Raw genomic sequence first — 113,548 nt, 5'->3', positions numbered from 1 at the left:
ACGGCCGCCATTGAAGATCGGCAGGCTGACGGCCGGCCCCACGCTAGCGATGCCGGAGCCGCTGCGGCTCAGCATGTCCAGGCCCAGCGACTGCACGCCGACAAAGGCGCTGAGATTCGCATCGGGATAGAACTCGGCCTGCTGCGATGCCACGCGCGACTCCAGCGCCTGTGCCTGCAGGCGGGCCGCCACCACATCGGGGCGACGGCCCAGCAGATGCGCCGGCAAATGCTGCGGCAAGGCCCATTGCTGCTGCCACGGTGATTGCAGGCGCCCGGCATCGAGCACGATGGCCGCACCACGATCGGGAGCGGCGCCAATCAGCGCAGCAATGCTGTTGCGCTGCAAGCCGACCTGTTCCTGCATCTGTGCCAGCTCGGCCTGTGCAGCCGCCAGACGCGCCCTGGCGCTGTGCACGCTGCCCTGGTTTTCGAGCCCGTTGGCATAGCGCTGCTCAAACAACCCGGCCGTGGTCCGGCGCACCTGCACCGATTGCTCCAGCGTCTGCGCATTGGCGGCCAGGCGCAGCAGCTGTGCATAGGCCAGGGCCACATTGCTGGACAGCACAAGACGCGCCTGGGCTGCATCGGCCTCGCGCGCTGCCAGTTCGCCGGCAGCGGCGGCCACGGCGGCGCGCTGCTTACCCCACAGGTCCAGCGACCAGCTCAGGTCCAGCGTGGCGCGGCCGTAGTCATTCATGCCGCGCGGCGCGAAGGCCTCTGGCGTCAGATGGTTGTAGCTGAGCTTGTCCTCGCTGACCGAGGCGCGGGCGGAAAGCTGCGGCGCAGAGGCCGCCTCGCTCACGCCCAGCATGGCCCTGGCCTGCTGCACGCGGGCGGCGGCGGCCGCCATATCGGGAGCGCCCTCCATAGCCTCGGCGATCAGCTGATCGAGCTGTGCGTCGCCATAGCGCTGCCACCATTGCTGGGTGGGCCAGTCCATGGGCGGAGCATGGCTTGCAGCCTGCAGAGTCTCGGGCACGGGCTGCGCCAGCATGGCCTTGCCCTCCCATTCGGGAATCTGGGCACAGGCTGCCAGAACCGCCGGCAAGCCCAGAACCCACCAGCCATGGCGCCCGCGCCGAATCCTCTGCGGCGCGGCGGCTATGCATTGAGTCATGAAATACTTTAATAATGAACTGTACGGTACAGTATATGTTTCCAGCGTTTGATATCGCAAGCGCTACACTGAAAGACATCACAACCGCCACAGGACATTTCGCCCCATGCGCACCAAAACGGAAGAAAAGCGACAAGCCATCATTGACGTTGCAGCGGCCACCTTTGGCGAACTGGGCTTCGAGCGCACTTCCATGTCCGAGATCTGCACGCGGCTGGGCGGCTCCAAGGCCACGCTCTACAACTACTTCCCGTCCAAGGAAGCGCTGTTTCTGGAGGTGATGTTCCAGGCCTCCGAGGCCGACTTCCAGAACACCATGCTGGCGCTGCAGACCGGCAATGACGATGCGGCGCAGACGCTGCGCAACTTTGGCCAGCGTTTCCTGGGTCTGCTGTATTCGCCGGAGGTGATGTCCGTGCGCCGCCTGCTGGTCTCCGAAGGCGGTCGCGCCAATATCGGCCAACGCTGCTGGGACATGGGGCCGGCGCGCGGCAACGCTGCCATCAACGCCTTTTTGCAGCAGGGCATCGAGCGCCGGCTGCTGCGCAATGCCGATACAGAAGTCATGCGCCATCATCTGCTGGCGCTGCTGGAAGCCGAGCTGCTGCCGCGCTTCATGTTCCAGCACCTGCCCGCCCCTACCGCGCAGGAGATTGCCCTGTGCACCGAGCGCGCCGTGGATGCCTTCATGCGGGTCTATGGCACACCGGGTGACACACAGGGCAAAAGTGACGCTATAAGAAAATCCTTATAACCCTCATAACGATGCCGGAACATACGATTTGCGCCAGCGCCGTATAGAATCAATCACCGGGCCCAAGTTTTTTGAGGCCCGGTTTTTTTTGCCTGCTGCATGCCGGCACTGCCAAAAACCGGGCTCCAAGCCAAGCGCCTATCCTTGAAAATTGAGGTGGGTGAGATTCCCGCCGTGACCTTTTCCGGAGCTTGGAACCATGGAAATCTTCGACTACGACAACATTCTTTTGCTGCCCCGCATGTGTCGCGTGGAAAGCCGTTCGGAATGTGACACCAGCGTGGTGCTGGGCAACCTCAGCTTCAAGCTGCCTGTGGTGCCCGCCAACATGAAGACGGTGGTGGACGAGAAGATCTGCACTTATCTGGCACAAAACGGTTTCTTCTATGTGATGCACCGTTTTGACATCGACAACGTGGCCTTCACCAAGGACATGCAGTCCAAGGGACTGTTTGCCTCCATCTCTCTGGGCGTCAAGCAGCCGGACTACGAGACGGTGGACCGCTTCGTGGCCGACGGCATCTGCCCCGAATACATCACCATCGACATTGCCCACGGCCATGCCGAGAGCGTGAAGAACATGATTGCCTACATCAAGGCCAAGATCCCTGCGGCCTTTGTGATTGCCGGCAACGTCGCCACGCCCGAGGCCGTGATCGACCTCGAAAACTGGGGTGCGGACGCCACCAAGGTCGGCGTGGGTCCCGGCAAGGTTTGCATCACCAAGCTCAAGACCGGCTTCGGCACGGGCGGCTGGCAGCTGTCGGCGCTCAAGTGGTGCGCCCGCGTGGCGACCAAGCCCATCATTGCCGACGGCGGCATCCGCAGCCACGGCGACATCGCCAAGAGCATCCGTTTCGGTGCCACCATGGTGATGATAGGCTCCCTGTTTGCGGGCCATGAAGAGTCGCCCGGCAAGACCGTGGAAGTGGACGGCCAGCTGTTCAAGGAATACTACGGCTCGGCCTCCGACTTCAACAAGGGCGAGTACAAGCATGTGGAAGGCAAGCGCATTCTGGAGCCCGTCAAGGGCCCGCTGATGAACACGCTGGTCGAGATGCAGCAGGACGTGCAGTCCTCCATCAGCTACTCCGGCGGCACCAAGCTCATGGACATCCGCAAGGTCAACTACGTCATCCTCGGCGGCGACAACGCCGGCGAGCATCTGCTGATGTAGGCCGTAAAGCGCGACTCACCAGCGCGAAGGTGAACCTCCAAAAAAAGCATCAAGGGCAGCTCAGGCTGCCCTTGTTGTTTTCGGCTGTCCCTTTTTCTGCATCCTGCGCGCACAACTGATCTGTGATCATGGCCGCGATTGCGGCCTTCACCAGGGCTTAGCATGTCGTCATTCATAAAAGCTCCAGGGAAACAACGCCATGAACACATTGAAGATCGCCGTTCTGGGCACGGGCATGATGGGCCTGCCCATGGCCCGCCGCCTGGCCCAGGCCGGCCATGAGGTCCACGTCTGGAATCGCACCCGCGCCAAGGCCGAGCCGCTGGCTGCCGATGGCGTGAGCATCCACGACAGCGCGGCAGATGCCGTACGCGGCGTGGACTTCGCCGTGAGCCTGCTGGAGAGCGGCGCCATCGTGGGCGAAGTGCTGTTCACGCTGGGGGTTGCCGATGCCATGCCCAAGGGCTCGCTGCTCATCGACATGGCTTCCATCCAGCCACGCGAGGCGCGTGAACATGCGGGCAAGCTTGCCGCGCTGGGCGTGCGGCATCTGGATGCGCCCGTCTCGGGCGGCACGCTGGGTGCGCAAGCCGGCACGCTGGCCATCATGGCCGGTGGCGAGGCTGCGGATTTCGAACATGCCCTGCCCGTCTTTGCAGCGCTTGGCCGTGCCACCCATGTGGGCCCGCACGGCGCAGGCCAGCTCGCGAAACTGGCCAACCAGATGATCGTGGGCATCACCATCGGTGCCGTGGCCGAAGCGCTGCTGCTGGCCGAACGTGGCGGCGCCGACCCTGCCAAGGTTCGTGAAGCCATCTCCGGCGGCTTTGCCGACAGCCGCATCCTGCAAGTGCATGGCGAACGCATGGTCAAGCACGACTTTGCGCCACGCGGGCGCATGACGGTGCAGCTCAAGGACATGCGCAACGCCATCGCCACGGCCGAGGAAGTCGGCTTTGACGCGCCCATCACCGGCCTGCTGGAGCAGCTCTATGCCGAGGGAGTGAAAAACGGCCTGGGCGACCTGGACCAGGCGGGTCTGTTCGTGGAATTGCAACGCCGCAACGCACTGGATTAAAAAAACCCGCGGGTTTTCCTGCAAGCCCTCCAGAATTAGCGCATAATTGCAGTCTCGCTTGCAGCGCAGGCGTTGTGTGGGGCTCTTAGCTCAGCTGGTAGAGCAGCGGACTCTTAATCCGTTGGTCGAGTGTTCGAATCACTCAGGGCCCACCAAATTTCTTCAGTCTGATTCTTCAGATTGATCCTCCGGATTTACTCCGGCGGGCTCTTAGCTCAGTTGGTAGAGCAGCGGACTCTTAATCCGTTGGTCGAGTGTTCGAATCACTCAGGGCCCACCAAAAATTTCTTCAGTCTGATTCTTCAGGTTGATCCTCCGGTTTATCCGGCGGGCTCTTAGCTCAGTTGGTAGAGCAGCGGACTCTTAATCCGTTGGTCGAGTGTTCGAATCACTCAGGGCCCACCAAAATTTTCTTCGGTCTGATTCTTCAGATTGATCCTCCGGTTTATCCGGCGGGCTCTTAGCTCAGTTGGTAGAGCAGCGGACTCTTAATCCGTTGGTCGAGTGTTCGAATCACTCAGGGCCCACCATAATTCAAAAGCCAAAGTTCTCAGGAACTTTGGCTTTTTTCTTGGCCGCGCCCAAGCGCCGCCGAATCTGCAAAAGCATGGGCGCCGACACCGGAGCCGCGCCATATCAGGCATCATGCAGGCATCCCCGGGCAGTATTTGCCCACCCAAGACTCACTATGCAAAACGACCTCTCCACGTTCTGGCGCGGACCGCGTTGGACTCTGGCCATGCTGCTTGCCATTCTCGGCATGCTGGGCCCGTTCTCGGTTGACACCTATATTCCCGCCTTCTCGGGCATTGCCAAGGCCTTGGGCGCAACCCCCGTAGAAATGCAGCAGACCCTGTCCGCCTACCTGCTGGGCTTTGCCTTCATGAACCTGTTTCATGGCGCCCTGGCCGACAGCTTCGGACGCCGCCCCGTCATCCTCTGGGGACTGGTGATGTTCACCATCGCCTCGGCCGGCTGCGCGCTGTCGCAGAACATCACCCAGCTGGTGATATTCCGTACGCTGCAGGGCCTGTCCACGGGCGCCGGCATCGTGGTCTCGCGCGCCATCGTGCGCGACATCTTTCCGCCGACCCAGGCCCAGGGCGTGATGGCGCAGATCACCATCTTCTTCGGCGTTGCACCGGCTCTAGCTCCCGTGATCGGCGGCTGGCTGTTCGTGCACCTGAGCTGGCAGGCCGTTTTCTGGTTCCTGAGCATCGTGGGCGTGCTGCTCTGGCTCATCAACGTCAAGTTTCTGCCCGAATCGCTGCCGCCGCAAAAACGCCAGCCCTTCCAGTTCAGACCGCTGATGCAGGGCTATGGCATCTTGCTCACCGATCCGCGCTTTCTGCTGCTGGCCCTGGCCAGCGGCATTCCGTTCAACGGCATGTTTCTCTATCTGCTGTCGGCACCGGCTTTTCTGGGCGATATCCTGCAGCTCGAGCCCACGCAGTTCTTCTGGTTCTTCATCGCCACCATCGGCGGCATCATGGCCGGCAGCTGGACCAGCGGTCGCCTGGCCGGACGCATCCCGCCCAAGCGCCAGATCCGCCACGGCTTTCTGGTGATGTGCGTGACCTCCATCATCAATCTGGTGGCCAATCTGATCTGGCCCGCCCATGTGAGCTGGGCCTTGATTCCCATCAGCCTGTTCGCCTATGGCTGGGCGCTGATGGTGCCCGTGGTGACGCTGCTGGTGCTGGACATCCATCCTGCGCGGCGCGGCCTGGCCTCTTCGCTGCAGGCCGTGGTGGGCTCGGTGGCCAACGGCTTTGTGGCCGGCGTGATCGCGCCGCTGGTCATGCATTCGGCCGCACTGCTGGCCACGGGCTCGATTCTGATGATGCTGATCGGCCTGGTCGCCTGGATCTATCTGCACCACCACTGGCCGGACATCGGCCGCCATGCCTCCGAACATTAAATAATGGAGCAGCTACCGCACGTCATTCATAGACTTCAGATTAGAAAACATCTGAAATCATTGAATGACATGCGCTAGCAGCTCACTTTTCAAGAGCTATCTCAGCCCTGTATGGGCAACAAAAAGCCGGCTTCAAGAGCCGGCTTTTTTCATGCTTCGGGCCGCAGCCCGAATCAGCGATCAACGCTCGTCGCGACGCGGTGCGCGGGGCTTGCGCTCGAAGCTGCGCTCGCCACCACGTTCGCCATGGGGCTGATAAGGCTTGCCGGCACCCTGACCAAAGGCAGGACGGCGATCGCCGCCGCCGAAGCCGCGCGATTCACCACCACGGAAGCCGCCTTCGCGGGGAGCGCCGGCATGAGCGCCTTCACGGCCACCGCCAAAGCTCTTGCGACCGAAATCGCCGCCTTCACGGCGCTGGGCACCACCACCGAAGCCGCCACGCGATTCGCCACCGCCGAAGCTGCGCTCTTGACGCTCGCCACCACGGAAACCGCCGCGATCGCCACCAAAGCTGCCGCGATCATCACGACGCTCGAAGCTGCGCTCTTGACGCTCGCCACCGAAGCTGGGACGGCCACCGCCGAAGCCGCGATCACCACCACGGTCGCCGCCGCGATCGGCAAAGCGATCACCACGAGGTGCACCAAAACCGGCGCGATCGCCACCGAAACGGTCACCGCCACGGTCGCCACCGAAACCACCGCGATCATTGCCACGGCCACCGCCGAAGCTGCCGAAGCCGGACTTGCGACCGTAGCCTTCGCCATCGCGACGACCACCGAAGCCACCGCGACCACCGGCGCCGCCGCCACGGCGACCGTCACGCTCGCCAGAGGCGGGGAAACGCTGCTGGGGTTCCATGCCGGGAATGGTCTCGGCCTTGAACTGCTGGCGGGTATAGCCTTCGATGTCGAACACGCGGCGACGGTCGCGGAATTCCGCAAACGTCACGGCCACGCCTTCGCGGCCCGCACGACCGGTACGACCGATACGGTGGGTATAGTCCTCGGCCTTCATCGGCAGGCCGTAGTTGAAGACGTGGGTGATGGTGGGCACGTCGATACCGCGAGCAGCCACATCGGTGGCCACCAGGATCTGCACCTGGCCGTTGCGCAGCGCCATCAGGCGGCGGTTGCGCAGGCCCTGGCTCAGAGCACCGTGCAGGGCCACGGCAGAGAAACCGTCCTGCTGCAGATCGTTGGCCAGACCGTCACATTCCACCTGGGTGGACGCAAACACGATGGCCTGGTTGATGCTGCTGTCACGCAGCCAGTGGTCGAGCAGCTTGCGCTTGTGCTGCATGTTGTCGGCCCAGAACAGCGCCTGCTTGATGTTGGCGTGCTTCTCCTGGGGCGTGGCAATCGTGATCTTCTTCACGTTGGCGCCGCCGTCATGCATCACTCGCATGGCCAGCTGCTGAATGCGGGGAGCAAACGTGGCGCTGAACATCATGGTCTGCTTGCGCTCGGCCGTCAGCTGGTTGACTTCGGCCAGATCGTCGGAGAAGCCCAGGTCCAGCATGCGGTCGGCTTCGTCGACCACCAGGAACTGCACCTTGTCCAGCTTGATCTGCATGGAGCGCTGCAGGTCCAGCAGACGGCCGGGAGTGGCCACCACCAGATCGGCGTTCTGCAGCTTGGCGATTTGCAGCTGGTAAGGAATGCCGCCCACCACGTTAGCGATGCGGATGCCGCGGCAGTGCTTGACCAGCTCGATGGCGTCATGCGCCACCTGCTGGGCCAGCTCACGCGTGGGGCACAGCACCAGGGCGCCGGGCACGGCGGCCTTGAAGTTGCGGGCGTTGGTGGGGTCCTTGCGCTTGTTGCGCTTGGGAGCGGGCTCGCCCTTGGCCGCAGCTTCGGCGCACAGGCGCTCGAATTCAGCCTTGGCGGCCGCATCGGCCACGGCACGCTGCTTGATCAGGGTGTGCAGCACGGGCAGCAGGAAGGCAGCGGTCTTGCCCGAGCCAGTCTGGCTGGAGACCATCAGGTCGATGAAGCCGTCGGCATCGGCACCTTCGCCCATGGCCAGGGGAATCGCTTGCAGCTGCACAGCGGTAGGCTGGGTATAGCCCAGGTCGGTCACGGCCTGGATCAGTTCGGGGGCCAGACCCAGTTCTACGAAGCCATTGGGTTCGTCGGCGGCTTGGGTTTCTTCGACAGCGGCATCTTCCGCGTCCATGTCGGCCAGCATGGCGTCCAGACGGGAATCGAGTTCGGGAGAAGACAAAGCAATATCAGCAGCGGCCACTTGGCCCTGCTCCAGGGAGTTTTCTGTCATGAATAGCTCACGCAAAAAGCGACGCAGTCAGCGTGCTGCTCGCTTCTTTGACGGTTGGTTATCAACATCCACCGTCAGACTTTGACTGGCCCGTTCGCAAAACGGGGCAGATGGGTGTTATGGCTTGTCGTGTCGGCGCTGGGCAGGCCGTTGCACGCAAGTAAGAACCCGGTGTGTGATGGAGATGCGCAAAAATTACCCATTGATCGGGTAAGCAGTGCATTGTCGCATGTACCGGGTTTTCCCGCAAGTGGCAGGGCTATACCGACCCGCCACCGCACCATCAGACGCTGAGCAGTTGCTGGCGGTAATGCTGCAGCTCGTCGATGGACTCGTGCACATCGGCCAGAGCCGTGTGACGCTGCGCCTTCTTGAAGGAGGTATAGGCCTCGGGCTTCCAGCGCTTGGCCAGCTCCTTGAGCGTGCTCACGTCGATATTGCGATAGTGAAAGAAATTGTTGAGCTTGGGCATGTAGCGCTCCATGAAGCGCCTGTCCTGACCAATGCTGTTGCCGCACAGCGGCGTCTTGCCCTTGGGCACGTATTTGCCCAGAAAGGCAATCAGCGCGGCTTCCGCCTCTGCTTCGCTGATGGTCGAAGCCTTGACCTTGTCGATCAGGCCGCTTTTGCCATGTGTGCCCTTGTTCCAGGCATCCATGCCGCCCAGCAGCTCGTCGGACTGATGAATGGCGAATACCGGGCCTTCGACGCGAATCTGCAGATCGGAGCTGCTGACCACCACGGCAATCTCGATGATGCGGTCGCGGTCGGGGTTCAACCCCGTCATTTCGCAGTCCAGCCACACCATATTGAGATCGGACTTGGGCAGAACCGGTGGGGTAGCGGCCACGGGGGCGGCGCTGACGGAATTCGTACAGGAAGCTTCAGACATGGCGCAAATTGTCGCCTACACTGCCAATACATGGCTTCCAGACTAGATTTCACATTGGCACTTTCGCTGCTGTTTGCGACGGCCGTGGCCCTGCAATGGCTGCTGCGCGTGTGGCTTGTTTCGCGCCAGGTGCGCCATGTGGCCACCCACCGCGACGCCGTGCCACCGGCATTTGCCCATCGCATCAGCCTGTCCGCCCATCAGAAGGCGGCCGACTACACGCTGGCCAAGGCCAGGGTGTCGCTGATCGACATCACGCTGTCGGCCACCGTGCTGCTGTGCTGGACGCTGCTGGGCGGGCTGGACTGGCTCAACCGCTGGCTGCTGGAATTCATCAGCCCCGGCCTGTGGCAGCAGCTGGCGCTGCTTGCCAGCTTTGCCGTGATCTCGGCGCTGATCGAGCTTCCCCTGTCGCTCTATCAGACCTTCAGGCTGGAGCAGCGCTTCGGCTTCAACCAGATGACGCCAGGCCTGTGGCTGGCCGATCTGCTCAAGTCGACGCTGGTGGGCGCCATCATCGGCCTGCCGCTGGCGGCCTTGATTCTCTGGCTCATGGGCTCGACCGGCCCGCTGTGGTGGCTCTGGGCCTGGGGCGCCTGGACGGCTTTCAATCTGCTGCTGATGTGGATTTTCCCCAGCTTTATTGCACCGCTGTTCAACAAGTTCGAACCGCTGGCCGATGAAAGCCTCAAGAGCCGCGTGACCCGGCTGATGGAGCGCTGCGGCTTTGCGGCCAAGGGACTGTTCGTGATGGACGGAAGCCGCCGCTCGGCGCATGCCAACGCCTATTTCACGGGTTTCGGCAATTCCAAGCGCGTGGTGTTCTTTGACACCTTGCTCAGGCAGCTCAGCCCCGGCGAAGTCGAAGCCGTGCTTGCTCACGAGCTGGGCCACTTCAAGCACAAGCACATCAGCAAGCGCATGGTCCTGATGTTCGGCGTCTCGCTGCTGGGCTTTGCGCTGCTGGGCTGGCTCAGCCAGCAACTCTGGTTCTACACGGGACTCGGAGTCTCTGTGCTGCTGGGCCCGAACATCGACGTGGCTGCCGAAAACAATGCGCTGGCCCTGCTGCTGTTCATGCTGGCCGTGCCGGTGTTCAGCTTCTTCGTCACGCCGCTGATGTCCGCCATGTCGCGCCGCGACGAGTTCGAGGCCGATGCCTATGCCATGCAGCAGGCCGATGGTGCACAACTGGCTTCAGCACTGCTCAAGCTTTACGAGGACAATGCCTCCACACTCACGCCAGACCCATGGTATGTGAGCTTTTACTATTCACACCCTCCTGCCGTGGATCGCCTGGCGCGCATGCCGGCTCCTGCAGGCAGCTTGTAACACCACAACGAATTCAGACATGAGCACACCCACACTGCAACAGAAAGACTGGTCCCAGCTCAAGCGCAGCGCCCTGAGCACAGAGCAAGTGCAAGAGCAGCTGGCAACCCTCGAGGGCTGGGAGCTGCTGGCCGGCAACGCGGCCATCAGCAAGACCTTCCGTTTCGTGAATTTCTACGAAACCATGGCCTTTGTGAACGCGCTGGCCCTGATTGCCCATCAGCAGGACCACCACCCCGATCTGGAGGTGGGCTACAACCGCTGCAAGGTCAGCCTCAACACCCATGATGTGGGCGGCATCTCCGAGACCGACATCGACTGCGCACGCCGCATCGAAGCACTGCTGAATCCGGCCTGATCCTTATGGCAAAACAAGGACGGCGCCCAGGCGCCCAAGCAACAGGCGACACCCAGACAGGCCTGGTGGTCGCCAGCTATGGCCGTCATTGCGTGGTCGAGACCCCGGACGGCGAACGCCGCATCTGCCACCCGCGCGGCAAGAAAAGCCAGGCCGTGGTGGGCGACCATGTGCAATGGCTGGCTCCCCCACCCGGCCAGGGCGATGAGGGCACGATCGAAAAAATTGTGGAGCGCCGCAACGTCTTCTACCGCCAGGATGACATCCGCACCAAGACCTTTGCTGCCAACCTGGACCAGCTCCTGATTCTGATAGCTGCCGAGCCGGTATTCAGCGAAGTGCAGCTCGCCCGCGCGCTGATCGCCGCCGAGGCCGCACACATCAAGCCCATCATTGCGCTCAACAAGATGGACCTGGAAGAGCCCTTCCTGCGCGCCTGGCAGCGGCTGGAGCCTTACCGGACCATGCGTGATGCCGCGAACGCTGCACCGCATTACATGGTGCTGCCGCTGTCGCTGGAAGATGCGGACGACGAGGATCGCGACGCCATCATCGGTCTGCTGCAAGGCAAGACAACCCTGGTTCTCGGTCCTTCGGGCGTAGGCAAGAGCACCTTGATCAACTTGCTGCTGCCCGATGCCAAGGTGGCGACCAACGAAATTTCGCAGGCGCTGAACACCGGCAAGCACACCACCACCAGCACCACCTTGTACTGGGTGGACGAGGCACGCACCACCGCCATCATCGACTCGCCAGGATTTCAGGAGTTCGGCCTCTATCACATTGCCGCCACGCAACTGGCAGCCTGCATGCCCGACATCGGCGCACTGGCGGACCAGTGCAAGTTCTACAACTGCACCCATCTGCATGAGCCTGGCTGCGCCGTCATGGCCCAGGTCGAAGCGCAGGACAGCCCCCACTCCATCAGTGCCAACCGCTACCGGATCTATGGCGAGCTGTTCGATGAACTGAGTCAGGAACCCCGCTACTGAGCGCGAGGCCAGCCAAGCCGCAGGGCCGCGCCATATGAGAGCAATTTCAGCGTTTGCCACGCAGCCATTCCAAGCCCGATGAGCGCCGGCACGAGTGCTCGGCCTCCGGGCTTGGCTGCCGGCCACAACCCGGTGTTCACGTCATGAAGCCCAGAGTTTTCCAGCCCTGTTTGCAAGCCGCCCTCGCCGTCGCGCTATATGCAGGCATGAGCCTGGCCTGGGCCCAGGGCACGGACTCCGCCCCCAGCTGGGAGGACGAGCCACCCACGCTGTCTCGCTGGATCGAAGAAGGCTACAAGGCCGAGCTGAGCCGGCAGCCATGGCGCGCAGCGCAGCGCTATTGCGCGGCAGCACGCTATGGCAGCCTCGAAGCCCAATACCGGCTGGGCCGGCTGCTGTTGCTGGGGCGAGGCTTGACTCCCGACCCTGCCACGGGCACGACGCTGCTGGCCCTGGCCGCCCAGCGCGGCCATGAGAAAGCCCGCTTGCTGCTGGCCGGCAAGCTCCCTGGCGACCGGCTGCCCGACTGCCTGACCCAGGGCGATGCGCCCGCACAGGAGTTTCTGGAGGCCAGCCAGGAGGCCGTCCCCCACGAGGTGGTGGCCAGCTATGTGAGCAGCCTGCCCAGGGAGAAGCGGCGCATGGCCGAGCTGGTGCAGCGCCTCGCACCGCGTTTCTCTATTGATCCGCGGCTGGCACTGGCCATCGTACGCTCGGAGTCGAATTTCGAGGCGCAGGCGCTGTCGCCGCGCAATGCTCAGGGCCTCATGCAGCTCATTCCCGAGACGGCCGAGCGTTTTGGCGTGCGCGATGCCTGGAATCCCGAGCAGAACGTGCGTGGCGGCCTGGCCTACCTGCGCTGGCTGCTGGAGCGCTTCGAGGGCGATGTGGCACTGGTATCGGCAGCCTACAACGCGGGCGAGAGAACCGTGCAACAGTATGGCGGTGTGCCTCCTTATGCGGAGACGCGTGAATATGTGCGACGCATACTCAGCTTCTATCGCGCCAAGCACCACGAGCGCCCTGCTCGCTGATGGCACCTTGAACAGTGCCCGGCATGCCCGTCGCACCTGAGCCACCTTGGTATATGGCAATGCGCAACATAGGACTTCGATGACCCGCTGCGGCTTGAGCGCTCATGCACCAAGCTGCTGCCACGCAGAAGGCGATGTCCGGGTGCTCAACCGAGCAGACGGGCAAAGGTCAGCAAGGCCAGCAGCAGCAGCCAGACCACGACCGAACGCCAGACCAGCCCCACCACACTGCGCAAATGAGCCATTTCCGGCTCCCGCCCCGGAGTGACATCGCTGCCCGTCCACTGTGCATCGTCGCCCTCTTCGCCGTCAGCCGCATCGCGGCGGCGCAAGGCCTCGCCCCCCAGGCGGACATTGATGGCACCCGCAGTGGCAGCCAGAATCACGCCATCGTTGTCATTGGGAAAGCGCTGGGCATAGACGCGCCAGTTGTCTATGGCCTCCTCAAAGCTGCCCACCATGGCAAAGGACAGCGCCGTCAGCCGCGCCGGCAGCCAATCGATCACATACCAGGCCTTGGCTGCGGCGGACTGCAAACGCTCGCTGGTCGGTGCCCGAAGACCTTCCGCACCCTTGCGCGACCAGGCACGCGACAGATATTCAGCCATGCGGTAGAGAATGGCACCCAGCGGTCCCAGCCCCAGAGCCGAGAGAATCGAAAACCAGAACAGCACGCCAAACACATGACGGTGCGCTGCCAGCACCGAGTACTCGATGACATGGCGCACTACTTCGCTGCGTGGTACCTCGCTGGCATCGACCTGCTGCCAATCGGCCAGGGCCTGACGGGCGGCAAATTCATCACCGGCATCGAGCGCATCGCGAATCCGCGTGAAGTGGTGGCTGAACTGGCGAAAACCCAGCGTGACATAGAGCACCGCGACATTCCACAGCATGGCTGCAGGCCAGCCTATGAACTCCATCAGCGCCCAGAATATGCCCAGCACGATAACGCTGGGCAGCAGCACGGCCATCGCCCAGGCAAGCCAGCCATGGTGGGGCTTGCCCGCATCAAAGTTGCTCCGCACGGTCACGGTCCAGGCGCGATAACCGGCCTGTACCAGATTGGATCGGGCCAGCGGGCGCGCCTGTTCCAGCAGCAGTGCGATCAGGATGGCAAAAAAGCTCATTGCTTCATCATAGCTGCGCTGTTTACCGGCTTGTTACAACTGCTGTCTCAAGCCGCCAAAAAACGGTAAAGATTGCGCAACATGCCCGCTGTCGCGCCCCAGATATAGCGTTGCTGCTCACCATCCTGATAAGGCATGGCAAACCATTCGCGATCAACCCCCTGCCACAGCATGGCATGACGTTCATGATGCGCGGGATTGAGCAGATAGGACAGGGGAACCTCAAACAGATCGGCCACCTCTCCCGGATTGGGGAAGTAACTGGCCTGCGGGTGAACCAGCGCCACCACAGGGGTGATGTGAAACGCCGTACCTGTCACGTAAATGGGCAAACGACCCAGCACCTCGACATTCTTGGGAGCCAGTCCCACTTCCTCATGCGCCTCGCGCAATGCCGTGGCCTCGGCCGAAACATCCTGCGGGTCACGTTTACCGCCCGGAAAAGCTACCTGACCCGAGTGCGTGGACAGTCTGGCCGAACGCACGGTCAGCAACACGGTGGGCTGCTCGCGCATGACGATGGGCACGAGCACGGCCGCATCGGAAGGCTGCTTGGCCGTGATGCGCTTTTCCTGCATGGCCTCGGGCAGCCACTGCGGTGGCTGGGCAAAGCGCGTGCGCAAGGCCTGAGGCGTCTGAGCAGCCAGCGGCACAGCCGGCAACTGGCTATCAATGCCCAGAAGGCGAGCCTTGCGCGGATCAACAATGCCCACCACGGGGAGCGAAGAATTATCAGATGCAGGCATGTATGTGTTCGGCCAAACCCCAAAGCAAGAATCACGAACCAAGGCAGACATAAAAAAAGCCGCCACAGCGAACTGTAGCGGCTTTTACGGAATCACTTCCGATGCGTGTATTACTCGGCTGCAGCAGCAGTCTTGTTAACACGCTGGGGCAGCTTTTCCTTGATACGAGCAGACTTGCCGCTACGCTCACGCAGGTAGTACAGCTTGGCACGGCGCACATCACCGCGACGCTTGACTTCGATCTTGGCGATCAGAGGAGAGTAGGTCTGGAACGTACGTTCCACGCCTTCACCGCTGGAGATCTTGCGCACTGTGAAGCCGCTGTTCAGGCCGCGATTACGCTTGGCAATCACCACGCCTTCGTAAGCCTGCACGCGCTTACGGTTACCTTCCACCACGTTCACGCTCACGATGACGGTGTCACCGGGGGCGAATTCGGGGATGGTCTTGTTCAGGCGAGCGATTTCTTCTTGCTCGAGGGTCTGGATCAGATTCATGATTTAGTCCACCTTGATCTTGTCCGCGCCAGAATTGGCAAGCGCCGGGATTGGTGCTATTGCTGCATTACAAGAACAGCCCGAAAGCTGTCCCGCTATTTCCTTGCAGCGGCCGGATAGAGGATCAAAGAACCTGCAATTATAGCTTGGACGCTGTTTTTGCCAAAAAACCCTCATCTTTGGCATTGAGCAGCCCCTGTTCGCGGGCCTGCTCTATCAACTCGGGCCTGTGCTCGGCCGTGATGCTCAAGCGCTGATCGCGACGCCAGCGCTCGATATTGGAGTGATGGCCGGAGAGCAGCGCGGCTGGCACCTCCTGGTCATTCCAGACTTCTGGGCGAGTGTAGTGGGGGCAGTCCAGCAAACCGTCAAGCGCAGGATTGAAGCTGTCCTGCTGAAAGCTGCCTTCATCATTAAGCACACCGGGCTGCAGACGCGCCAAAGAGTCCAGCAACACCATGGCTGCCAGCTCACCACCCGAAAGTACAAAGTCACCCAGACTCAGTTGATGAGTGACATTTCTATCAATGAAACGCTGGTCAATGCCCTCATAGCGGCCACAGAGCAGCACCGCACCCCGGCTTTCGGCCCAATCGGCCACCACGGCATGCTTGAGGGTCGTACCTATGGGTGAGAACAACACCACAGGAGCAGGCTCTGCCTGTTCCTGTGCATCGACTTCGGCGCGTGCCGAGCGAATCGCTTCGAGGCAGCGCTGCAGCGGCTCGGCCATCATCACCATGCCGGGGCCTCCGCCAAATGGACGATCATCCACACGGCGGTAATTGCCTTCGGCCCAGTCACGCGGATTCCACAGATGCACTGCCACCTGGCCCGAGCTGTAGGCACGGCGCGTCACCCCGCTCTCAAGAAATGGAGCGAACAGCTCAGGAAACAGCGTAATAATGTCGAAACGCATTGATATAAAAGCGATTTCAGCTACAAACTAAATAGCAAAAAAAGCATTCCAGTTCAATAATCGGGCTGCCAGTCGGCCACGATCTTCTTGCCGGCCAGATCCACCGAATCCACATAGGCATCGACAAAGGGTATCAGACGCTCCTGCTCCTTGCCGTCCTGTTCATAGCCCAGCACCAGAACAGTCTGCGGGCCGGTGGCCATCAAGTCCTTGACCACCCCCAGGGTCACACCTTCGCGGTTGACCACGTTCAGCCCCATCAGATCCACCCAGTAGAACTCACCATCCTCGGTCTTGGGGAAATGCTCGCGCGCCACAAAGACGCGGGCACCGCGCAGAGCCTCGGCGGCGTTGCGGTCGGCGACTTCAAGCGAGGTTGCCACGATGGTGTCGGCATGGAAGCGGGCCTGCTTGACGGGCAGCACCACGGTACCCGTGAAATGCTTGGCACCTTTCTCGGCAGGCTGCAAAAACCAGTCCTTGGCGGCAAACAGGGCCTCTGGGGCGCTGCTGAAGGCATGCACCTTGAACCAGCCCTTGATTCCCCAGGCATCGGCAATGCGACCGACTTCAATGGCATCAGCAGGCAAGCTCGTGGCTTGAAGAACAGGCATGTGGCTCATGGGATCAGCAGAAAATGCAGAATTTCAATAAAAAACGGGTCCCGTCAGGCAAGCCAACGGAACCCGCTTTGGTAAAGGTGCCTAGAGAGCGACCGCCTAAATTAGGCAGCAACCTTCTTTGCAGCTTCCTTGATCAGGCGTTCAGCCGTATCGGAAGTTTGAGCACCAACGCTCTTCCAGTAGTTCACGCGGTCCAGAGCCAGACGCAGGCCTTCTTCGGCGCCACGAGCGCTAGGGTTGTAGAAACCCAGACGTTCGATGAAAGCACCGTCGCGACGCACGCGCTTGTCAGCTGCAACGATGTTGTAGAAAGGACGAGCCTTAGAGCCGCCGCGGGAGAGACGAATAACAACCATGATGTTTCCTTCGGGTGGTTACAGCCAGTGCCATCAAAAATTTGACCAGCTGCGCAGGTTTTCTTACAGCGTTTGAGACACGCGACATGACCACCCGGCCAGCGACACGCCGTAAAACCGGAAATTATATCGAGTTCTGCCGAAGCTGCCTATAGCAGTGGCAAATGGGCATAGTTGGCACAGAGGACTTCCTGAAAATGAAGCGCAATTGCCCTGAGCCCCGTAATTGATGCGAAGGGAATAATGGACGGGTTCTTTCGTTTTCTGCCCGCGCACCAGACCATGAACCAACTTGTTCCCGCCTCGACCCCTACCCCTCGCCCCAAAAACAAGACGATTGCCTCCTGGCTGGCCTTGCTCGGCGGGCCTCTGGGACTGCATCGCTTCTACCTGCACGGCCTTGGGGACTGGCTGGGCTGGCTGCTGCCCATTCCCACTGCACTTGGCATCTACGGCATCGAGCGCGTGCAGCAGTTGGGGCAGGACGATAGGCTGAGCTGGCTGCTGATCCCTTTGCTCGGCTTCACGATAGCAGGCTGCGCCCTGCGCGCCATCCTTTACGGTCTGATGGAGCAAGGAAACTGGAACCGGCTCTTCAACCCATGGATGAATGCCGACGCGCCTGCAGGGCGCACCCAATGGACCACGATTTTTGCCGTAAGCCTGTCCCTGATGCTGGGGGCCACCGTGCTGATGGCCAGCATCGCCTACAGCTTCCAGCACTACTTTGAATATCAGGTCGAAGAGGCACGCAAGATTTCACAGTAGCTGCAGCGCTCTGAACCAGGGGCTCTCACCCACTCCAAAGCGGCTTCGGCTTCGCCGCTTTTGTAAGCAAAAGTCTAATTTTTCACTTACTGGGCGCAAAGCGCCGCCTGCCGATTCCATAGAACTCACAATGCCCAACTGACGAACATCTTGCAAAGACTGCATCCAAGCAGTTTTCGCACTACGACGGCTTTGCTGCACCAGTCCGAAGAGGTCTTATGTCTGCAACCAACGAAAAGTCTGCCAGATCCGAAGTGCACGGGCAAAACGCCTTTCCAGCTGCCACCAGCCTGGTGGGCGTGTACGGAGAACAGCTTTTCCGCATTCTTGAACAAACCAGCAGCGGCTATGTGTTGCTGGATGCTCAGAACCGGGCGCAACGCTGGAATGATGGTTATCTGCAGATATTCCCCTGGCTGGCTTCCGCCCTCAAAGTAGGCATGCCTCTGCAAGCCGCTCTGCAAGCCGCCGCAACAGCAGCCCCGGCCAACGCTGCACCGGCCCTGAACCATATCGCCGAAAGTCATCAAGCCCTGATTGCGCGCCAGCAAGCCAATGCCCAGTTTCAGCTGCCCAATGGACGCAAGCTCAATCTGTCGGCTCACGCCCTATCGGCCAATTACACCGTGCTCGCCTGCAAGGAGCTGCTGCCTCATGGCAACGAGGCAGAAAGCCTTTCCTTCTTTGATGTACTGACCAATCTGCCCAACCGGCGCCTGCTGCTGGACAGGCTGTCCCAGGCCACGATCCAGTCCGAGCGCACGGGCTGGCGCGGCGCCTTGCTGACCATAGACATGGAGCCGGTGGCGGGCCCGACCGCCAGCACGGGAGACAGCCAGTCCTGCCTGGCTCCGCACATCGCACAGCGCCTGCTCGGCTGCGTACGCTCCTGCGATACCGTAGCCAGACTGGATGCCGCGCACTTTGTCATCATGGTCTCGGATCTGTCCCCGGATATCGAAATGACCACGGTGCTGGTGGAACGTCTTGGAGAGCGTCTGCAGGAAAGCCTGAACGGCAGCTACCAGCTCGGCCACAAAAGCGTGATGCTGGAGGCCAATATCGGCGCCACCCTGTTCGGCCCGCACTCCCGCTCCGCCACCGAGTTGCTGCAGCAGGCAGAGGTCGCCATGTACCGTCTGCGCGATGAAGAGGCTCGCGGCCTGCACTTCTTCAGCCCCGAGCAGCAGGTTCCGGCCAACGACCGCAGCCGCCTGGAGCAGGATCTGCGGGAAGCCCTGCGCCTCGGCCAGTTCGAGCTGCATTACCAGGCCCAGTATTCCGCCAGCGGCGAAGTCAACGGCTTGGAGGCCCTGCTGCGCTGGCGTCATCCCAGGCGAGGTCTGGTACCCCCGAGCATCTTCCTGTCCGTGGCAGAGGAGACCGACATCATCGTTGCGCTTGGCCGCTGGAGCATTCAGGCCGCCTGTGAACAATTGGCCAGATGGAAAGCCGAGCTGCAACTGGACAGGCTGCCCATCTGCGTCAACATCAGCGCCAAGCAGCTTCGGCAAGCGGACCTGGCCGAGCAAGTGCAGAGCATTCTCAGCCAGACAGGGGCCGATCCTGCATTGCTGCTGCTGGAGCTTTCCGCGCAGACCCTGAGTCCTCTGGATGCGGATAGCGCGAGCAGCCTCAAGCGCATCGGCGCCATGGGTGTGCGGCTGTCACTCGACGATTTTGGTGGCAGCTCCAATATGCAAGAAGCGCTGCATCAGCTCCCCCTGAACCAGCTCAAGCTCTCGCATTCCCTGGTGCAGCGCCTGGGCCCCAACAATGCCGCCGAGGCCGCCGTACAGGCGGCCATCGCGCTGGCTGCCCGCCATCAGATGACGATCGTCGGCGCAGGGGTGGAAACCCTGGAGCAGCGTGCCCTGCTGGCGCAGCATGGCTGCGAGCATTTCATGGGCTATCTGCTCAGCCCCCCTGCACCGGTCAGCCAACTCAAATCCCTGATGCAGCGGCAGGCAATGCCCGGTCTGCAGGAAACGGCTGCTTGACCTCCATGTTTCAGCCATGAAAAAAGGCTTCGCAACGCGAAGCCTTTTTTCCATTCAGCCCTTGATCGACAAGCAGTTACAGCTATCAATCAAGGAGTTCACAAACTCAATACAGTTGCAGGCTGACCCAGTAGGCAATGGATGCCACAAAGGCGCTGGCCGGAATCGTCAGAATCCATGCCCAGACGATATTGCCTGCCACGCCCCAGCGCACGGCACTCGCGCGCTGCGTAGAACCCACGCCCACGATGGCACCGGTAATGGTGTGTGTGGTCGAGACCGGAACGCCCAGGAAGGTGGCAAAGAACAAAGTCAGAGCACCACCGGATTCGGCGCAGAAGCCACCGACGGGTTTGAGCTTGGTGATCTTCTGGCCCATGGTCTTGACGATGCGCCAGCCGCCAAACATGGTGCCCAGGCCGATGGCCAGGTAGCAGCTGACGATGGTCCACATGGGAGGCTCGGCATCACCGGCATTGGCATAGCCCGTGGCAATCAGCAGCAACCAGATGATACCGATGGTCTTTTGCGCATCGTTGCCGCCGTGACCCAGGCTGTAGGCACCGGCAGAAACCAATTGCAGACGGCGGAACCACTTGTCCACGCGATTGGGGCTGGCACGGCGGAAAATCCAGGCCACCAGAACCATCATCAGCGAGCCCAGCAGAAAGCCCAGCACGGGAGAGACGAAGATGAAGGCCACAGTCTTCCAGATGCCGCTGGCGATCAGCGCACCTGCACCGGCCTTGGCAATCACCGCACCCACGATACCGCCAATCAGGGCATGCGAGGAGCTGCTGGGAATGCCGTAGATCCAGGTGATGACGTTCCAGGTGATGGCACCCACCAGAGCGCCGAACACGACATGGGTGTCAACAATGCCCGGCTGAACAATACCCTTGCCCACGGTTGCCGCCACACTGAGGTGGAAGACGAAAACCGCGACAACGTTGAAGAACGCGGCAAATGCCACGGCCTGAGTAGGCTTGAGAACCCCCGTGGAAACCACGGTGGCAATCGAATTGGCAGCGTCGTGAAAGCCGTTCATGAAATCGAACAGCAAGGCGAGCACCACCAGCAAAATCACAACCCAGAGGGCTGCCTGTACCGGCTCCATGATCGGGCTCCAGCGAGAATCAGGAATTCTCGAGGACGATGCCCTCGATCAGGTTCGCCACGTCTTCGCAGCGGTCCGTGATGGTTTCCAGCAGCTCATAGATGGCCTTGAGCTTGATCACCTCACGCACATCGGGCTCTTCACGGAACAGCTTGCTCATGGCCGCGCGCATCACGCGGTCGGCATCGCCTTCCAGGCGGTCGATCTCGTCGCAGGTCTTGCTCGCGGCGTCCACAATCGTGGGATCCGAGAGACGATCCAGCAGCTTGACAGCATCACGCAGACGCTCGCAGCAACGCACGCACAGATCGGTCAGACGTGTGATTTCGTCTGTCATGTGACGCACGTCATACAGGGCCATGGTCTCGGCCGAGTCCTGAATCAGGTCGGCCACGTCGTCCATGGTGTTGATCAGCGAGTGGATATGCTCGCGATCCAGGGGCGTGATGAAGGTCTTGTGCAGCAGCTTGGTGACATCATGGGTCACACGGTCGGCTGCGCGCTCGGCGTTGTCCACATCAGCGTTGTATTTTTCGCGCAGATGGGGATCGTTGTAATTTGCAACGAGTTGCGAGAAAGCATGAGCTGCTTCAACGATGCGGTCCGCATGTTGATTGAACATCTCGAAAAAATTGCCTTCGCGCGGCAATAGCTTGCCAAACAGCATGAATGCTCCTTACCGGGGAAAAGAAACCAGGCGACTCACTGCAAAAAAAGTGCATGGTTCCCGGCTTAAACGGGGCGGAGTTTACTCTTGAGTCATTGTGCGTTTCAGCGCGTCTTCAAGACACCCCTTCGGGCACCACGAAAAATAAAATACAAGCTCTTCGCCATGCTAGGCGCTGTCATAAAGCCTGTGATTCCTCCAGACAACACCGGAGAGCAGCAATCCGCCCACCCAACGCGCCGACTCCTTGAGCATTTCACTGAGCCACGCGAAAACGTTCCAAATACTTCTTTTTGTAATAAGCAAATTCTATTCAATGACAAAAAAGAATTAAAAGGAACTAAAAAGAAATGAATAAAACAATCAAAGAACCATAAAAAACGTCATTTTTTTGTCATTTTCTTGAATTTAAGGGGAATTAGGGTTCACCCTTGGCTGCAGCAGAGCATCACGGCGAGATAGCGCACTGCGATCGAAAGCGCCAGCAGTCTCGTCGAGGCTTACTCTCCCAGGTAAGCCGCACGCACGCGCGGATCGCTCAGCAAGGTCTGGCCCGGCCCCGTCATGGTGATGATGCCGGACTCCATGACATAGCCTCGATCGGCCAGCGCCAGCGCGCGGCTGGCGTTCTGCTCCACCAGCACCATGGTCACGCCCAGCGCATAGACATCGCTGACCACCTCGAAGATCTTGTCTACCATGATGGGCGACAAACCCATGGAGGGCTCGTCCAGCAGCAGCACCTTGGGCTGACTCATGAGTGCGCGGGCCATGGCCAGCATCTGCTGCTCGCCCCCGGACATGGTGCCTGCCAGCTGATCCTTGCGCTCCTTCAGGCGCGGAAAGATGCCGAACATGCGCTCGATATCCGCCTGTATGCCAGCCTTGTCCTTGCGCGTGTAGGCCCCCATGAGCAGGTTTTCGGTAATCGTCATGCGTGCGAACACGCCGCGCCCCTCGGGCACCATGACCAGGCCTTCGGCCACCAGATCCCAGGCACCCTTGCCCTTGATGCTTTGGCCCAGATAGAGAATTTCGCCATCGGCAATCGGCAGACCCCGCGTGACAGCCTTCATGGTCGTGGTTTTGCCTGCACCGTTGGAGCCGATCAGCGACACCAGTTCACCCTGATGCACCTGAAAGTCCACGCCCTTGACAGCCTGAATACCGCCATAGCCCACCTTCAGGCCCTTCACCTGCAGCAATACCGGGGCCGTGGATTTGGAGGCCTGCGCCTGTTCCAGCACTTGATCCTGCATCTTCAATGGCCTCCCGTGCCCAGATAGGCTTCAATCACTTTTTCATTCTTCTGCACTTCGGCAGGCGTGCCTTCGGCAATCGGCTTGCCATAGTCCAGCACCGTCACGCGATCGCACAGGCCCATGACCAGCTTCACATCATGCTCGATGAGCAGGATGGTGCGGTGGTCGTTGCGAATGCGGTCGATCAACTCACGCAACTGCAGCTTCTCAGTCGCGTTCATGCCGGCGGCCGGCTCATCCAGCGCAATCAGCTGCGGGTCCGTCGCCAGTGCACGGGCAATCTCCAGCCGGCGCTGGTCGCCATAGGACAAGGTGCGCGCCTTGAAGTCCGCATATTTGCCGATGCCGACATAGTCGAGCAGCTCGCGCGAGCGGGCGCGAATCGCGGCCTCCTCGGCCTTGAAGCCCTTGGTGCGAAACACCGCCCCGAGCAGACCGGAATGCGTGCGCACATGGCGCCCGACCATGACGTTCTCCAGTGCCGTCATCTCGGCAAACAACCGGATGTTCTGGAAGGTCCGTGCAATGCCGGCCCTGGCCACCTTATGCACCGCCGTCGGCTCATAGGGCTTTCCGGCCAGCTCGAATTTGCCGGTGTCGGGCGTATAGAGGCCGGTGATCACGTTGAAAAACGTGGTCTTGCCTGCGCCATTGGGGCCGATCAGGCCATAGACCTGGCCTCTATCAATCTTCATGCTCACACCGGACAGTGCCTGCAAACCGCCAAAGCGCTTGGAGATGTCCGAGACATGAAGGACCGCTGAAGTCGTGCTCTCTGCCATATCAGTTCACATTCCTTGTCTGTGCAGTCATCAGGACTGACGGTCCAGGCTTTTGGCATGCTCGGGCGTGGGCCAGAGGCCGCGCGGACGCATCAGCATGATGACGATCATGGCCAGGGCAATCAGCAACTGGCGCAGGATGGACGCGTCGAGGCGTCCATCGGTCATCTGCTGCAGCGGCCCGGCCACATAGCGCAGCACCTCGGGCAGGGCCGAGAGCAGCACGGCCCCCAGAATCACGCCGGGAATATGGCCCAGGCCGCCGAGCACGACCATGGCCACAATCATCACGGACTCCATGAGGCTGAAGGACTCGGGCGATACAAAGCCCTGGAAAGCACCGAACATGGAACCTGCCACACCGCCGAACGAAGCGCCCATGCCGAAGGCCAGCAGCTTCATATTGCGCACATTGATGCCCATGGCCTTGGCGGCGATTTCATCCTCGCGAATCGCCATCCAGGCGCGGCCTATGCGCGAATCCTGCAAGCGGTAGCAGATCACGATGGTGGCCAGCACCAGCACCAGAAACAGGTAGTAGTACAGCGTGACGGAAGCGATGTCGTAGCCGAAGATCTCATGACGCTTGGCCAGGTCGAAGCCGAAGATCTTGACCGAGTCGATCTGGCCAATGCCCTTGGGGCCGTTGGTGATGTTGACGGGCTGGTCCAGGTTGTTCAGGAAGATGCGGATGATCTCGCCGAAGCCCAGTGTCACGATGGCCAGGTAATCACCGCGCAGCCGCAGCACCGGCAGGCCCAGCAGCACACCCGTACAGGCGGCCAGCAGCATTCCAAGCGGAATCACCAACCAGATCGAGGTGTGCAGCCCGTTGGGAAACATGGCCACAAAACCTTCGAAGGTCTCGGCCAGATGCGGCGATGCCATGAGCGCAAACATATAGGCGCCCACGGCATAGAAAGCCACGTAGCCCAGATCCAGCAGGCCTGCGTAGCCGACCACGATATTCAGGCCCAGCGCCAGCATCACGTAGAGCAGAGCCAGATCGGCGATGCGCACCCAGGCGTTGCCGAAATACTGCAGGATCAGCGGCAGCACCAGCAGGCCTATGCCGCCCAGAATCCAGTGGAGTGTCTTGTTGTTCTTCATGGGCACTCCTCAGGCACGGTCCGCCACACGCTCACCCAGCAGGCCCGAAGGGCGCAGCGTCAGGATGATGATGAGCACGATGAAGGCAAAGATGTCGGTGTACTGGCTGCCCAGCACGCCCCCCGTCAGGTCACCGATATAGCCGGACCCGATGGACTCGATCAGCCCCAGCAACAGGCCTCCCACCACGGCGCCGGCCAGATTGCCGATGCCGCCGAAAACGGCGGCCGTGAAGGCCTTGAGGCCCGGCAGAAAGCCCATGGTGTGATGGGCCGTGCCATAGTTGGAGGCGTACATGATGCCGGCAATCGCCGCCAGCACGGCACCGATGATGAAGGTGGCGGAAATCACCATGTCGGGCTTGACGCCCATCAGCGCCGCCACACGCGGATTCTCGGCCGTGGCCCGCATGGCGCGCCCCAGCCTGGTGTAGTTGACTAGATACATCAGCGTGGCAAGTGCAATCGCCGTGACCACCAGCACCAGAATCTGCGTGGGCGTGATCACCGCCGTGCCGATTTCATAGGGGGTGGACGACAGCAGCGTGGGATAAGCCTTGTAATTGGGCTTCCAGATGATCATGGCCAGGGTCTGCAGCAGGATGGAGACACCGATGGCCGTGATCAGCGGCGCCAGACGCGGACTGTTGCGCAGCGGCCGGTAGGCCACCTTCTCGATCACGAAGTTCAGCGATGCAGCCACCACGCAGGCGATGATGGCGGCTATCAAAAGCATGAGCCAGCCCGGCAGATAGGGCATGGCCTCCTGCATCAGGCCGATGCAGCTCCAACTGGTCAAAGCCCCCACCATCAGCACCTCGCCATGCGCGAAGTTGATCAGCTGAATGATGCCGTACACCATGGTGTAGCCCAGGGCTATCAAGGCGTACATGCTGCCTAACACCAGACCATTGATGATCTGCTGCAGCAAGATATCCATAAGCGCGCTCCCCTTCCCTCGATCCAAGACGGAGACACTGCGAGCCTCTCATCCCGAACGACGGAGCCAGCGATGCCATGGTTCCCCTTCTGCAGTCCGCCGCTTTGTGGGCCGCTTGTCGCAAAAGAGTGAATCGATTCTAGGGAGCTGTTTTCAGGACTCAGGGCCGGGGTTTCCCGTGCGCAACCCCAAAATGCTGCAGCGCAACAATTTCATCGGCAATGCAAGTCCAATAAATACAGGCACTTAGTCATGTGCTGCTACTCAATCTAGCGAAAAACCCTGAAAACACCGCAAAAAATGCAGCATTCAACTAGTGCCAGTCTTGCAACACCTGGGCAACTCGCTCTTTACAAGCCTGCCGGCTCGTCATCTGCCGCACGAGCGGCGTTGTTGAGCGCCTTGAGCTCCGCCAGCTTCTGGCCGATCTTGATTTCCAGCCCCCGCGCCACGGGCTGGTAGAAGCCGGGGTCTTCTATTCCTTCAGGCAGATAGCGCTCGCCCGCCGCAAAGCCGCCCTCCTCGCTGTGGGCATAGCGGTAATCCCGGCCGTAGTCCAGCTGCTTCATCAGCTTGGTGGGAGCATTGCGCAGATGCAGCGGCACAGGCCTGGTGGTGTCGCCCTTCACAAAGGCCTTGGCCTTGTTGTAGGCCATGTAGCCGGCATTGCTCTTGGGCGCCACAGCCAGGTAGATCACGGCCTGGGCCAGGGCCAGTTCGCCCTCGGGGCTACCCAGGCGTTCATAGGTCGCAGCGGCATCGTTGCACATCTGCATGGCACGCGGGTCGGCAAGTCCTATGTCTTCCCATGCCATGCGCACGATGCGGCGCGCCAGATAGCGCGGGTCGGCACCGCCATCCAGCATGCGGCAAAACCAGTAAAGTGCCGCATCGGGGTCCGAGCCGCGCACGGATTTGTGCAGGGCGCTGATGGTGTCGTAGAACTGCTCGCCGCCCTTGTCATAGCGGCGCATGCGCTCGCCCAGCACCTTGAGCAGCCAGGCATCGGTGATGCTCTGCACCCCGGCCTGCTCGGCCGTGATGGACAAGGTCTCCAGCGTGTTCAGCAAGCGCCGTGCATCGCCGTCGGCATAGGCAATCAGGCGCTCCAGTGCTTCGTCCTCGATCGCCGGAATCGCCTGGATGGCCTGGGCCTTGGCCACAATCTGCTTCAAGTCGTCCGGAGTCAGGCTTTGCAGCACATAGACCGCCGCCCGCGAAAGCAGGGCCGAGTTGACCTCGAACGAGGGGTTTTCCGTGGTCGCTCCGATGAAGGTGAACAGCCCGCTTTCCACATGGGGCAAGAAAGCGTCCTGCTGGCTTTTGTTGAAGCGGTGCACCTCATCCACAAACACGATGGTGCGCTGCTGCAGCAGTCCGCTCTGGGCGGCCTGCGCCTGCTCCACGGCCTCGCGGATGTCCTTGACGCCGCCCAGCACGGCGCTGATGGAGATGAACTGCGCATCAAAGGCATCGGCCATCAGGCGCGCAATCGTGGTCTTGCCCACCCCCGGCGGGCCCCAGAGTATGCAGCTGTGCGGGCGACCCGACTCGAAGGCCAGGCGCAACGGCATGCCCTCTCCCAACACATGTTGCTGGCCGATGACTTCTGCCAGAGTGTGCGGCCGCAGGCGCTCGGCCAGGGGCTGATGAGGAATGGCTGAAGATGAGGAGTTGTTGTGCGTAACCATGACCCCTCAAGTATCCGACTCTCCGGCCAGTTGTGCATCCAAATGGGTTGGGGCTGCTTGCACACCGAAGGCAGTCAATGCTTATCCACCTTAACCCCTGCATCCTTATCAGAATTTTTCATAAGAGAAAATAGCGTTTCAACGGATTCAATCTCTCCATTAACGAGGCCACCCCTCGCCCCATGGAGGCACTGCCCCCATCCGGCCTGCCAAAAACCAGGCCAGCCAGGCCTGGCAGCGCGCTTAGATTCATTGCGGGCCGCCTCATCTGCGCCGCGCAATGCCTGTGCCTGATAGGGCTACCGCCATCAGCCAGAAATCAATCGAAAGCATCCGCAACTTTCCTTGGCTCCACACTGCTACAGGGCGTGCCAGCGCTGCACGTCTGAGTCTACGCGTATGAAAAAACTCAAGACCTGGGACATTTTTGCCCTCGGTTTCATGACCTTTGCCCTGTTCCTCGGGGCCGGCAACATCATCTTTCCACCCATGGTGGGCCTGGCAGCCGGTGAAAACCTGCTCGGCGCCTCGACAGGCTTTCTGCTGACGGGTGTCGGTCTGCCCCTTCTCGGCGTAGTCGCTCTCGCACGTGTGGGTGGCGGCCTGGACACCTTGACCAGCCCCATAGGCCGCATTGCCGGCCTGGTGCTGGCCGTGGCCATCTATCTGACCATCGGCCCTCTGTTTGCGACGCCGCGCACGGCCACCGTATCCTTCGAGATGGGTCTGGCTCCCTTTGTCGGCAACACACCCGCCATGCTGCTGGCCTTCACCATCGCTTACTTTGTGGCGGTGGCGCTGCTGTCGCTGTTCCCCGGCAAGCTCATGGACAACGTGGGCAAGATCATCACCCCCGTGCTGATTCTGGCGCTGACCGTTCTCGGCGGCTCCGCCGTGCTGGCCCCTGTGGATGGCTACAGTCTCAGCACCGAGGCCTATGCCACGCAGGCAGCCGCCTTTTCCGAAGGTTTTCTGCAGGGCTATCAGACCATGGACGCCCTGGCCTCGCTGATCTTCGGCATCGTCATCGTCAACGCGATCAAGGCTGCCGGCGTGAGCGACAGCAAGCTGCACACGCGCTACTGCATCTACGCCGGCATCATTGCCGCGACCTGCCTGGGCCTGGTCTATGTCTCGTTGATGTATCTGGGCGCCACCAACAGCCAACTGGCCGCCAACGCCACCACCGGTGTGCAGATTCTCACAGCCTTTGTACAGCAGACCTTCGGCCCCGCAGGCCTGTGGCTGCTCGCCATCGTCATCATGCTGGCCTGCCTGACCACCGGCGTGGGCCTGATCACGGCCTGCAGCAGCTTCTTCAGTGAGCTGACCGGCATCTCCTACCGCACCATGGTCATCGGCCTATCGGTGTTCAGTGCAGCCGTAGCCAACCAGGGCCTGGCCCAGCTGATCGCCGTGGCCGTGCCCGTGCTTGTGGGGCTGTATCCCGTGGCCATCGCCCTGATCGCCCTGAGCCTGCTGCATCGCTGGAATCAGCCACCGCGCGTCTACATCCCCGTGATGGGCACCGCCCTGGTCTTCGGCCTGTTTGACGCCGCCAAGGCTGCCAATCTTGATGCACTGGTGCCCGCCTGGCTGGACAAGCTGCCCGGCGCCGCCCTGGGCATGGGCTGGGTCGCCCCTGTGCTAGGTGTGCTGGTGATTGCAGGCCTACTGGACTTCGCCATCGGCAACAAGCAAAGTGCCGCAAACGCCACGCGCGCCTGATCACAACAGCCCCCACCAAAGCGCAGCTGGCTGCGTTCCACTCACAAGGGCTCAAACCCGATTCCTGCATATAAAAGGCCTGCGGACACAATCCGCAGGCCTTTTTGCTGATGCGCGCCGCGATCTTTACTGCTTGAGCACATCGGCCCCCTTGGGCACCGTGAAGTGGAAGGTCGATGCCGGCAGCGAAGCCTGGGTTTGCAGGCCCTTGAACTGCATCAGCGAGCGCTGGCCAAAGCTGTCCTCGATATCCAGCGCAGCCAGCTTGCCTTCGGGTGTGAAGCCTATGCGCACGCTCTTGAGCTGACCGCCTTTCTGCCTGGGGCTGGCCAGCACCCATTCCAGGCCATCGGCGTCAGGCTGGTTGCCCAGCTCGAAATCGGCCTTCAAGGCCTTGAGGTCGGTGGCCGATGTCAGGATGGCCGCTGGCGTGCTGCCCAGCACCTGGGCCTGGGCACGCTCCGTCACCTGATTCAGGTCGGCGTCGTACAGCCACAGCGTCTTGCCGTCGGCTACTATGAGCTGCTCAAAAGGCTTGGTGTAGTTGAAACGGAACTTGCCGGGGCGCTGGAATTCGAAGCTGCCGCTGGACACCTTGGTACGCGCCTCCTGCCCGGACTTGGGTGGCGAGGTCACGGACTGGGTGAAGTCGGCCTTGCCCGCCTGGGCATTCTTCATGAAGGACTCAAGGCTTTTCAGACCATCAGCCATTGCTGCACTTGCACTGCCAGCTATCAAAATTGCAGTCAAAAGACGTTTCATGACTCTCTCTCTTGTGCGTGGCTCACTCGCTGCGGGCCGGAACTAGAACATCGCGCTGCCCACTGGATGTGAGCGAGCTGACCAGGCCGGCCTTTTCCATCTGCTCGAGCAGATTGGCCGATCGGTTGTAGCCGATACGCAGTTTGCGCTGAACGTAGGAAATGCTGGCCTTGCGGTCTTTCAGCACGATTTCTACTGCCTGATCGTAGAGCTCGTCCTTTTCGCCGCCGCCTTCGCCATCGTCATCACCCCCCTCACCATCGACAGAGCCACCTTCCAGAATGCCTTCGATGTAGTCGGGTTCGCCCTGCTCCTTGAGATAGCTGACCACGCGGTGCACCTCGTCGTCGGAGACAAAAGCGCCATGTACGCGAATAGGCAGACCTGTACCGCTGGCCATGTACAGCATGTCGCCCATGCCCAGCAGGGTCTCGGCCCCCATCTGATCCAGCACGGTGCGGCTGTCGATCTTGCTGGAGACCTGGAAGGCAATACGCGTCGGAATATTGGCCTTGATCAGGCCGGTGATCACGTCCACGCTGGGGCGCTGGGTCGCGAGGATCAGATGAATGCCGGCCGCACGCGCCTTTTGCGCAAGGCGGGCGATGAGCTCTTCGATCTTCTTGCCCACCACCATCATCAGATCGGCCAGCTCGTCGATCACGATGACGATGTGCGGCAGGCGCTGCAGCGGCTCGGGTTCCTCGGGCGTCAGGCTGAAGGGGTTGGGAATCGACTCCTCGCGCGCCTTGGCCTCGTCGATCTTGCTGTTGTAGCCGGCCAGATTGCGCACACCGAGCTTGCTCATGAGCTTGTAGCGGCGCTCCATCTCGGCCACGCACCAGTTCAGTCCGTTGGCCGCCTGCTTCATGTCGGTGACCACGGGGCACAGCAGATGGGGAATGCCTTCATAGACCGACATTTCCAGCATCTTGGGATCGATCATGAGCAGACGCACATCGCGCGCCTCTGCCTTGTAGAGCAGAGACAGAATCATGGCGTTGATACCCACGGACTTGCCCGAGCCGGTCGTGCCGGCCACCAGAACGTGGGGCATCTTGGCCAGGTCGGCGACCACGGGGTTGCCCACGATGTCCTTGCCCAGACCCATGGTCAGCAGGCTCTTGGCGTCGTGGTAGACCTGCGAGCCCAGCACTTCGGACAAACGGATCGACTGGCGCTTGGCATTGGGCAGCTCCAGCGCCATATAGTTCTTGCCGGGAATGGTCTCGATCACGCGAATCGACACCAGGGACAGCGAACGCGCCAGATCCTTGGCCAGATTGACGATCTGCGAGCCCTTGACGCCCGTGGCAGGCTCGATCTCGTAGCGTGTGATCACAGGGCCGGGCATGGCCGCAACCACGCGCACTTCCACGCCAAAGTCCTTGAGGCGCTTTTCAATCAGCCGGCTGGTCATCTCCAGCGTCTCGGCAGACACCAGCTCCTGGCGCTGCTGGGCCTGGTCGAGAAGGTCCACCTGAGGCAGCTTGCTGTCCGGATGATCGGTGAACAGCGGCTTCTGGCGCTCCTTCACCACCCGGGCGCTGGGCTGACTGGTCTCCTGCAGCACGGGCTCGATGATCTGCACAGGCTGATGCACCGGTGCAGTGATCGCACCTTCGCTGCGGTCAAACACCACTTCCTCGCGTTCGCGGGCCGCTCTCTTGCCGACAGAGACATCCTTGGCAATTTCGCGACGCTCGCGGCCAAACTGCACCATGCCGTCCAGGCGCGCGCCCAGGCCTTCGGCCAGCTTGCCCCAGGAAAAGCCGAACACCATGGCAGCGCCCAGCACGAACAGGCAGATGCCGATCAGGCCCGAACCCGCAAAACCCAGCCATTTGAGGGCATTGAAGCCCATCATGTAGCCAAACACGCCACCGGCAGGGCCGGGCAGCAAGTTTTCGAAACGGTACAGACGCGTCCATTCCAGCGCGCAGCTGGCAATCATCAGAATGGCCAGACCGCCCCAGAACAGAAAGCGACGGCGCCACAGCGGCATCAGCGCCAGAGGGCTGCCGTCCTTGTTCACCCCGCCACGCATCCAGCGCACCAGCGATGTCACCCAGGTCTGCACGGCGGCCAGTACCAGCCACCAGATGGACATGCCGAAGCCGAAGTAGCAGGCATCGGCCAGCCAGGCGCCCACACGGCCCATCCAGTTATGCACAAACGGCCTTTGCCCGGCGCCTGAGGTGGACCAGGCTGCGTCTTGCGGCGAGTAGGTGAACATGGCCATGAGCCAGAACACCAGTGCCAGCAGGCCGATCAACAGCAAAACCTCCTGGCTGAAGCGAATCACTCCATAGCGCGGAGTCGCAGCGCGGGATTTTGATTTGCTGGAAGAAGACGCGTTCGAAGCGTTCAATGTATATGTCATACGCAGGCGCAAGCTTACCTTAGGCCCTTATCCAAGCGGTGCATTCGGCCAAGACGATCGCTCAGCGTAATGCAAGCACATGCAACAAAACTGCCATACGGTAGCCGGATTCGCTTCGTCACTATCATTTTTAACAATTCCGGTGATTAAAAACAGCTGCACGCGCAGACCTTGATCCGGAGCGATACTCCCACATCTTCCCAATGTTTTCATGACCGCGCGCCGGCTGTCGGCCTGCTTTTTTCAGAGTTCCGCTCCATGTCCTCTACCAAACACGCACAAGTTCTCATCCTCGGCTCCGGCCCTGCCGGCTATACCGCTGCCGTATACGCGGCCCGTGCCAACCTCAAGCCCCTGCTGATTACCGGCATGGCCCAGGGTGGCCAGTTGATGACCACCACCGAAGTGGACAACTGGCCGGCCGACGTCATGGGCGTGCAGGGCCCCGAGCTGATGCAGCGTTTTCAGGAGCATGCCGAGCGCTTCAAGACCGAAATCGTTTTCGACCACATCAACCAGGTTGACCTCTCCAAGCGCCCCTTCACCCTGACCGGCGACAGCGGCGTCTATACCTGCGACTCGCTGATCATCGCCACCGGCGCATCGGCCAAGTACCTGGGCCTGCCCTCCGAGGAAGCCTTCATGGGTCGCGGCGTGTCCGCTTGCGCCACCTGCGACGGCTTTTTCTATCGCGAGCAGCCCGTTTGCGTGATCGGCGGCGGCAACACGGCCGTAGAAGAAGCCCTCTACCTTTCCAACATCGCCAGCAAGGTCACCCTCGTGCACCGCCGCGACAAGTTCAAGGCCGAGCCCATCCTCGTGGACAAGCTGATGGAAAAGGTCGAGGAAGGCAAGATCGAGCTCAAGACCCATTTCACACTGGATGAAGTGCTGGGTGACCAGAGTGGCGTGACCGGCATCCGCATCAAGAGCACGCAGGACGGCCACACCGAAGAGGTCAAGCTGCAAGGCGCTTTCATCGCCATCGGCCACCACCCCAACACCGACATCTTCCAGGGTCAGCTGGAGCTGGAAAACGGCTACATCATCACCCAGGGAGGTCTCAAGGGCTTTGCCACCCAGACCAGCGTACCCGGCGTATTCGCCGCCGGCGACTGCCAGGATCATGTCTACCGCCAGGCCATCACCAGCGCCGGCACCGGCTGCATGGCGGCCCTGGACGCCCAGCGCTTCCTGGAACAGGAATCCTGATGACGCCAAGGCGCTTCGGCGTTTGAGCGGTTGTTAGCGCATATTCGGCGCAAAAGCCCTTGGGTTTGGCCAGTTTTGGCCGGCACCAGGGGCTTTTTTGCGAAAACGCTATAATCGCAGACTTTGCTGAATTCCAGGTTCGCGCTTTACCGTGCTTCGGGACTTCCGCAATCGGGCTACCGCCACCCATTACAAACTGGCGAGGTGAGGTTGTCGGCACCTCCTGCTCCTGCAGGATTCCAGAGCCGGCGGCCGATTCAACTATCGGAGTGTCCCAATGGCACGCGTATGTGAAGTTACGGGCAAGAAGCCCATGGTGGGCAACAATGTTTCCCACGCCAACAACAAGACCAAGCGTCGTTTCCTCCCCAACCTGCAATACCGCCGCTTCTGGGTGGAGAGCGAAAACCGTTGGGTGCGCCTGCGCGTTTCCAGCGCTGCTCTGCGCCTGATCGACAAGAACGGTATCGACTCCGTGCTCGCAGACATGCGCGCTCGTGGCCAAGCTTAATTTCCTGAAGGAGAAACACCATGGCTGCTAAAGGCGGACGCGAAAAGATCAAGCTGGCTTCCACTGCTGGTACCGGTCACTTCTACACAACGACCAAGAACAAGAAGACGATGCCTGAAAAGATGTCGATCATCAAGTTCGACCCCAAGGCTCGCAAGCACGTCGAGTACAAGGAAACCAAGCTGAAGTAATTCGGCCTGTTTCTTGAAAAACCGCCTCACGCAAGTGCAGGCGGTTTTTTCATGCCTTCGCGACGCGACAGCTGACGCAGCGACCTTCCCTATACTTGGCACTTTGCAACGAACAGGGATGGATTGCATGAATCACCGGACGCTGAGCACATTGCTTTTTTCGCTTGCCGTGTCGCCAGCCGTCTTCGGCCAGACATTCATCTGCCCCACGGGACCCGGCCCCGGCCAGCGCCAGGTCGGCATGACAGGCGGCTCACCGGGTCTGGCCTCGGTGCCCGTCTGCGAGCAGTTCAGCTCCGCGCCAGCCGCCGCCCAGCGCCCCGAACCGTCGCCTGCCGATGCCCTGGGCGGTCTGGCGCGCAGCCAGCTGGAGCTGCTGCGCGAGGGGCAGGAGCTGATCAAGGAAGGACAGAGAATTGCACAAGACCCGCAGTATCAGAAGCTGCGCAAGGGCTACTGGATGTTTTCGCATGACGAGAAAAACCCGCGCTCCGGTCTTGAATGTGCGGCGATCTTTGGCAGCATGTCCGGTGCCGTTCAGCTTTCCGGCCCCACGGCCAAGCACAACGGTGCCCTGCTGACCTTTCTGGGCATGGACATTCCCCAGCCCGCCAGTCCGCGCAAGATCAGAACCACTCTGACCCAGAACCAGGACCGGCCCCAGGAGGTCGGCGCCATCAACTACACCATGTCCAATGGCAAATGGGGAGCCATCGTCTACGCGCTGGGCGGCCCCGAAGCACTGGTCAAGGAGCTTGGGGAAGAGGAAGAAGCCCGCTTCAAGGTCTCTGTGGAAGGCAAGGAGGTCATCAGCACCTTCTACAAGGAAGGCGGCAAGGCCCGTGAATTCCTGAGCAAGTGCATGGCCGGTCAGCCGACGAAGTAAAGGACCCCGGCCAGCGCTAGCTGCGCGGACTCTGCCCCAGTTGCCGGCAGGCCATCGCGCCCAGATCCTGCATCGCCCTCTCCATGAGTTCGTCGACCGGATGGGTGCAGGCCAGGCGCATGCAGTACTCATACCTGCCGGAGTTGGAAAACATGCTGCCCGGCGCAATACGTATGCCGCGCGCCAGGGCTGCCGTGAACAGGTCCGAGGTTGACATCTGCGCGGGGAACTCCAGCCACAGGCACAGGCCACCGCCTGGCAGGCTCATGCGCGTGCCCAGCGGGAAATGACGTGCCACCAGTCTGGCCATTGCCTCGCGCTGCCGCTTGAGCTGCTGCCTGAGCTTTTCCAGGCTGCGCTGATGGGTGGGTGAGCCCAGCACCTCGGCCACGACCAGCTGCCCCAGCGTCTGGGTATTGCGGCTTTGCGCAAATTTCAGCATCTGGATGCGGCCATGCCATTGGCCGCCATTCATCCAGCCCTGGCGCAGGCCCGGCGCCAGACTTTTGTTGAAGGCCTGGCAATAGATCACATGCCCGGAGACACTGTCCCAGGCCTTGAGCGGCTTCACCGCCAGCCCTTCGACAAACAGACCGTAGGAGTCGTCCTCGATCAGCGCCGCCCCATGGGCTGCGCACAGGGCCACGAGTCTGGCCTTATTCTCATCCGGCATGCGCGCGCCCAGCGGCATCTGCAGATCCGGCACCACCACCACGGCCTTCAGGCGCGGCTGGGTCTGAAAAGCCAGCTCCAGCGCCTCGATGGACATGCCGGTGCGCGGGCTGCAGGGAATCTCCAGCGTTTTCAGCTGCAAGGACTCCACCACCTGCAGCAGGCCGTAATAGGTTGGCGATTCGACGGCCACCATGTCCCCGGGTGATGCCACGGCAGCCAGCGCCAGACTCACCGCTTCGGAATTGCCGGTGGTTGCCAGCACATCGGCAGGCGCCACACGGATACCGGAGGCCAGCGCCCGTCTGGCCATGGCCTGCTGAAACAGCGGATGATTGCCCTGATTGGCCAGCAGAGAGCGCCCCTGCGAGAGCAGGGTCGGATGCTCGCGCAGCAGCCGGGTGACGGTCTTGTTCAGATAGTGATGATCGAACAAGGAGGCAGGCGGCGTGCAGCCACCGATGTCCATATAGACTTCGGCCTGACGGCCGCGCTCGAGCAGCAGAGAAATATGCTCGTTGATGCCCACGAAATGCGCATGCGCGCCGGGAGACAGCGGCTGGCTCAGGTCCGGTTCGCTGGTCAGAGGAATATCGCCCGTCCTCGTCGCGCACACAAAGTAGCCCACGCGGGGCCTGGCCTCCAGACAGCCCTGCGCTTCCAGAAAACGCAGCACCTGCAAGGCCGTCGAGAGGCTGATGTCATGCCGCGCCATCAACTCGCGCACCGACGGCATGCGCTCCCCGGGTTTCAGGCTCCCCAGCTCCATGGCCTTGCTGTAGTGCGCGGCCAGCCGTTGATACAGCGGCAGCAGCACATCGCTTGCCGCATGATCGACAGGCTGTGATTCGGAGAGGGAGGAAGTCAGCATGATGACAAAACGCAGGACCGGGCAGGCATCATGCCAGCAAGCCCTGTTCTGCAACAGATACAGATTGTCAGCAAACATACCGGAACAGATGCACAGCAATCCACGCTGCTACGCCTGCACGGAACGCTTGCTGTGCCTGTTCTGCCAAGCCGTGCTTCCTTACGCTTGAGGCCTGAATCACAGACCCCTAGCCACCATGTCACAGCCGGACCCCACCCCGAAAACACATAGTCTCAACAACGGCCAAGCCGCGTCGCTGCTGTTTGAACCAGGCAGCGAACTGTTCTGCCAGCAAGGGCCGCTGCGTCTGGCCATTGGGCCGCTGAGCTTTACCGACAATCACTTCGGTCAGGTCATGGTGCTGCAAACCGGGCAAAGCTGGCGTTGCCCCAGTCGCACCTGGGTGCAACTGAGCACGCCGGCAGGTGCGGCCTGGATTCAATATCCGGCGGCACGGATACAGCAAAGCCGCCCCCACCCGAACAGGGCAGCGCAGCGGCTTGAAGAGGGAAAAGGCCTGAGCTTCGCGCTTGCCAGAATCTGGCTGCAGCTTGGCAAGCTCGGCCTCAGACGTGGGCAGCGCGCAGCTTGACGGAGAAATCCTTGAGTGCCGCAATGCCGCTGGCCTCGGCGCGCTGGCACCAGGCCTGCAGCTGACCGGTCAGTTGCTCGCGACTCAGGCTGGTGTTGAGCCACAGCTGACGCAGCTCTTCGCGCATGACCAGCATCTGGTCAATCACCGGGTGCGCAGCGCGCGCCTGCGCCAGTTGGCTCTGGGCACGCTCGGGCACCTTGTCGGCATCGCGGTGCAGCCAGCGCTGCACGCCCTTGAGCAGGGAAACATCCGACTTCTGCGCCTGCTTCTGCTTGAGCAGATCCAGCTCATGCTGAACCGCCGTGCGAACGCCGCGCGCATAACGGGCCATGACCTCGTAGCGATTGGCAATGATGGCTTCCAGCGTCAGTGCATCGGCCACGGGCTTGACGGCACCCATGCGCAGGCGCGGCGGGGTCTTCTTGACCTTGGCCCAGCCCAGCTTCTGCATAAGGCTGATATAGACCCAGCCGATATCGAACTCGTAGGGCTTGACGGAGAACTTGGCCGAAGTGGGAAAGGTATGGTGGTTGTTGTGCAGCTCTTCGCCGCCGATGATGAGGCCCCAGGGCACCAGATTGGTGGAGGCATCCGTCGCCTCGTAGTTGCGATAGCCCCAGAAATGCCCCACGCCGTTGACCACGCCCGCAGCCCAGAATGGAATCCAGATCATCTGCACGGCCCAGATCGACAGGCCGATCACGCCGAACAGCGCCACATTCAGGATGAGCATCAGCGAGGGGCCCATCACCGAATGGCGGTAGATGTTGCGCTCCATCCAGTCGTCGGGCGTGCCGTGACCGTATTTTCTGAGCGTTTCCTCGTTCTTGGCCTCGGCGCGGTACAGCTCGGCACCTTCGCGCATCACCTTGCCCAGGCCGCGCGTCTGCGGGCTGTGCGGGTCATCTGCGGTCTCGCACTTGGCATGGTGCTTGCGGTGGATGGCCACCCATTCCTTGGTCACCATGCCCGTGCCCAGCCAGAGCCAGAAGCGGAAGAAATGCGAGGGAATAGGCCCCAGATCCAGCGCCCTATGCGCCTGGCTGCGGTGCAGATAGATGGTGACACCCGCAATCGTGAAGTGGGTGGTGATCAGGGTGTAGAGCAGCAACTGCCACCACGACAGATCCCACAGGCCATTGGCCATCCAATCCACGACGGCATTCCAGATCGAGGCTATATCCAGCGACATAAATAACAAAGCCTTTGGCAAAAAACCGCGCTCACCCGATAAGCACGGTCGTGCCATTTTAGGTGAGCCGCCGACCGGACTGCTGCCGATTCCCCGACAGCAGATACCAGATTTGCACCGAAGTTACGCCTTTTTCACCCAAACAGCGGCGAAAAACCCGTCTGTCTCGTGCTGGTGTGGCCACAGACGCAGATAACGTCGGCCCTCGTCACCGCCGCTGCAAAGCTTGTCGCCGTCGGCAATCTTGAGCTGCTCGAGCACCTCGCCCGCGTCCAGCGGAACGAACTCGGGGTGAGCGGCGCTGAAGGCTTCCGCAATGGCCTCGTTTTCCTCTGGCAGGATGGAGCAGGTGGCATAGATCAGACGGCCACCGGCCTTGACCAGGCGCGCGCTGCTTTCCAGGATGGCGGCCTGTTTCTGCGTCAGCTCCTGCACGGCCTTGACGCTCTGGCGCCACTTGAGGTCGGGATTGCGACGCAGCGTACCCAGGCCCGAGCAGGGAGCATCGACCAGCACACGGTCGATCTTGCCGGCCAGGCGCTTGACGCGCTCATCGCGCTCGTGGGCAATTGCGGCTGGGTGGACATTGGAAAGACCCGAACGCGCCAGACGGGGCTTGAGCGCATCGAGGCGATGACCCGAGACGTCGAAGGCATACAGGCGGCCGGTGTTGCGCATGGCCGCGCCAATGGCCAGGGTCTTGCCGCCGGCGCCAGCGCAAAAGTCCACCACCATTTCGCCACGCTTGGCATCCAGCATCAGTGCCAGCAGCTGCGAGCCTTCGTCCTGCACTTCGATGGCGCCGCGGTTGAAAGCATCGACCTTGGCCAGCGCGGGCTTGCCGTCCACACGCAGACCGATGGGCGAGAACGGCGTGGGCTCGGCCTTGATGCCGGCTTTTTCCAGCTCCTTGCGCAGATCGGAGCGCTTGTCGTTGAGCGTGTTGACACGCAGATCCAGAGGAGCGGCCTGCTCCATGCTGGCGGCCAGTGCCCAGAATCCATCGCCCAGCTGGGCCTTGAGCGGCTCGACCAGCCATTCGGGCAGATTGTGGCGGTGCGCCTCCATCAGCTCTTCGGGCTTGACGCCGTCGCAGGCAGCCAGCCACTTGAGTTCCTGGGGCGTCAGCGCGGCCTTGATAAAGGTCTCGCTGTCCTGGCCGTCCTTGTTCTTGACCTTGCCTTCCTTCTTGGCCTGCTCGCGCAGCACGGCGGCAAAGCCCAGGATGGCCAGCCGGCGCTCGCGTGCGCCGCTGCCCGAATGCGCCAGCGCTTCGAACAGCAGCTTCTTGCGCAGCACGGTGTAGACGGTTTCGGCCAGGGTGGCGCGCTCGCGCGGGCCCAGATAGCGGTTTTCGCGGAAAAAGCGGGACACCACGGCATCGGCCGGGTGTTCAAATGTCAGGGCGCGCTTGACGAGTTCAGAGCAAGCGTCGAGAAGGGCTTTGGGATGCATGGGCGCAATTGTCCCACTCTCGCCCTGGCCCTGGCTGGCACCAGAAATCTATGACGCCGGCCTGCTCCAAACGATTCGTAGTAAAAACAGGCTTCAGCCCTTTTCCTTCAAGCGTTGACAGCTCATCTTTTTAAAGCATCATGTCCGACCACGATCTGCCTGCACTCATCACCACCGAGCCCGGTCTCTACGAACACTACAAAGGCATGCGCTACGAAGTCATAGGCACGGTGCGCCACAGCGAAACGCTGGAGCCCATGACGCTTTACCGCGCGCTCTATGGCGAGCATGGCCTGTGGGTGCGCCCGGCTGCCATGTTCAACGAGATGGTGGTAATCGACGGCGTGGAACGGCCACGCTTTCGCCGCTTGCCCGCAAAGGAGCAGAAATCAGCATAAAGATAGGCTCTATCGCTTACCTATAAAGAAATAGAAGCTATCAAATCTGATCAAGCCTTGATCAGATTGAGCACGGCTTGCGGATAGATGATGTGCTCCTGCACCAGCACGCGTGCAGCCAGCAGCTCGGCCGTGTCACCCTCCAGCACGGGCACCACGGCCTGCTCCAGGATGGGGCCCACGTCGAGCTCGGCCGTCACGCGATGCACGGTGCAGCCCGCAAACTTGCAGCCCGCATCGATCGCTCGCTGATGGGTGTGCAGACCGGTGAAGGCCGGCAGCAGCGAAGGATGGATGTTGATCAGCCGGCCCTCATAGTGCGCAACAAAGCCTGGCGTGAGAATGCGCATGAAACCGGCCAGCACCACCAGATCGGGCGCATGGCGATCGATGACCTGCGTCAGCTCGGCATCAAAGGCCTCGCGGCTGTCGAACTGCTTGTGATCCAGAACCTCGGTGGCGATGCCGTTGTCCCGCGCGAACACCAGGCCCTTGGCCTCGGCCTTGTTGCTCACCACGGCGCTCACGCGGGCGTTGTACTGCTTTGCCCAGTTCTGCTGCTGGGATGCACGCACAATGGCAGCCATGTTCGAGCCGCCGCCCGAGATGAGGATCACGATGTTTTTCATGGGCGGCGATTGTCGCATTGACGGACAAACCCTATCGGGTTTGCACCAGTTCCTGTGCGCAGCCCTAAGACTTTCGAGGAGATCCCATGCCGTTTGACCCACGCAACACCCCTTTGAGCGCCATCGAAGCCCGCGTTCTGGCCACGCTGATGGAAAAGGCCCGCACCGTGCCCGACAGCTATCCGCTCACGCTCAACAGCCTGGTCACGGGCTGCAACCAGAAGTCCAGCCGAGATCCGGTGATGGAGGTCAGCGAGGGCGAAGCCCAGGAGGCACTGGACAGCCTGCGCCTCAAGACCCTGTCGGTGCAGATCAGCAGCGTGCGCTCCACGCGCTGGGAGCACAACTTCCCGCGCGGCATTGGCGTGCCCGACCAGTCGGCCGTGCTGCTGGCCCTGCTGATGCTGCGCGGCCCCCAGACCGCTGGCGAGCTGCGCATCAACTCCGAGCGCTGGCACCGCTTTGCCGACATCTCCTCGGTCGAAGCCTTTCTCGACGAACTGCGCGAACGCAGCGAGGAAAAAGGCGGCCCGCTGGTCGTACAGCTGCCGCGCGCCCCCGGCGCCCGCGAACAGCGCTGGGCCCACCTGCTTTGCGGCCCGGTGGATGTCAACGCCCTGGCAGCAAGTACCGGCAGCGCCAGCACAGGCGGCAATGCATCGGCCCTGCAGCAGCGTGTGGATGCGCTCGAAACCGAAGTCGCCCAACTGCGCGCCACCGTGCAGATGCTGTGCGAATCGCTGGGCGTGGAACCGCCTGCTGCCTCGGCTGAATAAATCCAGACAGAAACTGATAGCTGCCGGCCTTTATCCAGTAAGCGCTGGCAGCATGTTTCATTACAAACGACAGGCCGGCGCCAAAAACTGGCTCACGCCACGCAAAGACAGGCAGGCGCAGCCGCTCAGAGGGATGCTCATCCCTGGGGTTTCCCGCCATTTGTCGCAACCCGGACAGCCAGAAAAAGAACGTGCGTGCTACAAATCTCCAGCATTTGCAGGAGACAACGCATGGACTTGGCATTCACCCCTGAAGAACAGGCTTTTCGCGAAGAGATCCGCAGCTGGGTGCGGGCAAATCTGCCCGAGGATATTGCGCACAAGGTGCGCAACGATCTGCACCTGACGCGCGAGGACATGCAGCGCTGGGCCAAGATTCTGGGCAAAAAAGGCTGGCTCGGCTACGGCTGGCCCAAGGAATTCGGCGGCCCCGGCTGGAGCGCCGTACAAAAGCATTTGTTCGAGGAAGAATGCGCACTCGCCGGCACGCCGCGCATCGTGCCCTTCGGCCCCGTGATGGTGGCGCCGGTCATCATGGCCTATGGCACACCGGAGCAGCATCGGCGCTTTCTGCCCGGCATCGCCAGCGGCGAAGTCTGGTGGAGCCAGGGCTATTCCGAACCGGGTTCGGGCTCGGACCTGGCCAGCGTCAAGACCCGCGCCGAACGCGTGGGCGACAAATACATCGTCAACGGCCAGAAGACCTGGACCACGCTGGGCCAATACGGCGAGTGGATCTTCTGCCTGGTGCGCACCAGCAACGAGGGCAAGCCCCAGACCGGCATCAGCTTCCTGCTGGTCGACATGAAGTCGCCGGGCGTGACCGTGCGCCCCATTAAGCTGCTGGACGGCTCTCACGAGGTCAACGAGGTCTTTTTCGACAATGTGGAAGTGCCTGCCGACCAGCTGATCGGCGAGGAAAACAAGGGCTGGACCTATGCCAAGCACCTGCTCAGCCACGAGCGCACGAATATCGCCGATGTGAACCGTGCCAAGCGCGAGCTGGAGCGCCTCAAGCGCATCGCCAAGACCGAAGGCGTCTGGGAAGACCAGCGCTTTCGTGATCAGATCGCCCTGCTGGAGATCGATGTGATCGCGCTGGAAATGCTGGTGCTGCGCGTGCTCTCGGCCATGAAGTCGGGCAAGAACCCGCTGGACATTGCCGGCCTGCTCAAGATCAAGGGCAGCGAGATTCAGCAGCGCTACTCCGAGCTGATGATGCTGGCCGCAGGCCCCTACTCCCTGCCCTATATCCAGGAAGCCATGGAAGCCGGCTACCAGGGCGACTTTCCCGGCAACGTGCTGGGCAATGCGCCGCTGGCCGCGACCTACTTCAATATGCGCAAGACCACCATCTATGGCGGCTCCAACGAGGTGCAGCGAAACATCGTTGCTCAGACGGTTCTTGGCTAGCCAAGAACCGTCTTCGCTTTGCGAAACAGGACTACTCCCCCGTGCCCCCTCCGGGAGGGGGTTCTAGATTGAGCTTCGCTGGGCTGGTTTGGCGCTTCGCGCCAATTGCGGCCTGGTGGCAGGAGACAAATATGGATTTCGATTTTTCCGACGACCAGCAGCAACTGCGCGATGCCGTGGCCCGCTGGGTGGACAAGGGCTATACCTTCGAGCGACGCCAGGGCATTGCCAAACAAGGCGGCTTCTCGCGCGAGGTCTGGAACGAGCTGGCCGAGCTGGGCCTGACGGCCCTCACCGTGCCCGAGCAATATGGCGGCCTGGGCCAGGGCGCGGTCGATGTGATGGTGGTCATGGAGGAACTGGGCCGCGGTCTGGTGATGGAGCCTCTGACCCAGGCTTTCGTGGCCTCCGCCTTGCTCGGTCAGTTCGGCGACGAAGCCGTCAAACAAGCCTGGCTGCCCCGTATCGCCAGCGGTGAAAAGCTGGTTGTGCTCGCATCGCAGGAGCGCAAGGCGCGCTACCAGATTGATGTTTGCGCCGCAAAAGCCTCTAAATCCGGCGATGGCTATACGGTAGATGCTACGAAAAACATTGTTCCTGCGGGCGACCAGGCCGACGCCTTCATCGTGCCGGCACAGCTCGACGGCAAGATCGCGCTCTTCCTCGTCGAGAACGGCAGCGAAGGCGTCGCCACCAAGCCCTATGCCACGCAGGATGAGGGTCGCGCGGCCGATCTGGTCTGCCGGTCAGCAGCGGCCACCCTGATCACCACCAATGGCGTGGCTGCCCTCACCCTGGCACAGGATGTGGCCAATGCCGCTCTTTGCGCCGAAGGCGTGGGCGTGATGGAGCAGACGCTCAAGCTCACCACCGAGTACATGAACCAGCGCAAGCAGTTCGGCGTGGTGATCTCCAGCTTCCAGGCCCTGCGCCACCGCGTGGCCGATATGAAGATGCAGCTGGAGCTGGCTCGCTCCATGAGCTACTACGGCACGCTCAAGCTGGTGGCGCCTGCCGAGGAGCGCCATGTCGCCATCGCGCGCGCCAAGGTGCAGCTGGGCCAGTCCATGCGTTATGTGGGCCAGCAGGCCGTGCAGCTGCATGGCGGCATCGGCGTGACGGACGAATATGTGGGCAGCCACTATTTCAAGCGACTGACCCAGATGGAGATGACGGGTGGCGACACCCTGCACCACCTGGGCACGGTATCGGCCCATATGCAGGACAGCGCCGGCGTCTTTGCCTGAAAGCCTGCATCAATATTCATCAAAATCACGGCAACTGCATTCAACCCAAAACTAAAAGTCAACAGCACGTTTCGGCGTGCTGTTTTGCTTCCTGCATGCACTATGGGCCCTATCGCTCTTCCTATGATTCTTGCGCCATTCACAAGAATCAAAGGAGACATGCATGAGCAAGCAAGACAGCGAAAAGTATCTGCTGGAGTCCATCCGCCTGGCCATGGGCAATGTCAAGGGCCGCGAATCCGCGACCTGGCCTTTCGGTGCCGTGCTGGTGCGTGACGGCAAGGTCCTGGCGCGCGCCGTCAACCAGGTCGATGAGCTCTGCGACCCCACGGCCCACGCCGAGATGCAGGCGCTGCGCATTGCCGCCAAGGCCCTGGGCAGCACGGATCTGTCCGGCTCGGTCATGTATGCCAGCGGCTATCCCTGCTCCATGTGCCACACCGCCATGCTGCTGGCCGGCGTGAAGCAGGTGTACTTCGCCTACTCCAACGAAGACGGCGAGCCCTACGATCTGTCGGCTGCGCGCGGCTATGAGGAACTGGCTCGCCCCGAAGGCCGGCGCGAACTGCCCGTCATCAGCCACCGAGTGCGCGATGCCGGCGAGGACCTGTACCAGGCCTGGCAAAAGGCCGTGGACGAAGATCGCGCCACGGTCTAGCCAACACTGGCTCCAGCCGCTATCAAGAACAAAGCCCTGAATGACGAGTTCAGGGCTTTTGCATTCTGGAGAACCTCAGGTCAGCAGATAGTCCACCGGTTTGAGCGGCGCCGGAACCTGGGGGTCACCCAGCGACTGGCTGAGGCTGATCTCGATGCTGCGACAGATGCTGTCCAGTGCCAGGTCGTTGCTTTCCATGCCGAATGGCTCTTCCAGCTCGTCACCCAGCACATCGAGACCGTAGAAGGTATAGGCCACGATGGCTACGACAAACGGCGTCATGAAGCCCGTGATGTCCACCAGACCGAAAGGCAGCAAAAAGCAGTACAGATGGGCCGTGCGGTGCAGCAGCAAGGTGTAGGAAAACGGAATCGGCGTATTGCGGATGCGCTCGCAGGAGGCTGCAGCCGTCGTGAAGCCGTTGAGGGTGCGGTCCAGCTCCACGGCCAGGCAGGGGTCTATGCGCTGCTCGCGCACGCACTGGCCCAGATCCTTGCCCATGGCCAGCATCAGCGCATCGGTGCGCTGATTCAGCGGCAGCAGCTGCAGGCGCTGCCACTCGGCATGGGTCAGCCATTGCTGGGCCGCCACATCGTCCTTGAGGCCGCGCAGCTGGGCCCGCAGCACATGAGAAAAAGCCACGGCCCGATGCACCATGCGCACCCGCACATCGTTGGCCCGCTGGCGCGGGTCTACGGGGTGATCGAGCTCGATCAGGCTCAGGCACTGGCGCGCCAGCGTGCGTGCATAGATCACGATCTCGCCCCAAAGCTTGCGACCCTCCCAGTAGCGCGCATACGCGGTGTTGTTGCGAAAGCCCAGAAAAATCGCCAGCGGCAGGCCGATCAGGGTGAACGGGATCGGCGTGATGGGAATCTTGGTGTGGAACAGCGTGCCATGCGCCACGGTGACGATGATGGCCAGCACGATGTTGACGGCAAGCACACCTTTGATGCGTTGCAGCACCGAGCCCCGGACAATCCACAGCAGCTTGAAGCCCGACGGGCGATCTCTGACGATCATGAAAACGAGAAATGAGGTCTAAACCCGAATTCAATCACAAGCATGCGGGGATTTCAGCCAGTGCCGAGAACTCCCACTGCGTCAGTAGGCAGCCTGGGCCGCGCCAGCACGCTCCAGGCGGCATCTGCTGCACATGGGCAGCAAACTCCGACATAGGGTGCCAACCCGCCAGCCAGCATAAGAAAAGCCCCGCATTGCGGGGCTTGGGCGGCGATAGGGGCTCAGGCTGCCTGCAGGCTGCTGGCACTACTCACGCGTTGCGACAGGCGCAGGCGACTGATGAAGCCGATCTGGCGCAGGGCTTCGGCAAACTCCTGCTCGGTGCCGCACTCGGTACGCGAGGCCAGCTCGGCAAACAGGCCGGCGCGCGTGTAGTGGCGCACGCAGGCGATGAAGGGAAAGCCATGGCGCGTGCGATAGGCCTGGTTCAGCTCGGCCAGGCGCTCGCCCTGCTCCTGCGCCAAATCTCCCAGCCCCGCGCTTTGCTGCTCCTGCTGGGAGTCAACGGTCAGCGTGCCGGAGCGCACGGCGCTGGCCGACAGCTCGGGGTGGCCACAGAGAAAGCGCAGGGTCTGCTCACGCGGGCTGCCATGCACGGCGGCCAGCATGGCCTGGTGCAGTGCGTCCAGGCTGGCAAAGGGGCGCTGCTGCGCTGCAGCCTCGGCCACCCAGGGGGCGTATTCAAAAACCTCGCCGAGCGCGGCCGCAAAGTCTGCGTGCGTCATGACGTTGAGCTCGTCGAGCGTGGGGATGGAGGAGGTAGTGGTGCTAGTCATGAGGCCAGTGTAGGAAGCGCGTTTCCCGCCTCACAGTGCTGGCTTGTTATAGCCCGTATAGCAGCCGGCTACGTCGATGCCGTCAGCACCTGCGAGGCCTGATTGAGCAGAGCGCGCAGCCAGATATGGGAGGCATCCCGGTGCCGGGACGAATGCCAGAGCTGGTAGAAGCGCATGACGCGGTTGCCCATGGGCAGAGGCACCATGGCCAGCGGCAACCGTTTGGCGTGATAGGCCGCGAAATGACGGCTGGTGGTCAGCAGCAGGTCGGTGCCCACCAGCAGATCCGGCGCCATCGAGAAATGCGAGCATTGCACTCGGCCGTCACGGCTCACGCGCATGGTGCCCAGACTGCTCTCCACCACGCCGCGCTGATCGGGCGAATAAGGCGTGAACACCACATGCGCGGCCTGCAGATAGTGCTCGGCCGTGAGCCGGCCCGGCCCGGCCAGAGGATGCTTTTCATCGAGCAGGCAGACCACCTCGTCCTCGAGCAGCGTGGACATGTGCAAATGCTCGGGCGGGCTCGGCCAGTTGCCGATGACGATATCCACCTCGCCGCTTTGCAGGGCCTGCTCGTAGTCGAAGTTCTGGCCCAGCGGCAGCAGGACCAGCCTCGCGCCCGGTGCCTGCGCTCGCATGAGCTGGACCACACGCGCCATGAAGGGCGGTGCCAGATAGTCGGGCATGGCGATGGTGAAGCGCAGTTGCGTGGTCTCGGCCACAAATTCCTTGCCGACGCTCAGCAGCCCGTCGATCAGGCCCAGCGCCGCACGTGCCTGCTCCACGGCCTGAAGCGCGCGCGCCGTCGGCACCATGCGGTTCTTGTCCCGCACCAGCAAAGGGTCGTTGAAGATGGCCCGCAATCGCCGCAGCGCCGCGCTGATGGCCGGTTGTGACTGATTGAGGCGTATTGCCGCGCGCGACACGCTTTTTTCGCTGATCAGGGTGCACAGCACGCGCAGCAAATAGGTATCGAACGGTTCTTCGCTGCGAGACACGTGTTTTCCCTAGAGATATGCATTTTGCTATGCGGCTCATAGCAGGCGCTTAGTTTCGCATATCGCCACAAGTCGCGACCATGCAAGTGTCCGCAAACCCAACAACAAATTTCCGAGACAAGGACTTGCCATGAGTGCTCATCATGTGCCGATCAGCGGCACCGCTGCTTCCGTCGATCAGGTCGACGCCACCTACTCCAAGATTTCCTGGCGCCTGCTGCCCTTTCTGGGCGTGCTGTGGGTGCTGGCCTGGCTGGACCGCGTCAACATCGGCTTCGCCAAGCTGCAGATGCTCGACGACCTGAAATTCAGCGAAGCCGTCTACGGCCTGGGCGCCGGCATCTTCTTCATCGGCTACTTCCTGTTCGAAGTGCCGTCCAACATGTTGCTGCAGAAGATAGGCGCCAAGAAGACGGTGATGCGCATCACCATAGGCTGGGGCCTGATCTGCATCTTGCAGGCCTGGGTGACGACACCGACCCAGTTCTACATCCTGCGCTTTCTGATGGGCGTGTTCGAGGCCGGCTTCTACCCCGGCATCATCCTCTACCTGACCTACTGGTATCCGTCCAAGCGCCGCGCCAAGGCCTTCGGCACCTTCATGTCGGCCTCGGCCATCGCCGGCGTCATCGGCGGCCCGCTGGCTGGCGGCATCATGACCTGGGCTGCAGGCGCGCACGGCATGCACGGCTGGCAGTGGCTGTTCATCATCGAAGGCATCCCCTCGGTGCTGGCCGGCATCTTTGCCTACTTCTACATGACCGACCGCCCCGAGGAAGCCAAATGGCTCACCGACACGGACCGCGCCGTCGTGCGCCAGCAACTCGAAATCGACCAGAAGGCCCAGGGCGAGCGCCACAGCGACTGGCGCACCCTGTTCGGCAACCCCATGGTGTGGCTGCTGATCGCCGTGTTCTTCTGCCTGCTCTGCGCCAACTCCACGCTGACCTTCTGGATTCCCACCGTGATTCGCGAAGCGGGCTTCACCTCGCCCATGCAGGTGGGCTGGATCGCCGGTGCCGCCTACCTGCTCGGCGCGGCCGGCATGATCATCAACGGTCGCCATTCCGACCACCGTGGCGAGGTACGCTGGCACTTCGCGGGCTCGGCCCTGCTGGGCGCCGTGGGCATGCTGGCCCTGGCCTTCACCATGGGCATGGACAGCATCCCCGTGATCGTGGCGCTGACGGCCATGGTCCTGGCACTGGTGGGCACCATGAGCGCGATCCCCGTCTTCTGGCAGATGCCCAATATGCTGCTCAGCGGCGGCGCTGCTGCAGTGGGCGTGGCGCTGATCAACTCGGTGGCCAATCTGGCCGGCTTCGGTGCCCCTTATCTGATGGGCGTGATCAAGGCCTCCACCGGCAAGGTCGCTCCGGGCCTGTACCTGGTGGCCATCGTGGAAGCGCTGGCAGCCGTTCTCGCCATCGCCTTCGTCGCCCGCGTCCAGCGCCGCAAGAACGTCTGAAGGAGTCATCCCGCATGCATCCCACACCCACACCGACCCCGTCGCGCCGACGGTTCGCACTCTCGGGCCTCGTGCTCGGCGCCTCGGCCCTGACAGGCACACACGGCGCGCTGGCCGCCGACACCCCCCCGGCAGTGCCGGCCCAGGCCACCGGCCCCATCGTGCTGCATGGTGTCAGCCCGCGCCTGACCATGCATGCCGTGGACACCTTCCATGGCTCTGCAGCCACGGGCTTGCGCATCGACTTTTCGCGCTTCGACGGCGAAACCTATGTGCCGATACGCAGCTTTGTCGTGAACGCCAACGGCCGGGCCGACGAACCGCTGCTGATCGACGACAGCTACCGCAGCGGCCGCTACGAAATGCTGCTGCACGTGGACGAGTACTTTGCTGCCAAGGGCGCCAAGCTGCCGCGCCCGGCCTTTCTGTCCAAGGTGCCGGTGCGCTTCCAGATCGTGAACACGGCAGAGCGCATCCATCTGCCCATCCAGTTCGGCCCCTGGAGCTATACCTATTCGCGCGGCAGCTGAGCCGGCATATCCGCGCTCTATCGCAACCCATCGAAAGACCACTATGGCAGGCATCAGCACCCATGTACTCAACCTCACCACCGGTCGCCCCATAGACGGCATGCGGGTGGAACTCTACGACGTGGCGCAGACCCCGGCGCAGCGCCTGAACAGCACCCGTACCAATGCCGACGGTCGCACCGACGCCCCCATGCTGCCCGCCGCCGCGGCCCGCACCGGGGACTTCGAGCTGCGCTTTTACACAGGCGAGCATTTCAAGGAGCCCACGGCGCTGTCGGAAGAAGTGCTGGTGCGCTTTTCCATCTTCGACGCGGCCCAGCACTACCACGTGCCCATGCTGTGCTCGCCGTGGTTCTTCAACACCTACCGCGGCAGCTGATTTTTTACCAAGGAGAACGACTCGATGAACAACGAAAACGACAGCGGCAAATACCTGCTTGAATCCATACGCTTGGCCATGGGCAATGTCAAAGGCCGCCAGCAGCCCACCTGGCCCTTCGGCGCCGTGCTGGTCAGGGACGGCCAGGTACTTGCCCGCGCCGTCAACCAGGTCGATGAGCTCTGCGACCCCTCGGCCCACGCCGAGATGCAGGCCCTGCGCATAGGAGCCAAGGCCCAGGGCAGCACCGATCTGTCGGGGGCCGTCATGTATGCCAGCGGCTACCCTTGCTCCATGTGCTACACGGCCATGTTGCTGGCCGGCGTGAAGCAGGTGTATTTCGCCTACTCCAACGAAGACGGCGAGCCCTACGATCTGTCGGCCGCGCGCGGCTATGTGGAACTGGCCAAGCCCGAGGAGCAGCGCGAGATGGCCCTGATCGGCCAGCGCGTGCGCGACGAGGGCGAAGACCTCTACGAAGCCTGGCAAAAAGCCGTCTCCACCACAGTCTGAACGCGTTTCTGTCCTCTTGCTCCTGCCCCGCGGCGCCAGCCCGGGGCTTTTTTTACGCCCTAGCTGCGCCAGCGTGATCCACGCGGCACATGGGCCACGAGAAACTCCATCTGGTCGGCCAGAATGCGGCGGTTTCTCAGGATGAAGTCCTCCCACAGCGTGGGCGTGTAGGGGGTGTAGAGCAAGGGCATGCGGGCCTGCTCCGGTGTTCTGGCCCCCTTGCGGTGGTTGCAGGCGCGGCAGGCCGTGACCAGATTCATCCAGCTGTGCTGCCCGCCGGTGCTCACGGGGACAATGTGCTCGCGCGTGAGATCGCTCTCATGGAAGCGCCGCCCGCAATAGGCGCAGACGCAGCGGTCACGAGCAAAGAGCTTGCCATTGGTCAGACCCGGCAGCAGCTCATGCGGGTTGATGTTCGGCATGCCCTTGGTGCCGATGATGGAGTTGATGTGAATGACTGACTGCTTGCCGGTCACCGCATTGTGGCCACCGCGAAAGCAGGCGATTTCGACACCGGCTTCCCAGCGCACATCTTCTGCTGCGTAATGCAGCGCCGCCTGCTCCAGCGTTACCCAGGACTGCGGCAGCCCCTGGGCTGTCAGCTTCAAGACTTTCACAACCAGCCTCCATACAGTCAAACTTGGACCACGGAAAACGGACAAGCGTCTTGGCGCTTTTGAGCACAATCGTGCAGCCTCCACAGCTGCCTGATTTGAAGCAATATACTCTGAAACTATGTCAAATTGACGGCTTGTGTCGCATGCATCGGCGCCAGTTGCTATAAATAACAAAGCAGTCCATGAAGATTTTCCGCGGCATCAATCATCCCGGCGTGGCCCCGGCCTGCGCTGTGACCATTGGCAATTTTGATGGTGTACACCGGGGACATCAAGCCATGCTCGGCCTGCTCAAGGCCGAGGCCGCCCAGCGCGGCATCCCCAGCTGCGCCATGACCTTCGAGCCGCACCCGCGCGACTACTTTGCCAAGAAGCTGGGCAAGCCCGAGATGGCCCCGGCCCGCGTGGGCACGCTGCGCGACAAGCTCAGCCAGCTCGAGGTCTGCGGCGTCGATCAGGTCGTGATCCTGCCCTTCAACCAGGCCCTGGCCGGCCAGAGTCCCGAGGACTTCATTCAAGACGTGCTGATCTCGGGCCTGGGCGCCAAGTACGTGCTGGTGGGCGACGACTTCCGCTTTGGCTCCAAGCGCGCCGGCGATTACGCCATGCTGGACAACGCCGGCCAGGCCCTGGGCTTTGATGTGGCCCGCATGAACAGCTATGAAGTCCATGGGCTGCGCGTCTCCAGCACGGCCGTGCGCGAGGCCCTGGCCGCCGGCGACATGCACCAGGCCGCCAAGCTGCTGGGCCACCCCTACCGCATCTCGGGCCATGTGGTGCATGGCCGCAAGCTGGGCCGCAAACTGGCCGAATCAATGAGCGGAGCCGAGGACGGCTTTCGCACGCTGAATCTGCGTTTCGACCACTGGAAACCTGCCGCCAGCGGCATTTTTGCCGTGCTGGTGCATGGTCTGACGGACAAGCCGCTGCAGGGCGTGGCCAACCTGGGCGTGCGCCCTTCGCTGGACCCCAACGACATCAACGGCGGCCGGGTGCTGCTGGAGACCCACTGTTTCGATTGGCCCGCCCAACTGGGTGGAGAAGGTGCCTACGGTAAAATCATCCGCGTGGAACTTCTGCACAAACTGCACGACGAGCTGAAGTATGACAGTCTCGATGCCCTGACGGTCGGCATCGCCAAGGACTGCGATGACGCGCGCGCGTTTTTCGCCTCGGCCCACATACCGTCTCACACCTCGTCGCACACAGAGACCCGTCGCCAGACCACGCGCGACCGAATTTGAAGCTCGCTGCTCGCACGTCCCAGGCGCAGCAGCGCACTGGCGCTCACCTCACCATTCACGCCCAGGCAGAACTGCCCGGGCACCGCATTGCTTTCAAGGTTTCCCATGTCTGATTCGAAGTCCAACAAGCCCGAAGCGTCCGCTTACCGCGCCACGCTGAACATGCCCGACACCCCTTTCCCCATGCGCGGCGACCTGCCCAAGCGCGAACCCGCCTGGGCCAAGGAATGGGATGACCAAGGCATCTACAAGAAGCTGCGTGACGCCCGCAGCGGCGCGCCCAAGTTCATCCTGCACGACGGCCCTCCATACGCCAACGGCAAGCTGCACATTGGCCATGCGGTGAACAAGATCCTCAAGGACATGATCGTCAAGAGCCGCCAGCTCGAAGGCTTCGACGCGCTCTACGCACCGGGCTGGGACTGCCACGGCCTGCCCATCGAGAACGCCATCGAGAAACTGCATGGCCGCAACCTGCCACGCGACGAGATGCAGGCCAAGAGCCGCGCCTTTGCCGCCGAACAGATTGAGCAGCAGATGGTGGACTTCAAGCGCCTGGGCGTGCTCGGCGACTGGGATCACCCCTACAAGACCATGAACTACGCCAACGAGGCCGCCGAGCTGCGCGCCTTGAAGAAGGTGATGGAGCGTGGTTTTGTCTACCGCGGCCTCAAGCCCGTTTACTGGTGCTTTGACTGCGCCTCCTCGCTGGCCGAGTTCGAGATCGAATACGCCGACAAGCAAAGCCAGACCCTGGACGTGATGTTCCCCGCTGCCGAGCCAGCCAAACTGGCCGCAGCATTCGGCCTGGACAAGCTCGATAAGGAAGCCTTCATCGTCATCTGGACGACGACGGCCTGGACCATCCCCGCCAACCAGGCGCTCAACGTCAACCCCGATCTGGAATACAGCCTGGTGGAGACCGAGCGCGGTCTGCTGATCGTGGCCTCCGCCCTGGTCGAGAAATGCCTGGCCCGCTGGAAGCTGGAGGGCCGCGTGCTCGCCACCGCCAAGGGCGAAAAGCTCGACCACATGCCCTTCAAGCACCCGCTGGCCCATGTGGACAAGGGCTTTGACCGCATCTCGCCCGTGTACCTGGCCGAATACGCCACCGCCGACGACGGTACCGGTATCGTGCACTCGGCCCCTGCCTATGGCGTGGACGACTTCAACAGCTGCATGTCCAACGGCATGGACTACAAGCAGATCCTGAACCCCGTGCAGGGCAACGGCGTGTACGCGGCCGATCTGCCCATGTTCGGCGGCCAGCATATCTGGAAGGCCGTGCCCGTCATCCTCGACGCCCTGAAGGTCGCGGGCCGCCTGATGGACACCACCACCATCAGCCACAGCTATCCGCACTGCTGGCGCCACAAGACGCCCGTCATCTACCGCGCTGCCGCCCAGTGGTTCATCCGCATGGACGAAGGCGAAGGCGTGTTCACCGATCCCGCGCAAAAGCCCGAGAAGACCCTGCGCCAGATCGCGCTGGACGCCATCGAGCAAACCAACTTCTACCCGCAAAACGGCCAGGATCGCCTGCGCGCCATGATCGCCGGCCGTCCCGACTGGTGCATCTCGCGCCAGCGCTCGTGGGGCGTGCCCATCCCCTTCTTCCTGCATGTGGACACGGGCGCTCTGCACCCCCGCACCATGGAGATCATCGACCAGGCTGCCACCATGATCGAGCAAGGCGGCATCGAGGCCTGGAGCCGCGTCAGCACCGAAGATATCCTGGGTGCCGAAGAGGCCAAGAGCTATACCAAGAGCACCGATATTCTGGAGGTGTGGTTCGACTCGGGCTCCACCTTCTGGCATGTGCTGCGCGGCACCCATCCCGAGCACCACCACGACCACGGCCCCGAGGCCGATCTGTACCTGGAAGGCCACGACCAGCACCGCGGCTGGTTCCACAGCTCGCTGCTGCTGGCGTCGGCCATCTTCGGCCGCGCGCCCTATCGCGGCCTGCTGACCCATGGCTTCACCGTGGACGGCCAGGGCAAGAAGATGTCCAAGTCGCTGGGCAACACCGTGGCGCCGCAGGACGTGTCAAGCAAGATGGGCGCGGAAATCATCCGCCTGTGGGTGGCCTCGACCGACTACTCGGGCGACCTGGGCATCGACGACAAGATCCTGGCCCGCGTGGTGGACGCCTATCGCCGCATCCGCAACACGCTGCGCTTCCTGCTGGCCAACACCAGCGACTTCGACGCGAGCAAGGACGCCGTGGCCTACGGCGAGATGCTGGAGATCGACCAGTTCGCGCTGGCCCGCTCGGCCCAGCTGCAGCAGGAAATCCTGGCCCACTACAAGGTCTACGAATTCCACCCCGTCGTCGCCAAGCTGCAGCTGTTCTGCTCCGAAGACCTGGGCGGCTTCTACCTGGACGTGCTCAAGGATCGCCTCTACACCAGCGCCCCCAAGAGCCTGGCACGCCGCTCGGCCCAGACCGCGCTCTACCAGATCACCCAGGCGCTGCTGCGCTGGATGTCGCCCTTCCTGTCCTTCACGGCCGAGGAAGCCTGGAAGATCGTGGGCCACAGCGAATCCATCTTCCTGGAGAAGTTCACCGAGCTGCCCGCCGGCGACGAAGGCCTGCTGGCCAAGTGGACGCGCCTGTGCGAGATCCGCAACCAGGTCAACAAGGACATCGAAGTGGTGCGCACCACCGGCGCCGTGGGCTCCTCCCTGCAGGCCGAAGTCACGCTCACGGCCGAGCCCGAGGACCTGGCCCTGCTGCAAAGCCTCAAGGACGATCTGAAGTTCGTCTTCATCACCTCGGCAGCGACTGCCGTGGCCGGCGATGCCCTGGCCACCACCGTGAAGGCCAGCGAGCACGCCAAGTGCGAGCGCTGCTGGCACTACCGTGAAGACGTGGGCGTGAACCCCGAGCACCCCTCGATCTGCGGCCGCTGCGACAGCAATCTGCACGGCACGGGCGAAGTCCGCACCAAGGCTTGAGTCTTCAAAAAGTGAGCTGCCAGCGTATGCTGGCAGCCATTTTCAGCATTTATTCTTGCTGAAATCCTTTTGAGTCAAGCGCTAACCGCTATCAAAAAACCTTAGCAAAGAGCTGCCATGAGCAACACCCAGACCTCCTCCGCAGGCCTTGGCCGTATCTGGCCCTGGCTGCTGTGGGCGCTTGTCATCATCGGCGTGGATCAGGTCACCAAGCAGATGATTCTGAGCCACTACCAGTATGGGGACTGGACTCCCATCACCGGCTTCTTCAACATCGTGCGCGCGCACAACACGGGCGCAGCCTTCTCCTTCCTTGCGGGCGGCAGCGGCTGGCAGCGCTGGCTGTTCGTGGCCATAGGCGTGATTGCCACCGTGCTCATCGTCTGGCAGCTGCGCAAGCACCCCGGCGAGAAGATGTTCTGCCTGTCGCTGTCCAGCATCCTGGGCGGGGCTATCGGCAATGTGGTGGACCGCCTGCAACACGGCTATGTGGTGGACTTTCTGGACTTCTACTGGGGCAGCAGCCACTTTCCGGCATTCAACGTGGCCGACATGGGCATCACGCTGGGCGCCATACTGCTGATCCTGGATGAGGTTTTGCGCGCAAAACGCGCCAAGAACCAGAGCGTGTAAGCGCCAGTCGCTTTCCATCGGCAAGGCCCGCTGCCTCTCTAGCAGACAGCGGGCCTTGCTTATTCCGCCCCGCTCCGGCAGGATTCGGCCGACTCGTAGACGGGCTCGGCAGCACCTTCAGGCATATCGCGCTGAATATGACTGCCCGCAGACAAGATGATGCCGCCCCGGACCGCGGACTGAACCAGCGTGATGTGCGTCAGCTGTTCTTGCTCGGCCATCTGCTGTACCTGCCGCTGATTGATCCATGCAATCTGCGCCGGCCCGAGCAGCGTGGAGATGGACAGCAATACCGCCACCACCCATTGCCAGATGCGCAGCGGCCGCCTGGGCTTGCCGCGCCGCAAATGCCATAGCTGCCATGGCTGCCAGCAACATCAAAAGAAAGCTCACCGCAGCAGCACCGGGCATGGCAGGAATCATGAACCCGCCTTTTTAATAGCATCGAACGCAATACCGATATACGGAAAACTCGGTCGCCTCTGAAATCTCATCCGTAGAAACGATGTTTCGAATAATTCGTTTTTGTTCTATTGTGTTCCTTATTCCGCACTTATTTGTGCGTGAAGAGTGAGCCATCGGGGCAGACCGGCCTCACTCAGGGGTATATTAGGTCGCTCCTTCGCGGGCAGAACATGAAGCATTTATTGAATCTTTTAGCAGCCATTGCCCTCTTGATCTGGGGCTCTCAGATGGTTCGCACCGGCGTTCTGCAGGTCTTCGGCGCAAACCTGCGCAACATTCTCGCCCGCAGCATGAGCAACCGTTTCTCGGCAGCACTATCTGGCATGGGCGTCACGGCCCTGGTGCAATCAAGTACGGCCACCTCGCTGATGACCTCGTCCTTTGTAGGCCAGGGTCTGATCACCCTGCCCTCGGCCCTGGCCGTGATGCGCGGTGCCGATGTCGGCACGGCTCTGATGGCCGTGCTGTTCTCCACCGATCTTTCCTGGCTGTCGCCGCTGTTCATCTTTGTCGGCGTGGTGCTCTATATCTCGCGCAAGGACTCCAAGCCCGGTCGTATCGGCCGCGTGCTCATCGGCCTGGGCCTGATGCTGCTGGCCCTGCGCCTGGTGGTGGAAGCCACCGAGCCCCTGCTGCAGGCCCCTGCCGTGCGCACCCTGCTGGCCTCGGTCAGCAGCGATCTGTTCATGGAATTGCTGCTGGGCGCGGTACTGGCCGTGCTGGCCTACTCCAGCCTGGCCGTGGTGCTGCTGATTGCGGCCATGGCCAGCTCCGGCGCCATTCCGCTGGATGTGGCTCTGGGCCTGACCCTGGGCGCCAATCTGGGCAGCGGCCTGGTCGCGGCGCTCACCACCGCCAAATCGGCGGTGGAGGAGCGCCAGGTCACCATAGGCAATCTGCTGTTCAAGATCATGGGCGTGGCCATCGTCGCGCCCTTTATCGGGCTGTGGTCGCAGTACGCCCAGCCCTATCTGGCCAACGCCGGCCAGAACGTGGTGATGTTCCATCTGGCGTTCAATATCTTCAACAGCCTGTGCTTCATCGGCCTGACCCAGCTCGTGGCCCGCTGGGTGACTGCCATGCTGCCCAAGCCCGAGGAAGAAAGTGCAGCCAAGCTGCTGCGCCCACGCCACCTGGACCCCTCGGCCCTGTCCACCCCTTCGCTGGCCATAACCTGTGCCGTGCGCGAGTCACTGCATCAGGCCGACGTGGTGGAGTCCATGCTGATCGGCCTGCAAAAAGTGGCTGAAACCGACGATGCCAAGCTCTCCGAGGAAGTGCGTCACCTGGAAGGCACGGTGGACGATCTGTACTCGGCCATCAAGTACTACATGACCAAGATCTCGCGCGCCGAACTCGACGAGCGCGAAGGTCAGCGCTGGACGGAAATCATCAGCTTCACCATCAATATGGAGCAGATCGGCGATATCATCGAGCGCGTGCTGCTGGATCTGGAAGACAAGAAGATCAAGAAGGGCCGCCAGTTCTCGGCCGCCGGAAAACAGGAAATTCACGAGCTGACCCAGCATCTGCTGGACAATCTGCGCCTGGCCATGAGCGTCTTCCTCAACGGCAATGTGCGCGAGGCGCAAAAGCTGCTCGAGGAAAAAGCGCGCTTTCGCGATCTGGAACTGGCCTACTCGGCCACCCATCTGGAGCGCCTGTCGCAGCACACGGTTTCGAGCATAGAGACCAGCTCCCTGCATATCGACATGATCAGCGACCTCAAGCGCATCAACTCGCTGCTGTGCTCGGTGGCCTACCCGATTCTCGAGCAGGCCGGAGCCCTGGCGCCCAGCCGGCTCAAGTCCACCGCACTGGAGAACCAACGCTAGCTGCTCTGCCGCCCTACCATCCCATGTAGGCGGCAAGCACCAGGGAGGCCTCGGGGGTGAAACGCCCCTGCAGCATCCAGCCCTGGACCTCGGTCAGCTCCAGCCGCTCGAAACGCTGTACCTCGCCATCCTGATTCACAGGCTGCAGCGCATCGGGTACCAGGGCCGAGAACCAGTCTATGCGCTCGACCATATAGCCCTGTCCCTCTGCTTCGTCGCTGGGTCTTGCGAACATCACATTTCCGCCGTGCCGAAGCTCGCCGAGTTCTGCCACATGCAGACCGGCCTCCTCCCAGGTTTCACGCGCCAGCGCCTCGGCCAGACCATCTGCCGCCGAGACCATGCCGCCCATCAAGGTATCCCACATGCCGGGGTTGTTGGCCTTGTCCTCCGAGCGCTGCTGCACCCAGATCGAGCCATCCGCGCAGGCACCCACCAGATGCACGGCTCTGGTGGCGATGCCCAGTGGCCGCACGGCACCACGCTCGACGGTTGCCAGTTGCCGGCCCTCGGCATTGCAGACCGCCAGTTGTTCGTTGCGCCAGGCACCGGCAAGACCGGCGCTGCGCATGGCCTGTGCCAGCCGGTTCAGATTGTCCGTCGCCCCGCCCTGGCCTTCCAGCCGCCATTGCCCGGCCAGCAGCCTCAGCGCTATTCCGTGGGCCACCAGCAGATCAGACCCCAGCTTGCGCGCAAAGTCTTCCTCGATACTGCCGATCTGCTGATCATCAATGCACAGCGGCTGGCGCGGGCGCAGAGGCTGCCTGCTGGCCATGGCCTGCTGTGCCTGCAGCCATTGCTGCTGGAGCGACGTGGTTTGCTGCTTCATGAAAAATCTCCCAAGCCTGCATTGTGCTCAGCTTCGCAAAACGGGAAGGCTTGCATCACTATTGAGGGCTACCGGTTTGCCGCCAACTGCCGCCGCCACACGGTGTGACAGGCCCAAAGACCAACGGTCGCACGTTACAGTGGCAACCCATGAATTCCCCCCTGAAACCCGCCACGGTCGCCATGCTCAGCCTGGCTCCGGCACTGTGGGCCGGCAATGCCATCGTGGGCCGACTTGCTCACGACCTGATCTCGCCCTTTGCACTCAACTTCCTACGCTGGTGCATCGCCTTTGTGCTGCTATTGCCGCTGGCATGGCGGGTGCTGCGCAAGGACAGTCCGATCTGGCCGTTGTGGCGGCAGTACATGCTGCTGGGACTGCTGGGCATAGGCTGCTACAACGCCTTGCTGTACTTGGCGCTCAAGACCTCGACTCCGCTGAACGTGACGCTGGTGAGCTCGAGCATGCCGGTCTGGATGCTGGCCATAGGCCGGCTGTGCTGGGGCATTCGCATCAGCCGCCGGCAGATGGGCGGGGCTTTGCTGTCAGTGCTGGGCGTGGCGGTGGTGATGTCGCGCGGCGACTGGCAGACGCTGCTTGCTCTGCGCTTTGTGCCCGGCGACCTGTTCATGGTGCTGGCGACGATTGCCTGGGCTTTCTACACCTGGCTGCTGTCGCGCAGCACCGGCCCCCAGGAAGTGAAATCGCACTGGGCCAGCTTTCTGCTCGCACAGATCGTTTTCGGCCTGCTCTGGTCCGGCCTTTTCACGGGCGGCGAAGCCTTGCTGGGCGAGTTCCGCCTGGTGCCGGGCTGGCCGCTGCTGGGCAGCCTGCTGTTCATCGCCGTGGGCCCGGCCATCCTGGCCTACCGCTTCTGGGGCATGGGCGTGCAGCGCTCCACGCCCGCCATTGCGGGCTTCTTCGGCAATCTGATTCCGCTGTTCACGGCCCTGCTGTCGATTCCCGTGCTCGGCGAAACCCCGCACCTCTACCACGCGCTTGCGTTTGCGCTGATCGTGACCGGCATCGTCGTGTCATCCCGCAAATAAGCGGCTTCCCACCCAGACAAAAGCCCCGCATTGCGGGGCTTTGTCGTTTCAGTACTCGATCACGGATCAGTAAGTGCCGGGATACAGACCGCCGTCGGGCAGGATGTTCTGGCCCGTCATATAGCCGGCCTGGCGGCTGCACAGGAAGGCACAGATGGCGCCGAACTCTTCGGCCGTGCCAAAGCGCTTGGCAGGGATCTGGGCAGCCTGGGCCTGGCGCACGGCATCCAGGTCCTGGCCGCTCTTGTTGGCCGCGGCTTGATGGGTTGCCACCAGACGGTCGGTGTCGAACTTGCCGGGCAGTATGCTGTTGATGGTCACGCCCTTGGCGGCGATGCCCGAACGCGCCAGGCCGGCCACAAAGCCCGTCAGACCGCTGCGTGCACCGTTGGACAGGCCCAGGATGTCGATGGGCGCCTTGACCGCGCTCGAGGTGATGTTGACGATGCGACCGAAGCCACGCGCAGCCATGCCATCCACCGTAGCCTTGATCAGCTCGATGGGGGTCAGCATATTGGCGTCCACCGCCTTGATCCAGGCCTCACGATCCCAGGTGCGGAAGTCGCCAGGAGGCGGGCCACCGGCGTTGGTCACGACGATGTCGTAGTCCTTGCCCGGGCCGCCGGCGGCTTCGAACACTGCGGTGCGGCCTTCTGGCGTGGTGATGTCTGCGGCGACACCGATGACCTTGATCTGAGGAGCAATGGCTTGCAGCTTCTGCACGGCCAGCTGCAATGCCTGGTCGTTTCTGGCGTTGATGACCAGATTCACTCCCTCTTCGGCCAGAGCCTTGGCACAGCCAAAACCCAAACCCTTGCTGGCGCCGCAGACCAGAGCCCAGCGCCCGGCGATACCAAAGTCCATGTCAGTGTCCTTTCACACAGTTTCCAAGCCGGACAAACTGCCCGACGCTATCAAAATCAATAACCGCTAGAGCTTTATCAGAAAGCGCTGGCATCCAATTTCATGCTCAATGACTGCGACCATGAAACAGCTTGTGGTGCAGCCTGCGCAGCGACCACCAGACGCCCAGTGCCACAACCGGAATGGCCACGGCCGCCGTCGACTCGGGCGACCAGGGCCAGCCCAGCTTCTGCCCGCCCTTGGCCAGATAGCTGATCAGGCCGGTGATGTAGTAGGTGATGGCCGCGACCGACAGGCCTTCCACCGTGGACTGCAGCTTGAGCTGGGTGCCCTGGCGGTCGTTCATCGTGCCCAGCAGCTGCTGGCTGCTTTGCTGCTGCTCGATCTCGACGCGCGTGCGCAACAGACTGCTGACACGGGAGACTCGCTCGGACAGCGCATTCTGACGGCGTGTCGCCCATTCGCAGGTGGCGCGCGCAGGTGTAAGTCGCCGGTCCATGAATTCACGGATGGTCTGGATGCCATCCACCCGCGTCTCCTGAATTTCCTGAATACGCCTGTCTACCAGCTCGAAATAGGCGGAACTGGCCGAGAAGCGCGAATGCGTGGCCGCATATTCGCTCTCCACCTGGCCCGCCAGCCGCGTCAGGCGGTCCAGCAGCGCCGGTTCGGTGTCGCGGTCGGCAGCGCGGATGGCATTGGCCAGTTCGGCCAGTTCACGCTCGGCCGTGGCCAGCACGGCTGCAGCCTTGCGTGCGGCGGGCAGGCCCAGCAGCGCCGCCATGCGATAGGTCTCGATCTCCAGCACGCGCTGCACCAGACGGCCCAGGCGGCGCGGGGACAGATCGGCACCGGCGAGCAGCAGCATGCGCGAGAAGCCGTCAGGGTGAATCGCAAAGTCGGTAAAGATGGCCCCCGCACCGCCGGAGACGCGCGAGCCGACCAGGGTATCGGCCTGCAACATATGACGCATCAGATATTGCGGGTCCACATCCTGCTCGTTCAGCGCCCACAGATGCAGACTGCTCAGGCACTGCCCTGGCAGGGTTGCCAGCCAGTCGCGCGGAACGGCGTCAATGGCTGTCTCGGGCTCGCGCACATCGGCCACGCCGGCTTGGGCCATGGGCGTCGTGAAGGTCCAGGCCACAAACTCGGTGTGCTGCTCCCAACGCAGGCGAAACGCACCCAGGTCGATCAGCACATGGGTGGTTGCCGCATCGGGCAGAGGGCGATGGTGGTTGCGCAACAGGGCCGCCACATGCTCGCGGCTGGCTTCACGCTGTGCCGCATCGGTGAGCATCACGATATGCGTGATGGCCAGAGGGGCCTGCATGATTTCCGCAGGACGGGCATGAATTTCGTTGTGCAGCAAGACCCGCTGAGGGTGCTGCGCGGGCAATAAAGACAAGGCCATGCAATCTTTCGAATAACTGCAGCTATTTTGCCGCCCTAATCCATAGTCCCAGAAACAAAGGTCCTCATATAAAAAAAGCGGCCCCGGAAGGGCCGCTTTAACGATGATCAGCGATCAGGTTGACGATCAGTCTTCCACGAAAGCTTCTTCACGCTTGTTCTTCACTGCGGGCATCAGCACGATCACCAGCAGCACCACGGCAGCAGCCAGCAGGCAGGCGGAGATGGGGCGGGTCACGAACACGGACCAGTCACCACGCGACAGCAGCAGGGCACGGCGCAGGTTTTCTTCCATCATCGGGCCCAGGATGAAGCCCAGCAGCAGAGGAGCAGGTTCGGTACCCAGCTTGTGGAACACATAGCCGATGAAGCCGAAGATACCGACCATCCACACGTCCCAGACGTTGTTGTTGGTACCGTACACGCCGATCGCGCAGAACAGCACGATGGACGGGAACAGCCAGCGATAAGGCACGGTCAGCAGCTTGATCCAGACGCCGATCAGCGGCAGGTTCAAGATGATCAGCATCAGGTTGCCAATCCACATGGAGGCGATCAGACCCCAGAACAGTTCGGGGTTGCTGGTCATCACCTGAGGACCGGGCTGGATGTTGTGGATAGTCATGGCACCCACCATCAGCGCCATCACGGCGTTGGGAGGAATACCCAGGGTCAGCAGAGGAATGAACGATGTCTGAGAGCCGGCGTTGTTGGCGGATTCAGGAGCGCACACACCACGGATATTGCCTTGACCGAAAGGAACTTCGCCGGGCTTCAGCTTGGTCTTCTTTTCGATGGTGTAGGCAGCGAAGGCCGACAGCATGGCACCGCCACCGGGCAAGATACCCAGGGCCGAACCCAGAGCCGTACCGCGCAGCATGGCTGGCAGCATGCGCTTGAAGTCTTCGCTTGTGGGCAGCAGACCCGTCACCTTGGCAGCGAACACTTCGCGCTCGTCGTCGGGCTTGGACAGGTTGGCAATGATTTCGCCGTAGCCGAACACACCCATGGCGATCACGACGAAGTCGATGCCGTCGGTCAGTTCAGGAATGTCGAAGCTGTAACGAGCCACACCGGAGTTCACGTCGGTTCCGACCATGCCCAGCAGCAGACCCAGCACGATCATGGCGATCGCCTTGAGCAGCGAACCGGAAGCCAGCACCACGGCACCGATCAGACCCAGGGTCATCAGCGAGAAGTATTCAGCGGGGCCGAACTTGAAAGCCACTTCGGTCAGGGGTGGAGCGAAGGCAGCCAGGATGACGGTGCCCACGCAGCCGGCGAAGAAGGAGCCGATACCAGCCGCTGCTAGCGCAGGGCCTGCTCGACCTTTTCGCGCCATCTGGTAGCCGTCGATCACGGTCACCACCGACGAGGATTCACCTGGCAGGTTCACCAAAATGGCAGTGGTGGAGCCACCGTACTGGGCGCCGTAGTAGATACCGGCCAGCATGATCAGCGCCGCCACGGGGGGCAGAGCGTAAGTGGCGGGCAGCAGCATGGCGATGGTCGCCACGGGGCCAATGCCGGGCAGCACGCCGATCAGCGTACCGAGCAAACAGCCCACAAAGCAGTAGATCAGGTTCTGGAACGTGAAAGCCACGCCAAAACCCGTCGACAAGTTCTGAATCAGATCCATGGACGATGCTCCTGATTAGCCTGCAATGAAGCTAGGCCACACTGGGAACTGCAGATTCAGCGCCCACACGAAAGCGAAATAGCTACCCACTGCCAGCACGGTGGCCAGGATTGCTGTTTCCTTGAAGTTGAAACTATGACCGCCCAGGCTGGCGATGAAGACCAGCGCATAGATAGCGATGATCAGACCGAACTGAGGGATACCCACAGCAGGCACGCCCACCAACAAGATGCCGAAGGCAAAGTTGGCTGCCAGGATGAAGAACACCTGCCTCCAGGCCCACTTACCGATCTTGTCACCACCTTCGGGGCCCTTGGTCAGGCCGCCGACGCAGATGGCTGCACCCAGGATGGCCATGAGCACACCCAGGATCAGAGGGAAGTAACCTGGACCCATACGGGCGCCGGTGCCAATGGTGTAGTTGGAAGCGCCGATCGCAAATGCGAGACCGACGGCCAAGAACATCAGACCGGAGAAAAAGTCTTTTTGGCTCTTGATTTTCACAAAACGTCTCCTTACGGAAATCACGACTTGGCGATTCTCGTTTCATAGAAATGCCAAATTGATGTGGATTCCACCTACAGAGGGCATACCCTAATGCCGACGCTTTGTACACATTTACCGCATTCAACCCAGGCCAATGCCGGCCTGCACTTGCTACACCAGCCAAGAAGCAAGCACTAGCACCCGGACTTTCAGATTTCGCTCATCAGCGGCGTGCAAGCCAGCACCTCGGGCAAGGTGGTCACGCCCTCGGCAACGCGCAAAGCCCCGGCCAGGCGCAGAGGGCGCATGCCGTCCTGCACGGCCTGACGGCGCAGAACGTCCATGGACGGGGCATCGTGAATCTGCTTCTTGAGGGCCTCGGTCACCATCAGCAGCTCGTACAGGCCCATGCGGCCTCGGTAGCCTGTCATGCGGCAATCCTCACAACCCACGGGCTTGTAGGGCTGGTAACTGCCGGTCAGCTTCCAGGGCCTGACCGATTCGGCCAGATCCTCGGGCTTTGCGTCTTCATCGCGCACCTTGCAGCTGAAACACAGCGTGCGCACCAGACGCTGGGCCAGCACGCCCAGCAAGGTGGCGTTGATCAGATAGGAAGGTACGCCCAGCTCCATCAGGCGGCTGACGGCGCTGGGCGCATCATTGGTATGCAGCGTGGAGAAGACCAGGTGGCCGGTCAGTGCAGCCTGCACCGCCATCTCGGCAGTGGCCAGATCGCGAATCTCGCCCACCATGATGATGTCCGGGTCCTGACGCATCAGCGCACGCAGGCCCTCGGTGAAACCGAAGTCGAGCTGGGGCTGAACCTGGGTCTGATTGAAGCTGGGCTCGATCATTTCGATGGGGTCTTCCACCGTGCTGACATTGACCTCCTCGGTCGCCACACGCTTGAGCGTGGAGTACAGCGTGGTGGTCTTGCCCGATCCCGTGGGGCCGGTGACCAGGATGATGCCGTGCGGACGCTTGACCAGATCTTCCCAGCGCTGCGCGTCATGGACACTGAAGCCCAGCGCATCCAGATTCTTGACCGTGTTCTCCGGGTCGAAGATGCGCATCACCATCTTCTCCCCAAAAGCCGTGGGCAAGGTGGACAAGCGCATTTCCACCTCCTCGCCGCGCGGGTTGCGCGTCTTGATGCGGCCATCCAGTGGGCGGCGCTTTTCGACCACGTCCATGCGCCCCAGCAACTTGACGCGCGCCACCATGGCATTCAGCACGCCCATGGGCATCTGGTAGACCGGATGCAGCACGCCATCGATGCGAAAGCGGATCACGCCCTGCTCGCGCCTGGGCTCCAGATGAATGTCGCTGGCCCGCTGGTCGAAGGCATACTGCCACAGCCAGTCCACCACGCGCACCACGCCCTGGTCGTTGGCATCGAGCTGCTTGTTGCTTTTGCCCAGCTCCACCAGCTGTTCAAAACTGGCGCCACCGGTCGCTCCACCGGCTTTCTCTGCCGCACGCACGGACTGGGCCAGGGCGAAGAACTCTGCCGTATAGCGCTTGATATCCTGCGGATTGGCCACCACGCAGCGCACGCTGCGGCGTGCCTGCCGCTCCACCTCGCTCACCCAGTCGCTGATGAAGGGCTCGGCCGTGGCAATCACCACCTCCTTGGCCGTCACCTGCACGGGCAGTACCTTGTGACGCTCGGCATAGCTGGCGCTCATGACCTCACCCACGCGGCCCACATCCACGCGCAGCGGATCGATGCGCAGATAGGCCAGACCGCTGCGCTGTGCCAGATACTGGGTCAGGGTCTCCAGGTCCAGCGGCTGACGCGTCTGGGCGCTGACAACACCGACATTGGCGAGCCGCACCAGCGGCAGCTGCGCGCTCTCCGCGGCCGAGCAGCGCGCAACCGTGCGCTCGGCCTCCTGCGCCGTGATCACAGCGTCTTCCTGCAACCATTGCACCAGCTTGCGCCAGTCCAGCGGTCCCTGGTATTGAGCAGGCTTGATGGACTGTGGCAGAAGGGATTCAGTCAATGACATGGGCGGCAGTGGCAACAAAACTGCCTTGACTGTACCGCCATCGGCCCACGCTCCTGACTAGGACGATACAAAGCAGGCGGACGATGGCATTCATCTCTGATGCAGCTCAGGCGTATTCGTCCAGCAGCCCGCCCAAGCTGCCCTGGCCCGGATTGCCGCGACTTCTGCTCTGCGCCTGCTCATCCCGCTTTTGCTGGACTGCCTCGGTCCCACGCTGGCCAGCCTGCTGGGCTTGCTGTGCCTGCTGGTTCTGCAAGGCCTCTATCTGGGCCTGCAACATCTGGATCTTGGCCTGCAGCAGTTGCGCTTGCTGCTCCTTGGTTTTGGCATCAGCGTCGCTGTTGGCAACTTCCTTGAGTTCGTTGGTGGCATCCTTGATCTGCTTTTGCAGCTGCTGGATACGCGATGCCGCGCCGGCCCCCGAAGAGGCTGAGCCGGCAGAACTGGATGAGATGGCACTGATCGTCATGTCCATATCATCGGCACAAAACCGCAGCCCTCAAGGCCTGCACCATCAATTTACTCAGGCTTTGCAATTACACGGTAGCGCCCCGGCCGATGCGGCTGACTTTGGCTTTGCCCGTCTTGCTGCCTGCTTCTGCATCGCGTGCCGGCACAAACACCTTGGCCCAGCGGGTGGTGTTCAATTCCCAACGGGCCTGCACCTGATCGCAGGCCAGATCCAGCTCCGCGCCCTGCAGCACACGCGGCGTGCGCTGTGCCAGCACCACGGTATTGCCTTCGCGTGTGGGGCGGAAGGCCCAGAGAGCGTCCTCGCCAAAAGCCTGGGCCATCTGATCCAGGCTTTTGTCAAAGCTTGAGGAGCGGCCAAAGAGGTTGACGGTCATGATGCCGTCCTCGGTCAGCAGATTGCGGCAATCGGCATAGAACTCGGCGCTGTCGAGCACGGGAGCCGCCGCTTCGTGATCGTACAGATCGACGGCCAGCGCATCGACAGTGCCCTGCCATTCGGGCTTTTTGATTTCCTGGGCTGCATCGGCCAGCACCACCTGCAGCGTGCTGCTGTCGGGCGGCAGCTTGAACCAGCTGCGGCACACGGCCAGGACCTGAGGGTTCAGCTCGACCGCCGTGGTCTTCATGCGCAGTTTCTTGTGACAGAACTTGGTGATGGCGGCCGCTCCCAGACCCAGTTGCATGGCGTGCATCCGGGGCACTTCAGCAGGCTCGGCAAACAGCAGCCAGCCCATCATGCGCTGCACATACTCCAGATCGATATCAAAAGGATCGCGAATACGCATGGAGCCCTGCACCCAGGGCGTGCCCAGATGCAGATAGCGGATATCGCCGTCGTCGGAGACGCTGACTTCGGGCAGCTCCTGCACGCTGGCCGGATTCTTGTCTTGCGCGGATTTAGCACCGCCACGGGTTTTACGGATCACGTTTCACACCAATCTTCAAAGCAGGCCATGGGCCGCCAGCGCATGGCGCCAGGCCTGCAGTTTTCTATCGAACGACCAGCCGGCATTGGCCGGGCTGGTGGATGGCAGCTTGAGGGCGATCAGCCCCAGTGCCTCGGTCTGACGGGCATGCTTGTAGCTCTCGCCGCCGTTGTGCAACGCCAGTTGCAGATCAGGGCAGCGCTGACGCAGTCCGGCAAAGTCGTTGACCTGTGCCGCGCGAATGGCGCTGTCCAGACTGCCTTCGCGCTCGCAGCTCGCATACACATCCCACAGACCCAGCCCGCGTGCCAGCAGCCATTCGCAGCGGCCCGCATAATCACTACGTGGCGGCTGCAGATGTTGGGGCCACAAGGCCTGCAGCAGCGGCCAGAACTGGTTTTGCGGATGGGCGTAGTACTGGGCCTGCTGCAGCGACTTCATGCCCGGAAAGCTGCCCAGCACCAGGGCCCGCGTGCGGCCATCGGCCACCGCAGCCAGCCCCTGCCAGCGCGGGCCTGTCTCTGTCACGGTGGCAGAAGAATCCTCGGTCATGCCCTATTGTCGCCGAGCCATCATCATCCTGGATCTTGGGCTGACATTCAAAAAGATGAGCATGAGCCTCTTTGCCTGCAAAGGATAGCTACTGCCCCATCTACGGCAGTGCCGGCAGCCCTTTGAGCGCCTTACGTGCATTGGCCGTGCAGGCCTGCGCCAGCTGCTCAATGCCCATGCCGCGCAGCCGCGCGATCTCCGCCGCAATGCGCGGCAGCTCGGCGGAGCTGTTGCGCCCTTGGGGCTGACCGGCCGCACGCTGTTCGGCCGTGGTGTAGAGCCAGTGCGGCGGAATATCGGGAGCGTCGGTTTCCAGAACCAGCGCCTCCAGCGGCAGGCTGGCCGCCAGCTCACGCAGCTTGAGCGCGCGCTCATAGGTGATGGCACCGCCAAAGCCCAGCTTGAAGCCCATATCGATGAAGGCCTGCGCCTGCTGGGCGCTGCCGTTGAACGCATGGGCAATGCCACCCACAACCCTGTGCTGACGCAAGGTCTTGAGCAGACGATCGCTGCTCTTGCGCACATGCAGGATCACGGGCAACTCGAACTCGCGTGCCAGCCGGATCTGCTGCTCGTAGAACCAGATCTGGCACTGTTCGTCCAGTCCGGGGACAAAAAAGTCGAGACCGATTTCACCCACCGCCACCAGTTGCGGGTCGCCGCGCTGCTGATTCAGCAACTCGCGCAGCGCCGCGATATCGGACTCCTGCGCGCCGGGCGTGTAGAGCGGATGAATGCCCAGCGCATAGCTGTCGCCATGGCGATGGGCAAGTGCAATCACATCCTGCCAGTGGCTGCGCTGTACGGCAGGAATGACCAGATGCGTGACGCCTGCGGCCTGCGCAGCGGCGCGCACGGCATCTCTGTCAGGTGCGAACTCGGGCGCATCCAGGTGGCAATGGGTATCTATCCAGGTTGGCATCCACACATCATGCATCGGCTGGGCTGCTTGCGCAGCCCAGCATCGGCCGATGACACGTCAAGTGACTACAGACAGTTTCCTGTCTTGTCCTACGATTCACATATTGAAACAAATAAAACATTAAGCAACTTCACCCCCTGCCCTGCGCGACCGGCCAAAGGAGCATGTTATGACGGGACTTCTGCAAAGCACGCTCTGGCAACGCCTGAGCCAAAGTCATCAGCGCGCCGACATGCAGGGCAAGCTGGCCGCGCTGGATCAGGTGCAGGCCGTGATCGAATTCGATCTGCAAGGTCATGTGCTGACGGCCAATGACAACTTTCTGCGCACCATGGGCTATAGCCATGAACAGATCATCGGCCAGCATCACCGCATGTTCGTCGATGAGGAAACCCGCGGCTCTGTCGAGTACGCCCAGTTCTGGCAGCGCCTGGCAGCGGGTCTGCACGACAGCGGACGCTACCGCCGCATCAACAGCCAGGGCGAGGATGTGTGGCTGCAGGCCAGCTACAACCCGATCTTCGACAGCCAGGGCCAGCCGCGCAAAGTCATCAAGTACGCCACCGACATCACCGAGCAGCAACAGCACGAAGACGATGCCCGCGGCCAGCTCCAGGCCATTGCCAAGGTGCAAGCCATCATCGAATTCGATCTGAACGGCAACATCCTCACGGCCAACGATCTGTTCCTGCAGACCATGGGCTACTCCCTCGCCGAAGTCGTGGGCAGGCACCACAGCATGTTCGTCCAGCCGCACGAGCGCCAGTCCCCGGCCTATCAGCATTTCTGGCACAAGCTGGCACTGGGCCATCATGATGCCGGCCAGTACCTGCGCATAGGCAAGGCCGGCCGCCAGGTCTGGATCGAAGCCAGCTACAACCCCATACTCGACGCCGAAGGGCGCCCCTTCAAGGTCGTCAAGTTCGCCACCAACATCACACGCCGCGTGACCGCAGCCCAAACCCAGCGTGCCACGGTGGAAGGTCTGACCGAAAGCGCCAACCATGCGCGCCAGGCCAACGAGCTGGCCCAGGACGCCTGCAGCGTGGCTGAGGCCGGCGGCCGCACCGTGCAGGATGTGGTGACCACCATGGAATCCATCAGCGCCAGCTCGCGCAAGATCAGCGACATCATCGGCATGATGGACTCCATCGCCTTCCAGACCAATCTGCTGGCGCTCAACGCCGCCGTGGAAGCGGCCCGCGCCGGCGACCAGGGGCGCGGCTTTGCCGTGGTGGCCAATGAGGTGCGCCAGCTGGCCCAGCACAGCGCCGAAGCCGCCAAGGAGATCAAGCAGCTGATCCAGACCTCCGTCACCCAGGTCACCCAGGGGGTGAACCAGGTGCGTGAGGCCGGCACCACCATGGCCGAGATCGTGAACTCCTCGCGCCAGGTCACGCAGATCATGGGCGAGGTGGTGCAGACCTCGCTGGCCCAGTCCGCCAGGCTGCGCGAGGTCACCGACGATCTGACGGCGCAGGATGTTTCGGCCAATCCAGGCTCGGTCAAGCCGCGCCCTGCCGTGCCGCTGCAGGCTTCGGCCCGTGAGCAGGCCACGATCGCCATCCGGAACGCGGCGGTCGGCGCTTATTGAAAAAGGAAAAGCGCCCCAGGCACTTCATGAAAAAGGCCCGGCGCTGCAAAGGCTGCGACCGGGCCTTTACCCGTCGGCAGGCAGGAGATCAGGCCAGCTGTCCCTGCCCCAGCCTGACCATGCGATCGCAACGCGCGGCCAGTCCTTCGTCATGAGTGACCATCACAAACGCCGTGCCATGGCTGCGCGCCAGCTCCAGCATCAGCGCAAACACCGTATCGGCCGTGCCGCGGTCCAGGTTGCCCGTGGGCTCGTCGGCCAGCACGCAGGCCGGACGCGTGACCAGGGCACGTGCAATGGCCACGCGCTGACGCTCGCCGCCCGACAGCTCGGCCGGGCGATGCGCCATGCGCTGGCCCAGGCCCACGGCGCGCAGCATCTCGGCCGCGCGATCCATGCAGTCCTCCTTGGCATCGCGGCGAATGCGCAGCGGCATGGCCACATTCTCCTGGGCCGAGAACTCGGCCAGCAGATGGTGGAACTGGTAGATAAAGCCCAGATGCCGGTTGCGCAGCGCACCCTGCTTTTGCGGGCTGAGCTGGTGCAAGGGCTGGCCCATGAGGCTGACGCTGCCGGTGGAGGGTGCATCCAGCCCGCCCAGCAAGTGCAGCAAGGTGGATTTGCCCGAACCCGAGGCGCCGACGATGGCCAGCGTCTCGCCCGCCTGAACCTGCAGATCCACTCCCTGCAGCACGGTCACATCCAGCTTGCCTTCGGCAAAGCGCTTGGTCAGGCCGCGTGCTTCCAGCACGCTCTGGCCCATCACAACATCATTCATAACGCAGTGCCTCTGCAGGGTTCACGCGGCTGGCACGCCAGCTGGGGTAAATCGTGGCCACAAAAGAAAGAATCAGGGAAATCACAGCGATCGGCACGATGTCCGTGGACTGCGGCTCGCTGGGCATCTTGCTGATCAGGTAGATGTCCTTGGGCAGGAAATTGGCATGCAGCGCCTGCTCTATGGCCGGCACGATGACGTCGATATTGAAGGCAATCGCCAGCCCCAGCGCCAGACCGGCCAAGGTACCGATGACGCCGACCATGGCTCCCTGCACCATGAAGATGCCCATGATGGACGAGGGCGAGGCCCCCAGGGTACGCAGGATGGCAATATCGGCACGCTTGTCCTGCACGCTCATCACCAGGGTGGACACCAGATTGAAAGCCGCCACGGCCACGATCAGGGTCAGGATGATGAACATCATGCGTTTTTCGAGCTGCACGGCAGCAAACCAGGTCTTGTTCTGCTGCGTCCAGTCACGGATGAACAAACGGTCCGTCAAGGTGTCAGCGAGTTCATGCGCCACGCGCGGGGCCTCGTGCAAATCCTTGAGCTTGAGGCGAATGCCGGTCGGCCCTTCCAGGCGGAAGATGCGCTGCGCATCCTCGTAATGCATCATCACCAGCGCCGAGTCATATTCGTAGTGACCGGAATCGAAGGTGCCGGCCACCGTCATCTGCTTCATGCGCGGCAGCACGCCGGCTGGCGTGACCTGTCCGCTGGGAGCGATCAACGTGATCACATCGCCTTCGCTCACACCGAGATTGCGCGCCAGCTCGATGCCAAGCACCGCCTTGAACTCGCCGGGCACCAGACGCTTGAGCACCTCGCCGCTGGTGGCCGCCAGATCGGTCACCTCGCCCTCACGCGCCGGATCGATACCGCGCACCAAGGCGCCTTTCATATCCTCGCCGCGCGCCAGCAAGGCCTGAGCCGCCACAAAAGGCGCAGCCCCCACCACATCGGGGTTGGCTCTGGCCTCGCGCATGGTGCGCTCCACATCAGGCAGAGGCGCGCCCTGCGGGGCGTAGATTTCCACATGGGAGACGACGCTGAGCATGCGATCCCGCACTTCCTTCTGGAAGCCGTTCATCACGCTCAGCACAATGATCAGCGCCGCCACGCCCAGCGCAATGCCAAGCATGGAGACACCCGAGATAAAGGAGATGAAGCCATTGCGGCGTGTGGCGCGCCCTGCACGGGTATAGCGCCAGCCCACGGCCAGTTCGTAGGGAAATTGCATGTTGCCAGCATTGTGGCATTGCCGGCAATGCCCTGCCGGCGGCGCCAGCCTTATGCAATTTGACTGCCCACCGACCCTCTATCGGGGCGGCCTGCTGCGCCCTATGCGCGGCAGATCCGCGTATTGCTCGTGCTGCTCCAGCGTCACCGCATGGGCCTGAAGCTTGGCCAGCAGATCGTCAAACAAGGCCAACTCTTCATCGCTGAGGACAGACACGATGTCGGCATGAATCTTGACCATCTCGGGCAGGATCAGACCGTACATGCGCCGCCCCTCATCGGTCAGATACATGGCCACGCGCCGGCGGTCTCCATCCAGAGGCTTGCGCAGCACCCAGCCTTTTTCCTCCAGGCCGCTGAGCGCCCGCGAAGTGCGCGCCCTGTCCAGTTGCACCTTCTGTGCCAGCTCGGAGGACAGCAAACCCTCCTCGGTCGCCAGCGTCGCCATCACGCCCCATTCGCGGCGCGTCAGGCCGAAGCGGGCCTCGCACATGCGCATGGCCATGCCGCCCGCCACGCCGAAGAAGCGGCTGATGCGAAACAGCAGCATCTGCTGAATGGAGGTGGGTTGTCGGGTATTCACGGGGATGAGTTGATTAGATCAATTGTGGATGTCACTTCTACAGTGAGCATTCCCAATACAGAGACAAAGGGAAGTGCCGGGGATTTTCGCAAATGCCAGCACTTTCCTCAGACCAGAGAGTGATTCCATGGCCCGCCTGACTGCACCCCGCCGCCTTCTTCAAACCAGCCTGGCTCTGCTGCTGGGCTGCTCCGCCTTCGCCTCCCAGGCCCAGTCTGCCGATGGCGCAGCCGTCGCCGCCTGGCCTCACAAGCCAGTTCGGCTGATAGCAGCCTTCGCTCCCGGTGGGGCTGTGGACATACTGGCGCGCGGCGTCGGAGAAGTGCTTCAACGTGAGACCAAGCAGCCATTCGTTGTTGAAAACCGCACCGGCGCTGGCGGCAATATAGGAGCCGATTACGTCGCCAAGGCTGCCGCCGACGGATACACCATGCTGATCGGCCTGGACACGAGCTTCACGGTCAACCCGCTGATCTACAAAAGCATGCCGTTCAAAAATGGCGACCTGCGTCCTGTCATGGTGTTCGCCTCGCAAGGCATGCTGATGGCCGTCAGTCCCAAGACAAATATCAAGACACTGGAGCAGTTCATCGCCCGCGGCAAGGACAAGGGCCTGACCCTGGGGTCCGCCGGCTATGGAACCCCCGGCCATCTGGCCTCCAGCATCCTGACTTACGCCACCGGAGCCAAGGTCAACCATGTGCCCTACAAAGGCAATGCACCTGCCACGCTGGCCATGCTCTCTGGCGAGGTGGACGGCGGCGTCATCAGCTCCACCGCCATGCTGCCCCATGTGACCACTGGAAAGATCACGGCGCTGGCCGTGACCACGGCCCAGCGCAACCCCTTGCTGCCGGAAGTTCCATCCGTGGGCGAGCTCGGACATAAAGAGCTGCAGCAGGAAGTGCTTTTCGCTGCCTGGGTACCCAGCAGCACACCTGAGCCGCTGGTGCAGAAAATCCAGGCCCAGTTCGAGAAGGCCATGAAGGACGGCACGCTGCGCGAGCGCATGCGTGTCAACGACATGGTCTACGAAGGGCTGACAGGCGATGCGGCCGTCAAGCGCATTCAGGCCCTGGCCGACCGCTATCGCGTCCTGGCCCAGGCCACCGGCATGAAGATGGAATGAGCGCTTGCGCCAGCCATCAACCCCATGACAACGACCCGCATTTCATGACTCGCCCCAACATCATCTTTATCGTCGCCGACGATCTCGGCTATGCCGACCTGGGCTGCTACGGCGGCCGCGATGCCGAGTTCGGCCCGGTATCCCCGGTGCTCGACCGCCTGGCGGCCAACGGCCTCAGGCTCACCCAGGGCTATGCCAATTCACCCGTGTGCTCGCCCACGCGTTTTGCCCTGGCCACGGCCCGCTATCAATACCGCTTGCGCGGCGCGGCCGAGGAGCCCATCAACAGCAAGACGCGCGGCACGCCGCTGGGCGCCAAGCTGGGCCTGCCGCCCGAAATCCCCACCGTTGCCTCGCTGCTCAAGGGCGCGGGCTATCGCACGGCACTGATAGGCAAATGGCATCTGGGCTACCCTCCCCACTTCGGTCCGCTGCGCTCTGGCTACGAGGAATACTTCGGCCCCATGTCGGGCGGCGTGGATTACTTCACCCATCTGAGCAGCTCGGGCCAGCACGATCTGTGGGTAGGCGAAGAGGAGCATCACGACGAAGGCTATCTGACCGACCTGCTGTCCCAGCGCAGCGTGGACTTCGTCAACCGCATGAGCGAGGGCAACGCCCCCTTCTTCCTGAGCCTGCACTACACGGCGCCGCACTGGCCCTGGGAAACCCGTGATGACCGTGAGGCTGCCGAGCAGTTGGGCGCCGGCATCACGCATCTGGCGGGCGGCAATATTCACCAGTACCGCCGCATGATTCATCACATGGATGAAGGCATAGGCTGGATCGTCGAAGCCCTGCGCAAGAACGGCCAACTGGACAACACGCTGATCGTCTTCACCAGCGATAACGGCGGCGAGCGCTTCTCGGACAGCTGGCCTCTCGTGGGTGGCAAGATGGATCTGACCGAAGGCGGCATCCGCGTGCCCTGGATCGCCCACTGGCCTGCCGTGATCGAGGCCCATCGCAGCAGCGCCCAACAATGCATGAGCATGGATTGGGCCGCCACGGTGCTGGATGCAGCCGGTGTGAGCGCCGATCCGGACTACCCGCTGGACGGCGTCTCCATCCTGCCCGTGCTGCGCACCGACGGTGCGGAGTTTGCCCGGCCGCTGTACTGGCGCATGCTCTACCGCAACCAGCGCGCGCTGCGCGAAGGCGAATGGAAATACCTGCGCGTGGAAGACAACGAATACCTGTTCAATCTGGCGCAGGACGAACGCGAGCGTGCCAATCTGGCCGGCCAGCACCCAGAGCGCCTGCAGGCCATGCGACAGCGCTGGGACGACTGGAATGCCGGCATGCCCGCGATTGCCGATGATGCGAGTTACAGCCTGGTTTACACCCTGAAAAATATGCCTGCGAGGTGACAAAGCACCCCGCACCATGCCCGGGCGGCGGCCATGCCCGACAATAGCGCCCATGTCTTTGACCGCGCCTTTGCTGCCTGCCGCCCAAGCCCTGGGCACAGGCGCCTCTGAAATCATTGTTGCCTATGCCAGCGGCCCTGCCGACATTCCCCTGGCATGGGACGGTTTGCAACTCCCTCACCTGCAGGCCTTGCTGGCAACGCTGGCTCCGACCACGCTGGTGCAGGGCGACGAGATGGACTTCTCCCCCCCGCATGAACGCGCCCTGGCCCGCAGCATGCAGCTGCCCGATACCCCCGGGCTGATTCCCTGGGCAGCGCTGGCGGCCGGAGACAGCAGCCAGGCCTGTGCCTTCATCACTCCCTGCCACTGGCATATCACGCCGGACCAGGTCCACCAGACCGACCCGGCCAGCGCGCCACTGGACGAAGACGAATCCCGCCAGTTGCTGGCGCTGATCGCACCCTGGTTCAGCGACGACGGCATCACGCTGGAATACCTGCGTGCCGACCTCTGGCTGGCACGCGGAGCGGCCTTCAAGGACCTGGCTACCGCCTCGATGGACCGGGCACTGGGCCGCGACGTGCGCCCCTGGATGCCCGAGCCTATCCAGGGCGCCATCATCCAGCGTCTGCAGACCGAGTTGCAGATGCTGCTCTACACCCATGTCTTCAACGACCAGCGTGCCGCACGCGGTCTACCGCCCATCAACTCCTTCTGGGTACATGGCACGGGAAGCCTGAACAGCCTGCCCGCAGCGGGCCCTGCAGCAGTCTGTGTCGATGATCTGCGCCACACCGCGCTGCAGGGCAATGTGCAAGGCTGGCAAAAAGCCTGGCAGGCGCTGGACAGCGGCCTGATCGCCGAGCTGCAGCAGCGGGCTGCCCGCGGCGAGCCCGTCAAGCTCACGCTCTGCGGCGAGCGCAATGCCGTGCAATGGCAAAGCCAGCCGCGCAGCCTGCGGGACAAGATCAAGAGTGTTTTTGGCACGAAAAGATTGCCTGACCTGCGAGAGATGCTATGAAAATAATCCCCAGGTCCATTCCCGACGGCAGTGTCTCTGCACTGCTGCAGGCCAAGATTCATCCCTTGCTGGCCCAGCTCTATGCAGCGCGAGGCGTCTGCTCGGCCGACGAATTGGACGATGCCCCGGCGCGCCTGCTGCCGCCCTCGGGCCTGCGCGGCATCGATACTGCCGTGCAGCTCCTGGCCGATGCCATCACCGCGCAAAAGCGCCTGTGCATCGTCGCCGACTATGACTGCGATGGCGCCACGGCCTGCGCCGTGGGCCTGCGCGGCCTGCGCATGCTGGGCGCGGCCCATGCCGACTACCTGGTGCCCGACCGCGTGGTCGACGGCTATGGCCTGACGGCCCCCATCTCGCGCCGAGTCAAGGAGACCGGTGCCGACATGCTGATCACCGTGGACAACGGCATTGCCAGCGTCGAAGGCGTGGCCGTGGCCAAGGAGCTGGGCATGTCGGTCGTGGTGACCGACCACCATCTGCCCGGCGACCACCTGCCGCTGGCCGATGCCATCGTCAACCCCAACCAGCCCGGCTGCGAGTTCGCGAGCAAATCCATGGCCGGCGTGGGAGTCATGTTCTATGTGCTGCTGGCCCTGCGCACCGAGCTGCGCAATCGCGGCCGCTTTGACCGCCACAACCAGCCCCGTCTCGAGCAATTGCTGCCTCTGGTAGCACTGGGCACGGTGGCCGACGTGGTCAAGCTCGATGCCAACAACCGCCGCCTGGTGGCACTGGGTCTCAAGCAGATTCGCAAAGGCGTCATGCAGCCCGGCATACGCGCGCTGTTCGAGGCATCGGGCCGCCGCTTCGACATGGCCACAACCATCGACTTCGGCTTTGCCCTGGGCCCGCGCATCAATGCCGCCGGTCGTCTGGCAGACATGACCATAGGTATCGAGTGCCTGAGCACGGAAGATGTCAGCCGCGCCGACAACCTGGCACGCATGCTGGACAGCATCAACCGCGAGCGCCGCGAGATCGAAGTCAGCATGCGCGAGCATGCCCTGCTCATGGCCGAAGGCCTTTGCGAGGACGGCATGACGCCGCCGCCTGCCATCAGCGTGTTCGACCCCGACTTTCACGAAGGCGTGGTCGGTGTGGTGGCCTCGCGCATCAAGGACAAGCTGCACCGGCCCACGTTTGTGTTTGCAGCCAGCGGCGCCCCGGGCAAGGAACACGAGCTCAAGGGCTCGGGCCGCTCCATTCCAGGCTTTCACCTGCGCGATGCGCTGGATCTGGTCAGCAAGCGCCACCCCGGTCTGATACTGCGTTTTGGCGGCCACGCCATGGCGGCAGGCTGCACCATCGCAGAAGCGCACTTTGACGAGTTCGAAAAGGCTTTTGCCCAGGTCGCCAGGGAATGGCTGGATGCCGCCACGCTGACGCGCAGGCTGGAGACCGATGGCCCGCTGTCGCCCCAATGGCTGGACACCGGCCTGATCGAACAAATGCAGCTGGCCGTCTGGGGCCAGGGCTTTGCCGCGCCGACTTTCAGCGAAGAGCTGGAAATCACCTCGCAGCGCCTGGTCGGTGAAAAGCACCTGAAGCTGGAGCTGCTGCACCATGGCTCCAAGATCGACGGCATCTGGTTCAACCACACCGACCCGCTGCCCTCGCGCACCACCCTGGCCTATCGCCTGGACATCAACGAATGGCGCGGCGAACGCAAGGTGCAGTTTCTCGTGGAAGCCGCACAGGACTTCGAGGGCGGTGCCGGCAACATGGGCTTCTGATCCTCGCCCCAGCCTGGACCGCCGCCACCGCGAACGTGGCGGCTGCCCATTTCACGCTGTGCCCGACACTTAGAACTGCTCCCAGCTATCGTCCTTCGCAGTGCTTGCAAGGGACTGCTCCTTGGACCTGGACGCTACCGGCCTGGGAACTGCAACGGCAGGCAGAGCGGTCGGGTTGAACGCCTTGATCGTCGCTAACGGCTTGGGGAGCACTGCGGACACGGTCGTGAAAGCCTCGGCATTGCGTCCCAGCTTGAAGACTGAGACCACTTCCGCCAGGCGACGCGCCTGCTCCTGCATGGACAGCGCCGCCGCACTGGACTCCTCCACCAACGCCGCGTTCTGCTGCGTCATCTGGTCCAGATTGCTCACCGCCTGATTGACCTGATTGATGCCGTCGCGCTGCTCGGTGGACGAGGCCGTGATCTCGCCGATCAGATCGCTGACGCGGCGCACGCTGGCCACGATCTCGCTCATGCTCTGGCCCGCCAGCTCCACCTGCTGCGAGCCCGACTGCACATTGTCCACGCTGGTGGTGATGAGCTGCTTGATCTCCTTGGCCGCCTCGGCGCTGCGCTGCGCCAGGCTGCGCACCTCGCCCGCCACCACGGCAAAACCACGGCCCTGCTCGCCGGCGCGTGCCGCTTCCACGGCCGCATTCAGGGCCAGGATATTGGTCTGGAAGGCAATGGAGTCGATCACGCCGATGATGTCGGCAATCTTGCGGCTGCTATCGGTGATCTGGCCCATGCTTTGCACCACCTGCTGCACCACGCGACCGCCTTGCTCGGCCGCCTGGGCAGCTGTCGATGCCAGCTGATTGGCCTGACGCGCAGTGTCGGCAGACTGGGTGACAGTAGCCGTCAGCTCTTCCATGCTGGCTGCGGTTTCCTCGAGGTTGGCCGCCGTCTGCTCGGTGCGGGCCGACAGGTCCTGGTTGCCCGTGGCAATCTGGCCCGAAGCCGAAGAGACGGACTCCACGCCCGAGCGCACCTGGCCGACGACGGAGCGCAGGCGCTCGGCCATGGCGTTCAGGGACTGGTGCAGATGCCCCAGTTCGTCTTCGCTGCCATGCCCGCTTCTGAAACTCAGATCGCCCTCGGCGATCGCATCTGCCAGCTCCACGGCCTTGACAAGAGGCCGGGTGATGGAGCGCATGATGAGCAGGCCAGTCACCAATCCCAAACACATGATGACGCCGCAAGCGACGGCTATCACCACATAGGCTTTGGAGCGGCTGGACTCACCCAGCTCCAGCGCCTGAACCCGGTAGCGGTCCTGCAGTTGCACATAGGCATCCAGGGCCGCGTAGTACTTTTGCGCCATGGGATTGAGCCGCTCTTCGATCAACTTTTGCGAACGCTCGAAATCCTTGGATTGACGAGCCTGATCCACCTCCTTGTTCACCGCAAACAAGGCATCTCTATGCGTGTTCACATCGGCCATCAGGCCCTTGGCCTCTTGGGTATGAACCTGTGCCAGCACCTTGTCGCGCAACTCGTTGATGCTGGCGATCAGGCCGGCCATGGCCTTGTACTGGTGCTCGACCAGATTCTCTTCCGTGGACATGGCAGCTGCCGTGAAGCGATCCATGCTCATCTGGGTCAGGATGCGCCACTCCTTGGCCTGCGCAGCAGCCGTCTGCGCCTCCACCACCGCCGTAAGAACGCCCTCGTTGACACGTTTGGAATAAGCCAGGCTGCCTGCCACCAGCAACAACATCCCCGCCAAAAGACCGATCACCAATGCCCACAGCTTCCGGGCCACGGTGAATTGAAACAACTTCATGAACCAACCAATCCAGACAAAAGAACCCACACACACAGGCACGTCCGCATCGTGAACTACGGGCTGGCTTGTGCATGACTCTGGCGGTCAATTCCTGGCCCCTGACGTCCTCCCTCCACCTCTTCGGGATGCTCTCCCGAGAGCTGCATCAATATATTAATAATTGTTACAACTGCTTTGCGCATTGCGCACAACTGATGTTCTCAGTACTTTCCCGCTTTTCGGCAAGGCTGGAGTTGACAATCCAGAATGAAAAAGCCCGCAGCCTCCTGTCAGAAGCGGCGGGCCTGCAAGCGGGTGTCAGCCTGCGGTTTAGAAAGTTTCCCAGTCCCCATCGTCGGAGTCCGCGGCTGGCTTGGCCTTGCTGGCACTCAGTGCCGTAGGTGCCGGGCCAGCAGGCGCTTTCTTGATCGCGGGTCTGGCTGCAGCAGCAGTCTGCTTCACCGGCGCCATGGCCGGCATGGCGCGGCTGGCCGAGCGCAGGGGTGCTGCAACCTTGGCATAGCCGGTTTCATGGCCCAGCTTGAAGACTGAGACCACTTCGGCCAGGCGACGCGCCTGCTCCTGCATGGACAGCGCCGCCGCACTGGATTCCTCCACCAGCGCCGCGTTCTGCTGCGTCATCTGGTCCAGATTGCTCACCGCCTGGTTGACCTGATTGATGCCGTCGCGCTGCTCGGTGGACGAGGCCGTGATCTCGCCGATCAGGTCGCTGACACGGCGCACACTGGCCACGATCTCGCTCATGCTCTGGCCCGCCAGCTCCACCTGCTGCGAGCCCGACTGCACATTGTCCACGCTGGTGGTGATGAGCTGCTTGATCTCCTTGGCGGCTTCGGCGCTGCGCTGCGCCAGGCTGCGCACCTCGCCCGCCACCACGGCAAAGCCACGGCCCTGCTCGCCGGCGCGTGCCGCCTCGACGGCTGCATTCAGGGCCAGGATATTGGTCTGGAAGGCAATGGAGTCGATCACGCCGATGATGTCGGCAATCTTGCGGCTGCTGTTGGTGATCTGGCCCATGCTTTGCACCACCTGCTGCACCACGCGACCGCCTTGCTCGGCCGCCTGGGCAGCTGTCGATGCCAGCTGATTGGCCTGACGCGCAGTGTCGGCAGACTGGGTGACAGTAGCCGTCAGCTCTTCCATGCTGGCTGCGGTTTCCTCGAGGTTGGCCGCCGTCTGCTCGGTGCGGGCCGACAGGTCCTGGTTGCCCGTGGCAATCTGGCCCGAAGCCGAAGAGACGGACTCCACGCCCGAGCGCACCTGGCCGACGACGGAGCGCAGGCGCTCGGCCATGGCGTTCAGGGACTTGAGCAGACGGCCCAGTTCGTCATGACGGTCATTGCGTACCGTTGCCGTCAAGTCGCCGGCAGCGATGGAGTCAGCCAGAGTTACCGCCTCATTCAACGGAGCGATGATCGAGCGCAGGATCAGAGCCGCCATCGCCAGCCCCAGCAAAACGATCAGGCCGCAGACCAGACCGATAGCCACATAGGCCTGAGACTGGCTTGCTTCGCCATCGGCAACCGCACGTTGGCTGCGTTGCTCCTGCAACTGCACAAACTTGCGCTGCGCATCCACGTAGACCTTGGCGTTGGGACGCAGCTGTTTTTCAACCAGATCGAAGGCCGCCGCAAAATCATTGTCCTTGCGCGCGGCCTGCACGGCTGCATTGCTCTCCAGCGTCGCGCGCCTGCGCTCGGCGACCTCGTCCAGCACCTTGCGCGATTCATCGTCAGTGACCAGTTCGTTGAGCTTTTTCTGCAGCTCGGTGATATGCGCAATCCCGTCACTCATCAGCTTGCGCTGCTGCTCCACCAGGTTTTCCTCGGAGGAAATGGCCGCGACGATGGAGCGATCCACACTTTGCTCGGTCAGATGACGCCACTCACTGGCAATGTTGGCTGCCATTCGGGTACGCGTGGCCTCCTTGGAGATGCTCACGTACACGCGGTCCAGATAGATCAGGCTGCCTGCAGACACCAGCAGCAAGCCCGCCAGCAAGCCAATCACCAAAGCCCACAGCTTTTGTGACACAGAGAACTGATTCAATTTCATTTTTTATCCATCTCAATAGATCAAGCAACACCGTGGCAGCCTTAACGAATTCAGAAACTCACAAGCGCTGTAGCCAATCCTTAATCGGCATACTTGCAGGAGATTTGAGCTTTGTTACAAGCTTCGACCGCAATAGCGCTCGTGCTATGACACAAATCATGATTGCGTACAGCCGCCTACAATCAAGCCGTGCCCAAAACCTATCTGAACGCCGATCTGCACTGCCACTCCGTCGTCTCCGACGGCACTTTGACGCCCGAGCAACTGGCTCTGCGTGCCGCCGAGCGAGGGGTGGAGCTCTGGGCGCTGACCGATCACGACGAGGTCGGCGGCCAGCACCGGGCAGCAGCCGCAGCCAGGTCAGCAGGGCTGGACTACCTGACAGGCACTGAAATTTCCGTCAGCTTCTCGGGCAGCGGCGTACATATCGTGGGCCTGGGCTTTGACGCCGATAACGCAGCTCTGACCCAAGGCCTGTACGACACTCGCAACGGTCGCGGCCCACGCGCCCGCGAAATGGCCAGGCAGCTGGAACTGGCCGGCATTCCCGGCGCCTATGAAGGAGCACTGCGCCATGCAGGCAACCCCGAGCTGATCTCGCGCACCCACTTCGCGCGCTTTCTCGTGGAGAGCGGAGTCTGCAGCGACACCTATGAGGTCTTCAAACGCTATCTGACCGAAGGCAAGCCCGGTTATGTCGCCCATGTCTGGGCGAATCTGGAGGACGCCGTGCGCTGGATCGTGGATGCCGGCGGCGTGGCCGTGATTGCCCACCCGGCACGTTACGACTTGAGCCATAACGAGGAATATGCGCTGTTTTCCAAGTTCAAGGAACTCGGCGGCCAGGGCGTGGAGGTCGTGACCGGCAGCCACCGTCCGCACGAATATGCGATCTATGCCGATCTGGCCCTGGAATTCGGCCTGGCCGCATCGCGCGGCAGCGACTTTCACAGCCCCGATGAATCGCAGATAGACCTGGGGCAACTGCCCTATCTGCCCAGCCAGCTCACTCCCGTCTGGGAGCTGCTGCAGGACCGCATACAGCGTGCATAAATCACAGAGAGAGATTGCATGACCACCGTTTTTGAAGTCTATCCAGAGAACCCGCAGCCTCGCATCATCAAGCAGGCTGCGGACATGCTGCGCAAGGGCGCCATTCTTGCCGTACCCACTGACTCCAGCTATGCCCTGGTCTGCCACCTGGACGACAAGAACGCCGTGGACCGCATGCGCCGCATCCGGCAGATCAACGACAAGCACCACCTCACGCTGCTGTGCCGCGACCTGTCCGAGTTGGCCAACTATGCCCGCGTGGACAACCGCCAGTACCGCTTGCTCAAGCTGGCAACGCCAGGCCCCTACACCTTTATTCTTGAAGCCAGCAAGGAAGTGCCCAAGCGCCTGAGCCACCCTTCGCGCAAGACCATCGGCCTGCGCGTGCCGGATCGCAAAGGTCTGCAACTGCTGCTGGAAGAACTGGGCGAGCCCTTGCTGGCCACCACCTTGATCGCGCCCGGCGAGACCGAGCCGCTCAATGATGCCGAGTCGATTCTGGAGCGCTTCCCCCATGAGCTGGACGCCGTGGTCGACTCAGGCGCCTGTCCGCAGCAACCCACCACGGTGCTGGACCTCACGCCCATGGCCTTGAACAATCCCCCCGTCGTGGTGCGCCAGGGCATGGGCGGCCTGAAAGACATAGGCCTTCAGCCCGAATAGGCGCGGCCTCATGCAGGAAAAGCAGCTGCCGCAAGACTTTGTTCAGCGCCACTGGCCCTGGCTCATCGTCTCTTTGTGCGCGTACTCGGTGATGGTGGCGGTGCTGTTCTGGCAGGCGTCTCAGGCATGGCTGATCTATGCCCTGGCCACCCTCTGGACGGCATGGACGATTCGGGCTTATGCCGGAGGCAAGTCATTCCATGTCTCGCCAGGGCTGTCGGCACAGGCCGATGACTCCATACTGCGCCGCAGAGTCCTGCTGGGAATGGCTATCTGCCTCCATTTCGGCTTTACCGTCGTAGCCATTTACGGCTATCTGCACGAAATTCACTGAATCAAAGTTCTTCATAGGCCAGCTCGCGGGCACGAGCCGGACGCGCCTGCGCGGCCACAGCTCCGCGCGGAGCCGGCATGGCAGAAGGAGCCAGAGCAGGTGACTCATCGTCATCGAGTTTGAAGGCCCCCACCGCCTGCTGCAGATCCTGCGTGCGCGCATTGAGCGCAGCAGCGGCTTGCGTGGCCTGCATGACCAGGGCGGCGTTTTCCTGATTGGTGCTGTCCATGTGAGCCACGGCCGTATTCACATGGGCGATGCCCTCGCTTTGCTGCTGCAGCGCACCGGAGATTTCGCTCAGCAGACCTGTGACCTGACCTACGGACTGCATGATTTCCTTCATGGTGCTGCCGGCCTGGCCCACCAGGCCAGAGCCGCTTTCCACCTGAGTCACGCTGGCCGTGATCAGCTCCTTGATCTGTTTGGCCGCTTCGGCACTGCGCTGCGCCAGCGAGCGCACCTCGCTGGCCACCACGGCAAAGCCACGCCCCTGCTCTCCGGCGCGAGCCGCTTCCACGGCCGCATTGAGTGCCAGGATATTGGTCTGGAAGGCGATACCTTCAATGACCTGAATGATGTCCACAATCTTGCGAGAGCTGCCGCTGATGGCATCCATGGTGTGAACGACCTGGTCCACCACATCACCGCCACGTCCGGCCGTGGCCGATGCAGTGACTGCCAGAGAGCTGGCCGAATGAGCGCGCTCTGCGTTCTGACGCACGGTGACGGTGAGCTGCTCCATGCTGGCTGCGGTTTCTGTCAGCGCGCTGACCTGCTGCTCGGTACGGCTGGAGAGGTTGATATTGCCCGCATCGATTTCATAGGCCGAAACAGCCAGCGAATCAGTGGACTGCTTGATACGGCCCACCAGCTCGGTCAGCGTGTCTTCCATGGTGCTCAGCGCAGTCAGAAGACGACCGAACTCGCCTTCGGCATTCGAAGAGAACTCCTTGCTCAAATCACCTGCCGCCACGGTCTCGGCAATCAGAATGGCTTCCTGCAAGGGCGCCACGATGCGGCGGCGCAGGCTGATCCAGGACCAAGTGCAGGAAATGCAGACCCAGGCGCCCAGTGCCAGCAGCCACCAGCGCGAACGCTCGACTTCCGCCATCAAGTTCTGCGACTGCTGCGCCGTGAGCGATCCCGCCTTCAACACCTCCAGCACATCAGACATCGCTGACCAGGCAATTCCCATCAAAGCCAGGACAAAAACACTGATGCTGACAAATGCAATCACCAGTCGCTTGCTTACCGTCATATTGATCCCCTTGCCCTGTCCTGCCGAACGCCGTGTTATGTAGTGATTTCGTCAACCCGCACAAAACCTGTTCCGCTGTGCAGGCAGCAACCACGGATTTGCGCGAGTTGCATTTTGCAACATCTGGTTTACCACACAACTATGTGCAACCCGTATTTCTGCAACGGCAAACGGCTTGTCCCGGTACAAGACAGCAGCTTGGCGCGGCGTCTGAGACAATCAGTGCGTGGAACTCACCGAACTCATACAAACCGTACTAATTTACGCACTGCCCGTGCTGTTCGCCATCACCATTCATGAGGCGGCGCACGGCTATGCTGCGCGTCACTTTGGCGACAACACCGCAGCCATGATGGGTCGCATCACGCTCAACCCCATCAAGCATATCGACCCCATCGGCACCATCTTGATGCCGCTGCTGCTGTATTTCGCTACCTCGGGCGCGTTTCTTTTCGGCTATGCCAAGCCCGTGCCCGTGCGCTTTGACCATCTGCGCCACCCCAAGCGCGACATGATCTGGGTAGCGCTGGCCGGCCCTGCCTCCAATTTCGTGCAGGCCGTGTTCTGGGGCCTGCTGCTGATCGTCTTGGTAGGCACAGGTCTGCACGAGCGCTTTTTCCTAGAGATGTGCCGCGCCGGCATTCTGGTCAACCTGGTGATGTGGGCTTTCAATCTCTTTCCGCTGCCGCCTCTGGACGGCGGCCGCATTCTGGTCGGTCTGCTGCCCTGGAAACAGGCGCAACTGGTGGCGCGTGTCGAGCCCTATGGCTTTTTCATCGTCATGGCACTGGTGATTGCCGGCGTGGTCGGCAGTTACTGGCTGCGCCCGTTGATGAGCCTGGGCTACTCGGCCATCGATCTGATCCTCTACCCCTTCATGGCCTTGCTGCGCTGAGCCCAGCGCCTGGTCTGCTACTGATATCTGTTGTTGATCCCTATGAGCACCACCCGTTTTCTGACCGGCATCACCCCCAGCGGTACCCCACACCTGGGCAACTACGCAGGCATGATGCGCCCCGCCATCGAAGCCAGTCGCGACAAGAATGTGGAGAACTTCTACTTTCTGGCCGACTACCACGCGCTCATCAAGTGCCAGGACCCCGAGCGCGTTCAGCGCTCGACCATCGAAATCGCCGCCAGTTGGCTGGCCGCTGGTCTCGACCCCGAGCATGTGACCTTCTACCGCCAGTCGGACATCCCCGAGATTCCGGAGCTGACGTGGTTCCTGACCTGCGTGACCGGCAAGGGCCTGCTCAACCGCGCCCACGCCTACAAGGCAGCGGTGGACAAGAACAATGCATCCGGCAGCGAACCTGACGACGGCGTGACCGCCGGTCTCTTCATGTATCCCGTGCTCATGGGTGCCGACATTCTGATCTTCAACGCCAACAAGGTTCCCGTGGGCCGCGATCAGGTGCAACACCTGGAGATGGCACGCGACATGGCGTCGAGCTTCAACCACATCTACGGCGGCGAGTACTTCACGCTGCCTGAGGCCGTGGTGGAAGAGTCCGTCGCCACCCTGCCCGGCCTCGACGGCCGCAAGATGAGCAAGAGCTACAACAATACGATTCCGCTGTTTGCGCCACGTGAACAACTCAGGAAGCTCATCAACAGCATCACCACCGACTCGCGCGCCCCCGGCGAGGCCAAGGAAGTCGAAGGCTCGGCCCTGTTCCAGATCTATCAAGGCTTTGCCAGCGAAGAGGAAAGTGCCGCCCTGCGCCAGCAATATGCCGAAGGCATTGCCTGGGGCGATGCCAAGCAGATCCTGTTCGAGCGCATCGACCGTGAAATCGCCCCCATGCGCGAGCGTTATGAATACCTGATTGCCCACCCGGCAGAGCTGGAAGAGATTCTTCAGGCCGGTGCCATCAAGGCACGCAAGCTGGCGACTCCTTTGCTGCAGCAACTGCGCGGCGCCGTGGGCATCCGCAACCTGGCGCAAGCCAGCAAGGCCAAGACCAAGGCTGCCAAGACTGCACTGCCCCAGTTCAAGCAGTATCGCGAATCCGATGGCCAGTTCTACTTCAAGCTGGTGGCCGCCGACGGTCAGCTGCTGCTGCAAAGCCTGGGCTTTGCCGCCCCCAAGGAAGCGGGGCAGAACATCGCCCGGTTGCAGCGCGAAGGCGCGACGGCTCTGGCCGCCATCAAGCCGTGCCTGCAGACACTGGACGGTGTCAGCGATGACCTGGTGATCCAGGCTCTGGAACAACTGCGTGAGGCGGCCGAGCAATAGCTCCTCGCTGCCCGATGGACGCTGCCTCCGCATTCAAAGGACAGCGTGGATGTAATCCTTCGCACTAAAGGAACTACCGATGCGTATTGCTGCTCTGGATGACGATCCGCTACAACTGGAACTGTTGCAACAAGTCGCGACGGAAGCCGGGCATAGCTGTCACTCTTACCTCAAGGGGGCCGCCCTGCAGCAAGCCCTGCGCCGCGAAAGCTTCGATTTGCTGCTGATTGACTGGGAGCTGCCCGATAGCAGCGGGCCGGATATCGTGCGCTGGGTGCGCGAGCAGATCAGCAAGGAAGTGCCGGTCATCTTCGTGACCCACCGCAGCGAAGAGGCCGACATTGTCGAAGGCCTGGCCAGCGGCGCCGATGACTTCATGATCAAGCCCATCCGCGCGGGCGAGCTGCGTGCTCGCATCGCTGCCCTGCTGCGCCGTGCCTATCCGCTGACGGCACAAAGCGTGCTGGACTTCGGCCCCTACCGCTTTCTCACCACCACCAATGGCATAGAGATGGACGGCCAGCCCGTGGAGGTTACGCACCGTGAATACACTCTGGCATTGACGCTGTTCCAGAACCAAGGCCGTTTGCTCTCGCGCGATCATCTGCGCGAAGTCGTCTGGGGCCACAACGCCGAGGTGCAGTCGCGCTCGCTGGACACCCATGTCTCGCGCCTGCGCAATCTGCTGAACCTGCGCGCTGGTCAGCCCTATGCCATTTCAGCCGTTTATGGCTATGGTTACCGCCTGGATGCCCCCGAAGCTGCGCAGCCCGCAGCCCCAGCTGCCTGAGTTCGGCAGCCCCCATAACCTAGCTTTAAAAATGCCTGATTTACGTCAAAACCTCTTTTCCGTCCACTCCCCGATGCCCATTCTGGGCGCAGGCATGCTGTGGGTGGCGTTTGGAGGGATGACGGCAACAGGTCTGGCCCATGCCCAGATCACTCCTCGCGGCAACGATGCCATTGCCCACCGCGTGGTGACTGGAGATACGCTGGAGATGCTGGCAGAACGCTATCTGGGCGACCACAAGCGCTGGACAGCGCTGCAAAGTCACAACAAGGTGGAAAACCCCCTGCGCCTGCGCCCCGGTTCGGTGCTGGAAATTCCCACACGCCTGTTGCGCGCCGCGATGGCTTCGGTGGTGTTTGTGCAAGGCGATGTGCAAAGCACACGCTCTGCGAGCCATCTCGCAGACTCCGTCAACGCGCCGCCTCAGCCCGTGCAAAAAGGCCAGCTGCTGCAGGAAGGCGATTCGCTCCAGGTTCCGGCCAACGCCTTTGTCTCCGTGCGCCTCGCAGATGGCTCACTGGTGCGCGTGCAGTCCGAATCCGATGTCGAGCTGCGCCAGATGCGCCGCAAAGGCCGAGCCGGCAGTCTGCAGTCCGTCATCGATCTGCGCGAGGGCGCAATTGAAGCAAAAGTGTCCAGGCAAGCCAATGGCGAGCGCCGCTTCGAGGTGCGCACCCCGGCGGCCTCGACCAGCGTGCGCGGCACCCAGTTTCTGGTGATGAGTGATGACGAGGGCCGCACGGCTGCTGCCGTCGACGAAGGCTCGGTCGCCGTGCAGACGGGCCAGCCCTCAGCCTTGCTCAGGCCAGGTCAAGGTCTGTCCGTCTCCGCAAACGGCCAGATCGGCAAGCCCACAGCCATGCTGGGGGCTCCCGATATTGCGGCCTGGCCCGCTCTTGTCGAAGACGCCAACTGGGTCAGCCTGCCCCTGCCAGCCATGGCTGGTGCCGTGCGCTACCAAGTGCTGCTCGCTCAGGACAAGGAGCTGACCCAGATCGTGCGCGGCGGCATGTTCACAAGGTCGCCTGCACGCCTGACAGGTGTCGAAGACGGCAGCTACATTGCGGCCATTCGCGCCATTGACGCCAACGGCATTCCTGGCAAACGCAGCGTGCAAGTGTTGCGCGTCAAAGCTCATCCTGTGCCGCCGCTCTATGAGTCTCCAGCACCTGAAGCCACCATCGGACAGGGCCAGCACGGCCTGCAATGCACCCAGGTGGCGGAAGCCTCGGCCTACCGCATCCAGGTAGCCACAGCCGACGGCAGCTTTGCCCAGCCGCTCATCGACGCCAACGACCTCAAGGACTGTGCCCTGTCTGCCAGTACGCTGGCCAAGCTGCCTGTCGGCGAATATATGTGGCGCGTAGGCAGCATCCGTAAGCTCGGCAACGGCCAGCCGGATGCGGGTCCTTTCGCCGCCCCGCAAAAGATGAAACTGGCCCTGGCACCCAAATCGCCCGAACTGCAGATCGGCGGCGCGCCCGGCGAAGGCAGCAGCCATATTCACTGGGCAGGTGAAGAGGGTCAACGCTACCGTATCGTGGTGGCCAGCGACGCCGGTTTCACTGCGCCCCTGATCGACACCTGGATAACCCAGCCTCAGTGGAGCACGCAGGATCTGCCTCCTGGCACCTACTATCTGCAGATGCAGGTCGAGGATGCCAACGGCCTGCGCAGCAATCTCTCTGTCGCGCGCCAATTCCAGACCGGCAACTGGGTGACCTCATCCGAGGGGCAGGCGCTGACTTCCGGCGACGGTTCACGCTTGATGCGCCAGTAAAAACCATAGCTGCCAGCGCTTGAATTCCATGAAGCTTCATAGGATTCATATCTTGATCGCTTATATGACAAGCGCTGGAAGCTATTGTTTTATGAGCTTCTCACCGAGTCACCCACATGGTTGAAGCGCCCAACCTGCGTAAAAACCGCTTGCAGGACCTGCGCCTGAGCTGGCTGTTGCTTAGCGCTTTCCTGCTCGGCATGACCTGGTGGCTCAGCGGCCCGGGGCAGCTGGCACGTTTCAACGGCATTATTCAGGACACCTCGGCCTGGCTTCATCAGCGTCCAGCCTCGCCCGAGGTTGTCATCGTGGCCATCGACGATGACAGTATCGACAGCATAGGCCGCTGGCCCTGGCGCCGCGCGCTGCACGCCGCCGTGCTGGAGCGCATCACTCAAGGGCAGCCCCGCGCCATCGGCATGGATGTGGTCTTCAGCGAGGAAGACTGGGACTACCCCGGCGACGATCTGCTGCTGCAACGAGCACTGCAAAAAAGCGGCAACGTAGTGCTGCCCGTCACGCGCGCCGCGCAAAGCGCTGCCACCACCCCTTTACAGAGCCTTGCCAGCGAGGCTGCTGCTCTGGGGCACACCCAGATGCCTGTGGATGCCGACGGTGTGGTGCGACGCTTTTATGCGCAGGAAGGCAAGGCCGGCCAGCTCTGGTGGCATATGGCGCTGAGCCTGCACTGCGTGGGCCAGACCACCCAACCCTGCCAACCATCTGCCCCACCTCCAGCAGACTCGGTTGCAGCCAACTCCTGGCAAAAGCTGCAGCCCCAGTTCATCGCTTTTGCCCGGGCTTCGCGGGACCGCCAGAACAGCCTGGGCTCGCCGTTCACCACCTACTCCTATATCGACATCCTGCGCGGCAATATCCCAGCGGTCGCTTTTCGCGGCAAATACGTGCTGATTGGAGCCACTGCCGCAGGTCTTGGCGAAAAATTCACAGCCCCCATCGGCTTTGATGCGCGCCTGATCTCGAATGTGGAGATGCTGGGCCATGTGCTCAACGGCATCCTTGAGGGCACACATCTGGAGCCAGCCACTGCCACGCTCAACCGCAGCCTCAATGTGCTGCCCGTACTGCTGGGCCTGCTGGCTCTGGCCTGGCTCGGCCCTTCTGGCGGGCTGATTTCCAGCATCCTGCTGGCCTTGCTCAGTCTGTCGATAGCCGGTTTGGCGCCACGTTGGGGTCATGTGCAGACAGCCCCCGCTGCGGCACTGCTGAGCCTGTCGCTTGCCTACCCGCTCTGGAGCTGGCTGCGCCTGCGCGCCGCCACACGCTTTCTGGCGCTGGAGCTGCGCGATCTGCAGGGCCAGGGCCTGCCCGCGCCCTCGCTCAAGAGCGATGCCCTCGATCAGCGGATCGACGCTGTGGAGCAAGCCTCGCGCCAGCTGCGCGCATTGCATCACTTCGTCAGCGAAAGCCTGCGCCAACTGCCCTCGGCCACTTTTGTCTGCGACCGCGAAGGGCTGCTGCTGCTTGCCAACACGGCCGCGCACCGCTATATCGAAAGCCTGGAGCACAAACTCCAGCAAGGTGACGATCTGGTCGCCCTGCTCCACGGCCTGAACAGCGCCAGCAGCGACGGTGGCCGCACTGCCTGCAGCACGCCACTGCTCACGCACAGTGCATTGCAGCAAGCCACTCTGTCACGCCAGAGTGAAGGGCGCGACACCCAGGGCCGCCATCTGATGCTGCTGAGCCAGAGCTTCGAGGCACCGCCCACCTCAGGCTGGCTCATCACCCTGGTCGATATCAGCGACCTGCGCAGTGCACAGGCCCAGCGCGACCAGGCCATGCAGTTCATCTCCCACGATATCCGAGCCCCGATAGGCTCCATCATCACCTTGCTGGAGATGCAGCGCACAGGCAAGCGCATCGAGTCGCAAGATGCACTGTTTGACCGCATTGAGGGCTATGCCCAGTCGTCTCTTCAGCTGGCAGACGATTTTGTGCATCTGGCCAGAGCCCAGCAGCAGCAATACCGCAGCGAAGTCGTGGATCTTGGTCTGCTGGCGGATCAGGCCGTCTCGGATTGCTGGACCCTTGCCCAGCAGCAGAACATGCGACTGGTGTTCGAGCTGCCGGATGCCGAAGCCTGCGTGCATGGCGACCCCGGCCTGCTGCACCGCGCCGTCATCAACCTGCTGAGCAATGCCATCAAATACGGCAAGCCACCGACTGGGGATGGCGGCGCCCAAGTGGAAGTCGCCGTTGTCGAGCAAGACAGCCAATGGGGCATCGCCGTGCGCGATCATGGCTCCGGCATGGACGAGGCATCGCTGGCCAGACTCAGCCAGCCGTTCGAGCGCCTGCAGCAACACCAGCGCATGGATGGCGTGGGCCTGGGCCTGGCCTTCACGCGCACCGTGGCACAGCGTCATGGCGGCAGCCTGCAGATAAGCAGCCAGCTGGGCCAAGGCAGCAGCTTCACCCTGCTGATACCCAAAGCCTGACCCCAGAAACGAAAAAGCCTCAGAACTTTTCAGTTCTGAGGCTTGACGTTTTGTGGTGCGGCTGGCAGGAATCGAACCCACGACCCCTTGGTTCGTAGCCAAGTACTCTATCCAGCTGAGCTACAGCCGCAACAGGGTTGTATTCTAGCAGTGCAAAAACGGCTCTCGGACCAAATCGACAACTTTTTCGCGTTCATGCAAAGAAAAAGCCTGCCATCGATGAAGACGGCAGGCTTTCATGCAGCTTGGTAGGGCGTGGCGGACTTGAACCGACGACCAAAGGATTATGAGTCATGTTATCTTAGCTAATACTGGATTTCACTGGATTTTAAATTTTATCACAACCCATTGATTTTAAACATTAATTTTTCCAACACAATCCAGCAGCATCCAGTATCATCGAAGAAAATTCCGGAACCAAACCGGAACCAGGAATCGCCTTTCAATGACTACGACCCAGACTCCAGGCCAAATTTTTCAAGCCTTACCTGCAGGAAAATTCGCCACGCTCGCAAAAATAAGTCCACGTGGAGCCCTGCTGCTCCGCAAGCTTAAAAATGGCAGCGGCATGTTCTATTGGCGTTCAGAGCACAACGGAAAAGAGCTACGCGAGCCAATCGGCGCATTTGACACGTCAGCACCACCAAAGAGCATCAAGCCAACAGAACGCGGCTATTCGTTCAGTGCCGCCGTCCGAGCTGCTGAAGTTCTCTCTACACAACATCTTGGCAACATTGACGGTGGCGGCTACCAGAGCCTCAAGAAAGCCAAGAAAAAAGAGCTGGCTCAGGTGCAGGAAAGAGCAAAAGAGCTGGAAGAGCAAACGCTTGAAAAGTTGCTGCAGGCCTACTGCGACCATCTCCAAAATCTTGGAAAAATTTCTCACCAAGAAGCAAGGAATGTGCTTCGGCTCCACGTCATAGAAGCGTTTCCAAAGCTTGCCAGATCGCCAGCATCGCAGATCACTACCGAGCAAGTTGCTGATGTGATGCGCCGACTGATACAGGATGGCAAGCGTCGCAGTGCCAACAAGCTGAGAAGCTATATGCGTGCCGCCTTCCAGTGCGCAAAGTCTGCCAAGACGAATCCCAGCATTCCGCTGAGCTTCAAGAGCTTCGCGATTTCCGTCAATCCAGTCTCGGACACAACGCCAGACCCGCAAGGCAATCAAGCGGACAAGAATCCCATCAATTTTTTTGGACTTCAGCGGTACTGGAAGTACATCAATAGTCAAAACGACTACCGCAGCGCCATGCTACGTTTTCACCTAGCAACTGGCGGGCAACGCATTGCTCAACTACTACGACTCACCAATGCCGACATTCATAACGATCACATTGTTTTGCATGATCCTAAAGGACGAACCGGCCAACGCGCACGCACACATGTGGTTCCATTGACCAATGTTGCGCGACTTGCCCTTGAACAATGCCGTGCACCCGGTGAATTTGCATTTACCAGTGATGGCGGCAATACCCATTTGACCGGCACGACGCTGAGCGCTTGGGCGCAAGCTGCGGCTGCAGAAGCTGGTTTGGCAGATTTTCAAGCCAAGCAGATTCGATCCGGTGTCGAGACCTTGCTGGCAAGCGCAAGTGTCAGTTCGGACATTCGCGGGAGACTCCAGTCACATGGCATCTCCGGCATTCAGAACCGGCACTACAACGCTTACGAGTACCTGCCCGAGAAGCGTGAAGCTCTGGAAAAATTGATTAATCTTTTAGAGCGTGAATAGTTGAGTCCGCGACCGACAGCAGCTACTCAACATCAGTCAACCGACTTACAGCTCTGGTTGACCGAAATTTGAATATTCACATCCTCTGCCGGCTAGGTGACCACCGAAAAGCCACTTTAGCTGTGAATAGGCTCACTGCCCCCCACCAGAACCTCTGCAGGGACGCCCAGCGTCATCAAGCGCCGGATCATTGCCAAGGAGAGCTGGCGTGTACCGTTCAACCCTCATACACGCGGTTTGGCGGGCCGATGTAGGGCTGCATGTCAGCCACGCTCATCCCACTTTGCTCCATGCGAAATTTGATGACCTCGATGGGTAATCCCCCCGCAAATTCCATCGGCTGCCATGCAAGCGATAAAGATGATCAGCGACCCAGAAGTCCCCACCGCCATCCATCAATAGACTGCTGATGATCAGCGCCGCACCCGCTGGTAGCGCTAAATGAGTGATTAAGAATCGAGGTGCGAATGGTGCGTTGGATAGTGGGGCGTTGCCCAGTAGTCGGAATTCATTGGGGGGCATCGACATGTGCCTCCTTCGAATGCCACAGCGCATGCGCATCGATACGCACCAGTGCTGACGCTTGCAGCGCATCGACGCGAGCCTGTGCCTCGGCGAGTCGTGTCTGGCGCAGGTTGCGCAACGTCAAGAGGTATTCGGCCAAGGCGGCCTCTCCCAGTTCCCAAGCCCGCCGCGTGTGGTTGCTGGCCGTGGTCTGCGCGGCCAGCGCCTGCGCGAATGACTGCCACTGCGTGCGTTTACTGGCAGCAGCCTGCACGGCAACCCACGCACTTTGCTCCACCGCGCGCCGCACGCCGAGCGCCTCCGCCTCTGCGGCCGCCGCGTTGGCGCTTTCCGTGGCAGCCATTGCACTGCGATAGTCTGTGCCAAATGGCACCGTCAGGACAACGCCAATGACACGTTCCGCCCCGCCGCGTTCAGACATCATGCGTACCCCGACTGTGGGGTCTGGCGTGCGGTTGGCGCGAGCACGCTCGGCCACCTTGGCAAGGCGCGCTGCCTCTCCATCGGCAATGCCGATTTCGACGCTTTGTCGAACAATTCGCGCCAGCCACTCCTGTGCCTTGCCCGGCAAAGGATCGGGATCTGGCAGCGTGGATGGCCGCGCGGGAATTTCAATGCCGGGGAATTCGATCACCACCGTTTGTCGTGCTGCCCTTTCTGCGTCGCGCGCAGCGCTAACCTGGGCTGCAAGCATCGCGCGTTCGGCTTGTAGAACGTCGCTGTCCCGCTGCGCGGCATCGCCCAGGGCCACGCGGCGGGTCATTGCTTCCTGCTCACGTATAAGCAACTTTTCCTGCGCTTGCATCTCGTCGGCTACGACGAAACTGCGCAGCCATCCGGCCCAGACTTCCAACAGTCGCCTTGCCATTTGGTGCTCGGCATCTTCAAGGCGCATGTCGGCCACCCTGCGGGTGCTGCTGCCGATGTCCCGATCCAGACGCGCCTTGTTCGGCAGGCGAACAGCACGGCTGAGCTGGATTTCCCATTCGTTGTAGCGGCGCGCTTCGTTGGTCACGTTGCGGCGTTGTAGGCCGCTGCTGAGTTCAAATTCGTGACTACCGGCTTCAAGGGCGCTTTGCGTGGCAGCCGCCGCGTTCAAGCGAGCGGCTGCGGCATTCACGACCGGCTGGGTTTTCATCGCCGTTTCGACTTGCGCCTGCGCAGGCAGCCAGGAGAGATCATCGGCACGCGCTTGCGCGGGATGGAATGTCAAAGCCGCGATGGCCACCATGACGGCACCAGTCGGTAGTACCAGGCTGCATCCTTTGTTTTTATTCGTCATACCAGTCTTCCACTTGCCAACACCGGCTCCACCCACCAGCGCACGTCGCTCGATGCGATGCGCTGGCGCAGATGCGCCAGAACCTGTTCCAGCCGTTCGGGTTCGATCAACACCCAGATGACACGCCGATCCACACGGCCGCGAACCTTCTCGCGAATGGACGCGCGCGCGAAGTCGCCGGTATGCCCTTCTGCGTGCAACAGGGTGAACCCTGGCAGCACCGGGTCGGCCATCAGGGCATCGGTGACGGCGTCTTCGAGCGTGGGTGGAAACACCAGATTCAGGCGCACCAGTTGCGCTTCTTTCAATCCGTTCATGCGCGGACTCCTTGTTGTGAGGAGATGGCCTGGCCGAATCGCCGGTACAGCACCGGCAGCAGGACCAGGGTCAGCGCCGTGGAGCTGACCAGTCCGCCAATCACCACGATGGCGAGTGGGCGCTGGATCTCAGAGCCAGGGCCACTGGCCAGCAGCAGGGGCACCAGGCCAAAGGCGGTGATGGAAGCCGTCATCAGCACTGGGCGCAGCCGTCGCAACGAACCTTCGCGCACCACCTGTTCCATGGGCAGGCCTAGCGCGTGCAAGTGGTTGAAGTGCGTCACCAGCACCAATCCGTTGAGCACGGCGATGCCCAGCAGCGCGATGAAGCCGACCGAAGCAGGCACCGACAGGTACTGCCCCGACAGCCACAGCGCCGCCACGCCGCCGACCATGGCAAACGGCACGTTGCCGAGGATGAGCGCGGCCTGCCGCACCGAGCCGAAGGTCATGAACAACACGAAGAAGATCAACGCCAGGGCCACCGGCACCACCATGCCAAGGCGGGCCGCCGCGCGCTGCTGGTTCTCGAACTGGCCGCCCCATTCGACGCGGTAGCCGGGCGGCAGCGGCACGTCGCGCGCCACGGCGGCACGCGCTTCATCCACGAAGCCGACCAGATCGCGCCCGCTCACGCTGGACTGGATCAGCGCGAAGCGCGAGCCGTTCTCGCGCCGCACCAGCACGGGGCCATCGGTGGTGGCGATGCGCGCCAGCGAGGCCAGGGGGATTTCGCCCTGATCGCCACGGGCGAGTTGCAAGTCCTTGAACCGCTCGGCCGATCCGCGCAGCCGGGCATCCCCGCGCACCACGATGGGCGTGCGCCTGTCCGGCTCGATCACCAGCCCGGCCGGCACGCCTTCGAGCTGCGCGCGCAACTCGTCCTGAACCTGTGTCACGGCCAGCCCGGCGCGGCCTGCGGCCTGCGCATCCACCTTCACCTGCAGGTATTCCACGCTGTCGCTGGCCTGGGTGAGCACGTCGCGCGCACCGGGCACTTTCTCGATGCGAGCGGCCATGCGCTGCGCCAGATCGCCCAGTGTTTGCAGATCAGGGCCGAACAGCTTGACGGCCACGTCGCCCCGGCTGCCGGTGAGCATTTCCGAGATGCGCATTTCGATGGGCTGGGTAAAGCCGAATTCCAGGCCGGGGAAGGCATCCATCACCTTGCGTATCTCGGCACTCAACGCGTCCTTGTTAGCTGCATGCCAATCCTTGCGCGGTGCGAGCTGCATGAACAGGTCGGTTTCGTTCAGGCCCATCGGGTCGAGCCCCAGCTCGTCGGAGCCCACCCGCCCGATGCTGTGCCGCACCTCGGGCACCGCCGTACCGATGGCCTTCTGCACCGCCAGGTCAATCTCTAGCGAGCGCTGCAGCCCAATGGACGGCGGTTTTTGCAGTTGCAGCAGGATATCGCCCTCGTCCATCGTCGGCATGAACGCCTTGCCCGTGCCGAGGTAGGCCACCACACCCAATGCCAGGGCCGCGATGGCGACCGCCGATGCGCGTAGCGGGTGGTGAAGCGCAGCCTCCAGCAGCGGTTGGTACAGGCGCGTGGCCCAGCGCATCACCCACGGCTCGGTGTGCGCGTGTTCCTTGAGCAGCAGGGAGGCAAGCACCGGCACCAACGTGAGCGACAGCAGCAGCGAGACGCCCAGGGCGAACACGATGGTCAGCGCCACCGGCACGAACAGTTTGCCTTCCAACCCTTGCAGCGTGAGCAGGGGCATGAAGGTCAGACAGATGATGAGGATGCCGGAGGCCACGGGCACGGCGACCTCGCGCGCCGACGCGAATATGCGGTGCAGGCGCGGCTGGTGCGCACTGGGTGCGTGCGGGTCGAGCCGACTGACGGCGTTTTCCACCACCACTACGGCAGCGTCCACCAGCATGCCGATGGCGATTGCGAGGCCCCCTAAGCTCATCAAGTTGGCGCTCATGCCGACAAGGCGCATCAGCAAGAAGGTACCCAGCGCCGCCAGCGGCAGCATCACCGCCACCACCAGCGCGGCGCGCAGCTCGCCGAGGAACAGAAGCAGCAGGATGACAACCAGTACCGTCGCTTCCAGCAAGGCGCTTTCCACCGTGCCCACAGCGCGCTCGATCAACGTACTGCGGTCATAAAACGGCACCACCTTGACGCCGGGCGGCAAGCTGGGAGTCACCTCGTCCAGCCGCGCTCGAATAGCTTTGACCAGCGCCGAGGCATCGGCCCCGCGCAGCGCCACCACGATGCCTTCCACCGCTTCGCCCGCGCCGTCCCGGGTGACGGCGCCATAGCGCGTCACGCCTTCGATGCGCACCTGGGCCACGTCGCCCAGGCGAACTGGGGCCGTGCCATTGGCCCCCGCGCGCAGGATCAGACGGGACAAATCGTCCAAAGTGTGGATCGCGCCTTCAGCGCGCACGATCAGCGTGTCTTCGCCTGCATCCAGGCGGCCCGCACCGTCATTGCGGTTGTTGCGGCCGATCGCCGTGATGACATCAGAGAAGCTGAGGCCCGCAGCGGAAAGCCGTGCGCGATCCGGCACCACGGCAAAGCTCTTGGCTTCTCCACCCAGCACGTTGACATCAGCAACACCGGGCAGCGTGCGCAGGGCCGGGCGCAGCGTCCAGTCCAGCAGGGCGCGGCGCTCGCTCAACGTGAGGCCACCGCCTTCGATGGTGAACATGAACACGTCCGACAGCGGTGTCGAAATCGGCGCCAACCCGCCGCTGACGCCTTCGGGCAGGCTGCCCGAAACGCCGGCATAGCGTTCGGCCACTTGCTGACGCGCCCAGTAGATGTCGCTGCCTTCGGCGAAGTCCAGCGTGATGTCCGCGATGGCGTACTTGGCGGTGGAGCGCAGCATCACGCCTCGCGGCACGCCGAGCAACTCCATCTCCAGCGGCGTGATCACGCGTGACTCCACCTCCTCGGGCGTCATGCCAGGGGCCTTGATAATCATCTTGACCTGCGTTGGAGAAATGTCCGGATAGGCGTCGATCGGCAATTGCAGGAAGGCCGCCAGGCCCGCGCCCGCCAAAGCCAGCACGCCGAGCAGCACCAGCGCGCGTTGGCGCAGGGAAAACTCAATCAGACGGGACAACATGCGTGGTCGCCCCTCATTGCAATGGAATCATGGATTTGAGCAGTGCCGTACCGCGCACGACGACCTGCATGCCTGCCGCAAGCGGCGCAGTGTCTGGCGAGACGGCACGCACGGCGCTTGACGCCTCTGATTCGTCTTGCCCCAGCAGTTGCACTGGAACGGCGCGGACGCGCAGGTCGCCTTGCTTGTCTTGCGATGTCGGTTCCGCAACGTAGAGCACGTGGCCGCTGCCCGCTGGCAGCAGTGCGGACGTTGGCACGCTCAAGGTGCCCTGCGATGCTGGCAGCAACAGCGCGACACTGATCTGCTGCCCGGCCGCATAGCGGTCTGCCCCTGCCTGATCGGCATCGACGCGGGCACGTACCCGCAGGCTCTGGCTACTGAGGTCAGTGTCGCCACCAACAGCCGTCACGCGAGCGGTCGTGCCATCGGGAAGACGTACTTCCAAGCCGGGGTGGAGATCCGAGCGCCAGCGCAGCGGAACCGCGACGCTGACATCCAGCGGGCCAGGCTGAGCCACTATGAAGGCGATGTCGAGCGGCGCGACCGCCTGCCCGAGGCTCAGGTGACGACGCATCACCCGCCCGGACAAAGGCGCCAGCAATTCATACTCGCCGGCCTGCCCGCCGCTAACGGGTCGAAGCCGCGCAAGAGCGCCATTGGCCTCTTGCAACGTACTTTGCGCAGCCGCCGCGCGCGCCTGGGTTTGCTCGTTGCGCGTGGCTGGGATGATGCCCTCGGCCAAGAGCGCGGCATCGCGCCGGGCCTGCGCCGCGGCTACCGCCGCTTCGGTGCGAGCACGCGCCAGATCAGCCTGTAACGTCAGAACGTCCTTGCTCTGGATGCGCGCCAGCGCCTGTCCTTGGCGCACTGAGGCGCCTTCATCGACCAGAACGCGCGTCACCACACCGCCATATGGCGCCACGACCTGCGCGCTGGTCGAGAGTGGTGCCACCGTCTGGGCGGGTAAGCCATCCAGCGGTATCACTGCGGCATCCTTGACGAGTGCGGTTTCCACACCCTGCGCACGAAGCTGAGAGGCGTTGAGGCGAACGCCGCCAGCGTTCGGTTGGGCGACAGCCTCGCTCGCGTCTTTATCGGCTACGGTTGTCTGCTGCGTTGTCCAAGCCCACCAGCCGTACCCTGCGGTAGCCAGAGCCGTCACACCGATGGCGGACAGGGCCAGGGTCTTGGTTCGGCTGGAGGTGCCCGCCGCTTTCAAGGTCGGGAAGCTCATGCTTGTGCCGCCCCAAATGACGTAGAGCAGAGTAGAGAGCACACAGCGCGAATTGAAAATTCGTCGCATATGAAGCGGTGCGCGAGGTTAATGAGGCGAAACATGCGGTCGATCTCTTGTAAAGATCAGCTCATGTTCTTCGGTGAAGCTTTGAGAAAGCTTTGGAGAAAGCGAAATTTTCTCTGTACGATCTATTCAGAAAAAAACCGCTTGTCTTGAGCCACAAGCTGCCGGTAAGTTGACTTCTCAGTCACTTGATCCGATAGCCAGGATAGCCAGCGGTTCGCTTTTTTGCCATCTCAAACATCGGGGCCATGCGCCATGGACATCAAGAATTCCGAATACCGTTTCAGTCCCTTGGTCATAGGCTTGCACTGGCTGACCGTGATTCTCATCATTGCGGTCTATGCGAGCATGGAATTGCGCGGACTGGCACCCAAGGGAGCCTTGAGAGACGCCATGAAGTCCTTGCACTACCTGCTGGGCCTCAGCGTTCTGGTGATCGTCGTGATCCGTATCGGGGTGCGCATCCAGGCGGGCGTGAAGCCCGCGATCCAACCACCCATGCCACGCTGGCAGGCCACGCTCGCCGATGGCATGCACTATGCGCTCTACAGCTTCATGCTCGCCATGCCGCTGCTCGGATGGCTCACCTTGAGTGCGGCGGGCAAGCCGATTGTTCTGTTTGGCTTGCCCGTTCCCTCTCTGATCGGCACCGACGTTGCTTTGTCGCGCCAACTCAAGGATGTCCATGAGGCGCTGGCGACATTGGGCTATGTCTTGATCGGATTGCATGCGATGGCGGCGCTGTTGCACCACTACGTCATGCGTGACAACACACTGGTTCGCATGCTTCCCGGTCATCGCACCTGAACTGCTGGCCTTGGGCTGCTTCACATGGATTTGATTTTTCAATGACAAAATTTCATCATCGCGCTCACCCTGAAAGTCATCGCACTGAACATATCGGATGGCTACGCGCAGCTGTTCTGGGTGCCAATGACGGCATCATTTCCACGGCCAGCCTAGTTGCAGGCGTGGCTGCGGCCCATGCAAGCCATGCCAGCATCATGACCACGGCCATCGCGGGGTTGGTAGCCGGTGCCATGTCCATGGCTGCAGGCGAATTCGTATCGGTCTATTCACAAGCTGATACGGAGAAGGCGGATCTGGCGCGGGAACGTGATGAACTGAAGAACAGTCCGGAAGCCGAACATCGCGAACTCACGGCCATCTATGTTCGGCGTGGCCTGGATCATCGACTCGCGGATCAGGTCGCCACGCAATTGATGGCGCATGATGCGCTGGGCGCGCACGCGCGCGATGAATTGGGCATTTCTGAAACCTTGAGCGCTCGCCCGCTGCAAGCCGCCATGGCGTCCGCTGGAAGCTTCGCCGTGGGTGCGGCCATGCCGCTGGCCGTGGTTCTGTTGGCGCCGGAGCAGAGCCTGCTCTATTGGATCGTCGCGACGGCGATTGTCTTCCTGGCCCTGCTCGGTGCTGCGGCTGCTGCCGTGGGTGGTACGCCGCTCTTCAAAAGTGCGCTGCGCGTCGCGTTCTGGGGCACATTTGCCATGGCGGTGACAGCGGGCGTGGGAGCCATGTTCGGCACTGCGGTGTAGATCTGTGTCAATGTCAGAGCAGCGGTGGCCAAGGGCCAAGCCGCGCGGACAGCCGACCGTTGTCCAGTGAGAACGCCAGCGGCAGGTCTATGGCATGCGCGAGAGCCAGGGCCAGTGCAAGTCCCAGCCCAGCATGGTGCGCCGTGCCACCTTCGGAATCCTTGCGCCAGAAGCGAAGGCCGAATTGATCTAGATCGGATGCCTGCAAATTGGGAGCTGTGTTGACGATGGTTAACATCCAGCCGGATGCCTCGAGCTCCAACCTACATTGAATGTCGTCGCCTTCGGGCGCGTATTCAATGGCATTGCGCAAGAGGTTGGAGAGGATGCGTTCGATCACGCCCTGATCACTTTGCACCCATGCTGATTCAGGCAAAGTCACGCGGATGGGTGACTTGGGTGCCATTTTCTGGAAGTTGAGTCCCGCCAGCAACTCTTGCAGCAAAGCTGTCAGATCCAGAGGATCCAGCGCCAGTGTGTGTTGGCCGGACTCAAGACGCGCCAACAACAGCAGAGTGTCCACACTGCGCTGCATGCGTGAACTGGCCTGGATCATTGCATTCAGGGCGCGCTGGATTCGGGCCGGGTCGGCATCGATCAAAGCGCTTTCTGCGCTGATGCGGATTTCCGCCAGAGGCGTGCGCAGTTCGTGGGCTACATCGCGAGAGAAACGACGCTCGCGGGCAATGGCCGTATACAGGTGATGCAACCCGTGATTGAAAGCCTGGGCAAACGGACGCAGCTCGCGGGGAAAGTCCGCCCCGATCCGCGCAATCGGCTGATCCGAACGCAGATCGGCCAGTTGCACGCCAACCCGCTCCAGCATGACCACGATGCGACGCACCATGAGCAGTGCCAAACCTGTCGCCAGGAGCGTCGCCAGCACGATACCGCCCAAGAGTGCAAAGTGGATGCGCCGCTCGGTTAGATCCCAATCCCGGCGTTCTGTCGCCACAACCAGTAATCGAGATTCCTCACCGCCCACCGGTACGCGCGTCGCCAGCGCGCGGCCTGCGTGGCCATCCGGGAGTGTCACGTCGTAATAGCGTGGGGTGCCTTGCTCTGCCGGGCCAAGCGATAGCTCGGCGCCTGCACTGCTGGGCGAACGCAGCAAGGTCCGGTGAGTCTGCGAATCAAAGACCGTGAAGAACTCGGTATGCCCGCTAGGCTCGTATTCCGGCATGAGGCTTTCGAGCTGTCGCGCATCCAACTCCTGCAGCACGCGCCCCACCGCCGCTGATCGTTGCATCAGGGTGGTGTCCATCCGTCGGTAGATTTCGTGGTCAATCCAGTAGTCGAGGACGGGAAACAGGATCGCGAAGGTTCCTCCAATGCAGATCACCAAGCTGGCAGCCAGCCGCCGCTGCAAGGACCAGGATCCGCCTTGACTCGCATCAGAAAGGGCTTCGGAATCGGGACGTACCATCGTTCAGGGCAGGATGTAGCCGAAGCCACGGCGTGTCACGATCAGTTCATCCAGGCCGCACTGGGCAAGCTTGGTTCGCAAGGTGCTGACGATCACCTCTACCACCTTGTCCGATGCATCGCTGCGGCTGTCGTACAAATGTTCAAAAATCTGCGGGCGCGACAAAGTGACGCCGCGCCGACGCAGCAGCAAGTCGAGCAGTCCATATTCCTTCGGCGTGAGCCCAAGATCCATGCACTTGAACCTCGCGGTGCGCGAGCGCGGATCGACCTCCAAATCGCCGTGGCGCAGAACTGGAACGTCCCGTTGCGGCGGTCGCCGCACCAGCGCCCGCAGGCGAGCCAGCAGCTCGGCCAGCTCAAAGGGTTTTGTCAGGTAGTCATCGGCACCCGCATCCAAGGCCCGCACCCGGTCGTCGAGCAGTTCGCGCGCGGAGAGCACCAACACCGGTGCGGCATGGGCCTCCCGGCTCAATGCGCGTAACACTCCAAAGCCGTCCAGCCGGGGCAGCATCAAGTCCAGAATGATGGCGTCGTACCGGTAGCGGGCAAGATACATCAGCGCGGACACGCCATCGGCTGCTGTATCGCAGGCATAACCTTCCGACTGAAGGCTCTGGCTCAGGGCTTCGGTCAGCGTTTGCGAGTCTTCGACGATCAATACGCGCATTTGTTTTCTTCCAAAGCAGCCCTATATCGTGAAATCATTTCTTGCATGGGAACCCATTCTGCGCATTAGCGCATCTCGAAAAACTCCTGATGGAATGCCTCTGGTGCCAGCCCTTGGTCCAGCAGATCGACGCGCAGCGCGCGGCCAAAGGCGGTGGGGCCGCAGAACCAGACGCTTGTGTCCTTCCATTGCAGCGACTCGATGATCCTGTACGTGGTGCGCTTCGCATCTACGCGGCCCAGCAGCATCCACGCCGCCGACATCGCGCCGCTTGCCAGCAGCACGGCCAAAGCCCAGCCCACGGGCTGCGCCCAGCAGGAAAATTGCACCAGCACCACGGAGTGGAAGGCCAACACCAAGTAGACGACCGCGATCCAGTGGTGCGTCTTGGTGAACCGCCGGTAAGGAAAGCGCTTGACCAAGGCGAGAACCAGCAGCACCGCGACGACATAGAAGGCCCACTCGCCCAGATTCTCCGCCAGCCCGCGCCAGCCGCGCAGCGCCGATTCAATCGGCGCCTGGTGTATCACCCGCCAAGCGGGGCTTGCGCGCTGGGCGCGTCAGCCAGCCCCAGCCCACGGCCCATTTGGTGCCCTGTACCCACAGCCAATGCACCGTGGCAGTTGCCAACGCGGCAATGCCCAGCCACTTGTGCAGGCGGTACATCTTGTCCAGTCCGTTCAGGCGGGGCTCCAGCCATGCAGGATGTGTGGCCAGCACCATCGCCACCGACATCGCGCAGATAGCTAGAACACCGCTATATTGAATCCACACAGTTCGCAAGGCGAAGTAGCTGGGCTGTGCAGGCCAAAGCGTGTCGGCAAAAAGCCACAAGACACTTAATGACAGAGCAAAAGACCAGAACACCCCAATGATCCTCTTCATCTTGCGGTCACTCCATATTCAGCGGGTGCTTACGTCGCCACTATCAACACAGGTGCGTCACAGCGTGCATTCGAAATTACTGTTGAATCAAGGCGAAAGGTAATTTTTTATTCTTGCACTCGAACCTTTGATAAAGCTTTGGCATGCCGCAGCAACCATAATTTATTTCGATAGCTGACAGCGCTTGTCAGATAAGATCTAAAGGCCGTTTTATCAATATTCTTTTAGCCTAAGAGCACGGCTGCATGCGCATGTGCCTGCACGAGGCACGTCATTTCGCCATGCTGTCTCGTGGCAGGGATACATTGTCAATCACCTTGTTGATCATCACAAAACGGGTGCCCAGGCGCCACTCGCTGGCCGCAAGGTCGGTGCGCGCCTGCAGGTAGCCACGCTGGCTGTCGAGCATTACGGTGTAGTCGGCGGCGCCGCCTTTGTAGCGCGCCTACGCTAGTTGGTAGACGTTGCGCACATGCGCCTGCAGGTGCTGGGCTTGATGCTGCTCGGCGGCGCAGGCGCTCAGAGCGTCGTCGATTTTCTGCCACGCATTTAGCACGTTCTGCTGGTAGTTCACGGCGGCTTTGGGCATCAATAAAGACTGGTCACAGGTCATAGACCCCATTTCGCTGAAGTCACACACATATGCATGGCCTCTACCGTCGACGTATTGAACAAGAAGAGAACATCCGGTCTCTTGTCGCTTGCCCCGTTGTAGGAATGCTGCCACTTCCAGGTCCACTCTGGTCGTGGTGCGTCGTCCAGTAGCAGATTCGGCTTGCCTGCCTTTACAATCATCTTGGCTGCCTCTACCGATAGGATGTTCCTGTATGTATCTGCATACGACGCTTCGACACCTCTGATGTGTGCGGCCATTCTGCACATCCGCAAGCACGGCATCCGCCACTCTTTATGCAGTTATTTTTGCGAAAAAATTTGGCCTCGTTTGCTGCACGTCGCTCCGAATCCATACGGGTCAACTCTTAGCTGTGCTGTGATGGGTTGCTTAAGAAGAAGTATTGGCGTCGATACACTAATAGCCAATGTGTATCTTTGCGGTTAGCAAAAAAGGCTCTTTGGTGTTCAGCATTGTTCGGTCAACTTTAAATAATCGCTTCGCTCAAGCTTGGCGAGATGCGGCGGTTTCCGCTATCGCAGCGGGAATCGCGTGGGTGCTGGCGATTTGGTTATTCGGTCATCCCCATCCCGTGTTCGCAGCCGTAACAGCCATTGTTTGTTTATCTCCTGGGTTGCCTAGTCATGGTAAGCAAGCAGTAGGGCTGATGCTTGGTGTTGCTACAGGTATCGTTATTGGTGAAGCCGCATTTTTCTTACTTCCTGAAGGCCTGTTGGTCCCCGATGGCTTGTCACTGCTGCGTTTGACTGTTGCGACGTTCTTCTCAATCCTAATTGCTGCGGCCTTTGGCCAAGCAGCTGTTGTAGCGATTCAGGCCGGATGCTCAGCTGTTCTCGTTCTTGCTCTTGGGCCACATAGCGCTGGTCTGGTCAGGTTGGAAGATGTGGTCGTCGGTGTGACAGTTGGCCTCTTTTTTAGCCAGGTGCTGTTGACTCCCAATCCTGTGAGACAAATTGATGTGGCCGCCACTGACTTGTTTCGAGGCCTGAGCCGCTCATTTGAGGATTGCGTTGAGGCTTTGAAGCATCAAAACACCCACAAAGCGATATCTGCGTTGAATCGTTTCTCTGCAGCGCATGCCAGTCTCATCGCGCTCAGTGCGGGCATCGACTCCGCGAGGTATGAGGCCCGTTGGTCCCTCCGAGGTCGGCTCGCCAAGCGTTCAGTCGTTGAGATGGCCGCACGTTATGACCGAGCAGCAATTCGCCTCTATGCATCCTCTTTGCTGTTTGGAGAGGCATTCTCGGATGTGATGCGCAAGAATGTGGAGTCTGCACCAGAAGGATTGGCTGATTGCCTTGTTGATGTGGCTTCACGGTGCGCATGTCTTGCTGGTGAGAAGTCTTCGGTTGCATCCCATACGCCAGCCTCGGAAGTCTTGAACGCTCCACCAGAGTGGGAGCCTGCTGTCGACCATTTGAGAGATGCCTCTAGGATCCTGGAAGGCTTGGAGGTGCTTCATCTGAGGTCTACCAGGAATGCTGCCACCAAGACCCAAGTGCATATTTAAGTCTCTCGACGCTGAGCGGAAGTTTTCCAACTCACATTTACCCAGAATTTCATGAGCCCCACCACGACTTCCCATCCGAGCCGGTACTCCTCAACAATGCGCTGGTTGCATTGGCTGCGCGCTGCGGTAGTGTTGGGTACGCTAGCCATTGGCGTGACAATGGTGAATCTGCCAGATGAATCACACCGGCTTCCGTGGAGGCTCAACTCCTGAGAGGATTGAGTCATGAACACTAAAGCTGCTCGTTTTAGCCCAGAGGTACGTGAACGTGCCGTACGTTTGGTGCAGGAATGCCAAGCGGATTACGCATCACTGTGGGGTGCATGTGAATCAATAGCCCCCAAGATTGGCTGCTCGGTAAGCACCTTGCATGGATGGGTGCAGCGCAAAGAAATAGATGCAGGCCAACGACCAGGATTGACCACGGATGAACGTGAGCGGCTCAAGCAACTGGAGCGAGAGAACAAGGAACTGCGCCGAGCCAATGACATCCTCAAGACTGCGAGCGCTTTTTTTGCACAGGCGGAGCTGGACCGTCGCATCAAGAGTTAATTGACTTTGTAGACCAGTATCGTGATGCCTATGGGGTCGAGCCAATTTGCAGGTTGCTGCAAATTGCCCCATCGGGCTACAGGCGCAGGGTTCAACAAAGAAACTGCCATTGGCTGCGCTGCAAGCGCAGCCAATCAGATGAAGAACGTTGCAGTCATATTCAACGGGTGTGGCACGCCAATTGGCAGGTGTATGGCGTCGTCAAAGTCTGGAAGCAGATGCACCGAGAAGGCTTACCCATTGCCCGCTGCACAGTGCAACGCCTGATGCGCAAGCTGGGCCTGGAAGGCGCAAGGCGTGGCAAGAAGGTGCGCACAACCCGTCCAGACACAACCAGGCCATGCCCGCTAGACCTCGTCAACCGGCAGTTCAAAGCCCACCGGCCTGACCAACTTTGGGTCGCAGATTTCACCTATGTATCTACATGGCAAGGGCAGATGTTTGTGGCCTTTGTGATTGATGTGTATGCACGCCGCATATTGGGCTGGCGGGTCAGTAGCCACATGCGCACGGACTTTGTGGTTGATGCGTTGGAGCAGGCGCTGTATGCAAGGCGGCCTTCAAGTGACACGGAGCTCATTCATCACTCCGACAGGGGCAGTCAGCACGTTTCCATTCGCTACACAGAACGTTTAGAGGAAGCTGGCCTGATGCCTTCGGTGGGTAGCACTGGAGATTCCTACGACAACGCCTTGGCCGAAACCATCAACGGTTTGTACAAAACGGAGGTCATCTATAAGCGAGGCCCATGGAAAACACGCGAATCACTGGAACTAGCAACACTGAAATGGGTGCACTGGTTTAACCACGGCAGATTGCTGGAATCCATAGGGCATATACCGCCAGCGGAAGCTGAGGCAAACTACTGGCGGCAAGTTGCCAATACCGTGCAGGCTAACGCCTGCACTTCAACAAACTAGCCTCCACCAAACCCGGTGCGATTCACATCAAAGTATCAGGCTTTGTAGCCGGCCAAGACCTGCCTACTATCTTGCTGGTCTCGGGGCAGTCTTGCCGAACCCACGCAGTCAACGTTCCTCGACCCGGGTAACCCAAAGCCCTCATCGTTGCAGCAATACAGCGATCGTGGGCGAGGTAATGAGCAACCGCCACCTCCCTCTGCTGCAGCGAATATTTCGGTGCTCTTGGCGCTTGGCTCGCTGGCAAATCCTGATGCTTCAGGTAGTGCTGATACCAGCCTTTCAATGCGTTCTTGGTTGGGTATCCCAACTGGCGAATGGTGGCTCTGACACGCAAGCCAAGCTTGATGTAAAGCGCAACTGCACGAATCCTGTCTGCGTATGAGTACATGAACTACCTCCCCTGGTAGTCCAAGTTTTTGTCCGCATCCCCACCGGGGGCTAGTGGGTCAATTCTGGTTGGAAATCAACACCCGCAGCGTTCGATGCAGATGTACGCAAGAAAGGTTTGGCCTATCTACAGAAACACGGCTTTCTGCTGAATCAGCCGTTACCGCCCAACGCAAATATTGAGCCCTATTGGCGAGCCTGCTTGACAGACCTTCACCAAGCATATGGAGGTGTGTGCGCGTACGTAGGTGTCTTTTTTGAACGAGTCATGGGAGGCGGAAGCGTCGACCATTTCATCGCGAAATCAGCCAATGCTGGGCTCGCTTACGAGTGGGACAACTATCGCTTGGCATGCTCCACCATGAATAGCCGTAAACGCGACTACAACGGTGTTCTAGACCCCTTTTTGCTTGCCTCTGATCTATTCCGGCTGCAGCTTTCAACAGGCCATATTTACCCAAATCCGACATTGGGCGCTAAGCCAATGCGCATAGTCGAGGAGACCATTGAGCGACTTGGACTGGATGACCCTCAATGCCGAGAGATGCGAGCACGCTGGTACCAAGACTATCTTGAGCACCAGTTGCCTGCCGACTACTTGAAGGCCAAAGCGCCCTTTATTTGGTTAGAAGCAAGTCGGCAAGGCTTGTTATGAGTTTGTCTGGAGCGGGCTAGTCAGCAGTCGGTTTGGTGGGCAGGTATAGGCTGCACGGCCACCGCACTCATCTCGCTTTGCTACATGCGCAGTTTGATGGTCTTGATGGTGACTGCACATCAACGGGATAGTGCCTAGCTTCATACGCTTCGACCAGAAGGCCCAGCTTCTCAAGACGCTCGCCTTCAGGAGAGTCCGCATCTGGATCAAGCTCAATCAGCGCAGAGACTTCAGCCAATAGGACCTTGTAATCAGCTTCGCTGCGAATGAGGTGAATTTCCACACTAACTCCTTTCATTTCGTCTGATCGACCGCAGCAGGAGCTACCGCGTCGTGCTGTTTCTATACTTGGCCATAGTCTGACTCCCTTGCCTGGACGTCGCAGCAGACGCCCATTCCTACCGACGTGACGGACAACCAACCGCTTGCCAAAAATCTCGTCGCAAGTTTTCCAGATGCGGACCCAAGCCCTGCCACATACGATTGCAACCTCATTAATCACTTAGGAGCAAGCTATGGCAAAGCAATCGAAATCACCTATGACGCAGCAGCAAAGAGATCATCACTCCAATCAACTGAACCCCAACAAGGGAACGCCTGGTACGAACCCTGCAAATGCCCAAGTACACGGGAATCGCGGTAAGCAACTGAACCCGAATCAACGTTAAAGGGACCGCCCCCTTCTTGGTATTGGAAGGGGGCCAAGACTTCTACAGGGTTTTAAAAATGCAAGCAAGCTTTGCGTCTCTTGGTCAATTGGTCAAATTTGCCTATGACGCCACAGGAGTTCTTCCTAAAAAACGAGATGAAAAAACAGCGTTAACAGACAAGGATGTGAAAAGAATTCAAAAGCAGCTTAAGCGCTTAGCCGATGAAAAAGGAAGCTTGCTAGATCGCTGTGGTGAATTGATCCGTACTCTAGCCTATGAATTAGCGGGAACAATTCAAAGCGAAAAAATTGGCTTGGCTGTAGGAGACTGTTGCATTGACCTGCTCGATGTTTACAACCATGTTGTCCGTGATGAAGGCACCTATCTATCCCCACGAGATAGCCTACGGTGGTTCGCAAGTGCATATGCAGTTCCCAGGCTGGCGCTATCAATACAGAAGCATCTTATTCGCTTCAATATTGCAGCAGAAGGACTCGTACACCCAGCCGAAAGAGATTGGTATCTTCCAGAGATTTCTGATAATTCAATCACTTGGCCGCTAGAGAAAGCAATGCAGTGGATTTATGCGTACTGCAAAACTAGTCCGACCCATTTTCACTGTGCTGGAAAGACTTATCTCGAATGTGATGACGAGATGCGCCAGAACTTAGAAAACGCATCCAATTGGCGACGCAACCAAAATCTTCCATCTTGGGCAGGTCTGCATTGGAATTTTTCAAGATCAATTGATCGCCTTGTAGTTGCTGAAGGCCCTGCGGCACGGGCCATTTCAGCCAAAGAAAAAGAGAGCATGCTGTACGTGCTTTTTATTGCTCGTTTAAGCACTTATGTCGCGAAACAGGTCTACGAGGCATATGGAAAAGATGTATTGACAGACCTACTCAGCCGATTCAAACGACAACAAGATTGGCTAGTTAATGATTTGAAAGTCTTGCGGTCTACAACGAAAAATTACATCGAACAGGAAAAAATTGCTCAACATGATCACGATGCCGTTTGGTTTAAATTTTCGGAGAGATATTGGCGTTGGTTCGCTGATCGTTCTTCCCACTGTGGAAAAACGTTGCAAGCATTGATCACAACAGCTGAAGACCATTCCATTCCAGAAACTCAAGTTCGGCAACTATGTGAAAAATACAGTGAATACACTGTTCGCTCTGCCCTAGACCTTTTAACCTACCCAAGCGAGTTGAAGAACCCGCCTTTCTTTGCTGAAGCACTCTTTAAAGGCATGGAGCTAAGCAAAAGCAGTGGCACAACTTTGCAAGAGATTGATGCCTATGAAATAGAAATCCGCGAGAACGGGGTACTCCATTGCATCGAATGGATGGTGCATTGGAATCGAGCACTGTTTCACTATAGACATGAACAAGACTCCGAGGCCTTTGAGCATATTTCAATTGCTTTTGAGATGGCGAAATATTCCGCTGGCTCAAGCCAGTACAAGATCGTCAATCAATTCATTGAAATCGCTGCAAAAAATGATTCTTGGCAATGCTTCAAGCATGGTGTGGCATGGGCAACGTACCTAGGTATATCAGTGCGATGGCTGCGTGAGGACGAGCCAACCGAGGCCAACCTACGAGAAGTCTTTGATTTCATGAAGCTTCCTCACTTCCGCTACGCCGTATAGGGGGGAGCGAGCGGGGGAGTGAGTGGCTAGGCTGTGAGGGGACTTTGGAGTGCTCCCCGTATTTGAGGACAGGAACCCTCACGTAATTTAACGGGTTGCCATGGCCTTTCGGCGGAACTCGCGTGGCGAGTGATACCGCAGGGCGCTATGGGGGTGGTGCTCGTTGTAGTGC

General features: G+C 61.4%; 104 protein-coding genes, 5 tRNA genes, 2 pseudogenes and 1 other annotated feature (1 of these 112 cut by a window edge). Of the genes and pseudogenes, 54 read left to right on the top strand and 57 right to left on the bottom strand.

From position 1 onward, the window contains the following. A protein-coding gene (locus tag FSY45_RS09445; protein ID WP_046460315.1) for an efflux transporter outer membrane subunit crosses the window boundary here: on the bottom strand, positions 1-1,119 show its 5' portion. 378 nt of this gene lie to the left of the window's left edge; 1,119 of the gene's 1,497 nt are visible here — the first part of the coding sequence; it begins with the start codon at positions 1,117-1,119; the stop codon falls past the left edge of the window. 106 nt (positions 1,120-1,225) lie between these two features. Between FSY45_RS09445 and FSY45_RS09440 the strand changes: the two genes are divergently transcribed. The 8 genes from FSY45_RS09440 to FSY45_RS09405 all read left to right on the top strand — a co-directional run bounded on the left by FSY45_RS09440 (position 1,226) and on the right by FSY45_RS09405 (position 6,049). After that, the gene (locus FSY45_RS09440; protein ID WP_003067809.1) at positions 1,226-1,873 is read left to right on the top strand and encodes a TetR/AcrR family transcriptional regulator; all 648 of its coding nucleotides are present in this window, start codon (positions 1,226-1,228) and stop codon (positions 1,871-1,873) included. Positions 1,874-2,072: 199 nt separating this feature from the next. After that, positions 2,073-3,050 carry a GMP reductase gene (locus FSY45_RS09435; RefSeq protein WP_003067812.1) on the top strand — a complete coding sequence of 326 codons (978 nt, stop codon included), beginning with the start codon at positions 2,073-2,075 and terminating at the stop codon, positions 3,048-3,050. A 199-nt stretch (positions 3,051-3,249) separates the two neighbouring features. Continuing rightward, positions 3,250-4,128: an NAD(P)-dependent oxidoreductase gene (locus tag FSY45_RS09430; protein ID WP_046460314.1), complete on the top strand. Its 879-nt coding sequence runs from the start codon at positions 3,250-3,252 to the stop codon at positions 4,126-4,128. A 79-nt stretch (positions 4,129-4,207) separates the two neighbouring features. Further along, positions 4,208-4,283, top strand: a tRNA-Lys gene (locus tag FSY45_RS09425). A gap of 49 nt (positions 4,284-4,332) precedes the next feature. Further along, positions 4,333-4,408, top strand: a tRNA-Lys gene (locus FSY45_RS09420). Between the two features lie 49 nt (positions 4,409-4,457). Further along, positions 4,458-4,533 (top strand) — tRNA-Lys (locus tag FSY45_RS09415). 49 nt (positions 4,534-4,582) lie between these two features. Beyond that, a tRNA-Lys gene (locus FSY45_RS09410) sits at positions 4,583-4,658 on the top strand. 158 nt (positions 4,659-4,816) lie between these two features. After that, a complete protein-coding gene (locus tag FSY45_RS09405) occupies positions 4,817-6,049 on the top strand; it encodes a multidrug effflux MFS transporter (RefSeq protein ID WP_003067818.1) in 1,233 nt (410 codons plus the stop codon). Between the two features lie 180 nt (positions 6,050-6,229). Here FSY45_RS09405 and FSY45_RS09400 read toward each other — a convergent pair whose 3' ends face one another. Continuing rightward, on the bottom strand, positions 6,230-8,332 hold the full coding sequence (locus FSY45_RS09400; RefSeq protein ID WP_003067821.1) for a DEAD/DEAH box helicase: 2,103 nt from the start codon (positions 8,330-8,332) through the stop codon (positions 6,230-6,232). Positions 8,333-8,615: 283 nt separating this feature from the next. Continuing rightward, complete coding sequence (gene orn, locus FSY45_RS09395; protein WP_003067823.1) at positions 8,616-9,224, bottom strand: oligoribonuclease; 609 nt, start codon at positions 9,222-9,224, stop codon at positions 8,616-8,618. A gap of 30 nt (positions 9,225-9,254) precedes the next feature. Here orn and FSY45_RS09390 point away from each other — a divergent pair, with 30 nt between their 5' ends. The 4 genes from FSY45_RS09390 (at position 9,255) to FSY45_RS09375 (ending at position 12,940) form a co-directional block, all read left to right on the top strand. Next, positions 9,255-10,556, top strand: coding sequence for a M48 family metallopeptidase (locus FSY45_RS09390; protein ID WP_046460313.1), 1,302 nt, complete (start codon positions 9,255-9,257; stop codon positions 10,554-10,556). Positions 10,557-10,575: 19 nt separating this feature from the next. Then, on the top strand, positions 10,576-10,914 hold the full coding sequence (locus FSY45_RS09385; RefSeq protein ID WP_003067828.1) for a 4a-hydroxytetrahydrobiopterin dehydratase: 339 nt from the start codon (positions 10,576-10,578) through the stop codon (positions 10,912-10,914). A gap of 5 nt (positions 10,915-10,919) precedes the next feature. Beyond that, positions 10,920-11,906 (top strand): ribosome small subunit-dependent GTPase A, encoded by a 987-nt coding sequence (rsgA, locus tag FSY45_RS09380; RefSeq protein ID WP_046460312.1) that lies wholly within the window; start codon positions 10,920-10,922, stop codon positions 11,904-11,906. A 143-nt stretch (positions 11,907-12,049) separates the two neighbouring features. Next, complete coding sequence (locus tag FSY45_RS09375; RefSeq protein WP_046460311.1) at positions 12,050-12,940, top strand: lytic transglycosylase domain-containing protein; 891 nt, start codon at positions 12,050-12,052, stop codon at positions 12,938-12,940. A gap of 146 nt (positions 12,941-13,086) precedes the next feature. Here the strand turns inward: FSY45_RS09375 and FSY45_RS09370 are convergent, their stop codons facing one another. From FSY45_RS09370 to rpsP, 6 genes are all read right to left on the bottom strand, one after another. Then, on the bottom strand, positions 13,087-14,070 hold the full coding sequence (locus tag FSY45_RS09370) for a CobD/CbiB family protein (protein ID WP_003067835.1): 984 nt from the start codon (positions 14,068-14,070) through the stop codon (positions 13,087-13,089). A 47-nt stretch (positions 14,071-14,117) separates the two neighbouring features. Continuing rightward, positions 14,118-14,816 (bottom strand): CoA pyrophosphatase, encoded by a 699-nt coding sequence (locus FSY45_RS09365; protein WP_003067836.1) that lies wholly within the window; start codon positions 14,814-14,816, stop codon positions 14,118-14,120. A 110-nt stretch (positions 14,817-14,926) separates the two neighbouring features. Beyond that, positions 14,927-15,313 carry a 50S ribosomal protein L19 gene (gene rplS, locus FSY45_RS09360; protein ID WP_003067838.1) on the bottom strand — a complete coding sequence of 129 codons (387 nt, stop codon included), beginning with the start codon at positions 15,311-15,313 and terminating at the stop codon, positions 14,927-14,929. A 139-nt stretch (positions 15,314-15,452) separates the two neighbouring features. Then, positions 15,453-16,232, bottom strand: a complete 780-nt coding sequence (gene trmD / locus FSY45_RS09355) for a tRNA (guanosine(37)-N1)-methyltransferase TrmD (RefSeq protein WP_012837206.1) — start codon at positions 16,230-16,232, stop codon at positions 15,453-15,455. A gap of 53 nt (positions 16,233-16,285) precedes the next feature. Beyond that, the gene (gene rimM / locus FSY45_RS09350; RefSeq protein WP_003067842.1) at positions 16,286-16,855 is read right to left on the bottom strand and encodes a ribosome maturation factor RimM; all 570 of its coding nucleotides are present in this window, start codon (positions 16,853-16,855) and stop codon (positions 16,286-16,288) included. 101 nt (positions 16,856-16,956) lie between these two features. Next, the gene (gene rpsP, locus FSY45_RS09345) at positions 16,957-17,211 is read right to left on the bottom strand and encodes a 30S ribosomal protein S16 (protein ID WP_003058210.1); all 255 of its coding nucleotides are present in this window, start codon (positions 17,209-17,211) and stop codon (positions 16,957-16,959) included. 282 nt (positions 17,212-17,493) lie between these two features. On the opposite strand from rpsP, the gene FSY45_RS09340 reads away from it, so the two are divergent. Next, on the top strand, positions 17,494-17,979 hold the full coding sequence (locus FSY45_RS09340) for an NINE protein (RefSeq protein ID WP_046460340.1): 486 nt from the start codon (positions 17,494-17,496) through the stop codon (positions 17,977-17,979). 218 nt (positions 17,980-18,197) lie between these two features. Next, positions 18,198-19,979, top strand: coding sequence for a bifunctional diguanylate cyclase/phosphodiesterase (locus FSY45_RS09335; RefSeq protein WP_046460310.1), 1,782 nt, complete (start codon positions 18,198-18,200; stop codon positions 19,977-19,979). Positions 19,980-20,085: 106 nt separating this feature from the next. Here FSY45_RS09335 and FSY45_RS09330 read toward each other — a convergent pair whose 3' ends face one another. From FSY45_RS09330 to FSY45_RS09300, 7 genes are all read right to left on the bottom strand, one after another. Beyond that, positions 20,086-21,096, bottom strand: coding sequence for an inorganic phosphate transporter (locus FSY45_RS09330; RefSeq protein ID WP_003067849.1), 1,011 nt, complete (start codon positions 21,094-21,096; stop codon positions 20,086-20,088). Positions 21,097-21,115: 19 nt separating this feature from the next. After that, complete coding sequence (locus tag FSY45_RS09325) at positions 21,116-21,763, bottom strand: DUF47 domain-containing protein (protein ID WP_003067851.1); 648 nt, start codon at positions 21,761-21,763, stop codon at positions 21,116-21,118. A 500-nt stretch (positions 21,764-22,263) separates the two neighbouring features. After that, complete coding sequence (locus FSY45_RS09320) at positions 22,264-23,022, bottom strand: ABC transporter ATP-binding protein (protein ID WP_034362735.1); 759 nt, start codon at positions 23,020-23,022, stop codon at positions 22,264-22,266. A gap of 2 nt (positions 23,023-23,024) precedes the next feature. After that, complete coding sequence (locus FSY45_RS09315) at positions 23,025-23,807, bottom strand: ABC transporter ATP-binding protein (protein WP_003067855.1); 783 nt, start codon at positions 23,805-23,807, stop codon at positions 23,025-23,027. Positions 23,808-23,837: 30 nt separating this feature from the next. Beyond that, on the bottom strand, positions 23,838-24,917 hold the full coding sequence (locus FSY45_RS09310) for an ABC transporter ATP-binding protein (RefSeq protein ID WP_003067856.1): 1,080 nt from the start codon (positions 24,915-24,917) through the stop codon (positions 23,838-23,840). 9 nt (positions 24,918-24,926) lie between these two features. Next, positions 24,927-25,856, bottom strand: a complete 930-nt coding sequence (locus FSY45_RS09305; RefSeq protein WP_003067858.1) for a branched-chain amino acid ABC transporter permease — start codon at positions 25,854-25,856, stop codon at positions 24,927-24,929. A gap of 350 nt (positions 25,857-26,206) precedes the next feature. Further along, on the bottom strand, positions 26,207-27,547 hold the full coding sequence (locus FSY45_RS09300) for a replication-associated recombination protein A (RefSeq protein WP_046460309.1): 1,341 nt from the start codon (positions 27,545-27,547) through the stop codon (positions 26,207-26,209). A gap of 399 nt (positions 27,548-27,946) precedes the next feature. Here FSY45_RS09300 and brnQ point away from each other — a divergent pair, with 399 nt between their 5' ends. Next, a complete protein-coding gene (gene brnQ / locus FSY45_RS09295) occupies positions 27,947-29,275 on the top strand; it encodes a branched-chain amino acid transport system II carrier protein (protein ID WP_046460308.1) in 1,329 nt (442 codons plus the stop codon). 126 nt (positions 29,276-29,401) lie between these two features. Here the strand turns inward: brnQ and lolA are convergent, their stop codons facing one another. Both lolA and FSY45_RS09285 read right to left on the bottom strand, forming a co-directional pair. Continuing rightward, positions 29,402-30,037 (bottom strand): outer membrane lipoprotein chaperone LolA, encoded by a 636-nt coding sequence (gene lolA / locus FSY45_RS09290; RefSeq protein ID WP_012837199.1) that lies wholly within the window; start codon positions 30,035-30,037, stop codon positions 29,402-29,404. Between the two features lie 22 nt (positions 30,038-30,059). After that, positions 30,060-32,420 carry a DNA translocase FtsK gene (locus FSY45_RS09285; RefSeq protein WP_046460307.1) on the bottom strand — a complete coding sequence of 787 codons (2,361 nt, stop codon included), beginning with the start codon at positions 32,418-32,420 and terminating at the stop codon, positions 30,060-30,062. Positions 32,421-32,678: 258 nt separating this feature from the next. Here FSY45_RS09285 and trxB point away from each other — a divergent pair, with 258 nt between their 5' ends. The 4 genes from trxB (at position 32,679) to FSY45_RS09265 (ending at position 35,220) form a co-directional block, all read left to right on the top strand. Continuing rightward, a complete protein-coding gene (gene trxB, locus FSY45_RS09280; protein WP_003067867.1) occupies positions 32,679-33,632 on the top strand; it encodes a thioredoxin-disulfide reductase in 954 nt (317 codons plus the stop codon). A 277-nt stretch (positions 33,633-33,909) separates the two neighbouring features. Further along, on the top strand, positions 33,910-34,143 hold the full coding sequence (gene rpmB / locus FSY45_RS09275) for a 50S ribosomal protein L28 (protein WP_003058229.1): 234 nt from the start codon (positions 33,910-33,912) through the stop codon (positions 34,141-34,143). Positions 34,144-34,163: 20 nt separating this feature from the next. Further along, positions 34,164-34,334 (top strand): 50S ribosomal protein L33, encoded by a 171-nt coding sequence (gene rpmG / locus FSY45_RS09270; RefSeq protein ID WP_003058233.1) that lies wholly within the window; start codon positions 34,164-34,166, stop codon positions 34,332-34,334. 127 nt (positions 34,335-34,461) lie between these two features. Further along, positions 34,462-35,220 carry a hypothetical protein gene (locus tag FSY45_RS09265; protein ID WP_046460306.1) on the top strand — a complete coding sequence of 253 codons (759 nt, stop codon included), beginning with the start codon at positions 34,462-34,464 and terminating at the stop codon, positions 35,218-35,220. A 16-nt stretch (positions 35,221-35,236) separates the two neighbouring features. Here FSY45_RS09265 and FSY45_RS09260 read toward each other — a convergent pair whose 3' ends face one another. After that, a complete protein-coding gene (locus tag FSY45_RS09260) occupies positions 35,237-36,841 on the bottom strand; it encodes a PLP-dependent aminotransferase family protein (protein WP_179625589.1) in 1,605 nt (534 codons plus the stop codon). A 118-nt stretch (positions 36,842-36,959) separates the two neighbouring features. Between FSY45_RS09260 and FSY45_RS09255 the strand changes: the two genes are divergently transcribed. Beyond that, the gene (locus FSY45_RS09255; protein WP_003067873.1) at positions 36,960-37,355 is read left to right on the top strand and encodes a hypothetical protein; all 396 of its coding nucleotides are present in this window, start codon (positions 36,960-36,962) and stop codon (positions 37,353-37,355) included. Here FSY45_RS09255 and FSY45_RS09250 read toward each other — a convergent pair. After that, the gene (locus FSY45_RS09250; protein ID WP_046460305.1) at positions 37,330-38,550 is read right to left on the bottom strand and encodes a fatty acid desaturase; all 1,221 of its coding nucleotides are present in this window, start codon (positions 38,548-38,550) and stop codon (positions 37,330-37,332) included. The two genes, FSY45_RS09255 and FSY45_RS09250, sit on opposite strands and share 26 nt — an antisense overlap. A 123-nt stretch (positions 38,551-38,673) precedes the next feature. Beyond that, positions 38,674-40,005 carry an RsmB/NOP family class I SAM-dependent RNA methyltransferase gene (locus FSY45_RS09245; RefSeq protein ID WP_039049851.1) on the bottom strand — a complete coding sequence of 444 codons (1,332 nt, stop codon included), beginning with the start codon at positions 40,003-40,005 and terminating at the stop codon, positions 38,674-38,676. Between the two features lie 140 nt (positions 40,006-40,145). On the opposite strand from FSY45_RS09245, the gene FSY45_RS09240 reads away from it, so the two are divergent. Beyond that, positions 40,146-40,403: a DUF1653 domain-containing protein gene (locus FSY45_RS09240; RefSeq protein WP_003067879.1), complete on the top strand. Its 258-nt coding sequence runs from the start codon at positions 40,146-40,148 to the stop codon at positions 40,401-40,403. A 50-nt stretch (positions 40,404-40,453) separates the two neighbouring features. On the opposite strand, the gene purN is transcribed toward FSY45_RS09240, so the two are convergent. Further along, positions 40,454-41,032 (bottom strand): phosphoribosylglycinamide formyltransferase, encoded by a 579-nt coding sequence (gene purN, locus FSY45_RS09235; protein WP_034362742.1) that lies wholly within the window; start codon positions 41,030-41,032, stop codon positions 40,454-40,456. Positions 41,033-41,118: 86 nt separating this feature from the next. Here purN and FSY45_RS09230 point away from each other — a divergent pair, with 86 nt between their 5' ends. From FSY45_RS09230 to FSY45_RS09215, 4 genes are all read left to right on the top strand, one after another. Next, positions 41,119-41,808 carry a YceH family protein gene (locus tag FSY45_RS09230; protein ID WP_003067883.1) on the top strand — a complete coding sequence of 230 codons (690 nt, stop codon included), beginning with the start codon at positions 41,119-41,121 and terminating at the stop codon, positions 41,806-41,808. Positions 41,809-42,039: 231 nt separating this feature from the next. After that, entirely contained in the window at positions 42,040-43,221 is a 1,182-nt protein-coding gene (locus FSY45_RS09225; protein WP_003067884.1) for an acyl-CoA dehydrogenase family protein, read from the top strand. A gap of 131 nt (positions 43,222-43,352) precedes the next feature. Then, positions 43,353-44,468 carry an acyl-CoA dehydrogenase family protein gene (locus FSY45_RS09220; RefSeq protein WP_003067886.1) on the top strand — a complete coding sequence of 372 codons (1,116 nt, stop codon included), beginning with the start codon at positions 43,353-43,355 and terminating at the stop codon, positions 44,466-44,468. Positions 44,469-44,631: 163 nt separating this feature from the next. After that, a complete protein-coding gene (locus FSY45_RS09215) occupies positions 44,632-45,126 on the top strand; it encodes a nucleoside deaminase (protein ID WP_046462581.1) in 495 nt (164 codons plus the stop codon). A 75-nt stretch (positions 45,127-45,201) separates the two neighbouring features. On the opposite strand, the gene FSY45_RS09210 is transcribed toward FSY45_RS09215, so the two are convergent. The 3 genes from FSY45_RS09210 to FSY45_RS09200 all read right to left on the bottom strand — a co-directional run bounded on the left by FSY45_RS09210 (position 45,202) and on the right by FSY45_RS09200 (position 47,926). Continuing rightward, the gene (locus FSY45_RS09210) at positions 45,202-46,149 is read right to left on the bottom strand and encodes a bestrophin family protein (protein ID WP_046462580.1); all 948 of its coding nucleotides are present in this window, start codon (positions 46,147-46,149) and stop codon (positions 45,202-45,204) included. A 221-nt stretch (positions 46,150-46,370) separates the two neighbouring features. Next, positions 46,371-46,925, bottom strand: coding sequence for a 2-oxo-4-hydroxy-4-carboxy-5-ureidoimidazoline decarboxylase (uraD, locus tag FSY45_RS09205; protein WP_046462579.1), 555 nt, complete (start codon positions 46,923-46,925; stop codon positions 46,371-46,373). A 68-nt stretch (positions 46,926-46,993) separates the two neighbouring features. After that, positions 46,994-47,926 carry a LysR family transcriptional regulator gene (locus FSY45_RS09200; protein ID WP_003066149.1) on the bottom strand — a complete coding sequence of 311 codons (933 nt, stop codon included), beginning with the start codon at positions 47,924-47,926 and terminating at the stop codon, positions 46,994-46,996. A 130-nt stretch (positions 47,927-48,056) separates the two neighbouring features. Here FSY45_RS09200 and FSY45_RS09195 point away from each other — a divergent pair, with 130 nt between their 5' ends. The 4 genes from FSY45_RS09195 to FSY45_RS09180 are packed head-to-tail and all read left to right on the top strand — an operon-like array spanning position 48,057 to position 50,816. Beyond that, positions 48,057-49,394: an MFS transporter gene (locus tag FSY45_RS09195; RefSeq protein WP_046462578.1), complete on the top strand. Its 1,338-nt coding sequence runs from the start codon at positions 48,057-48,059 to the stop codon at positions 49,392-49,394. A gap of 14 nt (positions 49,395-49,408) precedes the next feature. Next, on the top strand, positions 49,409-49,924 hold the full coding sequence (locus FSY45_RS09190) for a hydroxyisourate hydrolase (RefSeq protein ID WP_046462577.1): 516 nt from the start codon (positions 49,409-49,411) through the stop codon (positions 49,922-49,924). A gap of 43 nt (positions 49,925-49,967) precedes the next feature. Further along, complete coding sequence (gene uraH / locus FSY45_RS09185; protein WP_003066142.1) at positions 49,968-50,303, top strand: hydroxyisourate hydrolase; 336 nt, start codon at positions 49,968-49,970, stop codon at positions 50,301-50,303. Positions 50,304-50,327: 24 nt separating this feature from the next. Next, the gene (locus FSY45_RS09180) at positions 50,328-50,816 is read left to right on the top strand and encodes a nucleoside deaminase (RefSeq protein ID WP_003066140.1); all 489 of its coding nucleotides are present in this window, start codon (positions 50,328-50,330) and stop codon (positions 50,814-50,816) included. 59 nt (positions 50,817-50,875) lie between these two features. On the opposite strand, the gene FSY45_RS09175 is transcribed toward FSY45_RS09180, so the two are convergent. Next, positions 50,876-51,433, bottom strand: coding sequence for an HNH endonuclease (locus tag FSY45_RS09175; protein WP_003066139.1), 558 nt, complete (start codon positions 51,431-51,433; stop codon positions 50,876-50,878). A 182-nt stretch (positions 51,434-51,615) separates the two neighbouring features. On the opposite strand from FSY45_RS09175, the gene FSY45_RS09170 reads away from it, so the two are divergent. The 3 genes from FSY45_RS09170 to lspA all read left to right on the top strand — a co-directional run bounded on the left by FSY45_RS09170 (position 51,616) and on the right by lspA (position 56,271). Beyond that, the gene (locus tag FSY45_RS09170) at positions 51,616-52,677 is read left to right on the top strand and encodes a bifunctional riboflavin kinase/FAD synthetase (protein ID WP_046462576.1); all 1,062 of its coding nucleotides are present in this window, start codon (positions 51,616-51,618) and stop codon (positions 52,675-52,677) included. Between the two features lie 105 nt (positions 52,678-52,782). Continuing rightward, positions 52,783-55,638 carry an isoleucine--tRNA ligase gene (gene ileS / locus FSY45_RS09165; RefSeq protein ID WP_148748054.1) on the top strand — a complete coding sequence of 952 codons (2,856 nt, stop codon included), beginning with the start codon at positions 52,783-52,785 and terminating at the stop codon, positions 55,636-55,638. A gap of 117 nt (positions 55,639-55,755) precedes the next feature. Beyond that, the gene (gene lspA, locus FSY45_RS09160; protein WP_003066135.1) at positions 55,756-56,271 is read left to right on the top strand and encodes a signal peptidase II; all 516 of its coding nucleotides are present in this window, start codon (positions 55,756-55,758) and stop codon (positions 56,269-56,271) included. Positions 56,272-56,330: 59 nt separating this feature from the next. On the opposite strand, the gene FSY45_RS09155 is transcribed toward lspA, so the two are convergent. Next, positions 56,331-56,618: a hypothetical protein gene (locus FSY45_RS09155; RefSeq protein ID WP_052951140.1), complete on the bottom strand. Its 288-nt coding sequence runs from the start codon at positions 56,616-56,618 to the stop codon at positions 56,331-56,333. Between the two features lie 288 nt (positions 56,619-56,906). Here FSY45_RS09155 and FSY45_RS09150 point away from each other — a divergent pair, with 288 nt between their 5' ends. Beyond that, the gene (locus FSY45_RS09150) at positions 56,907-58,571 is read left to right on the top strand and encodes a Na/Pi cotransporter family protein (protein WP_034362175.1); all 1,665 of its coding nucleotides are present in this window, start codon (positions 56,907-56,909) and stop codon (positions 58,569-58,571) included. A 13-nt stretch (positions 58,572-58,584) separates the two neighbouring features. Here the strand turns inward: FSY45_RS09150 and FSY45_RS09145 are convergent, their stop codons facing one another. Next, entirely contained in the window at positions 58,585-59,400 is an 816-nt protein-coding gene (locus FSY45_RS09145; protein ID WP_046462574.1) for a DUF4743 domain-containing protein, read from the bottom strand. Positions 59,401-59,549: 149 nt separating this feature from the next. On the opposite strand from FSY45_RS09145, the gene FSY45_RS09140 reads away from it, so the two are divergent. Further along, entirely contained in the window at positions 59,550-60,449 is a 900-nt protein-coding gene (locus tag FSY45_RS09140; protein ID WP_046462573.1) for a DMT family transporter, read from the top strand. A gap of 66 nt (positions 60,450-60,515) precedes the next feature. On the opposite strand, the gene FSY45_RS09135 is transcribed toward FSY45_RS09140, so the two are convergent. The 9 genes from FSY45_RS09135 to FSY45_RS09095 all read right to left on the bottom strand — a co-directional run bounded on the left by FSY45_RS09135 (position 60,516) and on the right by FSY45_RS09095 (position 69,737). After that, positions 60,516-61,313 carry an SDR family oxidoreductase gene (locus tag FSY45_RS09135; protein WP_003066126.1) on the bottom strand — a complete coding sequence of 266 codons (798 nt, stop codon included), beginning with the start codon at positions 61,311-61,313 and terminating at the stop codon, positions 60,516-60,518. A 106-nt stretch (positions 61,314-61,419) separates the two neighbouring features. Further along, positions 61,420-62,727, bottom strand: coding sequence for a DUF3422 family protein (locus tag FSY45_RS09130; RefSeq protein WP_034356463.1), 1,308 nt, complete (start codon positions 62,725-62,727; stop codon positions 61,420-61,422). 126 nt (positions 62,728-62,853) lie between these two features. Next, a complete protein-coding gene (locus tag FSY45_RS09125) occupies positions 62,854-64,365 on the bottom strand; it encodes a tripartite tricarboxylate transporter permease (protein ID WP_003066124.1) in 1,512 nt (503 codons plus the stop codon). A 15-nt stretch (positions 64,366-64,380) separates the two neighbouring features. Continuing rightward, a complete protein-coding gene (locus FSY45_RS09120) occupies positions 64,381-64,869 on the bottom strand; it encodes a tripartite tricarboxylate transporter TctB family protein (RefSeq protein ID WP_003066123.1) in 489 nt (162 codons plus the stop codon). A gap of 191 nt (positions 64,870-65,060) precedes the next feature. Further along, positions 65,061-66,863, bottom strand: coding sequence for a GspE/PulE family protein (locus FSY45_RS09115; protein ID WP_046462572.1), 1,803 nt, complete (start codon positions 66,861-66,863; stop codon positions 65,061-65,063). A gap of 106 nt (positions 66,864-66,969) precedes the next feature. Then, complete coding sequence (locus tag FSY45_RS09110; RefSeq protein WP_046462582.1) at positions 66,970-67,332, bottom strand: FlxA-like family protein; 363 nt, start codon at positions 67,330-67,332, stop codon at positions 66,970-66,972. A 67-nt stretch (positions 67,333-67,399) separates the two neighbouring features. Continuing rightward, positions 67,400-68,263: a spermidine synthase gene (locus tag FSY45_RS09105; protein WP_046462571.1), complete on the bottom strand. Its 864-nt coding sequence runs from the start codon at positions 68,261-68,263 to the stop codon at positions 67,400-67,402. 15 nt (positions 68,264-68,278) lie between these two features. After that, positions 68,279-68,815 (bottom strand): DNA-deoxyinosine glycosylase, encoded by a 537-nt coding sequence (locus FSY45_RS09100; RefSeq protein WP_003066118.1) that lies wholly within the window; start codon positions 68,813-68,815, stop codon positions 68,279-68,281. A 100-nt stretch (positions 68,816-68,915) separates the two neighbouring features. Next, entirely contained in the window at positions 68,916-69,737 is an 822-nt protein-coding gene (locus FSY45_RS09095; RefSeq protein WP_034362191.1) for a TatD family hydrolase, read from the bottom strand. 169 nt (positions 69,738-69,906) lie between these two features. Here FSY45_RS09095 and FSY45_RS09090 point away from each other — a divergent pair, with 169 nt between their 5' ends. Next, positions 69,907-71,331: a methyl-accepting chemotaxis protein gene (locus FSY45_RS09090; RefSeq protein ID WP_046462570.1), complete on the top strand. Its 1,425-nt coding sequence runs from the start codon at positions 69,907-69,909 to the stop codon at positions 71,329-71,331. 88 nt (positions 71,332-71,419) lie between these two features. Here FSY45_RS09090 and lolD read toward each other — a convergent pair whose 3' ends face one another. The 3 genes from lolD to FSY45_RS09075 form a co-directional block, all read right to left on the bottom strand. After that, entirely contained in the window at positions 71,420-72,109 is a 690-nt protein-coding gene (gene lolD / locus FSY45_RS09085) for a lipoprotein-releasing ABC transporter ATP-binding protein LolD (RefSeq protein WP_046462569.1), read from the bottom strand. Next, the gene (locus tag FSY45_RS09080; protein ID WP_046462568.1) at positions 72,102-73,355 is read right to left on the bottom strand and encodes a lipoprotein-releasing ABC transporter permease subunit; all 1,254 of its coding nucleotides are present in this window, start codon (positions 73,353-73,355) and stop codon (positions 72,102-72,104) included. The genes lolD and FSY45_RS09080 overlap by 8 nt, the downstream gene beginning before the upstream one ends. A gap of 78 nt (positions 73,356-73,433) precedes the next feature. Then, on the bottom strand, positions 73,434-73,904 hold the full coding sequence (locus FSY45_RS09075) for a MarR family winged helix-turn-helix transcriptional regulator (RefSeq protein WP_046462567.1): 471 nt from the start codon (positions 73,902-73,904) through the stop codon (positions 73,434-73,436). A gap of 160 nt (positions 73,905-74,064) precedes the next feature. On the opposite strand from FSY45_RS09075, the gene FSY45_RS09070 reads away from it, so the two are divergent. From FSY45_RS09070 to recJ, 4 genes are read left to right on the top strand one after another with little or no spacing between them, the layout of a single operon-like run. After that, positions 74,065-75,066 carry a tripartite tricarboxylate transporter substrate binding protein gene (locus tag FSY45_RS09070; RefSeq protein ID WP_003066105.1) on the top strand — a complete coding sequence of 334 codons (1,002 nt, stop codon included), beginning with the start codon at positions 74,065-74,067 and terminating at the stop codon, positions 75,064-75,066. Next, complete coding sequence (locus FSY45_RS09065) at positions 75,063-76,436, top strand: sulfatase (protein ID WP_003066104.1); 1,374 nt, start codon at positions 75,063-75,065, stop codon at positions 76,434-76,436. Before FSY45_RS09070 ends, FSY45_RS09065 begins: the two co-directional genes overlap by 4 nt. A gap of 52 nt (positions 76,437-76,488) precedes the next feature. Then, complete coding sequence (locus tag FSY45_RS09060; protein WP_003066103.1) at positions 76,489-77,460, top strand: hypothetical protein; 972 nt, start codon at positions 76,489-76,491, stop codon at positions 77,458-77,460. Next, entirely contained in the window at positions 77,457-79,196 is a 1,740-nt protein-coding gene (gene recJ, locus FSY45_RS09055) for a single-stranded-DNA-specific exonuclease RecJ (protein WP_046462566.1), read from the top strand. Before FSY45_RS09060 ends, recJ begins: the two co-directional genes overlap by 4 nt. A gap of 69 nt (positions 79,197-79,265) precedes the next feature. Here recJ and FSY45_RS09050 read toward each other — a convergent pair whose 3' ends face one another. Further along, on the bottom strand, positions 79,266-80,984 hold the full coding sequence (locus FSY45_RS09050; RefSeq protein ID WP_148748053.1) for a methyl-accepting chemotaxis protein: 1,719 nt from the start codon (positions 80,982-80,984) through the stop codon (positions 79,266-79,268). A gap of 312 nt (positions 80,985-81,296) precedes the next feature. Beyond that, the gene (locus FSY45_RS09045) at positions 81,297-83,042 is read right to left on the bottom strand and encodes a methyl-accepting chemotaxis protein (RefSeq protein ID WP_148748052.1); all 1,746 of its coding nucleotides are present in this window, start codon (positions 83,040-83,042) and stop codon (positions 81,297-81,299) included. Between the two features lie 189 nt (positions 83,043-83,231). Here FSY45_RS09045 and FSY45_RS09040 point away from each other — a divergent pair, with 189 nt between their 5' ends. Genes FSY45_RS09040 through FSY45_RS09030 form a run of 3 tightly spaced genes read left to right on the top strand, consistent with a single transcriptional unit; the run spans position 83,232 to position 85,092 of the window. Beyond that, positions 83,232-84,095 (top strand): 3',5'-nucleoside bisphosphate phosphatase, encoded by an 864-nt coding sequence (locus FSY45_RS09040; RefSeq protein WP_034357719.1) that lies wholly within the window; start codon positions 83,232-83,234, stop codon positions 84,093-84,095. An 18-nt stretch (positions 84,096-84,113) separates the two neighbouring features. After that, positions 84,114-84,758, top strand: a complete 645-nt coding sequence (locus FSY45_RS09035; RefSeq protein ID WP_003066094.1) for an L-threonylcarbamoyladenylate synthase — start codon at positions 84,114-84,116, stop codon at positions 84,756-84,758. Positions 84,759-84,768: 10 nt separating this feature from the next. Further along, the gene (locus tag FSY45_RS09030) at positions 84,769-85,092 is read left to right on the top strand and encodes a hypothetical protein (RefSeq protein ID WP_003066092.1); all 324 of its coding nucleotides are present in this window, start codon (positions 84,769-84,771) and stop codon (positions 85,090-85,092) included. Position 85,093: 1 nt separating this feature from the next. On the opposite strand, the gene FSY45_RS09025 is transcribed toward FSY45_RS09030, so the two are convergent. Beyond that, positions 85,094-86,350 carry a methyl-accepting chemotaxis protein gene (locus tag FSY45_RS09025; protein WP_003066090.1) on the bottom strand — a complete coding sequence of 419 codons (1,257 nt, stop codon included), beginning with the start codon at positions 86,348-86,350 and terminating at the stop codon, positions 85,094-85,096. A 226-nt stretch (positions 86,351-86,576) separates the two neighbouring features. Here FSY45_RS09025 and FSY45_RS09020 point away from each other — a divergent pair, with 226 nt between their 5' ends. From FSY45_RS09020 to FSY45_RS09000, 5 genes are all read left to right on the top strand, one after another. Next, positions 86,577-87,245 (top strand): site-2 protease family protein, encoded by a 669-nt coding sequence (locus tag FSY45_RS09020; RefSeq protein ID WP_003066089.1) that lies wholly within the window; start codon positions 86,577-86,579, stop codon positions 87,243-87,245. A 42-nt stretch (positions 87,246-87,287) separates the two neighbouring features. Beyond that, entirely contained in the window at positions 87,288-88,589 is a 1,302-nt protein-coding gene (locus tag FSY45_RS09015; RefSeq protein ID WP_046461109.1) for a tryptophan--tRNA ligase, read from the top strand. 79 nt (positions 88,590-88,668) lie between these two features. Beyond that, the gene (locus tag FSY45_RS09010) at positions 88,669-89,379 is read left to right on the top strand and encodes a response regulator transcription factor (protein WP_003066085.1); all 711 of its coding nucleotides are present in this window, start codon (positions 88,669-88,671) and stop codon (positions 89,377-89,379) included. 73 nt (positions 89,380-89,452) lie between these two features. After that, the gene (locus tag FSY45_RS09005) at positions 89,453-91,159 is read left to right on the top strand and encodes a FecR domain-containing protein (RefSeq protein ID WP_046461108.1); all 1,707 of its coding nucleotides are present in this window, start codon (positions 89,453-89,455) and stop codon (positions 91,157-91,159) included. A gap of 116 nt (positions 91,160-91,275) precedes the next feature. Then, a complete protein-coding gene (locus FSY45_RS09000; RefSeq protein WP_046461107.1) occupies positions 91,276-93,621 on the top strand; it encodes a CHASE2 domain-containing protein in 2,346 nt (781 codons plus the stop codon). A 53-nt stretch (positions 93,622-93,674) separates the two neighbouring features. Here FSY45_RS09000 and FSY45_RS08995 read toward each other — a convergent pair. After that, a tRNA-Arg gene (locus FSY45_RS08995) sits at positions 93,675-93,751 on the bottom strand. 315 nt (positions 93,752-94,066) lie between these two features. Between FSY45_RS08995 and FSY45_RS08990 the strand changes: the two genes are divergently transcribed. Further along, positions 94,067-95,356, top strand: a complete 1,290-nt coding sequence (locus FSY45_RS08990) for an integrase (protein ID WP_255443288.1) — start codon at positions 94,067-94,069, stop codon at positions 95,354-95,356. A 116-nt stretch (positions 95,357-95,472) separates the two neighbouring features. Here FSY45_RS08990 and FSY45_RS28225 read toward each other — a convergent pair. The 5 genes and pseudogenes from FSY45_RS28225 to FSY45_RS08960 form a co-directional block, all read right to left on the bottom strand. Beyond that, positions 95,473-95,672 (bottom strand): annotated as a pseudogene (locus FSY45_RS28225) (type II toxin-antitoxin system HigA family antitoxin); the annotation flags it as partial. A 192-nt stretch (positions 95,673-95,864) separates the two neighbouring features. Then, positions 95,865-97,163: a TolC family protein gene (locus FSY45_RS08975; RefSeq protein ID WP_255443287.1), complete on the bottom strand. Its 1,299-nt coding sequence runs from the start codon at positions 97,161-97,163 to the stop codon at positions 95,865-95,867. After that, positions 97,160-97,480, bottom strand: a complete 321-nt coding sequence (locus tag FSY45_RS08970) for a DUF3240 family protein (RefSeq protein ID WP_062168876.1) — start codon at positions 97,478-97,480, stop codon at positions 97,160-97,162. Before FSY45_RS08970 ends, FSY45_RS08975 begins: the two co-directional genes overlap by 4 nt. Next, complete coding sequence (locus tag FSY45_RS08965) at positions 97,477-100,572, bottom strand: efflux RND transporter permease subunit (protein ID WP_063598497.1); 3,096 nt, start codon at positions 100,570-100,572, stop codon at positions 97,477-97,479. Before FSY45_RS08965 ends, FSY45_RS08970 begins: the two co-directional genes overlap by 4 nt. A 13-nt stretch (positions 100,573-100,585) precedes the next feature. Next, positions 100,586-101,590 (bottom strand): efflux RND transporter periplasmic adaptor subunit, encoded by a 1,005-nt coding sequence (locus FSY45_RS08960; RefSeq protein ID WP_255443285.1) that lies wholly within the window; start codon positions 101,588-101,590, stop codon positions 100,586-100,588. Between the two features lie 540 nt (positions 101,591-102,130). Here FSY45_RS08960 and FSY45_RS08955 point away from each other — a divergent pair. Both FSY45_RS08955 and FSY45_RS08950 read left to right on the top strand, forming a co-directional pair. Continuing rightward, on the top strand, positions 102,131-102,682 hold the full coding sequence (locus tag FSY45_RS08955; RefSeq protein WP_033460303.1) for a cytochrome b: 552 nt from the start codon (positions 102,131-102,133) through the stop codon (positions 102,680-102,682). A 41-nt stretch (positions 102,683-102,723) separates the two neighbouring features. Continuing rightward, positions 102,724-103,431, top strand: coding sequence for a VIT family protein (locus FSY45_RS08950; protein ID WP_021028154.1), 708 nt, complete (start codon positions 102,724-102,726; stop codon positions 103,429-103,431). A 13-nt stretch (positions 103,432-103,444) separates the two neighbouring features. Here the strand turns inward: FSY45_RS08950 and FSY45_RS08945 are convergent, their stop codons facing one another. The 6 genes from FSY45_RS08945 to FSY45_RS27805 all read right to left on the bottom strand — a co-directional run bounded on the left by FSY45_RS08945 (position 103,445) and on the right by FSY45_RS27805 (position 107,000). After that, a complete protein-coding gene (locus FSY45_RS08945; RefSeq protein WP_148748051.1) occupies positions 103,445-104,857 on the bottom strand; it encodes a HAMP domain-containing sensor histidine kinase in 1,413 nt (470 codons plus the stop codon). 3 nt (positions 104,858-104,860) lie between these two features. After that, entirely contained in the window at positions 104,861-105,526 is a 666-nt protein-coding gene (locus FSY45_RS08940) for a response regulator transcription factor (protein ID WP_148748050.1), read from the bottom strand. Positions 105,527-105,591: 65 nt separating this feature from the next. After that, positions 105,592-106,056, bottom strand: coding sequence for a hypothetical protein (locus FSY45_RS28220; protein ID WP_255443284.1), 465 nt, complete (start codon positions 106,054-106,056; stop codon positions 105,592-105,594). Further along, positions 106,034-106,411: a ferric reductase-like transmembrane domain-containing protein gene (locus tag FSY45_RS28215; protein ID WP_255443283.1), complete on the bottom strand. Its 378-nt coding sequence runs from the start codon at positions 106,409-106,411 to the stop codon at positions 106,034-106,036. The genes FSY45_RS28220 and FSY45_RS28215 overlap by 23 nt, the downstream gene beginning before the upstream one ends. Before the next feature lie 271 nt (positions 106,412-106,682). Next, on the bottom strand, positions 106,683-106,820 hold the full coding sequence (locus FSY45_RS27810) for a hypothetical protein (RefSeq protein ID WP_187427548.1): 138 nt from the start codon (positions 106,818-106,820) through the stop codon (positions 106,683-106,685). 36 nt (positions 106,821-106,856) lie between these two features. Then, positions 106,857-107,000 carry a hypothetical protein gene (locus FSY45_RS27805; RefSeq protein ID WP_187427547.1) on the bottom strand — a complete coding sequence of 48 codons (144 nt, stop codon included), beginning with the start codon at positions 106,998-107,000 and terminating at the stop codon, positions 106,857-106,859. A 487-nt stretch (positions 107,001-107,487) separates the two neighbouring features. Here FSY45_RS27805 and FSY45_RS08930 point away from each other — a divergent pair, with 487 nt between their 5' ends. Together FSY45_RS08930 and FSY45_RS08925 are read left to right on the top strand one after the other, a co-directional pair. After that, positions 107,488-108,555: an aromatic acid exporter family protein gene (locus tag FSY45_RS08930; RefSeq protein ID WP_255443301.1), complete on the top strand. Its 1,068-nt coding sequence runs from the start codon at positions 107,488-107,490 to the stop codon at positions 108,553-108,555. 225 nt (positions 108,556-108,780) lie between these two features. Then, positions 108,781-110,027 (top strand): IS3 family transposase gene (locus FSY45_RS08925; protein WP_148748048.1). Its coding sequence is split into 2 segments (ribosomal slippage): positions 108,781-109,063 and positions 109,063-110,027, totalling 1,248 coding nucleotides; the frame shifts between segments, so codons are not numbered across the junction. Beyond that, positions 109,062-109,178 (top strand) — a sequence feature (AL1L pseudoknot). (Overlaps the previous gene by 117 nt.) A 28-nt stretch (positions 110,028-110,055) precedes the next feature. On the opposite strand, the pseudogene FSY45_RS08920 reads toward FSY45_RS08925, so the two are convergent. Beyond that, a pseudogene (locus tag FSY45_RS08920) lies at positions 110,056-110,418 on the bottom strand (IS3 family transposase); the annotation flags it as partial. Positions 110,419-110,619: 201 nt separating this feature from the next. Between FSY45_RS08920 and FSY45_RS08915 the strand changes: the two are divergent. Next, complete coding sequence (locus FSY45_RS08915) at positions 110,620-111,072, top strand: hypothetical protein (RefSeq protein ID WP_222864858.1); 453 nt, start codon at positions 110,620-110,622, stop codon at positions 111,070-111,072. Positions 111,073-111,139: 67 nt separating this feature from the next. On the opposite strand, the gene FSY45_RS08910 is transcribed toward FSY45_RS08915, so the two are convergent. Beyond that, on the bottom strand, positions 111,140-111,355 hold the full coding sequence (locus FSY45_RS08910) for a hypothetical protein (RefSeq protein WP_148748047.1): 216 nt from the start codon (positions 111,353-111,355) through the stop codon (positions 111,140-111,142). A gap of 443 nt (positions 111,356-111,798) precedes the next feature. On the opposite strand from FSY45_RS08910, the gene FSY45_RS08905 reads away from it, so the two are divergent. Continuing rightward, positions 111,799-113,376 (top strand): hypothetical protein, encoded by a 1,578-nt coding sequence (locus FSY45_RS08905; RefSeq protein ID WP_148748046.1) that lies wholly within the window; start codon positions 111,799-111,801, stop codon positions 113,374-113,376. Positions 113,377-113,548: the final 172 nt, after the last annotated feature.

Source organism: Comamonas sp. Z1, assembly GCF_008121555.1.
Classification (GTDB): domain Bacteria; phylum Pseudomonadota; class Gammaproteobacteria; order Burkholderiales; family Burkholderiaceae_C; genus Comamonas; species Comamonas thiooxydans.
Note: the sequence above shows the minus strand (reverse complement) of the source record. Positions and strands in the feature narration are given on the sequence as shown.

Excerpts from the sequence above, each read along its gene's own strand:
- FSY45_RS09440 (WP_003067809.1), top strand. The coding sequence starts at position 1,226 with ATGCGCACCAAAACGGAAGAAAAGCGACAAGCCATCATTGACGTTGCA.
- FSY45_RS09435 (WP_003067812.1), top strand. The coding sequence starts at position 2,073 with ATGGAAATCTTCGACTACGACAACATTCTTTTGCTGCCCCGCATGTGT.
- FSY45_RS09430 (WP_046460314.1), top strand. The coding sequence starts at position 3,250 with ATGAACACATTGAAGATCGCCGTTCTGGGCACGGGCATGATGGGCCTG.
- FSY45_RS09405 (WP_003067818.1), top strand. The coding sequence starts at position 4,817 with ATGCAAAACGACCTCTCCACGTTCTGGCGCGGACCGCGTTGGACTCTG.
- FSY45_RS09400 (WP_003067821.1), bottom strand. The coding sequence starts at position 8,332 with ATGACAGAAAACTCCCTGGAGCAGGGCCAAGTGGCCGCTGCTGATATT.
- orn (WP_003067823.1), bottom strand. The coding sequence starts at position 9,224 with ATGTCTGAAGCTTCCTGTACGAATTCCGTCAGCGCCGCCCCCGTGGCC.
- FSY45_RS09390 (WP_046460313.1), top strand. The coding sequence starts at position 9,255 with ATGGCTTCCAGACTAGATTTCACATTGGCACTTTCGCTGCTGTTTGCG.
- FSY45_RS09385 (WP_003067828.1), top strand. The coding sequence starts at position 10,576 with ATGAGCACACCCACACTGCAACAGAAAGACTGGTCCCAGCTCAAGCGC.
- rsgA (WP_046460312.1), top strand. The coding sequence starts at position 10,920 with ATGGCAAAACAAGGACGGCGCCCAGGCGCCCAAGCAACAGGCGACACC.
- FSY45_RS09375 (WP_046460311.1), top strand. The coding sequence starts at position 12,050 with ATGAAGCCCAGAGTTTTCCAGCCCTGTTTGCAAGCCGCCCTCGCCGTC.
- FSY45_RS09370 (WP_003067835.1), bottom strand. The coding sequence starts at position 14,070 with ATGAGCTTTTTTGCCATCCTGATCGCACTGCTGCTGGAACAGGCGCGC.
- FSY45_RS09365 (WP_003067836.1), bottom strand. The coding sequence starts at position 14,816 with ATGCCTGCATCTGATAATTCTTCGCTCCCCGTGGTGGGCATTGTTGAT.
- rplS (WP_003067838.1), bottom strand. The coding sequence starts at position 15,313 with ATGAATCTGATCCAGACCCTCGAGCAAGAAGAAATCGCTCGCCTGAAC.
- trmD (WP_012837206.1), bottom strand. The coding sequence starts at position 16,232 with ATGCGTTTCGACATTATTACGCTGTTTCCTGAGCTGTTCGCTCCATTT.
- rimM (WP_003067842.1), bottom strand. The coding sequence starts at position 16,855 with ATGAGCCACATGCCTGTTCTTCAAGCCACGAGCTTGCCTGCTGATGCC.
- rpsP (WP_003058210.1), bottom strand. The coding sequence starts at position 17,211 with ATGGTTGTTATTCGTCTCTCCCGCGGCGGCTCTAAGGCTCGTCCTTTC.
- FSY45_RS09340 (WP_046460340.1), top strand. The coding sequence starts at position 17,494 with ATGAACCAACTTGTTCCCGCCTCGACCCCTACCCCTCGCCCCAAAAAC.
- FSY45_RS09335 (WP_046460310.1), top strand. The coding sequence starts at position 18,198 with ATGTCTGCAACCAACGAAAAGTCTGCCAGATCCGAAGTGCACGGGCAA.
- FSY45_RS09330 (WP_003067849.1), bottom strand. The coding sequence starts at position 21,096 with ATGGAGCCGGTACAGGCAGCCCTCTGGGTTGTGATTTTGCTGGTGGTG.
- FSY45_RS09325 (WP_003067851.1), bottom strand. The coding sequence starts at position 21,763 with ATGCTGTTTGGCAAGCTATTGCCGCGCGAAGGCAATTTTTTCGAGATG.
- FSY45_RS09320 (WP_034362735.1), bottom strand. The coding sequence starts at position 23,022 with ATGCAGGATCAAGTGCTGGAACAGGCGCAGGCCTCCAAATCCACGGCC.
- FSY45_RS09315 (WP_003067855.1), bottom strand. The coding sequence starts at position 23,807 with ATGGCAGAGAGCACGACTTCAGCGGTCCTTCATGTCTCGGACATCTCC.
- FSY45_RS09310 (WP_003067856.1), bottom strand. The coding sequence starts at position 24,917 with ATGAAGAACAACAAGACACTCCACTGGATTCTGGGCGGCATAGGCCTG.
- FSY45_RS09305 (WP_003067858.1), bottom strand. The coding sequence starts at position 25,856 with ATGGATATCTTGCTGCAGCAGATCATCAATGGTCTGGTGTTAGGCAGC.
- FSY45_RS09300 (WP_046460309.1), bottom strand. The coding sequence starts at position 27,547 with ATGGTTACGCACAACAACTCCTCATCTTCAGCCATTCCTCATCAGCCC.
- brnQ (WP_046460308.1), top strand. The coding sequence starts at position 27,947 with ATGAAAAAACTCAAGACCTGGGACATTTTTGCCCTCGGTTTCATGACC.
- lolA (WP_012837199.1), bottom strand. The coding sequence starts at position 30,037 with ATGAAACGTCTTTTGACTGCAATTTTGATAGCTGGCAGTGCAAGTGCA.
- FSY45_RS09285 (WP_046460307.1), bottom strand. The coding sequence starts at position 32,420 with ATGACATATACATTGAACGCTTCGAACGCGTCTTCTTCCAGCAAATCA.
- trxB (WP_003067867.1), top strand. The coding sequence starts at position 32,679 with ATGTCCTCTACCAAACACGCACAAGTTCTCATCCTCGGCTCCGGCCCT.
- rpmB (WP_003058229.1), top strand. The coding sequence starts at position 33,910 with ATGGCACGCGTATGTGAAGTTACGGGCAAGAAGCCCATGGTGGGCAAC.
- rpmG (WP_003058233.1), top strand. The coding sequence starts at position 34,164 with ATGGCTGCTAAAGGCGGACGCGAAAAGATCAAGCTGGCTTCCACTGCT.
- FSY45_RS09265 (WP_046460306.1), top strand. The coding sequence starts at position 34,462 with ATGAATCACCGGACGCTGAGCACATTGCTTTTTTCGCTTGCCGTGTCG.
- FSY45_RS09260 (WP_179625589.1), bottom strand. The coding sequence starts at position 36,841 with ATGTTTGCTGACAATCTGTATCTGTTGCAGAACAGGGCTTGCTGGCAT.
- FSY45_RS09255 (WP_003067873.1), top strand. The coding sequence starts at position 36,960 with ATGTCACAGCCGGACCCCACCCCGAAAACACATAGTCTCAACAACGGC.
- FSY45_RS09250 (WP_046460305.1), bottom strand. The coding sequence starts at position 38,550 with ATGTCGCTGGATATAGCCTCGATCTGGAATGCCGTCGTGGATTGGATG.
- FSY45_RS09245 (WP_039049851.1), bottom strand. The coding sequence starts at position 40,005 with ATGCATCCCAAAGCCCTTCTCGACGCTTGCTCTGAACTCGTCAAGCGC.
- FSY45_RS09240 (WP_003067879.1), top strand. The coding sequence starts at position 40,146 with ATGTCCGACCACGATCTGCCTGCACTCATCACCACCGAGCCCGGTCTC.
- purN (WP_034362742.1), bottom strand. The coding sequence starts at position 41,032 with ATGAAAAACATCGTGATCCTCATCTCGGGCGGCGGCTCGAACATGGCT.
- FSY45_RS09230 (WP_003067883.1), top strand. The coding sequence starts at position 41,119 with ATGCCGTTTGACCCACGCAACACCCCTTTGAGCGCCATCGAAGCCCGC.
- FSY45_RS09225 (WP_003067884.1), top strand. The coding sequence starts at position 42,040 with ATGGACTTGGCATTCACCCCTGAAGAACAGGCTTTTCGCGAAGAGATC.
- FSY45_RS09220 (WP_003067886.1), top strand. The coding sequence starts at position 43,353 with ATGGATTTCGATTTTTCCGACGACCAGCAGCAACTGCGCGATGCCGTG.
- FSY45_RS09215 (WP_046462581.1), top strand. The coding sequence starts at position 44,632 with ATGAGCAAGCAAGACAGCGAAAAGTATCTGCTGGAGTCCATCCGCCTG.
- FSY45_RS09210 (WP_046462580.1), bottom strand. The coding sequence starts at position 46,149 with ATGATCGTCAGAGATCGCCCGTCGGGCTTCAAGCTGCTGTGGATTGTC.
- uraD (WP_046462579.1), bottom strand. The coding sequence starts at position 46,925 with ATGACTAGCACCACTACCTCCTCCATCCCCACGCTCGACGAGCTCAAC.
- FSY45_RS09195 (WP_046462578.1), top strand. The coding sequence starts at position 48,057 with ATGAGTGCTCATCATGTGCCGATCAGCGGCACCGCTGCTTCCGTCGAT.
- FSY45_RS09190 (WP_046462577.1), top strand. The coding sequence starts at position 49,409 with ATGCATCCCACACCCACACCGACCCCGTCGCGCCGACGGTTCGCACTC.
- uraH (WP_003066142.1), top strand. The coding sequence starts at position 49,968 with ATGGCAGGCATCAGCACCCATGTACTCAACCTCACCACCGGTCGCCCC.
- FSY45_RS09180 (WP_003066140.1), top strand. The coding sequence starts at position 50,328 with ATGAACAACGAAAACGACAGCGGCAAATACCTGCTTGAATCCATACGC.
- FSY45_RS09170 (WP_046462576.1), top strand. The coding sequence starts at position 51,616 with ATGAAGATTTTCCGCGGCATCAATCATCCCGGCGTGGCCCCGGCCTGC.
- ileS (WP_148748054.1), top strand. The coding sequence starts at position 52,783 with ATGTCTGATTCGAAGTCCAACAAGCCCGAAGCGTCCGCTTACCGCGCC.
- lspA (WP_003066135.1), top strand. The coding sequence starts at position 55,756 with ATGAGCAACACCCAGACCTCCTCCGCAGGCCTTGGCCGTATCTGGCCC.
- FSY45_RS09150 (WP_034362175.1), top strand. The coding sequence starts at position 56,907 with ATGAAGCATTTATTGAATCTTTTAGCAGCCATTGCCCTCTTGATCTGG.
- FSY45_RS09145 (WP_046462574.1), bottom strand. The coding sequence starts at position 59,400 with ATGAAGCAGCAAACCACGTCGCTCCAGCAGCAATGGCTGCAGGCACAG.
- FSY45_RS09140 (WP_046462573.1), top strand. The coding sequence starts at position 59,550 with ATGAATTCCCCCCTGAAACCCGCCACGGTCGCCATGCTCAGCCTGGCT.
- FSY45_RS09135 (WP_003066126.1), bottom strand. The coding sequence starts at position 61,313 with ATGGACTTTGGTATCGCCGGGCGCTGGGCTCTGGTCTGCGGCGCCAGC.
- FSY45_RS09130 (WP_034356463.1), bottom strand. The coding sequence starts at position 62,727 with ATGGCCTTGTCTTTATTGCCCGCGCAGCACCCTCAGCGGGTCTTGCTG.
- FSY45_RS09125 (WP_003066124.1), bottom strand. The coding sequence starts at position 64,365 with ATGGATCTGATTCAGAACTTGTCGACGGGTTTTGGCGTGGCTTTCACG.
- FSY45_RS09115 (WP_046462572.1), bottom strand. The coding sequence starts at position 66,863 with ATGTCATTGACTGAATCCCTTCTGCCACAGTCCATCAAGCCTGCTCAA.
- FSY45_RS09110 (WP_046462582.1), bottom strand. The coding sequence starts at position 67,332 with ATGACGATCAGTGCCATCTCATCCAGTTCTGCCGGCTCAGCCTCTTCG.
- FSY45_RS09100 (WP_003066118.1), bottom strand. The coding sequence starts at position 68,815 with ATGACCGAGGATTCTTCTGCCACCGTGACAGAGACAGGCCCGCGCTGG.
- FSY45_RS09095 (WP_034362191.1), bottom strand. The coding sequence starts at position 69,737 with ATGCCAACCTGGATAGATACCCATTGCCACCTGGATGCGCCCGAGTTC.
- FSY45_RS09090 (WP_046462570.1), top strand. The coding sequence starts at position 69,907 with ATGACGGGACTTCTGCAAAGCACGCTCTGGCAACGCCTGAGCCAAAGT.
- lolD (WP_046462569.1), bottom strand. The coding sequence starts at position 72,109 with ATGAATGATGTTGTGATGGGCCAGAGCGTGCTGGAAGCACGCGGCCTG.
- FSY45_RS09080 (WP_046462568.1), bottom strand. The coding sequence starts at position 73,355 with ATGCAATTTCCCTACGAACTGGCCGTGGGCTGGCGCTATACCCGTGCA.
- FSY45_RS09075 (WP_046462567.1), bottom strand. The coding sequence starts at position 73,904 with ATGCTGCTGTTTCGCATCAGCCGCTTCTTCGGCGTGGCGGGCGGCATG.
- FSY45_RS09070 (WP_003066105.1), top strand. The coding sequence starts at position 74,065 with ATGGCCCGCCTGACTGCACCCCGCCGCCTTCTTCAAACCAGCCTGGCT.
- FSY45_RS09065 (WP_003066104.1), top strand. The coding sequence starts at position 75,063 with ATGAGCGCTTGCGCCAGCCATCAACCCCATGACAACGACCCGCATTTC.
- FSY45_RS09060 (WP_003066103.1), top strand. The coding sequence starts at position 76,489 with ATGTCTTTGACCGCGCCTTTGCTGCCTGCCGCCCAAGCCCTGGGCACA.
- recJ (WP_046462566.1), top strand. The coding sequence starts at position 77,457 with ATGAAAATAATCCCCAGGTCCATTCCCGACGGCAGTGTCTCTGCACTG.
- FSY45_RS09050 (WP_148748053.1), bottom strand. The coding sequence starts at position 80,984 with ATGAAGTTGTTTCAATTCACCGTGGCCCGGAAGCTGTGGGCATTGGTG.
- FSY45_RS09045 (WP_148748052.1), bottom strand. The coding sequence starts at position 83,042 with ATGAAATTGAATCAGTTCTCTGTGTCACAAAAGCTGTGGGCTTTGGTG.
- FSY45_RS09035 (WP_003066094.1), top strand. The coding sequence starts at position 84,114 with ATGACCACCGTTTTTGAAGTCTATCCAGAGAACCCGCAGCCTCGCATC.
- FSY45_RS09030 (WP_003066092.1), top strand. The coding sequence starts at position 84,769 with ATGCAGGAAAAGCAGCTGCCGCAAGACTTTGTTCAGCGCCACTGGCCC.
- FSY45_RS09025 (WP_003066090.1), bottom strand. The coding sequence starts at position 86,350 with ATGACGGTAAGCAAGCGACTGGTGATTGCATTTGTCAGCATCAGTGTT.
- FSY45_RS09015 (WP_046461109.1), top strand. The coding sequence starts at position 87,288 with ATGAGCACCACCCGTTTTCTGACCGGCATCACCCCCAGCGGTACCCCA.
- FSY45_RS09010 (WP_003066085.1), top strand. The coding sequence starts at position 88,669 with ATGCGTATTGCTGCTCTGGATGACGATCCGCTACAACTGGAACTGTTG.
- FSY45_RS09005 (WP_046461108.1), top strand. The coding sequence starts at position 89,453 with ATGCCCATTCTGGGCGCAGGCATGCTGTGGGTGGCGTTTGGAGGGATG.
- FSY45_RS09000 (WP_046461107.1), top strand. The coding sequence starts at position 91,276 with ATGGTTGAAGCGCCCAACCTGCGTAAAAACCGCTTGCAGGACCTGCGC.
- FSY45_RS08990 (WP_255443288.1), top strand. The coding sequence starts at position 94,067 with ATGACTACGACCCAGACTCCAGGCCAAATTTTTCAAGCCTTACCTGCA.
- FSY45_RS08975 (WP_255443287.1), bottom strand. The coding sequence starts at position 97,163 with ATGACGAATAAAAACAAAGGATGCAGCCTGGTACTACCGACTGGTGCC.
- FSY45_RS08970 (WP_062168876.1), bottom strand. The coding sequence starts at position 97,480 with ATGAACGGATTGAAAGAAGCGCAACTGGTGCGCCTGAATCTGGTGTTT.
- FSY45_RS08965 (WP_063598497.1), bottom strand. The coding sequence starts at position 100,572 with ATGTTGTCCCGTCTGATTGAGTTTTCCCTGCGCCAACGCGCGCTGGTG.
- FSY45_RS08955 (WP_033460303.1), top strand. The coding sequence starts at position 102,131 with ATGGACATCAAGAATTCCGAATACCGTTTCAGTCCCTTGGTCATAGGC.
- FSY45_RS08950 (WP_021028154.1), top strand. The coding sequence starts at position 102,724 with ATGACAAAATTTCATCATCGCGCTCACCCTGAAAGTCATCGCACTGAA.
- FSY45_RS08945 (WP_148748051.1), bottom strand. The coding sequence starts at position 104,857 with ATGGTACGTCCCGATTCCGAAGCCCTTTCTGATGCGAGTCAAGGCGGA.
- FSY45_RS08940 (WP_148748050.1), bottom strand. The coding sequence starts at position 105,526 with ATGCGCGTATTGATCGTCGAAGACTCGCAAACGCTGACCGAAGCCCTG.
- FSY45_RS28215 (WP_255443283.1), bottom strand. The coding sequence starts at position 106,411 with ATGAAGAGGATCATTGGGGTGTTCTGGTCTTTTGCTCTGTCATTAAGT.
- FSY45_RS27810 (WP_187427548.1), bottom strand. The coding sequence starts at position 106,820 with ATGCTCGACAGCCAGCGTGGCTACCTGCAGGCGCGCACCGACCTTGCG.
- FSY45_RS27805 (WP_187427547.1), bottom strand. The coding sequence starts at position 107,000 with ATGCCCAAAGCCGCCGTGAACTACCAGCAGAACGTGCTAAATGCGTGG.
- FSY45_RS08905 (WP_148748046.1), top strand. The coding sequence starts at position 111,799 with ATGCAAGCAAGCTTTGCGTCTCTTGGTCAATTGGTCAAATTTGCCTAT.